At 41.4% G+C, this 115,343-nt stretch carries 104 protein-coding genes and 2 pseudogenes (2 of these 106 running past the window's edge); 63 read left to right on the forward strand and 43 right to left on the reverse strand.

The features are described from left to right. Positions 1 to 386: the end of a transcriptional activator Mta gene (mta, locus tag ACQVGT_RS02365; RefSeq protein WP_015483809.1), read on the forward strand. Its footprint begins 388 nt before the window's first position; 386 of the gene's 774 nt are visible here — the last part of the coding sequence; the start codon falls outside the window, past its left edge; it ends in the stop codon at positions 384 to 386. 23 nt (positions 387 to 409) lie between these two features. Here mta and cls read toward each other — a convergent pair whose 3' ends face one another. Further along, positions 410 to 1,858, reverse strand: a complete 1,449-nt coding sequence (gene cls, locus ACQVGT_RS02370) for a cardiolipin synthase (protein WP_003243311.1) — start codon at positions 1,856 to 1,858, stop codon at positions 410 to 412. A 242-nt stretch (positions 1,859 to 2,100) separates the two neighbouring features. Here cls and ACQVGT_RS02375 point away from each other — a divergent pair, with 242 nt between their 5' ends. After that, positions 2,101 to 2,535: a DUF5392 family protein gene (locus tag ACQVGT_RS02375; RefSeq protein ID WP_003244359.1), complete on the forward strand. Its 435-nt coding sequence runs from the start codon at positions 2,101 to 2,103 to the stop codon at positions 2,533 to 2,535. A gap of 93 nt (positions 2,536 to 2,628) precedes the next feature. Here ACQVGT_RS02375 and ACQVGT_RS02380 read toward each other — a convergent pair whose 3' ends face one another. The 3 genes from ACQVGT_RS02380 to ACQVGT_RS02390 all read right to left on the reverse strand — a co-directional run bounded on the left by ACQVGT_RS02380 (position 2,629) and on the right by ACQVGT_RS02390 (position 5,617). After that, positions 2,629 to 4,407: an N-acetylneuraminate synthase family protein gene (locus tag ACQVGT_RS02380; protein ID WP_015483808.1), complete on the reverse strand. Its 1,779-nt coding sequence runs from the start codon at positions 4,405 to 4,407 to the stop codon at positions 2,629 to 2,631. 206 nt (positions 4,408 to 4,613) lie between these two features. Further along, positions 4,614 to 5,129 (reverse strand): DUF5362 family protein, encoded by a 516-nt coding sequence (locus tag ACQVGT_RS02385; protein WP_015384876.1) that lies wholly within the window; start codon positions 5,127 to 5,129, stop codon positions 4,614 to 4,616. Beyond that, entirely contained in the window at positions 5,126 to 5,617 is a 492-nt protein-coding gene (locus tag ACQVGT_RS02390) for a GNAT family N-acetyltransferase (RefSeq protein WP_080030753.1), read from the reverse strand. The genes ACQVGT_RS02385 and ACQVGT_RS02390 overlap by 4 nt, the downstream gene beginning before the upstream one ends. Positions 5,618 to 5,759: 142 nt before the next feature. Here ACQVGT_RS02390 and spoIIQ point away from each other — a divergent pair, with 142 nt between their 5' ends. Next, positions 5,760 to 6,632 (forward strand): stage II sporulation protein SpoIIQ, encoded by an 873-nt coding sequence (gene spoIIQ / locus ACQVGT_RS02395; protein ID WP_015384874.1) that lies wholly within the window; start codon positions 5,760 to 5,762, stop codon positions 6,630 to 6,632. A gap of 110 nt (positions 6,633 to 6,742) precedes the next feature. After that, positions 6,743 to 7,165: a VanZ family protein gene (locus ACQVGT_RS02400; protein ID WP_015483806.1), complete on the forward strand. Its 423-nt coding sequence runs from the start codon at positions 6,743 to 6,745 to the stop codon at positions 7,163 to 7,165. Positions 7,166 to 7,205: 40 nt separating this feature from the next. Here the strand turns inward: ACQVGT_RS02400 and bcrC are convergent, their stop codons facing one another. The 3 genes from bcrC to amtB all read right to left on the reverse strand — a co-directional run bounded on the left by bcrC (position 7,206) and on the right by amtB (position 9,544). Further along, positions 7,206 to 7,787, reverse strand: coding sequence for an undecaprenyl-diphosphate phosphatase BcrC (gene bcrC / locus ACQVGT_RS02405; RefSeq protein ID WP_015483805.1), 582 nt, complete (start codon positions 7,785 to 7,787; stop codon positions 7,206 to 7,208). Between the two features lie 180 nt (positions 7,788 to 7,967). Further along, entirely contained in the window at positions 7,968 to 8,318 is a 351-nt protein-coding gene (locus tag ACQVGT_RS02410) for a P-II family nitrogen regulator (protein WP_003221829.1), read from the reverse strand. Between the two features lie 11 nt (positions 8,319 to 8,329). Further along, on the reverse strand, positions 8,330 to 9,544 hold the full coding sequence (gene amtB, locus ACQVGT_RS02415) for an ammonium transporter AmtB (RefSeq protein ID WP_003227757.1): 1,215 nt from the start codon (positions 9,542 to 9,544) through the stop codon (positions 8,330 to 8,332). Positions 9,545 to 9,828: 284 nt separating this feature from the next. On the opposite strand from amtB, the gene ACQVGT_RS02420 reads away from it, so the two are divergent. The 5 genes from ACQVGT_RS02420 to ACQVGT_RS02440 all read left to right on the forward strand — a co-directional run bounded on the left by ACQVGT_RS02420 (position 9,829) and on the right by ACQVGT_RS02440 (position 15,563). Then, positions 9,829 to 10,290 (forward strand): hypothetical protein, encoded by a 462-nt coding sequence (locus ACQVGT_RS02420; protein ID WP_015384870.1) that lies wholly within the window; start codon positions 9,829 to 9,831, stop codon positions 10,288 to 10,290. A gap of 183 nt (positions 10,291 to 10,473) precedes the next feature. Next, the gene (locus ACQVGT_RS02425) at positions 10,474 to 11,043 is read left to right on the forward strand and encodes an isochorismatase family protein (protein ID WP_015384869.1); all 570 of its coding nucleotides are present in this window, start codon (positions 10,474 to 10,476) and stop codon (positions 11,041 to 11,043) included. Next, complete coding sequence (locus ACQVGT_RS02430) at positions 11,043 to 12,401, forward strand: MFS transporter (protein WP_015384868.1); 1,359 nt, start codon at positions 11,043 to 11,045, stop codon at positions 12,399 to 12,401. The genes ACQVGT_RS02425 and ACQVGT_RS02430 overlap by 1 nt, the downstream gene beginning before the upstream one ends. Before the next feature lie 180 nt (positions 12,402 to 12,581). After that, positions 12,582 to 14,054 carry an allantoin permease gene (gene pucI / locus ACQVGT_RS02435; RefSeq protein WP_015384867.1) on the forward strand — a complete coding sequence of 491 codons (1,473 nt, stop codon included), beginning with the start codon at positions 12,582 to 12,584 and terminating at the stop codon, positions 14,052 to 14,054. A 102-nt stretch (positions 14,055 to 14,156) separates the two neighbouring features. Continuing rightward, positions 14,157 to 15,563 (forward strand): right-handed parallel beta-helix repeat-containing protein, encoded by a 1,407-nt coding sequence (locus ACQVGT_RS02440; protein WP_015483802.1) that lies wholly within the window; start codon positions 14,157 to 14,159, stop codon positions 15,561 to 15,563. A gap of 92 nt (positions 15,564 to 15,655) precedes the next feature. Here the strand turns inward: ACQVGT_RS02440 and ACQVGT_RS02445 are convergent, their stop codons facing one another. Together ACQVGT_RS02445 and ACQVGT_RS02450 are read right to left on the reverse strand one after the other, a co-directional pair. Further along, the gene (locus tag ACQVGT_RS02445) at positions 15,656 to 16,846 is read right to left on the reverse strand and encodes an MFS transporter (RefSeq protein ID WP_003227769.1); all 1,191 of its coding nucleotides are present in this window, start codon (positions 16,844 to 16,846) and stop codon (positions 15,656 to 15,658) included. 21 nt (positions 16,847 to 16,867) lie between these two features. Next, positions 16,868 to 17,281 carry a MarR family winged helix-turn-helix transcriptional regulator gene (locus ACQVGT_RS02450; protein ID WP_003227771.1) on the reverse strand — a complete coding sequence of 138 codons (414 nt, stop codon included), beginning with the start codon at positions 17,279 to 17,281 and terminating at the stop codon, positions 16,868 to 16,870. A gap of 224 nt (positions 17,282 to 17,505) precedes the next feature. On the opposite strand from ACQVGT_RS02450, the gene ACQVGT_RS02455 reads away from it, so the two are divergent. The 5 genes from ACQVGT_RS02455 to flhP all read left to right on the forward strand — a co-directional run bounded on the left by ACQVGT_RS02455 (position 17,506) and on the right by flhP (position 20,896). Continuing rightward, a complete protein-coding gene (locus ACQVGT_RS02455) occupies positions 17,506 to 17,616 on the forward strand; it encodes a protein usd (protein ID WP_010886628.1) in 111 nt (36 codons plus the stop codon). Between the two features lie 14 nt (positions 17,617 to 17,630). Next, positions 17,631 to 17,912: a sporulation transcriptional regulator SpoIIID gene (spoIIID, locus tag ACQVGT_RS02460; protein ID WP_003221804.1), complete on the forward strand. Its 282-nt coding sequence runs from the start codon at positions 17,631 to 17,633 to the stop codon at positions 17,910 to 17,912. A 165-nt stretch (positions 17,913 to 18,077) separates the two neighbouring features. Further along, positions 18,078 to 19,079, forward strand: coding sequence for a cell shape-determining protein Mbl (gene mbl / locus ACQVGT_RS02465; RefSeq protein WP_003227776.1), 1,002 nt, complete (start codon positions 18,078 to 18,080; stop codon positions 19,077 to 19,079). 162 nt (positions 19,080 to 19,241) lie between these two features. Continuing rightward, positions 19,242 to 20,054, forward strand: coding sequence for a flagellar hook-basal body complex protein FlhO (flhO, locus tag ACQVGT_RS02470; RefSeq protein ID WP_015251036.1), 813 nt, complete (start codon positions 19,242 to 19,244; stop codon positions 20,052 to 20,054). Between the two features lie 32 nt (positions 20,055 to 20,086). Further along, on the forward strand, positions 20,087 to 20,896 hold the full coding sequence (flhP, locus tag ACQVGT_RS02475; protein WP_015483801.1) for a flagellar hook-basal body complex protein FlhP: 810 nt from the start codon (positions 20,087 to 20,089) through the stop codon (positions 20,894 to 20,896). A 22-nt stretch (positions 20,897 to 20,918) separates the two neighbouring features. Here flhP and rapD read toward each other — a convergent pair whose 3' ends face one another. Next, positions 20,919 to 21,983, reverse strand: coding sequence for an aspartate phosphatase RapD (gene rapD / locus ACQVGT_RS02480; protein WP_014478211.1), 1,065 nt, complete (start codon positions 21,981 to 21,983; stop codon positions 20,919 to 20,921). Positions 21,984 to 22,174: 191 nt separating this feature from the next. Here rapD and fabZ point away from each other — a divergent pair, with 191 nt between their 5' ends. Both fabZ and mscL read left to right on the forward strand, forming a co-directional pair. Beyond that, a complete protein-coding gene (fabZ, locus tag ACQVGT_RS02485; protein ID WP_003221796.1) occupies positions 22,175 to 22,600 on the forward strand; it encodes a 3-hydroxyacyl-ACP dehydratase FabZ in 426 nt (141 codons plus the stop codon). Between the two features lie 72 nt (positions 22,601 to 22,672). Next, positions 22,673 to 23,068: a large conductance mechanosensitive channel protein MscL gene (gene mscL, locus ACQVGT_RS02490; protein ID WP_014478210.1), complete on the forward strand. Its 396-nt coding sequence runs from the start codon at positions 22,673 to 22,675 to the stop codon at positions 23,066 to 23,068. A 46-nt stretch (positions 23,069 to 23,114) separates the two neighbouring features. Here the strand turns inward: mscL and ACQVGT_RS02495 are convergent, their stop codons facing one another. Together ACQVGT_RS02495 and ACQVGT_RS02500 are read right to left on the reverse strand one after the other, a co-directional pair. Further along, complete coding sequence (locus ACQVGT_RS02495) at positions 23,115 to 24,086, reverse strand: histidine kinase (protein WP_236822454.1); 972 nt, start codon at positions 24,084 to 24,086, stop codon at positions 23,115 to 23,117. 177 nt (positions 24,087 to 24,263) lie between these two features. After that, a pseudogene (locus ACQVGT_RS02500) lies at positions 24,264 to 26,201 on the reverse strand (sensor histidine kinase); the annotation flags it as partial. 182 nt (positions 26,202 to 26,383) lie between these two features. Between ACQVGT_RS02500 and ACQVGT_RS02505 the strand changes: the two are divergent. The 3 genes from ACQVGT_RS02505 to ACQVGT_RS02515 all read left to right on the forward strand — a co-directional run bounded on the left by ACQVGT_RS02505 (position 26,384) and on the right by ACQVGT_RS02515 (position 34,474). Then, on the forward strand, positions 26,384 to 27,460 hold the full coding sequence (locus tag ACQVGT_RS02505) for a response regulator (RefSeq protein WP_015384861.1): 1,077 nt from the start codon (positions 26,384 to 26,386) through the stop codon (positions 27,458 to 27,460). A 317-nt stretch (positions 27,461 to 27,777) separates the two neighbouring features. Further along, on the forward strand, positions 27,778 to 33,738 hold the full coding sequence (locus ACQVGT_RS02510; RefSeq protein ID WP_046340275.1) for a SpaA isopeptide-forming pilin-related protein: 5,961 nt from the start codon (positions 27,778 to 27,780) through the stop codon (positions 33,736 to 33,738). Between the two features lie 97 nt (positions 33,739 to 33,835). Further along, the gene (locus tag ACQVGT_RS02515) at positions 33,836 to 34,474 is read left to right on the forward strand and encodes a class A sortase (RefSeq protein WP_015483797.1); all 639 of its coding nucleotides are present in this window, start codon (positions 33,836 to 33,838) and stop codon (positions 34,472 to 34,474) included. 124 nt (positions 34,475 to 34,598) lie between these two features. On the opposite strand, the gene ACQVGT_RS02520 is transcribed toward ACQVGT_RS02515, so the two are convergent. After that, positions 34,599 to 35,009: a YwpF-like family protein gene (locus ACQVGT_RS02520; protein WP_015384859.1), complete on the reverse strand. Its 411-nt coding sequence runs from the start codon at positions 35,007 to 35,009 to the stop codon at positions 34,599 to 34,601. A 174-nt stretch (positions 35,010 to 35,183) separates the two neighbouring features. Here ACQVGT_RS02520 and ywpG point away from each other — a divergent pair, with 174 nt between their 5' ends. The 4 genes from ywpG to ywpJ all read left to right on the forward strand — a co-directional run bounded on the left by ywpG (position 35,184) and on the right by ywpJ (position 37,849). After that, entirely contained in the window at positions 35,184 to 35,567 is a 384-nt protein-coding gene (gene ywpG / locus ACQVGT_RS02525) for a DynA interaction protein YwpG (RefSeq protein WP_003227796.1), read from the forward strand. A 76-nt stretch (positions 35,568 to 35,643) separates the two neighbouring features. Continuing rightward, positions 35,644 to 35,985 carry a single-stranded DNA-binding protein SsbB gene (ssbB, locus tag ACQVGT_RS02530; RefSeq protein WP_015384858.1) on the forward strand — a complete coding sequence of 114 codons (342 nt, stop codon included), beginning with the start codon at positions 35,644 to 35,646 and terminating at the stop codon, positions 35,983 to 35,985. A gap of 224 nt (positions 35,986 to 36,209) precedes the next feature. Beyond that, on the forward strand, positions 36,210 to 36,986 hold the full coding sequence (glcR, locus tag ACQVGT_RS02535; protein ID WP_003244075.1) for a transcriptional regulator GlcR: 777 nt from the start codon (positions 36,210 to 36,212) through the stop codon (positions 36,984 to 36,986). Positions 36,987 to 36,991: 5 nt separating this feature from the next. Continuing rightward, positions 36,992 to 37,849 (forward strand): phosphatase YwpJ, encoded by an 858-nt coding sequence (gene ywpJ / locus ACQVGT_RS02540; RefSeq protein WP_015384856.1) that lies wholly within the window; start codon positions 36,992 to 36,994, stop codon positions 37,847 to 37,849. Between the two features lie 125 nt (positions 37,850 to 37,974). Here the strand turns inward: ywpJ and ACQVGT_RS02545 are convergent, their stop codons facing one another. Together ACQVGT_RS02545 and ACQVGT_RS02550 are read right to left on the reverse strand one after the other, a co-directional pair. Beyond that, positions 37,975 to 40,743 carry a DEAD/DEAH box helicase gene (locus ACQVGT_RS02545; RefSeq protein ID WP_015384855.1) on the reverse strand — a complete coding sequence of 923 codons (2,769 nt, stop codon included), beginning with the start codon at positions 40,741 to 40,743 and terminating at the stop codon, positions 37,975 to 37,977. Further along, a complete protein-coding gene (locus ACQVGT_RS02550; RefSeq protein WP_015483795.1) occupies positions 40,730 to 42,340 on the reverse strand; it encodes an SWIM zinc finger family protein in 1,611 nt (536 codons plus the stop codon). Before ACQVGT_RS02550 ends, ACQVGT_RS02545 begins: the two co-directional genes overlap by 14 nt. Positions 42,341 to 42,541: 201 nt before the next feature. Between ACQVGT_RS02550 and ACQVGT_RS02555 the strand changes: the two genes are divergently transcribed. From ACQVGT_RS02555 to ACQVGT_RS02620, 14 genes and pseudogenes are all read left to right on the forward strand, one after another. Continuing rightward, positions 42,542 to 42,685 (forward strand): YwzD family small protein, encoded by a 144-nt coding sequence (locus ACQVGT_RS02555; protein ID WP_015384853.1) that lies wholly within the window; start codon positions 42,542 to 42,544, stop codon positions 42,683 to 42,685. Between the two features lie 233 nt (positions 42,686 to 42,918). Further along, positions 42,919 to 43,665: a protein-tyrosine kinase activator TkmA gene (tkmA, locus tag ACQVGT_RS02560; RefSeq protein WP_015384852.1), complete on the forward strand. Its 747-nt coding sequence runs from the start codon at positions 42,919 to 42,921 to the stop codon at positions 43,663 to 43,665. Continuing rightward, positions 43,655 to 44,368 carry a tyrosine-protein kinase PtkA gene (ptkA, locus tag ACQVGT_RS02565; protein WP_015483794.1) on the forward strand — a complete coding sequence of 238 codons (714 nt, stop codon included), beginning with the start codon at positions 43,655 to 43,657 and terminating at the stop codon, positions 44,366 to 44,368. The genes tkmA and ptkA overlap by 11 nt, the downstream gene beginning before the upstream one ends. Positions 44,369 to 44,420: 52 nt before the next feature. After that, entirely contained in the window at positions 44,421 to 45,185 is a 765-nt protein-coding gene (locus tag ACQVGT_RS02570) for a tyrosine-protein phosphatase (protein ID WP_015483793.1), read from the forward strand. 194 nt (positions 45,186 to 45,379) lie between these two features. Continuing rightward, positions 45,380 to 46,702 (forward strand): UDP-glucose 6-dehydrogenase UglF, encoded by a 1,323-nt coding sequence (uglF, locus tag ACQVGT_RS02575; RefSeq protein ID WP_015483792.1) that lies wholly within the window; start codon positions 45,380 to 45,382, stop codon positions 46,700 to 46,702. A 222-nt stretch (positions 46,703 to 46,924) separates the two neighbouring features. Further along, positions 46,925 to 47,710 carry a YwqG family protein gene (locus ACQVGT_RS02580; protein WP_041518270.1) on the forward strand — a complete coding sequence of 262 codons (786 nt, stop codon included), beginning with the start codon at positions 46,925 to 46,927 and terminating at the stop codon, positions 47,708 to 47,710. A 478-nt stretch (positions 47,711 to 48,188) separates the two neighbouring features. Then, entirely contained in the window at positions 48,189 to 48,611 is a 423-nt protein-coding gene (locus tag ACQVGT_RS02585; protein ID WP_015483791.1) for a YwqH-like family protein, read from the forward strand. Positions 48,612 to 48,620: 9 nt separating this feature from the next. Beyond that, positions 48,621 to 48,881, forward strand: coding sequence for a YwqI/YxiC family protein (locus tag ACQVGT_RS02590; protein WP_003221757.1), 261 nt, complete (start codon positions 48,621 to 48,623; stop codon positions 48,879 to 48,881). An 18-nt stretch (positions 48,882 to 48,899) separates the two neighbouring features. Next, positions 48,900 to 50,711 (forward strand): ribonuclease YeeF family protein, encoded by a 1,812-nt coding sequence (locus ACQVGT_RS02595; RefSeq protein ID WP_046340274.1) that lies wholly within the window; start codon positions 48,900 to 48,902, stop codon positions 50,709 to 50,711. Between the two features lie 7 nt (positions 50,712 to 50,718). Then, entirely contained in the window at positions 50,719 to 51,237 is a 519-nt protein-coding gene (locus ACQVGT_RS02600) for a hypothetical protein (protein WP_046340273.1), read from the forward strand. A 13-nt stretch (positions 51,238 to 51,250) separates the two neighbouring features. Continuing rightward, positions 51,251 to 51,460, forward strand: a complete 210-nt coding sequence (locus tag ACQVGT_RS02605) for a hypothetical protein (protein WP_021480772.1) — start codon at positions 51,251 to 51,253, stop codon at positions 51,458 to 51,460. A gap of 131 nt (positions 51,461 to 51,591) precedes the next feature. Then, a pseudogene (locus ACQVGT_RS02610) lies at positions 51,592 to 52,578 on the forward strand (T7SS effector LXG polymorphic toxin); the annotation flags it as partial. Between the two features lie 12 nt (positions 52,579 to 52,590). Next, complete coding sequence (locus ACQVGT_RS02615; protein WP_015483790.1) at positions 52,591 to 52,944, forward strand: hypothetical protein; 354 nt, start codon at positions 52,591 to 52,593, stop codon at positions 52,942 to 52,944. A 131-nt stretch (positions 52,945 to 53,075) separates the two neighbouring features. After that, positions 53,076 to 53,789, forward strand: coding sequence for an endonuclease V (locus ACQVGT_RS02620; RefSeq protein ID WP_015384845.1), 714 nt, complete (start codon positions 53,076 to 53,078; stop codon positions 53,787 to 53,789). Between the two features lie 131 nt (positions 53,790 to 53,920). Here ACQVGT_RS02620 and chrA read toward each other — a convergent pair whose 3' ends face one another. The 3 genes from chrA to chrS are packed head-to-tail and all read right to left on the reverse strand — an operon-like array spanning position 53,921 to position 55,537. After that, positions 53,921 to 54,457: a chromate resistance efflux protein ChrA gene (chrA, locus tag ACQVGT_RS02625; protein ID WP_015384844.1), complete on the reverse strand. Its 537-nt coding sequence runs from the start codon at positions 54,455 to 54,457 to the stop codon at positions 53,921 to 53,923. Continuing rightward, positions 54,454 to 55,047: a chromate efflux transporter subunit ChrB gene (gene chrB, locus ACQVGT_RS02630; protein ID WP_015384843.1), complete on the reverse strand. Its 594-nt coding sequence runs from the start codon at positions 55,045 to 55,047 to the stop codon at positions 54,454 to 54,456. Before chrB ends, chrA begins: the two co-directional genes overlap by 4 nt. Positions 55,048 to 55,060: 13 nt before the next feature. Beyond that, positions 55,061 to 55,537 (reverse strand): chromate efflux transcriptional regulator ChrS, encoded by a 477-nt coding sequence (chrS, locus tag ACQVGT_RS02635; protein WP_014478181.1) that lies wholly within the window; start codon positions 55,535 to 55,537, stop codon positions 55,061 to 55,063. Between the two features lie 213 nt (positions 55,538 to 55,750). Here chrS and ggt point away from each other — a divergent pair, with 213 nt between their 5' ends. Next, positions 55,751 to 57,328, forward strand: coding sequence for a gamma-glutamyltransferase (gene ggt, locus ACQVGT_RS02640; protein ID WP_015384841.1), 1,578 nt, complete (start codon positions 55,751 to 55,753; stop codon positions 57,326 to 57,328). A 4-nt stretch (positions 57,329 to 57,332) separates the two neighbouring features. On the opposite strand, the gene ACQVGT_RS02645 is transcribed toward ggt, so the two are convergent. From ACQVGT_RS02645 to ACQVGT_RS02655, 3 genes are all read right to left on the reverse strand, one after another. Continuing rightward, positions 57,333 to 57,668 carry a DUF4181 domain-containing protein gene (locus ACQVGT_RS02645; protein WP_015384840.1) on the reverse strand — a complete coding sequence of 112 codons (336 nt, stop codon included), beginning with the start codon at positions 57,666 to 57,668 and terminating at the stop codon, positions 57,333 to 57,335. Between the two features lie 176 nt (positions 57,669 to 57,844). Further along, entirely contained in the window at positions 57,845 to 58,462 is a 618-nt protein-coding gene (locus ACQVGT_RS02650; RefSeq protein WP_015384839.1) for a flavin reductase family protein, read from the reverse strand. 173 nt (positions 58,463 to 58,635) lie between these two features. Further along, positions 58,636 to 59,184, reverse strand: a complete 549-nt coding sequence (locus ACQVGT_RS02655) for a CotG/ExsB N-terminal domain-containing protein (RefSeq protein WP_046340272.1) — start codon at positions 59,182 to 59,184, stop codon at positions 58,636 to 58,638. 142 nt (positions 59,185 to 59,326) lie between these two features. Between ACQVGT_RS02655 and cotH the strand changes: the two genes are divergently transcribed. The 3 genes from cotH to ACQVGT_RS02670 all read left to right on the forward strand — a co-directional run bounded on the left by cotH (position 59,327) and on the right by ACQVGT_RS02670 (position 62,378). Beyond that, complete coding sequence (gene cotH / locus ACQVGT_RS02660) at positions 59,327 to 60,415, forward strand: spore coat protein CotH (protein WP_015384837.1); 1,089 nt, start codon at positions 59,327 to 59,329, stop codon at positions 60,413 to 60,415. Between the two features lie 128 nt (positions 60,416 to 60,543). Beyond that, entirely contained in the window at positions 60,544 to 61,641 is a 1,098-nt protein-coding gene (locus ACQVGT_RS02665; protein ID WP_015384836.1) for a hypothetical protein, read from the forward strand. Between the two features lie 59 nt (positions 61,642 to 61,700). Then, a complete protein-coding gene (locus tag ACQVGT_RS02670) occupies positions 61,701 to 62,378 on the forward strand; it encodes a DUF2642 domain-containing protein (RefSeq protein WP_003227857.1) in 678 nt (225 codons plus the stop codon). Between the two features lie 56 nt (positions 62,379 to 62,434). Here ACQVGT_RS02670 and ACQVGT_RS02675 read toward each other — a convergent pair whose 3' ends face one another. Further along, entirely contained in the window at positions 62,435 to 63,763 is a 1,329-nt protein-coding gene (locus ACQVGT_RS02675; RefSeq protein ID WP_080109047.1) for an arsenic transporter, read from the reverse strand. 210 nt (positions 63,764 to 63,973) lie between these two features. Further along, entirely contained in the window at positions 63,974 to 64,882 is a 909-nt protein-coding gene (alsR, locus tag ACQVGT_RS02680) for an acetoin biosynthesis transcriptional regulator AlsR (RefSeq protein WP_003227859.1), read from the reverse strand. Positions 64,883 to 65,039: 157 nt separating this feature from the next. Between alsR and alsS the strand changes: the two genes are divergently transcribed. From alsS to ACQVGT_RS02695, 3 genes are all read left to right on the forward strand, one after another. Beyond that, positions 65,040 to 66,752 carry an acetolactate synthase AlsS gene (gene alsS / locus ACQVGT_RS02685; RefSeq protein WP_015483787.1) on the forward strand — a complete coding sequence of 571 codons (1,713 nt, stop codon included), beginning with the start codon at positions 65,040 to 65,042 and terminating at the stop codon, positions 66,750 to 66,752. A 60-nt stretch (positions 66,753 to 66,812) separates the two neighbouring features. Then, positions 66,813 to 67,580 (forward strand): acetolactate decarboxylase, encoded by a 768-nt coding sequence (gene budA, locus ACQVGT_RS02690; RefSeq protein WP_015384833.1) that lies wholly within the window; start codon positions 66,813 to 66,815, stop codon positions 67,578 to 67,580. 99 nt (positions 67,581 to 67,679) lie between these two features. Then, positions 67,680 to 68,207 carry an NAD(P)H-dependent oxidoreductase gene (locus ACQVGT_RS02695; RefSeq protein WP_015384832.1) on the forward strand — a complete coding sequence of 176 codons (528 nt, stop codon included), beginning with the start codon at positions 67,680 to 67,682 and terminating at the stop codon, positions 68,205 to 68,207. 39 nt (positions 68,208 to 68,246) lie between these two features. Here ACQVGT_RS02695 and ACQVGT_RS02700 read toward each other — a convergent pair whose 3' ends face one another. The 8 genes from ACQVGT_RS02700 to ACQVGT_RS02735 form a co-directional block, all read right to left on the reverse strand. Further along, positions 68,247 to 68,543, reverse strand: a complete 297-nt coding sequence (locus ACQVGT_RS02700; RefSeq protein ID WP_015384831.1) for a DUF3892 domain-containing protein — start codon at positions 68,541 to 68,543, stop codon at positions 68,247 to 68,249. A 155-nt stretch (positions 68,544 to 68,698) separates the two neighbouring features. Continuing rightward, the gene (locus tag ACQVGT_RS02705) at positions 68,699 to 69,235 is read right to left on the reverse strand and encodes an SH3 domain-containing protein (RefSeq protein WP_015384830.1); all 537 of its coding nucleotides are present in this window, start codon (positions 69,233 to 69,235) and stop codon (positions 68,699 to 68,701) included. A gap of 110 nt (positions 69,236 to 69,345) precedes the next feature. Continuing rightward, positions 69,346 to 70,263, reverse strand: a complete 918-nt coding sequence (gene rbsB, locus ACQVGT_RS02710; protein ID WP_015384829.1) for a ribose ABC transporter substrate-binding protein RbsB — start codon at positions 70,261 to 70,263, stop codon at positions 69,346 to 69,348. Between the two features lie 12 nt (positions 70,264 to 70,275). Further along, a complete protein-coding gene (rbsC, locus tag ACQVGT_RS02715; RefSeq protein WP_015483786.1) occupies positions 70,276 to 71,244 on the reverse strand; it encodes a ribose ABC transporter permease RbsC in 969 nt (322 codons plus the stop codon). A gap of 1 nt (position 71,245) precedes the next feature. Next, a complete protein-coding gene (gene rbsA / locus ACQVGT_RS02720) occupies positions 71,246 to 72,727 on the reverse strand; it encodes a ribose ABC transporter ATP-binding protein RbsA (protein WP_015384828.1) in 1,482 nt (493 codons plus the stop codon). A gap of 15 nt (positions 72,728 to 72,742) precedes the next feature. After that, positions 72,743 to 73,138: a D-ribose pyranase gene (rbsD, locus tag ACQVGT_RS02725; protein WP_015384827.1), complete on the reverse strand. Its 396-nt coding sequence runs from the start codon at positions 73,136 to 73,138 to the stop codon at positions 72,743 to 72,745. Further along, on the reverse strand, positions 73,135 to 74,016 hold the full coding sequence (gene rbsK / locus ACQVGT_RS02730) for a ribokinase (protein ID WP_015483784.1): 882 nt from the start codon (positions 74,014 to 74,016) through the stop codon (positions 73,135 to 73,137). Before rbsK ends, rbsD begins: the two co-directional genes overlap by 4 nt. 1 nt (position 74,017) lies before the next feature. Further along, the gene (locus ACQVGT_RS02735) at positions 74,018 to 74,998 is read right to left on the reverse strand and encodes a LacI family DNA-binding transcriptional regulator (RefSeq protein ID WP_015483783.1); all 981 of its coding nucleotides are present in this window, start codon (positions 74,996 to 74,998) and stop codon (positions 74,018 to 74,020) included. Positions 74,999 to 75,781: 783 nt separating this feature from the next. Between ACQVGT_RS02735 and pgsB the strand changes: the two genes are divergently transcribed. The 5 genes from pgsB (at position 75,782) to pgdS (ending at position 80,152) form a co-directional block, all read left to right on the forward strand. Further along, the gene (pgsB, locus tag ACQVGT_RS02740) at positions 75,782 to 76,963 is read left to right on the forward strand and encodes a poly-gamma-glutamate synthase PgsB (protein ID WP_014478160.1); all 1,182 of its coding nucleotides are present in this window, start codon (positions 75,782 to 75,784) and stop codon (positions 76,961 to 76,963) included. A 14-nt stretch (positions 76,964 to 76,977) separates the two neighbouring features. Next, a complete protein-coding gene (gene pgsC / locus ACQVGT_RS02745) occupies positions 76,978 to 77,427 on the forward strand; it encodes a poly-gamma-glutamate biosynthesis protein PgsC (protein WP_003227889.1) in 450 nt (149 codons plus the stop codon). Positions 77,428 to 77,445: 18 nt separating this feature from the next. Continuing rightward, positions 77,446 to 78,588, forward strand: coding sequence for a capsular polyglutamate synthetase PgsA (pgsA, locus tag ACQVGT_RS02750; protein ID WP_003243306.1), 1,143 nt, complete (start codon positions 77,446 to 77,448; stop codon positions 78,586 to 78,588). A gap of 14 nt (positions 78,589 to 78,602) precedes the next feature. Further along, positions 78,603 to 78,770, forward strand: a complete 168-nt coding sequence (gene edmS / locus ACQVGT_RS02755) for an extrachromosomal elements maintenance protein EdmS (protein WP_003227896.1) — start codon at positions 78,603 to 78,605, stop codon at positions 78,768 to 78,770. A gap of 140 nt (positions 78,771 to 78,910) precedes the next feature. Then, entirely contained in the window at positions 78,911 to 80,152 is a 1,242-nt protein-coding gene (gene pgdS / locus ACQVGT_RS02760) for a gamma-DL-glutamyl hydrolase (RefSeq protein WP_015483782.1), read from the forward strand. A 33-nt stretch (positions 80,153 to 80,185) separates the two neighbouring features. On the opposite strand, the gene ywtE is transcribed toward pgdS, so the two are convergent. After that, complete coding sequence (ywtE, locus tag ACQVGT_RS02765; RefSeq protein WP_015384822.1) at positions 80,186 to 81,046, reverse strand: 5-amino-6-(5-phospho-D-ribitylamino)uracil phosphatase YwtE; 861 nt, start codon at positions 81,044 to 81,046, stop codon at positions 80,186 to 80,188. 156 nt (positions 81,047 to 81,202) lie between these two features. Next, on the reverse strand, positions 81,203 to 82,189 hold the full coding sequence (locus tag ACQVGT_RS02770) for an LCP family protein (RefSeq protein WP_015384821.1): 987 nt from the start codon (positions 82,187 to 82,189) through the stop codon (positions 81,203 to 81,205). Positions 82,190 to 82,521: 332 nt separating this feature from the next. Between ACQVGT_RS02770 and ACQVGT_RS02775 the strand changes: the two genes are divergently transcribed. Continuing rightward, the gene (locus ACQVGT_RS02775; RefSeq protein ID WP_015384820.1) at positions 82,522 to 83,895 is read left to right on the forward strand and encodes a sugar porter family MFS transporter; all 1,374 of its coding nucleotides are present in this window, start codon (positions 82,522 to 82,524) and stop codon (positions 83,893 to 83,895) included. A 36-nt stretch (positions 83,896 to 83,931) separates the two neighbouring features. Here ACQVGT_RS02775 and gerBC read toward each other — a convergent pair whose 3' ends face one another. Genes gerBC through gerBA form a run of 3 tightly spaced genes read right to left on the reverse strand, consistent with a single transcriptional unit; the run spans position 83,932 to position 87,616 of the window. Further along, complete coding sequence (gene gerBC / locus ACQVGT_RS02780; RefSeq protein ID WP_015384819.1) at positions 83,932 to 85,056, reverse strand: spore germination protein GerBC; 1,125 nt, start codon at positions 85,054 to 85,056, stop codon at positions 83,932 to 83,934. Beyond that, positions 85,053 to 86,159: a spore germination protein GerBB gene (gene gerBB / locus ACQVGT_RS02785; protein ID WP_015483781.1), complete on the reverse strand. Its 1,107-nt coding sequence runs from the start codon at positions 86,157 to 86,159 to the stop codon at positions 85,053 to 85,055. The genes gerBC and gerBB overlap by 4 nt, the downstream gene beginning before the upstream one ends. A 5-nt stretch (positions 86,160 to 86,164) precedes the next feature. Continuing rightward, a complete protein-coding gene (gerBA, locus tag ACQVGT_RS02790; RefSeq protein WP_015384817.1) occupies positions 86,165 to 87,616 on the reverse strand; it encodes a spore germination protein GerBA in 1,452 nt (483 codons plus the stop codon). A gap of 264 nt (positions 87,617 to 87,880) precedes the next feature. Here gerBA and manA point away from each other — a divergent pair, with 264 nt between their 5' ends. After that, the gene (manA, locus tag ACQVGT_RS02795; protein WP_015384816.1) at positions 87,881 to 88,831 is read left to right on the forward strand and encodes a mannose-6-phosphate isomerase, class I; all 951 of its coding nucleotides are present in this window, start codon (positions 87,881 to 87,883) and stop codon (positions 88,829 to 88,831) included. 131 nt (positions 88,832 to 88,962) lie between these two features. After that, positions 88,963 to 91,605: a beta-N-acetylglucosaminidase LytD gene (lytD, locus tag ACQVGT_RS02800; RefSeq protein ID WP_015483780.1), complete on the forward strand. Its 2,643-nt coding sequence runs from the start codon at positions 88,963 to 88,965 to the stop codon at positions 91,603 to 91,605. Positions 91,606 to 91,642: 37 nt separating this feature from the next. Here lytD and ACQVGT_RS02805 read toward each other — a convergent pair whose 3' ends face one another. The 6 genes from ACQVGT_RS02805 to ACQVGT_RS02830 all read right to left on the reverse strand — a co-directional run bounded on the left by ACQVGT_RS02805 (position 91,643) and on the right by ACQVGT_RS02830 (position 98,538). Beyond that, complete coding sequence (locus ACQVGT_RS02805) at positions 91,643 to 93,502, reverse strand: CDP-glycerol glycerophosphotransferase family protein (RefSeq protein ID WP_015384814.1); 1,860 nt, start codon at positions 93,500 to 93,502, stop codon at positions 91,643 to 91,645. A gap of 18 nt (positions 93,503 to 93,520) precedes the next feature. After that, the gene (locus ACQVGT_RS02810; RefSeq protein ID WP_015384813.1) at positions 93,521 to 94,690 is read right to left on the reverse strand and encodes a CDP-glycerol glycerophosphotransferase family protein; all 1,170 of its coding nucleotides are present in this window, start codon (positions 94,688 to 94,690) and stop codon (positions 93,521 to 93,523) included. A gap of 3 nt (positions 94,691 to 94,693) precedes the next feature. After that, positions 94,694 to 95,719, reverse strand: a complete 1,026-nt coding sequence (locus ACQVGT_RS02815) for a ribitol-5-phosphate dehydrogenase (RefSeq protein ID WP_003235523.1) — start codon at positions 95,717 to 95,719, stop codon at positions 94,694 to 94,696. Next, positions 95,716 to 96,429 (reverse strand): IspD/TarI family cytidylyltransferase, encoded by a 714-nt coding sequence (locus tag ACQVGT_RS02820; RefSeq protein WP_015384812.1) that lies wholly within the window; start codon positions 96,427 to 96,429, stop codon positions 95,716 to 95,718. The genes ACQVGT_RS02815 and ACQVGT_RS02820 overlap by 4 nt, the downstream gene beginning before the upstream one ends. An 88-nt stretch (positions 96,430 to 96,517) precedes the next feature. Next, the gene (locus ACQVGT_RS02825) at positions 96,518 to 97,669 is read right to left on the reverse strand and encodes a CDP-glycerol--glycerophosphate glycerophosphotransferase (protein ID WP_015483779.1); all 1,152 of its coding nucleotides are present in this window, start codon (positions 97,667 to 97,669) and stop codon (positions 96,518 to 96,520) included. Between the two features lie 95 nt (positions 97,670 to 97,764). Next, positions 97,765 to 98,538: a WecB/TagA/CpsF family glycosyltransferase gene (locus ACQVGT_RS02830; protein ID WP_015483778.1), complete on the reverse strand. Its 774-nt coding sequence runs from the start codon at positions 98,536 to 98,538 to the stop codon at positions 97,765 to 97,767. A gap of 507 nt (positions 98,539 to 99,045) precedes the next feature. On the opposite strand from ACQVGT_RS02830, the gene tagD reads away from it, so the two are divergent. From tagD to tagH, 8 genes are all read left to right on the forward strand, one after another. Further along, positions 99,046 to 99,435, forward strand: a complete 390-nt coding sequence (gene tagD, locus ACQVGT_RS02835; RefSeq protein WP_015384809.1) for a glycerol-3-phosphate cytidylyltransferase — start codon at positions 99,046 to 99,048, stop codon at positions 99,433 to 99,435. 99 nt (positions 99,436 to 99,534) lie between these two features. Continuing rightward, complete coding sequence (locus tag ACQVGT_RS02840; protein WP_015384808.1) at positions 99,535 to 100,719, forward strand: CDP-glycerol glycerophosphotransferase family protein; 1,185 nt, start codon at positions 99,535 to 99,537, stop codon at positions 100,717 to 100,719. Continuing rightward, positions 100,703 to 102,103 carry a glycosyltransferase family 2 protein gene (locus ACQVGT_RS02845; protein ID WP_015384807.1) on the forward strand — a complete coding sequence of 467 codons (1,401 nt, stop codon included), beginning with the start codon at positions 100,703 to 100,705 and terminating at the stop codon, positions 102,101 to 102,103. Before ACQVGT_RS02840 ends, ACQVGT_RS02845 begins: the two co-directional genes overlap by 17 nt. 1 nt (position 102,104) lies before the next feature. Further along, positions 102,105 to 104,180, forward strand: coding sequence for a DUF6270 domain-containing protein (locus tag ACQVGT_RS02850; RefSeq protein ID WP_015384806.1), 2,076 nt, complete (start codon positions 102,105 to 102,107; stop codon positions 104,178 to 104,180). A gap of 31 nt (positions 104,181 to 104,211) precedes the next feature. Continuing rightward, a complete protein-coding gene (locus ACQVGT_RS02855) occupies positions 104,212 to 105,375 on the forward strand; it encodes a glycosyltransferase family 2 protein (protein WP_015483777.1) in 1,164 nt (387 codons plus the stop codon). Then, positions 105,368 to 107,464 carry a CDP-glycerol glycerophosphotransferase family protein gene (locus tag ACQVGT_RS02860; RefSeq protein WP_015384804.1) on the forward strand — a complete coding sequence of 699 codons (2,097 nt, stop codon included), beginning with the start codon at positions 105,368 to 105,370 and terminating at the stop codon, positions 107,462 to 107,464. Before ACQVGT_RS02855 ends, ACQVGT_RS02860 begins: the two co-directional genes overlap by 8 nt. A 172-nt stretch (positions 107,465 to 107,636) precedes the next feature. Further along, positions 107,637 to 108,464 carry a teichoic acids export ABC transporter permease subunit TagG gene (gene tagG / locus ACQVGT_RS02865; protein WP_014665585.1) on the forward strand — a complete coding sequence of 276 codons (828 nt, stop codon included), beginning with the start codon at positions 107,637 to 107,639 and terminating at the stop codon, positions 108,462 to 108,464. 19 nt (positions 108,465 to 108,483) lie between these two features. Continuing rightward, entirely contained in the window at positions 108,484 to 110,067 is a 1,584-nt protein-coding gene (gene tagH / locus ACQVGT_RS02870; protein WP_491798036.1) for a teichoic acids export ABC transporter ATP-binding subunit TagH, read from the forward strand. A gap of 38 nt (positions 110,068 to 110,105) precedes the next feature. On the opposite strand, the gene galU is transcribed toward tagH, so the two are convergent. Continuing rightward, positions 110,106 to 110,984 (reverse strand): UTP--glucose-1-phosphate uridylyltransferase GalU, encoded by an 879-nt coding sequence (gene galU / locus ACQVGT_RS02875; RefSeq protein ID WP_003227944.1) that lies wholly within the window; start codon positions 110,982 to 110,984, stop codon positions 110,106 to 110,108. Between the two features lie 340 nt (positions 110,985 to 111,324). Here galU and ACQVGT_RS02880 point away from each other — a divergent pair, with 340 nt between their 5' ends. The 3 genes from ACQVGT_RS02880 to ACQVGT_RS02890 all read left to right on the forward strand — a co-directional run. After that, complete coding sequence (locus ACQVGT_RS02880) at positions 111,325 to 112,692, forward strand: alpha-glucosyltransferase N-terminal domain-containing protein (protein ID WP_015384801.1); 1,368 nt, start codon at positions 111,325 to 111,327, stop codon at positions 112,690 to 112,692. Between the two features lie 34 nt (positions 112,693 to 112,726). Further along, positions 112,727 to 114,247 carry a glycosyltransferase gene (locus tag ACQVGT_RS02885; RefSeq protein WP_015384800.1) on the forward strand — a complete coding sequence of 507 codons (1,521 nt, stop codon included), beginning with the start codon at positions 112,727 to 112,729 and terminating at the stop codon, positions 114,245 to 114,247. Between the two features lie 75 nt (positions 114,248 to 114,322). Further along, positions 114,323 to 115,343 carry the 5' portion of a glycosyltransferase gene (locus ACQVGT_RS02890; RefSeq protein ID WP_015483776.1) on the forward strand. The gene runs 890 nt beyond the window's last position, so the window shows 1,021 of its 1,911 coding nt (coding positions 1-1,021); the start codon lies at positions 114,323 to 114,325; the stop codon falls past the right edge of the window.

A 115,343-nucleotide genomic window follows, 5' to 3' on the forward strand; every position in this document is an offset into this window, starting at 1 on the left:
AGCACCAGCAGACATACGCTGATGAAGTCAGAAAGCTGTATGGAAAGGAAATCGCAGAAGAAACAGAGAAAAGGACATCTGCATACTCGGCAGATGATTGGCGAACGATCATGGCTGAATTTGATTCGATTTACAGACGAATTGCGGCGCGAATGAAGCATGGGCCCGATGATGCAGAGGTTCAGGCCGCAGTGGGGGCATTTCGCGATCATATTTGCCAATATCATTACGATTGCACACTCGACATTTTCAGAGGACTCGGGGAAGTGTATATCACTGACGAGCGATTTACCGATTCAATCAATCAATATGGAGAAGGTCTTGCCGCTTTTTTGCGGGAGGCAATCATCATTTACTGTGACCATCAGGAAAACCCCCGGCCGTAAAGGCCGGGGGTTTTTGGCGCATCTTATAAGATCGGCGACAACAGCCGCGAGACGGATTCTTTTATTCGAATCCACAACGGGCGCTGCAGATACTCCTCATAGGTGAATTTTCTGGATACTAGCAAATCTTCTTTAAAAGTTGAAACCAGTTTTTTAGCAATGGTGATATCGTATATAAATGCATTAACCTCAAAATTCAGTCTGAAGCTTCGGACATCAATGTTCGCTGTGCCGACTGAAGCGATTTCGTCATCCACCACGATGGTTTTCGCGTGAATAAAGCCGTTATCGTAAATATAGACAGTGGCTCCGGCTTTCAGCAGATCGCCGATATACGAAAGTGTCGCCCAGTATACAAAGGCGTGATCGGGCTTGTTCGGAATCATAATGTTAACGTCAATGCCCGAAAGGCAAGCGATCCTTAAAGCATCCAGCAGGCTTGCATCTGGGATAAAATAAGGTGTTTGTATCAAAATGGAACGCTTGGCGTTTGAAATCATTTTGATGTAGCCATTTTTAATTTGTTCCCATTCCGAATCAGGGCCGCTTGTGACAATCTGCATCCCGACGTTGCCTTTTGGGCCGTAATCAGGAAAGTGATTTGGAATATATGTCAGCGTATGGTGATGAGAAGCTTGGTTCCAGTCAAGGATGAACCGTGTTTGGATGGCGTGCACAGCCGTTCCTTGCAGCCGGATATGCGTATCCCGCCAATAACCGAATTTCGGATTAAGCCCTAGATACTCATCTCCGACGTTAAAACCTCCGACATAACCGGTCATACCGTCTATGATCACAAGCTTTCGATGGTTCCGGTAATTCAGCCGCAGGTTAATCGGCCTGAGCTTTGACGGGAAAAAGACCTCCACATGCCCGCCAGCCTCGCGAAGCTCTTTAAAAAACTTTTTTCTCAGCGTTCTGGACCCGAGTTCATCATAAAGCACTCTGACCTGAACACCTTCTTTCGCCTTTTGGATGAGAGCGTCGCGCAATTTTTTGCCTAATTCATCGCCTTTATAAATATAATACTGTAAATGGATATGATCCTTAGCCTTTGAAATGTCACTCAGCAGCCGCTGAAATTTATCCCGTCCATCTGTAATGACGTCAACTGAATTATCCTCTGTAAACACAGCATGGTTATTCATAATCAGCATATAAATTAAATCTTTGTTATCAAAGGTTGCCCGGTTGTTAAACTGAAATTGCTTGGTTTCTAAATCTTCAAGCTGATGCTTCAGCAGCCTTTCAATTCCAATCTTTTTCCGGTCTTCCCATTGAAACAAATGCTTGCGTCTGAGATTATGGCCGAATAATAAGTATAAAATAAAGCCTAAAACGGGAATAAAGAAAAGAACAAGCAGCCACGCCCAAGATGCACTGGCATCGCGCCGTTCTTTGAAGATGACAATGATGGCCAAAAGAATATTTAAAATGAAAAAAAGTGATAAAAGGATGGAAGAAATACTCACTTTGTAACCCCGCTCATTCATATTTATCAAGAAGATTGCCATTAGTATTCCATGAATAACAGTGATCTGATTCCCATTACAAATTATAACACTCACATTTTAAAAGAATAAAGAGCGGCGATCCAGATTCTTCGTGAAAAATACGGGCAGATTTCTTTAAAACCAGCTTGCACCTGCGTTAAAATAAACACATATGATAACGTTCGTGAAGCTTGAAACATCAAATAAAGGGGGAGGATTATATGAACTTTTACAGAGTCGAACAAATGCCGGGGTTCATCAAAACAGAAATGCAAAAAATTCAAAAGGCCGTACAGCCTTTCATGAAAAAAACCGTCATTTACCGTTTTCTTGCTATTCCGCTTGCTGCATTCTCTCTCTTTAATTTAGCTGCTTTTCTATTTCATGCTTCAGCTGACAGGGAGTCCCTGATCAGCGCAGGCATATTCGCCCTTTTGGCGGCGCTCGGGCTCGCATTTTTTAAAGAGGCAGGCTATCAGCATAAACAAATCCAAAAAACGGTTCACATCTATATGCTGAACAGGATCAAAAAGAGCGAAATCCTTTCAGAAGAGCGGAAAAGCTCCTACGCACGACAAATAAAGGAAGAGCCTTTTGCGATGCGGAGTTTTGTTGAATTTTTGACTGAGGAAGACAGACGCAAAAAAATGTATTAAAGAAGATCTGCACCCGGATTGTTGAGATTTTTCAGACGATCCGGGTGTGTTTTTTTGTATGACTTGGGATACGGACACGAGTTGTTATTTATTTCAAGGTAACAGCGTTGCTTTGTTGATTTCCTCTACTAATGATGCCTGATCGATCCATTTGGTCGACACATCTTGATTGATCTTTGAAATGTGCCGGTTTTCTGTTAAATAATCTCTTATCCGGCTGAAATAGAGCGGTTCGTTTTTGACATCCAGGTTTTGATATATTTGTTCAAACAATTCTAAGTCTTTAGGTTCATCTAGGGTTAAACGCCAAGATGGATAATGGAGTTCTTTCGGCAAGCTGACTTGATTGATGGTGAATAGGGAAGGATTGTTTACAAAATAAAAAGAAAGATATTCTGTATGGGTTAACGGTTTTGGCTGCTGTACAAGCCGCTGAAGAGCTTCAACAGTAATAATATTCCCGGAAATTCCTGCTGAACTTGAAAGTTCCTGAGTATAATCTGCTCCTTTTTGCAAGTGCTGTTCAATTAAATATTGAAGCACTTCAGGTGAAACCGCTGGGCAATCGCCGGTCACCCGGATAATGATATCGGCTTTTGTTAACGCCGCGGCTTCAAGCATTCTTTCTGCCACATTTTCGGGGGAACCCCTTACGATTCTGACCTTTCCATTTAGAGTGAAAGCTTCAAGCGGATCGTCATCAGGAAGATTTGACGTTGCCAACACAACTTCGTCAACAGAAGGGACAGCCAGACAATTGATTAAACAGCGCTCGACAGATGGAATTCCATAAATCGGGAGCAACGCTTTTTTTGGCAAACGGGTCGATTTTAGCCGGCATATTACCGCAATCGTAATTCTTGGTTTTTTAATATCGTTGGGTGTAACAGGCTGGTTTAACGATAAATCAGCAGTTGCGACTTGAGGGAAAGCGTCTTCGGCTTGTAAAGGCATCAGTGCATTTTCATTTCCGCATCTTTTGTAACTTGTTTTTTCCAGCGTTATAATTTCTCCTTTTTTTATATCCCGGTTAGCAGTCACACGTAATGAGGAATCGTGCAAATACTTTCTTTCAGATTCATTTACTTCAGTTGACCCCGCTGCAATTTGGGCCTGCTTAAGCTTTTCTGTCATTAGTTTGAATTCGTTTGGCTCTAGTGAAGAATAATAATCAAACCCTTTAGCTGCCCGGTTTAGGGTTATATGTTTTTCAATAACAGAGGCCCCTGAGAAAAACGCATAGACAGGAAGGTCGGCTGCAAGCGGATGCTCTGCGTCAATGTGATCCGCAAATCCAATTTGAACCTTGTATCTTTCCTTTAGATGTTGAACCCGTTTTAGGTTAATATCCTTTAATGTTGTGGGATATCCTTGGAATCCGTGCATGAGTATGAGCTGATTGTCCATATGTTGTTTTACAAGCGGCATCAACTGATCAATCTCTTCTTCATACCATCCCCCAACTCCGATGAGCACAGGCTTCTCAGTCATACCTATCGTTTTCATGATCTCCGTGGATTGAAGGATGGTTGTTGGAAGCTTAATGCCGTCAATGTCACGCTGAAGGTGCGAAAAAAGCTCTGCTCCCCATGAATCGAAAATATCCACCCATATTTCTAATCCAAGGCTTTTTCCATATGCGACACAATTTTTCCATACGTCTTCATTCAAAAACAGCTCGATATACGACTCATAAGCAAAAAAACAAGGTGTTGCAATACAGTCATATTTGAACCACTGAAATTTCACACCATCTGCTCCGCTTTCAGCTGCAGCCTTGATGAGTGCTCTGAGGTTCTCCTCTTTTCCTTGATGGGCGTTTGCGATTTCAGCTAGCACTTTTACTTTTTCCGAAGGGCTGTTATTTTCCAAATGTCCCACTCCTTTATGTTTATTGAGACAAACCTGCTGATGCCGCTTTCGAGTTGAAAGCCGAGTCATTTTAATAGATTGTATGCTTGCTTCAAGACTTGGTGTTTATGCCAGCCTGCTTTGACTGATAATTTTACGGAAAATAGACAAATAAAAAAGGCATGGTTCCGTTTGATCCGGAACTCATGCCCTGTCCTGTCTCATCATTATTCAAACACCGGATCATCCTCATAATAATAAGAATCCGGATCATCATACGAAGGCGTGTTCTCAAAAGCAGCAATGCCGATTACCACCAGCACGAAAATGGCTACAATGATCCCGATCAGGACAGTAACGATACTGGATGCTGCATAAAACAGCTGCATTTTTATAAATGTCCCGTAATTTTCAAGCATGCTTTCGCCAGCGCTGCCGGCTAGATTTCCTTCGGCTTCCGCGGCTGCTTTTGCTGAGCGCATCAAAAATACGCCTGATATAATGAGCAGTACGCCCGGGATGGCGCCAATCACTGTCATCAAAACAGACAGAGTGACAAGCGATCCCATAATGATTAACAAGATGCCAGAAATTTTGCCCCACTTGGCAATGTCGGATAGCGACTTGACAGCAGAGGCACTCAGCTGGCGGGTCTCCTCAACAGGTGCAGTCTCCTCTTCAACGAGGCTATTTTCTTCATTATGATTTTCAATTTCGTTTTCATCTTTATCCAGACTAATCATGAAAGCTCTCTCCCTAAAATTTTTAAATCGTATCTTTTCCCGTCCATTTCGGCGATGCCGGGGAATAGTCCCCATTCTGCAAACCCGTGCTTTTCAAACAGCTTCAGGCTTGGTTTATTATGCCCGAAAATGAAGGCCATAAGTGAGCGGATGCCTAGATTCGGGGCAATGCGGAGCGCTTCTTGAAGCAAATATGATCCAACACCTTTGCCGCGGCATGCTTCGTCAATGTATATGCTGACCTCCGCTGTTTTATTATAGGCTGGCCTTCCATAAAATGTTTCAAAGCTGATCCAGGCAGCGACGTTTCCATTTTCGTCCTCGGCCACATAGAGCGGACGTGCCTCTGTATGTCCTAAAAACCATTCCATCCGGTCTTCAGGAGTTACCGGTTCGGTATCGGCTGTTACCATTCGAGAAGCAATCGTTGAATTATAAATCGCAACAACAGCCTCCAGATCTTTATTTTCAGCAAGGCGCAATGTCATGTTCATACGTTTTTGGCACTCCTCTCAAAAAAAAATGACATATTTTCGTAACAGTCTGCGCAAACTACATCTAAAAAAGTTTTTTGGATAGGTGTATATATTTTCAGAAAAGTGTTCAGAATGTTGCTGAGGTGATGAAACAATGAGAGAGGAAGAAAAGAAAACTTCTCAAGTCAAAAAACTTCAGCAGTTTTTTCGTAAACGCTGGGTGTTCCCTGCAATTTACTTAGTCAGTGCGGCCGTCATTTTAACAGCTGTCCTTTGGTATCAATCAGTATCAAATGATGAGGTAAAGGATCAGTTGGCTGATAACGGCGGAAACGCCGCATATGACAACAACGACGATGCAGTTGAAGTAGGAAAGTCAATGGAAAATGTCGCAATGCCGGTTGTTGATTCTGAAAACGTTTCTGTTGTGAAAAAGTTCTATGAAACCGATGCCGCAAAAGAAGAGAAAGAAGCAGCACTCGTTACCTATAATAACACGTACAGCCTAAGCAAAGGAATTGACTTAGCTGAGAAAGACGGAAAAGATTTCGATGTCTCTGCTTCTCTGAGCGGTACGGTTGTTAAAGCTGAAAAAGATCCAGTGCTGGGATATGTTGTGGAAGTAGAACATGCCGACGGTTTATCGACTGTGTATCAATCTCTTTCCGAAGTAAGCGTTGAGCAAGGTGACAAAGTAAAACAAAATCAAGTGATCGGAAAATCTGGCAAGAACCTTTACAGTGAAGACAGCGGAAACCACGTGCACTTTGAAATCCGTAAAGATGGGATCGCAATGAATCCGTTAAACTTAATGGACAAACCAGTTTCTTCTATTGAAAAAGCAGCAGCTGCTGAAGAAAAAGCTGCCACCCAAGAAACAGAAGAATCCATTCAGCAATCTTCCGAGAAAAAGGACGGATCAACTGAAAAAGGAACAGAAGAAAAATCCGGTGAGAAAAAGGATGATTCAACTGACAAATCTGGTTCCAAAGAAAGCAGCACAACAGAAGACACTGAACAGTCTTAATGAAGAAAACGTCTATCCTTGTGATGGGCGTTTTTTTCTGTTACTTTTTGCTTTGTTTTACCGTCTATGTAGTTACATGTAGGCACGTACGCTATAAAGGAGGTTATGTCATGAACCGCCTATTGCTAGCAGGCTGGATCTTTTTTATCCTGCTTTCTGTCTGTACGGAAAGCTTCAGCGGCATGGTCGTATCGCAAACGGTGGCTTTTCATTTTCAGCCGCACCCTGATCTGTCTCAATTTTTAGTTATTGATTTTACTGAGCTTACTGTACCTGAAGCGTTTATTCAAAAAATCGGACATGCGTTTTCCTTCTTTGTGCTGACATATTTGCTGTGGAAACAGCGGGGCAGCATAAGATCAGCTGCAGCCGGCTCATTCGCGTTTGCTTTTTTCACAGAAGTTCTTCAGCTCTTCTTCAGCAGGAATGGTTGTATCCGGGATGTGCTCATCGATGCTGTTGGAATTGGGTTGTTTTATGGTTTATATGTGTTGGCGAAGCGAAGAAAACAAGAGATGTATGAGAAATATTAAAGCCGGCTGTCTTGGTTAAAGACGCCGGCTTTTGTCTTTCTTAGAAATTTTGATCGGTTGGTTTTTTCGTCAGTTTATTGATAATGGCTTCATAGATCCTCACGACCAAATCGACGAACGGGCGAAGCAGATCTGAAAATCTAAAGAAAAGGAACCCGATAATGATGGCGACAACGAGGCTGCCCAATACATCTACCGGATAGTGATGTCCCACCCAAATTCTCGAAAAGCCTGTCAAAAGCCCAAAAATGACAAGCGGCCAGCCGATTTTGCGGTTTCTGAAAAGCATCGCAATAGAAATCGCTAATGCACCTGTCGTGTGGTCACTTGGAAATGAAGCATCCGCAGCATGCGGAATCAGTGTATGCACTGTATGCGCAACGAACGGGCGCGGTTCGAAATAAACAAGCGTAATCAAATAGTTGATCACAAGGCCTGCAATTCCTGTGATGCCTGCGTATAGCACATGTTTTCTGCTTTGTGTGTTCCCGAACAGCCAGATTGCCAATAGGATAAGGGCATAGGCGACAATGGCATATTCCGTGATGAAGACCATAATGGAATCGAGAACTGAATTGTGATGAGATTGTCCATGGATTGCTTTAAAAATTTCGTAGTTCAAATAATCACCTTTTACATTTTTATATTTAGTAGACTAATCTTACTCATGAAAAGTTTCAAATAAAAATAGAGATTGTCTGAAATAACGGCGCTTGAAGAGAATTCGAAGAGGAATCGCGGTTTCTGGGGGGATTCTGTGCACAAAAAAAGAGATCCGGAGTGTCCGAATCTCGTACCGATATTAAAGTGCTTCAGGTCCTTCTTCGCCTGTGCGGATGTTGATCGTATTGCTGATTTCATAGACAAATATTTTACCGTCACCCGGTGATCCCGTTTTCAGCACCCTTTTAGCGGTCTCAGTCACTTGATCAACAGGAACCTTGCTGACCACAATTTCTATTTTTAAACGCTCGTATACATTGCTTTCTATTTTTACCCCTCGATAGAGCTCCGTATGTGCTTTTTGAAGGCCGCAGCCGTGTACATTGGAGAAAGTCAGAGAGGTCACTCCGATTTTTCCGAGTTCCTGCTTCAGCTTTTCAAAATTTGCCGGACGCGTTACAATTTCTACCTTGAACATTTGACCGCTCATAGCGTCACTCCTCACATAGAATCTTGATATGCTTTTTCCCCGTGCATCGTTAAGTCAAGCCCAAGTGACTCTTCTTCTTCAGTTGCGCGAAGGGGAAGGAAGAGGCTTACAATTTTAATAATAACGAAAGTGACAATAAATACAAAAACATAAGTGGCGGCGATGGCGACGATTTGTTTCCAGATTAAGCTTGCATCACCGTAAAATAACCCATCTGCGCCCGCTGAGTTAACAGAGGTTGTTGCGAATAATCCTGTTGCGATTCCGCCCCATGTGCCTCCGATCCCGTGCAGGCCAAAGGCGTCAAGCGCGTCGTCGTATCCGAATTTCTTTTTAAGCGAGAATACTCCCCAGAAACAAACTGCCCCGCCGATGATGCCAATAATAATGGAAGCGAACGGTGTGACAAATCCGGCAGCCGGCGTAATGGCGACAAGCCCGGCGATTGCTCCAGATACCGCTCCGAGCATTGTCGGTTTTTTGTTAATGATCCATTCTACTAAGATCCAGCCGGCGATCCCGGCTGCAGCCGCGGTGTTTGTGTTGATGAAGGCGTACATGGCTACACCATCTAAGGTCAAAGCGCTGCCGACGTTAAAACCGAACCAGCCGAACCAAATCAAAGCTCCTCCTAAGAAGGTGTAAATGAGGTTATGCGGAGAAGACGCTGTGCCGTCTTTCCGTTTGCCAAGCACAATAGCAAGAACAAGTCCTGCCACACCGGAGGAAATATGAACAACATTGCCGCCAGCGAAATCGAGCGCTCCAAGCTGGCCGATCCAGCCGCCGCCCCATACCCAGTGCGCTACGGGTGTGTAAACCAAAGAGGCCCATAAAACCGAGAATAAAAGAAAAGCGCCGAATCGCATCCGCTCTGCGAAAGCCCCGGAAATAATCGCTGTAGTCAAAACGGCAAACGTCATTTGGAACATCATAAATAACGAGTGGGGGATGGTATCGCTGTAATCTCCCGGATCAAATCCGACCCCTTTGAGGCCGGCCCACTCCAGCCCGCCGATGATTGAATTGCCTGGTGCGAAGGCAAGTGTATATCCGAACAGCACCCAAACGATGGAAACGATGGCAATGGAAGAGAAACTGTGCATGGCAGTGCTCAGCACATTTTTGCTCTTTACCATTCCTCCATAAAATAACGCTAATCCCGGGGTCATCAGCCACACGAGTAAAGCGCAAAAGAACATAAAAACTGTATCGCCCATTTGCATGTCTCATTCCTCCGTATCTTTCAGAATAAAAAGCAATTATTATATTTCTTCATTATAGCGAAAAAAGAATGATAAAACATTTTCATGTAAGATTTCCTAACATGGTTTTTAAGGAGTGTTATCGAGGGATGGAAAGAAAGGAGAACTGCATTTTTTACGATATAAGACTTTATATCTATAAAAGAAGCTATTCATATGAGCGGAAAAGGGAATTGACATTAATTAGAATACTCTATACTGTATTAAGTGTACTACATCAAATGATACACTGAGGGGGATGTAAGATGAATAAAGGCGGCAGGCTGAGGAAAACGGTACGCAAGTCGATTCCTGCGACGTTCCGATTGTTTTTAGCCTTTAATTTTTTCGTGTACGGTCTGGCGAAAGTGGTGATTGGCCAGTTTGGCGAGGTGACGCCTGAAATCGAGGCGGCTGCCGGGAAGGGGTTTACGATCGCGTGGACATTTTTCGGTTATTCTCATGTCTATGAACTGTTTATAGGTTTTGGTGAAATCCTGGCAGCTGTTTTATTACTGATTCCGCGAACAGCTGCATTAGGGGCGGTTATTTTTATGCCCATTATTGTGAACATCGTCTTGATTAACTATTGTTTTGATATTGGCGTGCAGGATCTTAGCACGATATTAATGGTTATGTGTCTCATCCTGCTTTGGATGGACCGCCGCAAATTCATAGGCATTTTCAGGCAGGAACCGATAGACAGCAGGCAGGTGATGAAGCGATGACGCCCCTTATGATTACAGTGCTGGCCGGTTTGTTCGTATGCACAACCTGTTACTACTACATAAAAGAAAAATCATGAGAAAACGCTCCTTCTGAGAATTTCACAAGCATCATAAAAGAACCTAGGCAGTGTGAAGAGTAAAATATGCAATGTGAGAAACACTAACAGTATCAGGAGGAGACGTATGATGAATACACTCAACATTGATTTTCAAAAAACAGCATTGATTATCATTGATTTACAAAAGGGAATTGTGCCGATTGATCAAAGCGGCCAGGTTGTCCCGAACGCGAAAAAGCTCGTAGATGAATTTCGGAAACATAACGGGTTCATCAGCTTTGTAAATGTAGCCTTTCATGATGGAGCGGACGCCCTGAAGCCGCAAACGGATGAGCCTGCGCAGGGAGGTTCAGGGGAAATGCCGGCGGACTGGGCCGAATTTGTTCCGGAAATCGGTGTGAAGGATGGCGATTATACTGTGACAAAACGGCAATGGGGTGCTTTTTTTGGCACAGATTTAGACTTGCAGCTGAGACGCCGCGGCATTGATACGATTGTATTGTGCGGCATCGCAACGAATATCGGGGTGGAAAGCACAGCACGGGAGGCATTTCAGCTTGGCTATCAACAGATTTTTATTACAGATGCCATGTCCACATTTAGCGATGAAGAGCATGAAGCCACACTGCGCTTTATTTTCCCGAGAATCGGTAAATCGCGGACAACGGAAGAATTTCTGGAACAAGTGAAATGATGTTATCGAAAAAAAGCCGGGCTGTTTTTTTAACAGCGGTGGCTTCGGGAACAATGCTGAATCCGCTGAACTCGTCTATGATCTCTCTTGCGCTCCATAGCATCCAGCATGAGTTTCACCTCTCGTTTACAACGGTTTCCTGGCTGATTTCCTCGTTTTACTTGGCGAGTGCCGTGGCACAGCCGGTTACGGGAAAGCTCGGTGATTTGATTGGGCGGAAACGCTTGTTTTTATTCGGGCTTATTCTTGTTGCGGTTTCTGCCATCGGGGCGCCGTTTGCGCCGACGTTTATGACATTATTGGTCATGCGGCTGTTTCAATCGGTGGGGAGCAGTGCGATTTATCCGTCAGGTGTTGGCTTGATTCGGAATCATATTCATGAGCGCCAAGCTTCAGCCTTGGCTGTACTCTCTATTTTTGCGTCCGCCATGACGGCGCTGGGGCCGACAGTCGGCGGGTTTTTGATTGTATGGGGAGGCTGGCCGGCGATCTTTATCGTTAATTTGCCGTTTATTATCCTCAGCTTCTTATTGGGCCTGTATATGTTCCCGAAAGATCAGAAAAAAGGGGCAGGAATCAAAACCATTATTCGGCAGCTCGACATTCTTGGAATTGTTTTATTTGCCGGGGGAATCATTTTCCTTCTATCCTTTTTGCTGTCGTTCAGCACGTCGCCGCATGCGGTTGAAGGTGTGCTTGGCTTACTTCTGCTCTGTGCGTTTGTCTGGCGCGAGCTGAAAACGGATAAGCCATTTATTGATGTCCGTCTGTTTAAAACACAACGTAACCTGTCAGCCGTGTATGTTCAGTTTATTTTATTGAATGTTTTCTTCTATTGTTTATTTTTTGGTCTGCCAAGTTACTTTCAGGATGAAATGCATCTTTCTGTTCAAACGAGCGGCCTGTTTATGCTGTTTATGTCTGGAATGAGCATCGTTGTGTCACCTCTAACCGGCAAATGGATCGACCGATCTGGTGTCGTCAAGCCGATCTTTGCGGGAGCGCTTTTGATGACGGCTGGAGCCGTGCTCTTAACCATTTTTTTTATCAATGTCCAGACCATCGGTAAAGGGCTCATTCTGTCGCTCTTGGGTATAGGCTACGGACTGGGCAATGTCGCGCTTCAGGCAGCGATGCTGAAAACGAGTCCTTCCAACATGGTAGGAACGACTTCAGGCCTGTTTCAAACCTGCCGTTACCTAGGATCGATTTTGTCTTCGGTGATCCTTGGCGTTCTTTTTGGTAAAGAAATCACGGCAGCCCATTTTGATATGATGGGAATCATTATGATCATAGCGGGCGGAGCAAGCCTGTTAATGGCTGTTAGATTTGCTGCATTAATGAAAGCTGCAACTTGAGAAAGAGACAGACTCTGAGGTCTGTCTCTTTTTCTTGTTTAAGCTGTTCAAATACAAATGGGAAAATTGTATATCATAGCCAGTGTTATTGTCTGACTCTTCAGTTATATTAAGTGACATCTAATGTCAAAAAACATAACGTGTGACGACATATAGACAATATGGAAAGGGGAGCCGGCTATGAAGTTAAAAGAGAGTCAGCAGCAATCCAACAGGCTGAGCAATGAAGATCTGGTGCCTTTGGGACAGGAAAAACGGACGTGGAAAGCAATGAACTTTGCCTCCATTTGGATGGGATGTATACATAACATACCGACCTACGCGACGGTGGGAGGATTAATTGCGATCGGCCTTTCGCCTTGGCAGGTGCTGGCGATCATTATTACGGCATCGCTTATCCTATTTGGCGCTCTTGCCTTAAACGGCCATGCGGGGACAAAATACGGGCTGCCGTTTCCAGTGATCATTCGGGCTTCTTACGGGATATACGGTGCGAATATCCCCGCGCTTCTAAGGGCGTTTACAGCTATCATGTGGCTTGGCATCCAGACCTTTGCGGGTAGCACGGCATTGAACATTTTGCTTTTGAATATGTGGCCGGGCTGGGGAGAAATTGGCGGCGAGTGGAACATTCTCGGCATTCACTTATCTGGTTTGCTTTCTTTTGTATTCTTTTGGGCCATTCATTTACTCGTATTGCATCACGGCATGGAGTCGATTAAACGTTTTGAGGTGTGGGCAGGGCCTTTAGTGTATCTGGTATTTGGCGGCATGGTATGGTGGGCCGTTGATATTGCCGGAGGATTGGGCCCGATATACTCTCAACCAGGAAAGTTTCATACGTTTTCAGAAACATTCTGGCCGTTTGCTGCCGGAGTTACTGGCATCATCGGCATCTGGGCGACATTGATCTTAAATATACCTGATTTTACACGGTTTGCTGAAACACAAAAAGAGCAAATCAAAGGGCAATTTTACGGTTTGCCGGGAACATTTGCGCTGTTCGCCTTCGCAAGTATTACGGTGACCTCCGGCTCGCAGGTCGCGTTCGGAGAGCCGATTTGGGATGTTGTCGATATTTTGGCGCGGTTTGATAATCCTTATGTCATCGTCTTGTCCGTGATCACGCTCTGCATCGCCACGATCTCTGTAAATGTCGCGGCGAACATCGTATCGCCCGCTTATGATATAGCGAATGCCCTTCCGAAATATATCAATTTCAAACGTGGCAGCTTTATCACAGCGTTGCTCGCTTTATTTACGGTTCCATGGAAGCTGATGGAGAGCGCGACAAGCGTGTATGCGTTTCTTGGCTTAATAGGCGGCATGCTTGGACCGGTGGCAGGCGTGATGATGGCCGACTATTTTATCATTCGCAAACGTGAGCTCTCGGTAGATGACCTGTATTCCGAAACAGGACGGTATGTGTATTGGAAGGGCTACAATTACCGTGCGTTTGCAGCCACAATGTTAGGAGCGCTGATTTCGCTGATTGGCATGTATGTTCCTGTATTGAAGAGTTTATACGATATTTCTTGGTTTGTAGGTGTGCTGATTTCCTTTCTTTTCTATATTGTTCTGATGCGTGTTCACCCGCCTGCATCGTCGGCGATTGAAACGGTTGAACACGCGCAGGTCCGCCAGGCTGAATAAGGTATCTGCCGGTATATTTTCATATTTTTGAAATGGTTTTCCATAAATAGAGCATTTATAATGGTTTTAGAAATCTATTCTAAAACGAAATGGGAATCGAAAATGAGAAAATGGTATTTTATCCTTTTGGCAGGTATTGTAACGTTGGGCATCCTCGCTTGTGTTTTTGATAAGACAAAGGCAAATGAGGAAGGATGCGAAGACTGCTTATATGTTTCTCCAAATGGCAGTGATCAAAATGAAGGAACAAAAGAAAAACCGTTTCGTACATTGGCACACGCATCTGAGAAGGCTGCTGCCGGCACAACTGTCATGATTCGGGAGGGCACGTATCATGAAATCCTTGATGTAAAGCACAGCGGTACGGACGGAAAGCCTATCACATTCCGAAACTATGAAAATGAAAACGTCGTGATTAGCGGTGAATCCCTTACGGACGCTGAATATGAAACACCTCTTATTCGTATTCACGATAAACATGACATTGCCATCAGCGGTTTAACAATTCAAGATCTTTCTGTTTCATCTGAGGAAGCAACTGCTATAGGGATTTATGTATCAGGGTCCAGCAGTCATATCGCCATTAAGGATAATCACATCCGGGGTATTAAGACAACAGCGGATGAAGGAAATGCTCACGGAATCGCAGTTTATGGGACTGGCAGCATGAAAGACATCCAAATCGAGGACAATACAGTTGAGAATCTGACGCTTGGAGCGAGTGAAGCAGTTGTGCTAAACGGTAATATCGACGGGTTCACTGTTGCAGGCAATCTGGTCCGCAACAATAACAACATCGGGATCGATCTTATTGGTTATGAGGGAACCGCGGATAAAAACGATTATGTGCGAAACGGAGTCGTAGAAAACAATACAGTTTATCAAAACTCGACTTACGGCAATCCTGCTTATGGAGATGAATACTCAGCGGGCGGGATTTATGTCGATGGAGGACACGATATCGAAATTAAGAACAACACAGTTTACGATAACGATATTGGGATTGAAGCAACGTCTGAACACAAAGGAAAGTATGCAAATGCCATTCAGATCACAGACAACAAAGTGTACAACAATGCTTACACCGGTATTTCAATCGGAGGATATGACAAAAAGCGGGGCGGCACCAGCAATTCTCTGATTGCCCGTAATATTATGTACCGGAATGACACAAAGGGACTGTACGGCGGACAGCTGCTGCTGCAGTACGATACGAAAAACAACACAATTGAAAAGAATATATTGACGGCCGGTGATTCCAGATTATTTATCGGAAACGATTTTACAGAAAATGAAGGAAATACGGTCAATCATAACGTGTACCACAAGGAAGCGGATCAAGACGGCATATGGATGTGGAAAAAGAAAGAATATGATTCATTTTCTTCGTATCGAAAAGCAACAAAAAACGATCAGCAATCCATTTATGCCGATCCGATGTTTCGTGATGAAGCGTCCTATGATTTTTCGTTAGATCCTGATTCACCTGCGCGGAAAGTCATTGAATAATATGCCATAAGCGGCGTTCTCTCGTTCAACCGAGAGGGACGCCGTTTTTTATATGTAAAAAAGACTGCCGGGATTTCCCGGCAGCCTGAAATTTATTCTGCAATAGACACTTTTCCTTCAGCCTCTGCAGGTTTTTTCTGGCTCCACGTGTAGAGAAGCAGGGCAATTAAAACGAACAGCCCCGCTGTTAAATAAATGGCAGAGAAGCCGGCAGATGCTACAAACAATCCGAATACATACGATCCTACAGCAATTCCGCTGTCAAAGAAGGTAAAGAACGTTGCCGTTGCAAAACCGGAGCGGTGAGCCGGAGATTTTTGAATCGCCAATGTTTGCATGCAAGGAACGATTGATCCGTAGCCAAGACCGATAACCGCCCCTGAAAGCAGAAGCATTAAGCCGCTATGTGTGAAGGACAGCATGCAGAGTCCAACAGAGAAAATCAGGATTGATGGGTAAATGACAATGCCCGGTCCGACTTTGTCGAACAATTTCCCTGTGAACGGGCGTGCAATCATCATTGTCACCGCAAAGCAAACAAAGAAATATCCGCTGATATCCGAAAGGTCAACTGATTTGGCGAATACAGACAGATATGATGTGACAGTTGAATAACAGAAAGAAATAAACAAACCGACCGTCGCAATTTTGAGTGCGCCCTTTTCAAACATATCCGAGAACGCAAAACGGAATACAGTCGTGCCGCTGTCCTTACTTTGCGGCACTTTTATCAAGAACGAAACAAGTAAGCCCGCAACCATAAACAGCGCAAAGGCTGTAAAGAATACAGGAAAGCTTACCACTCTCATCAAATTCAGACCAAGGAAAGGCCCGATCGCCATAGCGAGGTTCATAGACATGGCAAAGTATCCAAGCCCTTCACCGCGCCGTTTGGCTGGAATAATATCAGCGGCAATTGCACCTGTAACAGTCGTTAAAATGCTGAACCAAATCCCTTGGAAGAACCGCAATCCGAGCAGCAGGGAAAAGTTATGAATCGGCATATACAGAAAAGATGATAGGGCGAAGAGCGCCATTGATACAATCGCCATTCTTTTCTTCCCGAAACGCTCAACGATGGCTCCGGAGAAAGGCCGTGTAATGATCGCAGACAGAAGGAACAGGCTGATTAAAAGCCCGCCTTGTGATTCTGTGCCGCCAAGCTCTTGCAGTGTATAAATCGGCAATACAGTTAAAAATGTATAAAAGAACACAAACACAAATAAATTGACAAGCAGAACCATAATAAAATCCTTGGTCCATATCGCATCCGCTTTTTTCAAATGTATGTCACTTCCTTATTTTCATTGTTGTAAAAACATGCGGAATAAATGAGAAAAAGCTTCTTTATCTTCATCTCGGAAATCTGCAAGCAGCTCTTCCTCGAATTTCAGCATTTTCACATTGATTTCTTCGTATTTTTTCTCGGCTTCTTTTGTGAGGACAACAAGTTTTTCCCGTTTGTCTTCACCTTGCCGTCTCTGAACCCAGCCGTTCTCCTCCAGGCGTTTGATCGTCCGAGTCACAGTCGGCGCTTCCACATTTAAATAGGACCAAATCTCTTTTTGAGTCATTGGTCCGATCGTACGCAAACAATATAAAACTGACCATTGAGATGAATAAAGGCCGAATGGCTCTAGCTGTTCATTGGCTTTCTTGGCAATCAGGCGGGCGCTTTGGTTGATTTGATGAATGAGGTGTCTGTTGACGTAGGACATGTCGGTCTCCTTCTAAAAAACTTACCTAAGTAACTAATTGCTTATTTCATTTTACAGGAGCGATCAATAGTTGTAAAGATGAAAATTTAGTGACGCGAAATAGTTTGCTGAATCTGAAAAAGTTCGTTTCACCCCTTGTCCTTATTGAGTTTTTAGCATATTCCCAAAAGAATGCTAATACACTGTTACAAACCTAACAAAGAGAGTGTTTGAGGTGAGGGATCGTGGGCATATTTCACAAACTTACTTTTAAAACCATACAACGAAGAAGCGGCATAATGAACGACTCTTTACAGAATACGGATCTCATTTCACACTTCTCACATCCATTTTAGGGAGGTCGAGTGGTGTGCACGATTACATCAAAGAGCGAACAATCAAGATAGGGAAGTACATCGTGGAGACAAAGAAAACCGTTCGTGTCATTGCGAAGGAATTTGGTGTTTCCAAAAGTACAGTACACAAGGATTTAACAGAGCGTCTGCCTGAAATTAACCCCGACTTGGCAAACGAAGTGAAAGAAATACTCGATTATCATAAATCCATCAGGCATTTAAGAGGAGGAGAAGCGACAAAGCTCAAATATAAAAAAGATGAAATTCTCGAAGGAGAGCCTGTTCAGCAATCGTAATCACCTGGCATTGCCTTCTTGAAATCGTTCATAAAACATCCGCAAAAATTTGTAAAGAACTTATTGTGCTTCCAACTTTTTTTCTATATTTTATGATAATATATATAATTAGGGCACAATGTGGATATTTACTGTGAAACAGATTTTCAAGGAGGATATAAATAGATGTTTGCAAGGGATATTGGTATTGACCTCGGTACTGCAAATGTACTGATCCATGTTAAAGGTAAAGGAATTGTTCTGAATGAACCTTCCGTTGTTGCACTTGATAAAAACAGCGGCAAAGTGCTGGCGGTTGGCGAAGAGGCAAGACGAATGGTTGGACGTACACCTGGGAATATTGTTGCGATTCGCCCGCTGAAAGACGGAGTTATTGCTGACTTTGAAGTAACAGAAGCAATGCTGAAACATTTTATTAACAAGCTGAATGTAAAAGGCCTGTTCTCAAAGCCGCGCATGCTCATTTGCTGCCCGACGAATATTACATCCGTTGAGCAAAAAGCAATTAAAGAAGCTGCAGAAAAAAGCGGCGGGAAACATGTGTACCTTGAAGAAGAACCTAAAGTTGCCGCTATCGGCGCGGGTATGGAAATATTCCAGCCAAGCGGTAACATGGTTGTAGACATCGGAGGCGGGACGACGGATATCGCGGTTATTTCAATGGGCGATATTGTCACCTCCTCTTCTATTAAAATGGCTGGGGACAAGTTTGATATGGAAATCTTAAATTATATCAAACGCGAGTACAAGCTGCTGATCGGCGAACGTACTGCAGAGGATATTAAGATTAAAGTCGCAACTGTTTTCCCAGACGCACGTCACGAGGAAATTTCCATTCGCGGACGGGATATGGTTTCCGGTCTTCCAAGAACAATTACAGTCAACAGTAAAGAAGTTGAAGAAGCCCTTCGTGAATCTGTCGCTGTTATTGTTCAGGCTGCGAAACAAGTGCTCGAAAGAACACCGCCTGAACTTTCTGCTGATATTATTGACCGAGGCGTTATTATTACCGGCGGAGGCGCACTCTTAAACGGCCTTGACCAGCTGCTTGCCGAAGAGCTTAAGGTACCGGTCCTCGTTGCTGAAAATCCTATGGATTGCGTAGCCATCGGCACAGGTGTCATGCTTGATAATATGGACAAGCTTCCTAAACGCAAACTAAGCTGATTTCACAAACCTCATTCTGAAAAAGAATGAGGTTTTTTTATGAAAAAGCCTTCACGAAAAGATGTTAAATGACGATAATAGGATAAAATACTGAGTTTTTATTATAGAACGAACGTTCCTATATGACAACTGGAAAAAATGCCATTTTTAGAGGTGGGAAATTTGTTAAAAGGATTATATACAGCAACATCCGCAATGATTGCCCAGCAGCGAAGAACGGAAATGCTTTCAAATAATATTGCTAACGCAAATACATCAGGATATAAAGCTGATCAAGGCTCTATGCGCGCGTTCCCTGAGATGTTGCTCAGCAGAATAGAATCAAAATCTCCGGCCGGGACATCAAGGACGGAAATAGGTTCCGTGAATACCGGAGTATATATGCAGGAGCTCAAGCCTCTCTTTACACAGGGAAGCCTGAAGTCCACAGACCAGCCTACAGACATTGCATTGATCGAAAATCAAGTTCCGATGAATGCGGAAACCAATGAAAAAGCTGCTCTTTTTTATCCGGTTCAAACAGCGGATGGAATCCGTTATTCAAAAAGCAGCACATTTTCATTAAATGAGAACAATCAGCTGACGATCAACGGACGCCCTATTTTATCGACGGATCGCCAGCCAATCACTGTTGATAATGAGAATTTCACTGTGTCTGAAAACGGTACTGTGACAACGAACGGACGCACAGCCGGCCAGATTGATGTCAGAATGGCGGAAGATGTCCGCAATCTCAAGCGGGACGGAAATGATTTGTACAGCACGGCGGACGGTAATGATCTGCCAAGCGCAGCCGGAAATAATCAGGTATCCTATTCATTAAAACAAGGCGTCTCAGAGCTTTCAAACGTGGATGTGACAAGCGCCTATACAGAAATGACTGAAGCGTACAGATCGTTTGAGGCGAATCAGAAGGTTATTCAGGCTTACGATAAAAGTATGGATAAAGCAGCAAATGAAATTGGGAAAATTTAAGATAACGGAAGAAAAAACGGGGGACATCAACTATGCTCAGGTCAATGCTAACGGCATCAACAACCTTAAACCAGCTGCAGCAGCAGATTGACACAATCAGCAGCAACCTTTCAAACAGCAACACAACCGGCTATAAGGCAAAAGATACGAATTTTTCTGAGCTTGTCAGACAGCAATTCGATCAGGTTGATGAAAAAAACGAGGATGTGGCAAAAGCCCGAAAAACGCCGCCCGGCTTGCGCCTTGGCGTCGGGGCGATGATGAATTCACGCCTTGTCTCTGATCAAGGGAGCATTCAGAAGACGGATCGCGATCTGGACATCGCATTTACGTCTCCATACCAATATCTTCAGGTAAATGTAAATGGAAACCGCCAGTATACGAGGGACGGGGCGCTGTATGTAACGCCGTCCGCTGCGAATGCCAACCAGCTGCAGCTCGTCACTGGAAATGGGTATCCCGTACTTGATGAGAACGGCAATACAGTGAACATCAACAGCTCAATGAAGAATATCACCATCAATAAGAACGGCACCTTAACCGCATCTGACGGAAACGCGGTTCAGCGGTTTAATCTTGGCGTTGTCCAAGTGAATAACCCTCAAGAGCTGAAATCCGAAGGGAATAACCTTTTCTCTATTGATAATGCGGCAGCTTTTGAAGAGCTGAACGGCGCTAATAGACAAAACATCGGCATGCAGCAGGGCTCACTTGAGATGTCCAATGTCGATATTTCAGAACAAATGACAGATTTGATCACGTCCCAGCGTTCATATCAGCTGAACAGCAGAACGATCACAATGGGAGATCAAATGCTCGGTTTAATCAATTCAGTCAGATAATAAGAAAATGGGCGTTTTTCAATCAGCCGCGCATGATAAAAAAAGCGGCTTTTTCGAAATCGTCCTTTTTTTTGTAGTATTCCGTAATATCTTCTAACAGCACTTCTAAATCCACCCACGCCTCGATTTTTTCTAATTCAAGCACATATTCGAGCAGCTGCTCATAGGGGTCTTCGGCTGATGTGTAGAGGGCTTCAAGCGTTTTTAATTTTAAATAAATGGTTTGAATGTCTACCTTTTCAGATAATTCTTTTCCTTTTTGAAGGACGGCTTTAGCTTCTGTGATGTTTCCTGTTTTAAAAAGCGCTCTGACAGACTCGTACACACAATGAAGATATGAGACTGGTGAATTCATTTCAAATTCTTGATTCTTTAATACTTTTCTAAAGTAAAGAAGCGCTTCCTGGTCTTTTTTCTCGGTCGCTTTTAAAAAGCCAAGGTTATAATAAGCGTGGCATAGCAGGTTTTCGTCATGTAGTTGCTGGGTTTTCTTAATGATTTCTTTGAAAAGCTGTTCAGCTTTTTCATAGCGTTCTTGATCAATATAATTCACGGCGAGCAAAAGCTTACAGGTGATTACCTTTTTGATATAGCCGAATTGGTGCAAATAGATGTGTAATGCTTTTTTGACGTATTGGATGGAAAGCGGCGGTGATTTCATCAAGTAATAGGCGCCGGCGGTTTGATAATATAAATCAGCGGCTTCAAACGTATTTTGAATGGCGGCCAGGTACTGTTCAGCTTTTTTAAAATGATGTACTGCATGTTTCGGAGCTGTTTTTACCATCTCATATAACCCAGAGAAAAAATACAGATAATATTTCAATTCATCATCCATTTTGTCTTCCAGGCCATATAGGTCATCGAACAATGAATCGAGTCCGTTCTGGTTTTCAAAAAGCAGCTGATGGCGGGCCTGAAACAATTGATAACGCATCCAAAGTTTTGTGTTCTTTTTGATCTTCGGAAGGTGCTGATCAATTTTCTCTTTCAGTGTGCAAACGTGATTCATTTTGCGTTTGCTCATTGCGGAATACCACTCGTCTAACATGTTTAGCATTCTTTTTTCAATAAACTTCGAAATCATTTTCCTACCTCTTTGCTATTGGTAAAATCTATAATTATCATATCATAACTTTTGACGGCTCTCATTGACAGTTGGTTACATTTTAGCGCGGTTGAAAAAGAGATTAATTCATAATATACTTTTCAAATGTACAGATTGGATCTTTGATGATTGCTATACATACTAATGCAGATGAAGGAGATGTCAAGACAATGCTTGATACTCAGCAAATTAAAGAAATTATTCCTCACCGTTATCCGTTTTTGCTTGTGGATCGGATTACGGAAGTTGAAGAGGGCAAACGGGCAAAAGGCTATAAAAATGTAACCGCTAATGAAGAGTTCTTTAACGGACATTTTCCTCAGTACCCGGTTATGCCCGGCGTATTAATCGTAGAAGCACTCGCTCAAGTCGGAGCTGTTGCGATGTTGATTAAAGAAGAAAACCGCGGCAGACTGGCTTTTTTTGCAGGCATTGATAACTGCCGCTTTAAAAAACAAGTCAAGCCTGGTGACCAGCTTCACCTTGAGGTTGAAATCATTCGTGCCCGCGGCACAATCGGGCGCGGAAAAGGCGTTGCCACAGTTGATGGCGAAGTCGTTTGCGAAGTAGAACTGACTTTTGCTCTCGGAGAATAATTGAAAAAAGGCAGATGGCCAGCGGCACATTTGTCTTTTTTTCTTTACAAATATAGAAAAGCAGGTGATTGTATGTGGAGTGAATTTAAAGCCTTTGCCATGCGGGGGAATATCGTAGACCTTGCGATTGGTGTTGTGATAGGCGGCGCTTTCGGAAAGATCGTCACATCTCTAGTAAATGATATCATTATGCCTTTGGTCGGTTTGCTGCTGGGAGGGCTTGACTTTTCAGGCCTGTCGTTTACGTTTGGCGATGCTGTAGTGAAGTATGGCAGCTTTATACAGACGATTGTGAACTTCTTAATTATATCGTTCTCCATTTTTATCGTCATTCGGACTTTGAATGGGTTAAGGCGCAAAAAAGAAGCAGCAGAAGAAGAGGCTGCGGAGGAAGCGGTGGATGCGCAGGAGGAGCTGCTGAAAGAAATCAGAGACCTGCTGAAGCAGCAAGCAAAGTCGCCGGAATAAAAAAGATGCCGTTGGAAACGGCGTCTTTTTTTATCTCAATTTTCGTTTAAGTTCGTTCTATGTCCTTCAGTCCCGCGGGGCTTTCCGTTGTTTCAGCGAGATGAATGAGCATTGAGACAGAGGTGCCTGCATCCGGAGTGCTGCTGATCATCAACTCGCTGCCGCAAAAATGTTTCAGCCGCTGATTGATATTTTTCAATCCGACGCTGCGATCAAAATCCGTTGATAAGAGGTCTTTTTGTTTTTCCGGAGTCATCCCGGCACCGTTATCCTCTACTTTGATGTGATACTCATTTTTGCATTGTTTTTTAGCTGTCAGTTTGATCCATCCTCCGCCTCTTTTCTTGCTGACACCGTGAAGAACGGCATTTTCCACCAAGGGCTGAATCATTAAAGGCGGAAGGATAAAGTCAATATCTTCATCTATATCGAAAAGAACCTCAAGCCGATTACCGAATCGCGTCTTTTCTATAGAAAGATAGGAATTGATAATCGAAAGCTCATGTCTGAAGGAACTGATGGCTGATGTATTTTGAAAGTCAAAACTCATTCTTAAATAGTTGGTAAATTCCTCTGTTACCTCCCGGGCCTTTTCAATATCCAAATGAGTGAGAGAAATAATTGTGTTTAATACATTATAAAGAAAATGAGGCTTGATTTGCGACTGGAGAAATGCCATTTCCATTCTTGTGGCTTGATTTGCTGTATGTTTCATCATGATCAGATTTTGAATACGCGCCATAAATTCAGAGTAATGATAAGGTTTTTGCAAAATGTCATTCGCTCCGGCATGAAAAGCCTTGTATTTGTCATGGCCGATAATGGCAGCTGTAATGATCAGAACCGGAAGATCAACCATGCTGAATCGTTCGCGAATTTTCATACAGACTTCGAAACCAGTCATATCCGGCATCATCAAGTCCAAAATAACCAAATCAAGCTTTGTGCAAGAGATGATTTCTAATGCTTCCTTTCCGTTCTTCGCAGCAATCACATTGTAGGGCACACCTTCAAGCATATCGTTTAAAATTTTTAAACTGTCAATGTTATCATCGACAATCAGAATGGTTGGAGCGTCAATACTCTCAGAGTAATAAGGCGTGCTAAATGAGATATCTGATAGATCTCTCTCGGATTGTAATTCAGGAAGACGTTTCTTTGTTTCAGAGACAGATTCATTTTGGGCGATCGGCAAGGTGAAATGGAATGCCGAACCTTTTCCTTCTTCTGATTCGACCCAAATATCTCCGTTTTGGAGCTGAACCAGCTGTTTGACAATGCTGAGGCCAAGACCGGCACCATCGTCTTTATTCTTTTCGGCTTGCTGAAAAGACTCAAAGATGGTTTGGCGATCGGCTTCTGAAATGCCGCTTCCTGTATCTGCTACTGTCACTTTGATCATGTTATCGTTCAGTCTTGAAGCAGAAAGTGTGATTTGGCCCTCTGTTGTATATTTGATTGCATTGTCTACTAAATTGGTTAATATTTGGCGGAAGCGGTTTTCATCTGTGAGCACCAAAGGAAGATCGTCTGGGATATGGTTCATGATATTTAAGTTTTTATGTCTCGATAAGAGGTTGTAGAAATTCATTTCCGAACAAACTAAAGTATAAATATCAACAGGAACCGGGTGGATTTGAAGCATGCCTTGCTTTATTTTTTCTAAATCCAGGATGTCATTTACCAGATTGGACAGCCTGTAGCCCATGCGGATGACGAGCTGCATATTTTCTTTCTCTTCTTCTATCGTTCTTTTTCCCTTGCCGGCCAGCAGGGTCTGGCATATATTAATGATGCTGTTCAGCGGTGTTTTAAATTCATGTGATGTTTTGGCAATAAATTCATCCTTTAGCCGGTCAATTCTGAGCAATTTCCACGACAGCACTTCATTTTCACGGAATGCTCCGGCAAATTGCTGCGCCATCAGCAGAACGATCGCCAGCAAAGCGATAACTGTTGGCAATGAATAAATCGAATTAAAAGAAAAGGCTGTTTTGCCGCTGTAAGCTGAAATGGTGGTTAAAATGACAAAAGCACTCATTGATATAGAGGCGATGGTCAGATACAGACTTCCTTCCATTTTGCGGATCGCAGCAATCGTAAAAATATATGTAATATAAACCAGAGTCGAGACCGCTAGCACAGAATGTAAGATGTACGAGGCATGGCCGATAAAACCGACAGTTAAAAAATCTGTGACTAAGACCAGCCCGGAAGAAACGGTGGCTATGCGAATAAAACGCTTTGAAACAATCTCTCTGTAAGCAAAATAGAGATAAAGAAAAACCGCAATGCTGACAAGCACTGTAGAGATGGCCCTCAATGAATTTAGCAATGAAAATGAAATTGACGGATAAAGGAGAAATATAATCCGCTCTTTTCCGATCATCAGAATAATGAACGAAAACAGAAGACACATAACAGAAAAAAACAACAAATGTTTATCTTTTTTTCTTTGCAGGAAAAAGCCCAGAAAATATAATCCGGTAATGAAAAAAGCTGTAATCATGATTGTATCATTAAGAAAGGAAATTTTGTTTTCCCGGACTATTTGCTCCTGGGTGCCAAAAGTAATTGGCTTTGCGATTCCCCATCCCGGCGTTTTTCCGAAGTTCGAAAATTGTACGACAAGTTCATTGTCACCCTTGTGAAGCGTAAAAAAGCTCGTATATGGGCGGTTTTGTGCCGCAAAATCAGGTTTATCTGAAGGGCTGCCGCTTTGGCCAATGAATTGTCCATTAAAATAGATGCGATTGGCACTGTAAATAAACGACGTGCTGATCCCAAAAACCTGATTGTTTTGCTTTGATCTGATGGTCAGCTTGTACGTTCCGTAATCCACATTGATACCCTGCTTGGCTAGCTTCACATTGCTGGGGACATCAACGAAGAGAGAATCTTTTCCTTTTGCTGAAGCGATCTCTTTTGGTGACAGAATCTGATTTGGATACAATGTCCATTTTCCGTTCAGCTGTACATTCCCATCCTTCTGAAAATCCCAATTCTCCAAGTTCATGACCCCATGCCTTGCCGCAGGAAGCGTTGATCCGGAAAAATGGTCAATGGCTATGAAGCCCATAAAGAATGCAGCATAACCGAAAATAATCGAAGTGAAGATCAATTTCTCTTTCATATCATGGCTCCTTTATTCAAATAGGATCATTCTAAATTCCTACTTTTTTATAAATATTGTAAGTGCAAAATTTCAAAAACTACAATAGAAAGAAAAAGAATCCAGATAAAGGGGTTATTTGTCATGATATAATAGAAGTTATTTACTGATATCTCGATTTTACATATAGGGTGGGATGTTTTGTGAAAGCGTTAATTGTTGATGATGAGCACTTGGCATTGCTTCATTTTAAGAAAATGCTTGAACGAACAAACGCCTTTCAATCTATTATGGCGTATCAAGATCCGGTTGAGGCCTTAGAGCATCCTGAGACTCCTGCTGTAGATGCGGTGTTTCTTGATATTGAAATGCCGGGGGTAAACGGCATTGAGCTTGCTGAGGCGATTCAATCGATGAATGAAAACATCCAAGTCGTTTTCATCACGGCTTATAATGAGTTTGCTATCAAAGCGTTTGAGCTGAATGCCATTGATTATTTGCTGAAGCCTGTCATATACAAGCGGCTTGAGACAACTGTTGAACGAATCAAAACGAATAATATGCTCAGACAAAATGCAGAAAATACCGAGGCGCATTTTTCCATCCAATGTTTTGGGAGCTTGCAGTTTCATCAAACCTTAAAGGATGTCAAAACAAGCATTCCAGTCAAGTGGAGAACGTCGAAAGCACGTGAAATATACTTATTTTTGCTTCACAATCAAGGCCATGTGGTCAGTAAAGACATGCTAATCGATCTTTTTTGGCCTCATTACGATGTTTCAAAAGCAAGCACCCAACTTTACTCAACCATTTATCAAATACGAAAATTATTCAGCCAGATCCCTTTCAGCCAAACTATCGAGAAGACTGATACTGGATATATTCTTCGGCTTTCAGGCGCAAAAATCGATGTTGTCGAATGGGAAAAATCACTAAAAGGGGCGCCGCCGCTCAATACGGCTACATTACATCTGCACATGGATATTTTCATGTCCTATCAAAATCATTACCTAATGGAGCACGGTTATCTTTGGGCAGAACCGGAAAAGACGCGTCTTTCCCAGCTTTGGCTTGGAAAGGCCTATGAACTGATCGATTATCATATTCATGAAATGAACGATCATCAAGCGATGGACATTTGCCTGCAAGCGGAGAAAATTGAGCCTTGCGATCATAAAATTATGCAATACAAGCTGCAGCTATTCAACAAAAACGGGAAGGTAGAAGAGGCGATAAAAGAATATCAGCGTTATAAACAAATGAAGGATCAAATTAATTAAAGAACGCCAAACCAGTATGTGTCGATTGCCTTTCGATGCACACTGGTTTTTTTGTTCACTTAAAGGGAAGGCCCTCGCCATATGTCTCCTGGGTGAAACTTCAACTCTCTCCAATTCACTTCAATCATACATGATTTCTGAGTTGTACAGAAATTGTATAGTTCCATTTCATACAATGTAGTTTGGTTCGGATGGCAAATCTTAGTTTTGAAACTCATTCGGTATTAGCAGTTCTTTTTGGGGGATGAGACATGATGTTATGGTCTCGCGGATCAATCGGCAAGTGAAAGATAGATAAGAAAGGGAGGAATGAAAAGTTGAGAACGAGGAGTTTTCCCTTAGGGCTGAAAAAAAGCGGGCGGATCGTTATGATCATAAGCCTTGCCATCTTTTTCTTCTTCAGCCAGATCGCCAGCTATACTCTTACAGCACAGGCTGTGGACGTAACGTCAAGTGACAGCCAATTCTTCGATTCGGTAACAGTTAAGGACGCCAAGGGCCAGATTGTTGACGGATCAAAAGGAAACAAACCGGCACTAACACCGGGGGACGAAGTGAAACTGACATATGAATGGTCATTGAAAAAAGACAAAAAAGCAGATAGCGAACAGGATATCAATGTGGAGATACCTAAAAGCTTTACATTTGATAAAGGTGCAGAAGGTGAGATCAAATCTGCTGATCAGGTCATCGGCAGCTATCAAGTGCCGGCGGGCAGCAGCACCATGAAGGTAGGATTAACAACTGCATCTGCGGATTCTTCTGATGCCAAGGGGACCATTACATTGTCAGCTAAATTTACTGCAGATGTAAAAGACGATGAACATACAGCAGCAGCCCTTTTTCAGCTAGGGGGAGGCAAAACTCAGCAGGTGATCATCCCTGTTAAGAAAGAGGAGACACCAGATGCCGAGGCGGAAGATCCAAAAAATGACTCTTCTGATACTGCGGGTGATCAGGAAGGGACAGATGACAAACCTGCACCTTCAGTCAGCAAGGATCAAAAAGAGGAAGAACAGCAACCGTCAGACTCTAAGAGCGGCGAATCCTCTAAGAGTGATGATTCAAAAAAAGTGTCATCCTCAAGTCAATCAGCTTTCAAAAGCTTGCAAACTGAAGAAAAACAAATCACGCAAAACACTTTAACCGGCGTGACATTGACGGACGAAAACGGAAAGCCATATGACAAGGGCAATCGCGCCAATACGAATTCTCCGGTGAAAATTTCAATTGATTGGGCTATTCCTGACGATTTAGGAAAAACGATCAATGCCGGCGATAAATATGAATTTGATTTGCCTAAAGAATTTATTATGCATAATGACATTGTGAACCTGCCGTTAGGCGCCGGAGACACCACCTACGGGACATTTTCTATTGATACGAACGGACATGTGGTGATGACATTTAACGGCGAGGTAAAAGACAGTTCTAATGTCAAAGGCACATTGGTTATCAATACGCAGTTCAACGAGAAAAAAATAACGGGTTCGACAACACAAAAGATTCCATTCCCTGTAAATTCCGATACTCCTGAAACAACAGTTTATTTTAAACCCAATGTGAGTAAAACCATTGATAAATCAGGTGTGCTGGATAAAGGCATCAACCCTGGTAAAGTAACATGGACGGTCGATGTCAATAAAAAGTTGGATCAAGTCAAAAATGCCAAACTCACGGAAAGCCTTCCAGATGGCGTAATCTACCGTTCAGTTAAAGTGTATGAACTCAATGTGAACATTGATGGTTCTGTCAGCAGAGGAAATGAAGTTTCTTCCGGCTACAGTGTTGATTCAAAAGGAAATGTCACATTTGACGGGACAATTGATTCAGCCTACCGCCTTGTATACGAAACCGACATTGACAATAGTGCGAAGCCGAGTGAAGGCGGAAATATAACGCTGACGAATAAGGCGGCATTCAGCGGAGACAACCTGGAACCCATTTCTGCAGAAGCCACTGTTGCAGCCAAGTATGGAAAAATGATCGCGAAATCATCGACCGGCTATGATGGAGAATCTCAAACATTCAGCTGGGCTCTTGCATACAACTACGGTGAGAAACAGATCGACCAATCCAAGGCCAGTATTAAAGATTCTTTTGGAACTGGTGATTTGCATCTTGTGAAAGATTCTTTGAAGGTTATTCCTATTACCTTTGGTCAGAATGGCAGTGAGCAAGCGGGCACGCCTTTAAAGGAAGGCGAAGACTACACGCTCATCGATAATGGAAGCGGATTTGAAGTCAAATTTAATAAAAACGTAACGAGCGCTTACAAAATCATATATCAAACAAAGGTCAACAGCGGAGTGATCATTGATAAATCTACAACATACACCAATAGCGTTGTGACCGGAACAGGGGATTCAAAAGAGGCTTCTGGAATAGCCATTCAGCAGAATCTCATCAAAGGATATTCAAACGTTGATTATGAGAAGAAGACGGTTGATTGGACGATTACAGTTAATAAAAATAAATACTTGATGAACAATTGGACTTTAGATGACCAATTTGAAAGCGGCGGAATGGTTCTGCTTGATGAATCGTTCAAGCTTCAAGACACAACGAACAACAAAACATTACAGAAAGACAAAGACTACACGTTAACAAAAAAACCTGATCATAAAGGCTTTACTTTGGCATTGATCGGAGATTATGCAAAAACAGACAGTCAATTTAAGATCACTTATACGACAACATTCAATGCCGATTATTCTAACGAAAGCGTTAAGAATACAGCTCAGTCGACATGGACTGATCAAAACGGCACTGAGCGCACGAATAAGGTATCAAGCGGTTTTACGCCGAATCATCAGACTTCAAATAATGGTTTCAAAAACGGCTCATACAACGCGGTTTCAAAGGAAATCACGTGGAAAATCGGCGTCAACTATAACGGCGAGCCGACGAAAAACCCTTATATCAAAGATGCCATAACAGATCCTCAGCAATTTGTGCCAGGTTCCGTTGTCGTTAAGAGTTATACGATCAATAAAAACGGCTCGATCACAGAAGGAGACGCGCTTGATCCTTCCAAGTATGATGTCGAAGAGCCTTCTGCGAAAAATGAACGCACGCTGACGGTACACCTTAAAACAGGCGATTCTGTACCATATCTGATTGAGTTTAAGACATCACTCAAAGGACAGGTCATTGATCAGAATCAGTATACAAACAAGGCAACATACTATAATGACGGTTATGCAGACCGCACGTTGACAGGCTCTGTTTCAGTTACGAACGGAGGAAGCCTGGTTTTTAAAGGCGGCAAACAAAATGGAAGCTACATCGATTGGAACATCAATGTCAACTCCAGCCAATCAACGCTGGATGACGTAAAAGTTACTGATACGCCGGATGAAAATCAAATATTAGATGCGGATTCTTTTAAAGTGTATCAAGCAAAGTATGATGAAAACGGAGTAGTCAAAGACACCAGCGGAAATCTGACCGCGGGAGATGTCGAGCTTCAAAAAGACAAAGACTACACGTTAGACATCAAAACGGACAATACAACAGGTGAACAATCGTTTGTCCTGAGATTCATAGGCAGCTATAAGCAAATTGACCGCGCTTATGTGATCAAATACCGGTCTCTGATTAACATAGCCGGCACGAGCGGCCATGTTAAAAATAAGGTGTCCATTTCAGGAACAAATGTGAAGGAGCAGACTCAAGAAAACAGCAGCTCGATCTTTGTTGCCATTTCAAGCGGCGACGGTTCCGGATCCGGAGAAAAAGGAAGCCTGACGATTTTTAAGACTGGAGTGGACGATAAAGCTCTTGAAGGAGCAGAATTCCAGTTATGGTCTGAGGACTCCAAACAGCTCCTCCGCACTGGTACGACGGATGCCGGCGGGAAGCTTACATTCGGAAATATTCGCTACGGTTCCTATGTATTAAAAGAAGTAAAAGCGCCTGACGGATATACCATCAGTGATGCTTATGCAAAAGGAGTCTCTGTAAAGATAGACAGCAACTCCTCCAAGCCAGAAGCGCTGTACAAAGTCGTAAATCAACAGAACAAGGTGACGCTTATCAAACAAGACGAACAAAACAATCCTTTGGCGGGTGCTGTTTTCAAGCTGGAGAAAAAGTCAAATGACGGCACCTATACTCTCATACGAACAGATATAAAATCTGATAAAGACGGAAAAGTAGAAATGAACGGTTTGCCGGCGGGCTACTATCGCTTGACAGAAACACAAGCTCCTGAAGGCTTTATCGTAAATACAAAAGCGATTCACTTCTCAATCGCAAAGAATGAAAAGAATCAAGTGTCTGACGTCAATTTGGGGGCAATGACCAATTATCAAGGAAAAGTCTCTCTGACGAAGGAAAATGCTGAAGGCCAGAAACTTGAAGGCGCAGTATTCAACATTGTCGATCAAGATGGAAAGATCGTTCAAGAGAAGCTGACTTCAGATAAAGACGGAAAAATTGAGGCTTCGGGCCTTGCACCGGGCCATTACGCCTTTGTGGAAACAAAGGCGCCAGCCGGCTATGTGCTGAATACAAAGAAAAAAGAATTTACCATCTCAGAATCAGCAGCAGGAAAGCCTGAAGCCGCAGATGCCGGAATCGCTCTTAACGATAAAGGCTCTGTTGAGCTGACGAAGGAAGATGCAGATGGCCAGAAGCTTGAAGGAGCCGTCTTTAAGATTATCGACAAGGAAGGTAATACGGTTCAAGAAGGACTGACCTCAGATAAAAACGGGAAAGTCACAGCTTCAGGCCTTGCACCGGGACAATACGCTTTTGTGGAAACAAAAGCGCCAGCCGGTTATGTGCTGAACACTGAGAAAATAGAGTTTGAGATTTCTGATTCCTCTGAAGGAAAGCCTGAAGCTACAGATGCCGGGATCGCCATTAATCATAAAGGCTCCGTTGAGTTGACGAAGGAAAATGCTGAAGGCCAGAAGCTTGAAGGTGCAGTATTCAACATTGTCGACGAGGAAGGAAATACGGTTCAAGAAGAGCTGACTTCCGATAAAGATGGAAAAGTAAAGGCTTCGGGCCTTGCGCCGGGACGTTACGCCTTTGTTGAAACGAAAGCGCCATCCGGTTATGTGCTAAACACGGAGAAAAAAGAGTTTACCATTTCTGAATCAGCAGCAGGAAAGCCAAAATCCGCGGATGCCGGGATCGTCGTGAACTATCAAGGATCGGTTCAGCTGACGAAGGAAGATCAAGATGGAAAAGGCTTAGCCGGCGCGGTATTCAAAATCACGGACAGCAATGGGAAAACAGTGAGAGACGATCTAGTCTCAAAAGAAGGCGGCAAAATTGAAGTTGACGGGTTAGCGCCGGGAAGCTATCAATTTATCGAAAAACAGGCGCCAGACGGGTATCTATTATCCGCCATCCCTGTGCCATTCACCATTAAGGCAGAAAACGGCGGCAAACCTAAACAAGTTGAAGTAACAGCGGTTAATACGAAGAACCGGGTTGTCCTCACAAAAGTGGATCAGCATGATCAACATAAAGTTCTGCAAGGCGCAGAGTTCAATTTGACAGACGCCAACGGCAAAGTGCTGAAGTCCGGTTTGGTTACTGATGACAAAGGACAAATCACAGTGCATGGCCTCAAAGCTGGCGATTATCAGTTTGTCGAAACAAAAGCGCCTAAGGATTATGAGTTGGACCAAACTCCTATATCGTTCAAGATCACAAATACAGACACGAAAACAGTCGAAATCACTGCGGAAAACATATTGGCACCAGGTGACGTAAATGTGAAAAAAGTGGATCAAGACGATAAAAATACCGTTTTGGAGGGCGCTGAATTCAAGTTATTGGACGAAAGCGGCAATCCTGTAAAAACTGACGGGTATGGAAAAGAGCTTTCTAAACTCTGGAAAACAGATCAAAATGGGCAGTTCACTGTAAAAGGCCTTGCGCCGGGAAGCTACCAGTTGATTGAAACGAAGGCACCCGAAGGTTACCAACTTGACGAAACACCGATTGAATTCACAATTGAAAAAGGACAGTCAAAAGCTGTTGAGATCGTTGTTTCTAATCAAAAAGTGAAAACACCAACGCCTGATAAGCATGATCATCCTGATAAACCTGCACCGGGTGGAAATGGAAAAGACGATGGAGATCATCCGAATACCAATGGTACAGATGGCAGCTCGGATGGTCAGTCGAACACAGACAAAACCCTCCCAAAAACCGGAGATACAGACAGCATGCTGACAGCAATGATCGGTATCCTGCTCCTTATGGCAGGCGGAGGCTTAGCTGTTGCCTCAAGAAAGAAACAAAGAAAAGGATAAAGTTGAAGGCACCTGATCATCGAAGAATCGATCAGGTGCTTTTTTGAAAAGTGACACGAAGCGTTTTTAGAAGGATGCATAAGAAAGGGTTTTTTGCATGTACAAGAAAATGATCATTACGGTGTTCATCCTTTTCGGACTGCTGCTGCTCTCTTCTCCTTATATCAAAGGTGGAATTATAGCTTATCTTAGCAAAAGCCAGAGTGAATCGGCCTTAACTGTGGAGCAGCTGAAAAAAAATAATGAGAGAGAAGCGGAATTTGAATTTGATTCAATCGAGCCGCCTGAGTTAATGGATGCTGTAAAGGCCGGCTTTGATCACGATCAAAAAGCGGTTATCGGTCGGATAACAATTAAAAGTGTCGATCTGGAGCTTCCGATCGTAAAAGGCACAACCAATGAAAATCTTTTGATAGGGGCGGCAACAATGCGCCCGGATCAAAAAATGGGCGAGGGAAATTATCCGTTGGCGGGCCATCATTTGAAGCAAAAGAGTCTTCTGTTCGGACCTCTGGAAAACATAAAAACAGGTGCCCAAATTGTCATCACGGATTTTAAAAAGGATTATATCTATTCTGTAACATCTAAAGACATCATATCGGAAATGGATGCAGATGTAATTGAGGAGACAAACAAAAAAGAGATTACGTTAATCACCTGTGACAAGGCTGTCAAAACTGAAGGACGCCTTGTTGTGAAAGGGGAATTGGTTGATTCTTTTGGCCATACAAATTAAATATGGAAGAGAAAAGCTGCCGTTCAAAACGGCAGCTTTTTTCATGCAGAACATATCTATTCTAAATGTCTGTTGTGATGCTCTTAGGTTCTGTGTCTGTTTTGGGGAACATGCCCCCTCATATTTATAATTTTTGCTTAAATGCCTCAATGAGTTTTTTTCCTGTATAGCCCTCTTTTACAAGGGACTCGAGAATGGTTTCAGTGCCCTGCTGTTTTCTTGTGACCATTTGTCCGTAGAGTAAAACCTGGATGCTTTCTTCCAGCTTGACGATATTTTTCACTGCTGCTGTCAGCTGGGCGGGGCGATTGCTTTTTTTCGTGATCGTTACAAATACTTTGGCTTCAGATTGGCTGTTTTGAAGCTGTTCAAAAAAAGACAGATGTTCTTTCTGTACAAGCGCCTCAATCAGCCAGTGATTTTCACCGTCTTCTTTATTTATAATCAGTCCGTCAATAAGGGGAAACTGTTCAATTGATTGTTCTTCCTTGTCCACTCGTTCCACATTCAGGTCAACCAGTTTAAAGGTTTTCATTTCTTCTCACCCCGATTACTTCCAAAGTTTTCTTGCCTTCCATTATAACATAAACGTTTTCGAGGAAAAAATCCTGCAATGTTGGGGCTAAAGAATTTTGTATGAGCGAAACATTTAATAATTTCTATTTTTTCATTATACTGTAACTGACTATGGATTACGGAGAGATGTGGTATGAATCAATTTCGTTTAAAAGAAATTTATATTGACGGCGTTCCTTCTGAAAGTCATTTGATTCAAAAGGAAGTAACATATATGTTAAGCCGTAAAGAAGTGTTTGAGGTTCATCTGAACAAAAAAGGAAGAATAAGTTTTTTATACGAAACACAAGATGGCATGGAGCAGTATAAAATCAAGCTGTCAATGCCGGAAAAAAAATTGAGCTTTCAGTGGTTTGCGTGGGATGGCTCTTCCTATGTGCGCATGAATACGCAAAACTGGCTGACAAAGCAAATCTTTTTCCGATTTTTAAAAAGTACATATTTCTTCAAAGGAAAAAAGCAAAAGATGTTTTTAGCTGAAGGAAAAATGAAAACGAAAGATAAAAACAGAGGCTGAAAGCCATTTTTAAGCGTTTTTCTTTTCTTGTTGCATCATTTACAATACATACAACCGCAAGGAGAGGAGGAATCGCATGTTCAATCAGGTCATGCTTGTCGGACGTCTTACAAAAGATCCTGATCTTCGCTACACTTCCGCCGGTGCGGCAGTTGCACATGTTACGCTCGCGGTGAACCGCAGCTTCAAGAATGCTTCAGGTGAAATCGAAGCTGATTACGTCAATTGCACACTTTGGAGAAAAACAGCTGAAAACACGGCGTTGTATTGCCAAAAAGGTTCTCTCATCGGCGTAAGCGGACGGATTCAGACAAGAAGCTATGAAAACGCGGAAGGCGTTAACGTGTATGTAACAGAAGTGTTGGCTGACACTGTTCGTTTTATGGACCCTAAACCCCGGGAAAAAGCTGCTGATTGACAACCCCTGCTCCTCCCGTTATCTATCCATTCACCATTATCCGGATCTTCGCATCATCCCCTCAAAATTGACCAGTCGACCAGACTGGTTCTTTCTTTTTGTCCACTTAGGAAAAATTGGTTCTCTCGACGCATTTTTACTTAAAATCACTTATTAATGTTGAATAAAATTAAATAAAAACTTATAATCACTTATAAATGATTGCTGAGAAAAGGAATGAGGGCGTGTACCAAGAAGAAAGATTAGTAGCGATTTTGGATTTTTTAAAACAGCATAACCGAATTACAACGGAGCAGATCTGTACGCTCCTGCAAGTGTCAAGGGATACAGCGCGACGAGATCTTGTGAAACTTGAGGAACAGAATGCCATCATCCGCACAAGAGGCGGCGCCATTTTGCCGACTGTGCATCAGAAAATTCAAAGCTATTCCGGCCGCCTGAAAACAGTGTCTGAGGAAAAAAATAAAATCGGCAGGCTTGCAGCATCGCTTATTCATGATGGTGACCGGGTGATTTTAGACGCCTCTACAACTGTTCAGGCATGTGCAAAGCATTTGAATGCGGTTGATTGTACGGTAATCACCAATTCGATTAATCTTGCGGATGTGCTGTCCGATAAAGAGGGAATTGAAATTTATCTGCTGGGAGGCAAGCTGGAAAAGGAGCACCGCTTTCTGTACGGGTCCTCTGTGATTGAAAAACTCTCAAGCTACCATGTTGATAAAGCGCTGATTGGTGTGGTCGGTATTTCCGAACATGGCATTACAATTGCGCATGAAGAGGATGGCATGGTGAAGCGGAAAATGATACAGCAGGCAAAGCAGGTCATCGCGCTTGCAGACCATTCGAAGCTGGGCAGCACCAGTTTTTATCAGTATGCGGAACTGAATGAAATCGACCTCTTGATTACAGACAGGCTGCCGAATCAGGCATTTTGTGACTTGCTTGACCGAAACGGCGTTGAGCTTCTCGTGACAGAGCAGGATGAAGGAAAGGACTGACAAACGTGAAATTAATTGCGATTGACTTAGATGGAACCTTACTCAACAGCAAGCATCAGGTAAGCTTGGAAAATGAAAACGCACTGCGGCAGGCGCAGCGGGATGGCATTGAAGTGGTGGTGTCAACTGGGCGCGCTCATTTTGACGTCAAGTCAATTTTTGAACCGCTGGGGATCAAAACATGGGTCATCAGTGCAAACGGCGCCGTCATTCACGATCCCGACGGCAGGCTTTATCATCACGAAACGATTGATAAGAAACGGGCGTATGATATTCTCTCATGGCTTGAGTCGGAAAACTATTATTATGAGGTATTCACAGGTTCAGCGATTTATACTCCGCAAAACGGCAGAGAACTTCTTGATGTTGAGCTGGACAGATTCAGAAGCGCAAATCCGGAAGCGGATCTTTCTGTCCTTAAGCAGGCGGCCGAGGTGCAATACAGCCAATCGGGCTTTGCTTACATTAACTCCTTTCAAGAGCTGTTTGAAGCCGATCAGCCAATCGATTTTTATAATATTCTCGGCTTTTCTTTCTTTAAAGAAAAGCTTGAGGCAGGCTGGAAAAGATATGAGCATGCCGAAGATTTGACGCTTGTCAGTTCGGCTGAGCACAACTTTGAGCTTTCTTCCCGCAAAGCTTCCAAGGGGCAGGCGCTGAAGAGGCTTGCAAAACAGCTGAATATTCCGCTCGAGGAAACCGCTGCTGTAGGTGATAGTTTAAATGACAAATCGATGCTGGAGGCTGCGGGAAAAGGTGTAGCGATGGGCAATGCCCGGGAAGACATCAAATCGATAGCCGATGCTGTCACCTTAACCAATGACGAACATGGTGTCGCACATATGATGAAACATTTGTTGTAAGTATATGTGCTGCCACAAAAGCGCATCCTGTTGATAACCGGCGTAACGGATTTTTTGGAAGTTCGGCGTGACGGCTATGAACGGAAAAAAGCTGGCTCTTTTAGAGCCAGCTTTTTTAGTCATGATTATTGCGCTGTAGCGCTTAATGTAAACAGTTCTTCGAGCTCCTGTGTGGAAAGCTCGGTAATCCAGTTTTCACTTTGGATAATTTGATCGTTCAGAGTTTGCTTAGATTCAAGCATGACATCAATTTTTTCTTCGATTGTTCCCGTCGTAATCATTTTATGAACGTGGACAAAGCGCTCCTGGCCTATGCGGTATGCACGGTCAGTCGCTTGATTTTCAACCGCCGGGTTCCACCATCTGTCATAATGGATGACGTGATTGGCGGCGGTCAAATTAAGTCCGGTGCCTCCAGCTTTGAGTGAAAGAATCAGTGTCGGATATTCTTTCCTTTGAAATTTCTCAACGAGTGTATCCCGCTCTTGCTTGGAGAGACTCCCATTTAAAAATTGCACAGGTTCCCCGAACGTTTTTTCAAGCAGCCGCTTCATCATGTTCCCCATCTGAATGTATTGCGTGAAAATCAGGCAGCTTTCGTTTTGGGCGCGGATCGCTGTCATCAGTTCCAGCAATTTTTCAAGCTTGACTGATCTGCCGGCCAGCAGCTCGGTTTGCTCTTCCTTTAAATAAAGTGCGGGATGATCGCATATTTGCTTGAGCCGTCCAAGCATGCTGAGGATCAGCGCTTTTCGCTGCATGCCGGTCAGGGATGTCATATGGTCAAAAGTGTCTTTGACGAGCTGCTCATAAAGGGATGCCTGTTCGGCTGACAGCGGGATAAATTCTTTTTCTTCCAGCTTCTCAGGAAGATTAAGCGCGACCTCTTCATCCCGTTTCGTCCGGCGGAGAAGGAATGGCCGGATTAATTGCTGAAGCTGTCCGATTCTCTTTTCGTCCCGGTCTTTTTCGATCGGCAGCACATAGCGTTTATGGAAGCCGGTCAAACTGCCGAGGTAGCCTTTATTCATAAAGTCAAAAATGGACCACAGCTCAGTCAGGCGGTTTTCCATCGGCGTGCCGCTCAGCGCGATATGGTGAAGCCCCTTCAGCTTCCTGATTGCGCGTGATTGCTTCGTATGCGCGTTTTTAATATTTTGCGCTTCATCAAGGCAGATCGTGTTCCATGTCACAGAAGAAAGCTCTTCAGTATCGGCATGTGACAGCCCATATGAAGTGAGCACCACGTCTGCGTTTTCATAATGCGCGGCGAAATCATCACCTTTTGGCCGGCGCGGCCCATAATGGAGCGCGACAGACAGATCAGGGGCAAAGGTTTGAAGCTCCCGCTGCCAGTTGCCAAGTACGGATGTCGGCGCAATAATCAAATGAGGCGTTTTTTGCCGGCCGCTTTCCTTCACGTGAAGGAAATAGGCGATCATTTGAATCGTTTTCCCAAGCCCCATATCGTCAGCCAGACAGGCGCCAAAACCGCTTTCCCGCAGAAACAGCAGCCAGTTCATGCCGTATTTCTGATAAGGGCGGAGCGTTCCTTTGAAAGAAGGACTGACTTCGTGCTCCGGCAGGTTTTCCGCGGCAGTGAGCTTTCGAATCAGTGACCTGAGCTGTTTAGACAGATCAAACTGAATGCCGGCGAAAGCGGATGTATCAATCAGATCCGAATCCTCAAGTCCGCCCTCCTGCTGATCCATTAGCTCGCGCGCCAGAATATCAGACATGTGGAGTCCCTCTGATTCTGCTTTTTCCATCAGGCGTTTCATCTGTTTGATAAACTGCGGATCGATTTTAACCCATTGCCCGCGGATATTAACAAGGCGCCTGTTGCTGGCGACAAGCTCATTAAATTCAGCCTCAGTCAGTTCAATTCCATTTGTCGCAAACCGCCAGCTGAAATCAAGCAGTGCATTCATGCCGACAAATGACTCGCCGCGCGGGGAGGAAGACACCTTTGCTTTCAGCATCATGTTGCTGTCTCTGACAATCTGCCACCAGGACGGCAGGAGGATTTCTACCCCCATATCGACAAGCGTCTCACTTGCTTCTGACAGGAAGATCCAGGCTTCTTCCTCCGAGATCAGCGTTGTCCCAGAATCAAACGACAGCCACGGAACCGTTCTGTGAAAGCGGTCCTGCTCACGCGCGATTTTATCGCTGTACGCCTGCCACGATTTTTTGAGGCTTTTCAGTCCGTCAAAGAATTCTACAGCGCCGCTCTTTTTATCGCGTAAAAACATCTCGATCTTCCATTCGTCTCCGTCAAAGTCTGGTTCATTTAAGCGCAAGCCGACAGTAAATGGAGATTGGTCGTCAATCCAGCCAATGCCTTCCAGAAAATCCTCTTCATCAAGAAAATGGCCGCGGAATGACGTAACCGCAGGCGATTTCTCCTTGATATGTTCCCATTTCTCCCGCAGGTCATCGTCGTATTGGATGTAATCCTGTACGGCAGCGGAAAACCATTCCGCAGTAAAGCCTTCCAGTATATTATCGCGGTCCTTCCAGCGAAAAACACCGTTTGTCCATGCGTCATAGTCAGGCAGAAAATCGCCGTCCGCGATAAATTCATAGATAGTCGATGCCGCCTCGATCAGCGGCTCCGTTTCTTCTGTAAGCTGCACGGAGCTGAATGAGTTGAACGAGTTTTTGCCGAGAAGCTCTACAGTCATCCATGGAGATAGCAGGACAGCAGTCGTCCCGATGAAGCTGACATCCTCTAGAAAGGTTCCGTAAAATGAGGATTCATGCCATTGGAACAAATGCTTTTTCATATGGCTGTAGGGAAGAGGCTGCTCATTCTCATCAAAGGCTGAGAGCGTAAATGACCCATCTTCCATTTGTTCGACGTGGATGAGAATTTCTTTAAGACTCGCCATCAATCAACTTTCCTTTCTGCAGTTCTTCTTGAAGCGCACGCAGGCGCTTGTAATGCGAGCTCAGCAGCTGAATATACCGCTCCCACACCTTCTGTTTTTTCGCTTTTTTGTACAGTGTGCGCAATTTTTTCAAATACCGGGCGGCTTCCTTGTACGAGCTGCGGTTCTTCTGATCAATGAAAAAAGCCACTTCTCTATGGTAAGCCGGTATAAGCGCCTCAGGGTCGCTCGCTGCAATTTCCTTGAGCATCATTTTATCCATTTCATTGATGGAAAAGCCGACAAGGCTATGAATTTCAATCCACTCGGCATAGCGTTTTTTTTCATATAAATGATGGCTGTATTCTGTGAACGTATACGGCAGACAGCCCGCGGCAAAGCGCTCAAACAGCGCTTGATCATTGGTTTGCTTCACATAGGCATTCAACAGAAGGAACAGCTCGCCGATCACATCGCGAATCTCTTTAAACGGCTTATCCAGCTTCGTATAACCCATCGCAATTGGCTCAATTTGCTGGTACCATTTTTTAAGCCGTTTCCAGTCCTTCTTGGCAGTCATTTCACTCAGCCATTGGAATGTATAAGGGAGCGCTTCTGGCGGGAATTGATCTGTTTCCGCAAAAATAACGTCATCATTCTTTTGCAGGAATTCCAAATGCAGGCGGCCGAATTGTAATTCAGGAGAAAAACGCCGTCCGGCTTCTTTTTTCAAAATCTCCTGTTCGCGCGCCACCCATTTTGGCCGTGGCAGAAGTGCACTCCAAATTTCACCGAAGATGCGGATGCGTTCATATTGAAAAATTTCTTCTTTCAACAGCAAGTTTCGGATAACATCCGGTGTTTTATCCAAAAACGGATCAAGCGCAAAAGACAGCGCGTATGTTTTTAATTTATCAATAGAGCTGTAGATTGTATCCATCAGCTGTTCAACGTACGGATTGAGGGAATAAAAATCTTGTTCGGGGTTCAGCTTGCCCGCTTCAATCAATGTGAACATGCGAAGCCAAACCGCAATCGCGGAATGAATCTGGTATAGGCTTTTCAGCTCCGGCTTGTTCGGCGCATGTTTTTTTAATGCGGACAGGTAGCCGTAATAGAGGCCCTGCATGTTTTGGCTGCCTTCTGGCGTACGTGCCTGCCAGAGAGAAAACTCTGAATCAAAAAAAGCAAGCCAGCTTGAAAGCGATTCTTCATTAGGCAGCACCTTTTCCTGAAACTGGCGGCGGACGAGCTCTTTGCTTTCCTCAAGCTTTTCCCTCTCCAGCCAATACTCTGTAAAAGTACCCACTCGCTCGAACATTGCATATACATATAAAAACACAGCCAGCAGATGGCGGCAGATTCTTCCGGACGGACATGAACAGCCGCTTTTGACTATGACAAACAAGTTCAATGTGACCCGCACAGGCACAACATCCTGCACGTAAGCCGTAACTTCCGTCGGACTCACTGCTTGTAAACGATAGACTGAATCCTGCCGATATAAAATAAGGGCTTTTTTGATCAGCTGAACATTTTCCTCATTGTAAGGAAGAAGTTCTTTTAGCTGTTCAGCAGATGCCAGCACATCGTCTTTGGAAATCATATTCTGAAGCATGATTATCGCTCCTAACCGAGTCACGTAATAAAAAGATCCAATTTCTCTATTATATCGCAACACATCGGCCTTAAAAAGTTTTTCCTAAAAAAGGACATAAAAAATGGAATGTGTCGAATGATGTATTAGAGATTGCAAATTGATAACCAGCATCATATAATAATCGTGTTTTCAACTTAATGGAACTGAAAGGAAAAAAAGATGAGTGAAAAGAAATTGAATCAAGAAGAATTTCTGAAAATTTTGATGCATGCACATGAAATTGGTGAGCAGTCAACTGAGATGACGACGAAGGAAATGCTTGAAAATTTGATTTCTCATATTAAAAATGGATATGCAACATAAAAATCCCGCACGCCTTTAGCGGGATTTTTTTATGCGAGATTACGTGACTGCACGAATAAGAGAAAAAGAGACAGCGCTGTCAACACAGTGAATATAGCGCTTACATAAAAAGTACTAACATAACGTATTGTAAAAAAATGTCGAATTATGTCACGTGAAAAGCTGGAGAAATGCGGTTTCAACGTTGTATAATCATAAATGGAAAAGGATGTTATAAGAGATTTGGAGGTATCATGGGAGAATCTACTAGCTTAAAAGAGATATTATCAACGTTAACAAAACGCATACTTTTGATTATGATTGTAACCGCAGCTGCCACTGCTGCCGGCGGACTCATTAGTTTCTTCGCACTTACACCCATCTATGAAAATTCAACTCAGATTCTGGTCAACCAATCGAAAAATGAACGAAAAGAAGTCCAATTTAACGATGTCCAAACCAATCTTCAGTTAATCAATACGTACAATGTCATCATTAAGAGCCCTGCCATCTTAGATGAAGTCATTAAAGAAATGGGCCTGTCGATGACATCCCAAGAACTGAATGACAAAATTACCGTATCCAGCGAACAGGACTCCCAAGTGGTCAACATATCAGTCAGGGATGAAAACGCGGAAACAGCGGCTCATATTGCCAATACTATAGCATCTGTTTTTCAAGACAAAATCACATCCATTATGAATGTTGACAATGTCAGCATTCTGTCAAAAGCCGAGGTTTCAGAACATCCGTCCCCTGTATCGCCAAAGCCGCTTCTAAACATTGCCATCGCATTTGCGGCCGGATTGGCGGGAAGCATCGGACTGGCCTTCCTGCTTGAGCATTTGGATAATACGATCAAATCGGAAGAGCAGCTCGAATCCTTGCTGGACATACCTGTTTTAGGGACAGTTTCCACCATTGCGAATGAGCAGAAAACAACAAAGACCTTACAGGGTTTCCAATCTGAAAAAACGGGGAGTGGACATTTTGGCGCTTAGAAAAAGCAGAGACTCGTGGATGCGGAGAAATGTCATTGCAATGACAGAGCCGAAATCCTTGAACTCTGAACAATATCGGACGATTCGCACGAATATAGAATTTGCTTCAGTGGACCGGCAAATGAAATCAGTCATGATTACATCGGCTTGTCCGGGGGAAGGAAAATCGACAACGGCCGCCAACCTGGCTGTCGTATTTGCCCAACAGGGAAAAAAAGTGCTCCTGATTGATGCTGATTTGCGAAAACCAACAGTACATACGGCCTTTTTTCTTGAAAATACGGTTGGCTTAACATCTGTTTTATTAAAGAAAAGCTCTATGGAGCAGGCTGTACAAGCATCGAATGAAAAACATCTTGACGTGCTGACGAGCGGCCCGATCCCGCCAAACCCGGCCGAGCTTCTCTCCTCGAAGTGGATGAAGGAGCTTGCATACGAAGCGTGTGCGGCATATGATATGGTCATTTTTGATACGCCGCCTATTCTTGCCGTAGCAGATGCACAGATTTTAGGCAACGTGGCAGACGGTTCTGTTCTGGTTATTTCAAGCGGGAAAACAGAAAAAGAACAAGCCGCAAAAGCGAAAGAGGCGCTTGAAACGTGCAAAAGCAAGCTTCTTGGGGCGATTATGAATGGCAAAAAGCTATCGAAGCACTCTGAATACGGATATTACGGAAACAAGGACAATTTCATGCAAAAATAAATAACGTGCATCGTGCCCGTTATTTATTTTTGCGAAAAAAGGGGGCTAGGACATGATCGATATTCACTGTCACATTCTTCCCGCAATGGATGACGGGGCAGGTGATTCGGCCGACAGCATAGAAATGGCTAGAGCCGCTGTTCGCCAGGGAATCCGGACGATCATTGCGACACCTCATCATAACAACGGTGTGTATAAAAACGAGCCAGCCGCAGTCAGAGAAGCAGCAGATCAGTTAAACAAACGTTTAATCAAAGAAGACATTCCTTTACATGTGCTTCCAGGACAGGAAATCAGAATCTACGGCGAGATGGAACAAGACCTTGCCAAACAGCAGCTGCTTTCGCTGAATGATACAAAATACATCTTGATTGAGTTTCCGTTTGATCACGTTCCCCGATATGCGGAGCAGCTTTTTTATGATTTGCAGCTGAAAGGATATATTCCGGTTATCGCCCATCCTGAACGCAACAGGGAAATTCGCGAAAACCCGTCCTTGCTGTATCATCTTGTGGAAAAAGGAGCAGCATCTCAGATTACTTCAGGAAGTCTTGCGGGGACCTTCGGCAAGCAGCTGAAAGCATTTTCTCTCCGGCTGGTTGAAGCCAATTTGATCCATTTCGTAGCCTCAGATGCCCATAATGTGAAAACGAGAAATTTTCACACTCAAGAGGCTCTTTATGTTCTAGAGAAAGAATTCGGCTCGGAACTTCCTTATATGCTGACGGAAAATGCAGAGCTTCTCCTGCGGAATCAGACCATCTTCAGACAGCCTCCGCAACCGGTCAAAAGAAGAAAATTGTTTGGTCTTTTTTAACAGCCGATTCTCATTTCACCACTTTCTTTTTGAGAGCGATATAATAGTGTATTGTATGGTTGAATCACATTTCAGAAATCTGTACAGGCTGTACCCGACAGGCTATGCGGGAGATCATTCGCATTCATGATAGGATGTTCTCATACGATATTACGGAAGCTGCAAAGCAGCAATTTAACTGTTGGAGGGAAACAATGAATATAACAGTCATCGGAACAGGCTATGTCGGTCTTGTGACAGGTGTTTCTCTTTCTGAGATTGGACATCATGTAACCTGCATTGATATTGACGCTCACAAGATTGATGAAATGAGAAAGGGCATTTCCCCCATATTTGAACCAGGTCTTGAAGAGCTGATGAGAAAAAATACAGCTGATGGACGGCTGAACTTTGAAACGAGCTATGAGAAAGGCTTGGCACAGGCAGACATCATTTTTATAGCGGTCGGCACACCGCAGAAAAGCGACGGGCACGCCAATCTGGAGCAAATTACAGACGCGGCCAAACGCATCGCAAAGCATGTCAAACGAGATACAGTCGTGGTAACGAAAAGCACAGTGCCCGTTGGGACAAACGATTTGATTAATGGACTGATCACTGAACATTTAGCGGAGCCTGTCAGTATTTCGGTCGCATCCAATCCGGAATTTTTGCGTGAGGGGTCGGCGATCTATGACACCTTTCATGGTGACAGGATCGTGATCGGGACGGACGATGAGAAAACAGCAAATACGCTTGAAGAGCTCTTCCGTCCGTTTCAAATCCCGATTTACCAAACGGATATCAGAAGCGCCGAGATGATCAAATATGCCTCAAATGCTTTTCTGGCCACTAAGATCAGTTTTATAAACGAAATTTCGAATATATGTGAAAAGGTCGGCGCCGATATTGAAGCAGTCGCATACGGGATGGGACAGGATAAGCGGATCGGGAGCCAGTTTTTAAAAGCGGGCATAGGCTACGGCGGCTCTTGTTTTCCAAAGGACACAAACGCCCTCGTGCAAATTGCCGGCAATGTCGAGCATGATTTTGAACTGCTGAAATCGGTTATCAAAGTCAACAACAATCAGCAGGCAATGCTGGTTGATAAAGCGCTGAACAGGCTCGGCGGGGTGACGGGAAAAACGATTGCCCTTTTAGGCCTGTCATTTAAACCGAATACCGACGATATGAGAGAAGCGCCGTCAATTGTTATTGCAGACCGTCTCGCTGCGCTCGACGCCCGTATCAGAGCCTACGATCCCATTGCAGTTGGTCATGCAAAGCATGTTCTCCCGCAAGCTGTTGAATATAAAGAGACGATCGAGGAAGCTGTCAAAGGTTCTGACGCCGTCATGATTTTAACCGACTGGGCTGACATTAAACAATTTCCGTTAGGGGCTTATCAGGATTTGATGGAAACGCCGCTCATATTTGACGGCAGAAACTGCTACACATTGGATGAAGCTCTGGCTTCAGGAGTGGAGTATTATTCTGTCGGTCGGAAGGCGGTTGTTCCGTCAGGTGCAATTCAATAGTTGAACAAGAAAGGCTGGTTGCGCACCAGTCTTTTTTTCATCTATTGCGGGGTGCTGAATACATTTGCTACTATTTAACTATTGTTTGGAAAATTATACAGAAGTAGGGCTTCCGTAAACAATAGCTTGAGAAAGTGGAAAAAAACATTAAAGAATAAAAGAAAAACTAGAGAACAAGATCTGCCAAATTCAATTGGAGATGCCGGAAAAGGAGAGAATCTGATGAATCATCTGCCCGAAAAAATGAGACCGTACCGCGACTTGCTGGAGAAATCAGCGAAAGAATACGTGAAATTGAATGTCCGAACAGGGAAAACAGGACGATATGACAGCAAAATTGCGGGTGATCCCTATTTTCCCAAGCATGAAACATATCCGACTGACGAAAATGGACAGCCGATGAAGCTTCTGGCGCAGATTAATTTCTCGCAAATTCCCCAGCTTGACGGCTACCCTTCTTCAGGTATCCTGCAGTTCTACATTTCTCTTCATGATGACGTCTATGGACTGAATTTTGACGATCGATGTGAACAAAAGAATTTCAGAGTGATCTATTTTGAAAATATCATAGAAAACGAAGACAAGCTTGTTTCAGATTTTTCATTTATTGGCACAGGCGAATGTGATTTTCCGATTTTATCAGAAGCGGCAGTCGAGCCTGTGAAATCTTCGGAATGGGTGCTGCCTACAGATTTTCAATTTGAGCAGTATACGGACATGGAAACAATGGAGTTCTTTAGTCAGTTCGGCGAGGATGAAGAAGACATTTATAATGAACTGGCTGAAAACGGATTTGGCCATAAAATCGGCGGATACGCTTCTTTTACCCAGCATGATCCGCGGGAATACGCATATAAAGAACACACTATCATGCTTTTACAAATTGATTCAGACGATGATATCGATTCAATGTGGGGAGACGTCGGCATCGCCAATTTTTTCATCACACCTGAAGATCTAAGGAAAAAAGATTTTTCAAACGTTCTGTACAACTGGGACTGCAGCTAATACAAGCTTTTGATCCAAAGGGTCACACCTGATGCCAATAAGCCCAGCACCGTAAGAGGTATTGACTTATTAAATAGCAATGTGGCTGCAATACCGAAAACAAAGAAGGACAGAAAAGGAATGACAACAAAAAAATCATCGGACTGAAAAAACTCACTATCATCACCCTATACCATTTTACAGTAATTGCCACAAAATAAGAAGAGACAGATCAACAGCATCTGTCTCTTTCAAGTGTCTTTTTAACTATGACTTTAGGTGATTTTATTTTATAAAACGTTTTCATTAACTGTATAACGAACAAAAACAAGATCAAATACCTACATTTCAAGAGCGTTATATGCCTAAATTAAGCCATTTACCCTATTTAAGCCGCCTTCTGGCTATTTTAAAATATAATATATGGAAATAAAGTATGGAAAAGTCTATCTTCATCAGCCCCTCCATACGACTTTTTGAGTATTAAGAGGTGATTCAGATGGGTTATGAAAGTATGCTAGCGGATATCAAAAGTTCGCTCAACGGAAAAATTTCCGACGTGGAAGACAAGATCGAAAAGCTGAAAAAAGCAAAAAAGGACATAGACACACTGCAAGAAGAGGCAATCACTGAAATCAAAGAAATTGTGAAACCGGAATTGGGCAAGCATTGGACGGGAACAAAAGCCGATGATTTCGACAAGGGAAGAGAAGAGGCGAAATCGGAAGCATCTAAGATTGTGAATGATAAATATAACGAGTATATGGCTTCGATTAACGGTAAAATTTTTGATCTTGAATGGGATAAAGCTCAATATGCATCGGAATTGTTCATAGCAAATGGTGCAGCAGATCTTCTGAAAAAGGGAGAAGAGTTCGCGGAAGAAGTCGGAAATACAATTAGTAAACTAAAATGGTGGTGATCTTTTTTTATGTCAGAAATTAAGCTGAAGTACGACACAGTCATCAAAACATTAGATTCTGTCAAAGATGCGCTTGCTGACGTATCAATCGGCGCCGCAGGATCCAACGGAAAAAACAGCCTCGATTATACGAAAAAATATCATGAGCGTGAGGAGAACATCAAAACCATGCTCGGAGACTATAAAAAAGCGGTACAGAAAAATATCGAGGATACAAAGGATAATGTAGATTCACTTAAAGAGCAGGACGAGGCGATAGCGGTAAAATAGAAAAGAAAGGGCAGTGCGATGAGCAAAGTATTTGAATCTAAATCTTTAATCGAAGAAGCGAAGAGCAGAAAAAAGCAATATGAGACGCTTGAGGAGCAGCTGAATACGCTGAAAAAAGCGTTTCAGGGAGTTGCAGATTTAGGCGACAATTTTAAAGGAAAAGGCGCGGATAATATTAAAGATTTTTTTCAGGGACAGGCGGAAATCGTTGACAGCTGGCTGACGCTTGTCTCTGCTCAAATTGCGTTTTTAAATGGCATTTCAGGAGATATTAAAGATCAAGAACTGAATGATTCATATGTGGAAACTTCTTTTTTAGATCATGAGCTGCCCAATGGAGACCTGAAAGCCTCAGAGATAGTCTCCGCTCATAAAGAAGAAATCGATTCTATTTTGTCAGGCATCAGCGATATTATTGATCTCGACATGTATACGCTTGACGACTATGCAGATAAGATGGGCGATGCCCAAAAAACCAGACGTGACACGATCACAGCTGTCGATAAGCTTGATGAATCCCTGACAACTGAATATCAAAATTTAGAATCTCTGGACAACGCAGTGCTCACCAAATATTCCGTTCTCATGCAGGCCACCAGCAACGGGAAGAGCGCTTCTCCTATGTACTATGACAAAAAAGCCTTCCACAGCAATGAAGTCTACAAAAGCGTCATTGAAGTAGAAAATCAAGGAACAACCTATATCGATGCAAAAACCCAGCAAGCAGAAGCAAGACGGCTCCAGGAAAAAGCCGAGGAAGAAGCAAACAAACCGTGGTACGAAAAAACATGGGATGGAGTTTGCAACTTTACTGGAGAAGTCACTGGCTATTATGATTATAAAAGAGCAACCGAAGGCGTTGATCCGGTTACCGGAGAAAAACTCTCCACCGCAGAACGTGTGACAGCAGGAGCTATGGCCGCAGCCGGATTTATACCAGTCGTCGGCTGGGCAGGCCGGGCCTTCAAAGGCGGAAAAGCCATCTACAAAACCGGAAAAGCAGCTATCGCTGCTGAACACGCATTAGACGCCTACAAAACAGGCAAATCCTTAGACATTCTCAAAATGACAGAAATGGGCGCATACGGCCTTGTTGCGTCAAACGGATTCTCAGAAGCCGTCACGGGACGGGATATGTTTGGAAACAAAGTGTCTGAGGAGAAGCGGAAAACGGGTGCGCTGGAAGCGGCATTGAGTTTGGTTGGTGCTGGTGCATTGGCGAAGTCGGTTGACAATACGCTATCGATGGGAAGAAATCTTGATAAGAGTTATTCTTTTTCTAAAATTAAGCAAAGTGGTCATATAAATAAAGAACAGATTGTTACTTCGACTGGCCATACATTTGACTTAAAGCCAGAGAAGAAACAATTATATACGAAGAAAGTAAATAATGATAAGTTACAATCAAGTAAAAAAGCTGTCGATCCTGTCGAACAATCAGTAAGTTATTACAGAGTTCAAGGAGGAGGAGCGGGAAATAAAACAAGTCAGTATAGAATTAAAGTAAATAGTGATGGAAGCATTGCTATTCCTATTAAAAATGCTGATTTAAACATAAGTGCTTACAATTTAGAACACGCTAAATATTATCGAGATGTAGCAAGACCAGGCGGAGAAATTGTAGAATTTAAGGTACCTAAAGAGGTTGATGATTTAATCAAGGAGACAGTAATTGATCAGTATGGATATACTAAAAACCCTCGTAACCAGGGGAGAACTGCTCCAAAGCTTGTTGATCCTACGACACCGGGAGTTAGTTATGAACTTCCGGCGGAACCATGGATAGAGTGGTTAGAGGAATATGGGCATTCAGCCAAAAAAATAGAATGAGAAAGTGGTGTTTTCGTTGTTATTAAAACCGGAGTATGCCCAAAATATAATAGTCGGGGTAAAGACTTCTTCTCAATTCTCATGGTATCTAACAGAAAGAGATGTTTGGATACTAGATATCATAAAATATAAAGAAGCCTATGAAAAAAACGGGTTTAGTTTTGATATGGACTTTGCTCTTTCTCTAAGAAATAACATTTCAGTTGTAAATGAAGATAATTATCGTCTTTATTTAAAAGAATATACTGACTATATTATCCCGTCTTCAGAATTAAAGAAGTTAGTTGAACATCAGGATTATGAAAGTACTATTCTAGAATTAAGGCCATCATTATATATAGACTTTAATCAAAAAATGCTTCTTTCGCTGTATCCTGAGTTATTACCTTTTGAAAATTATGTTCCTAATAATTGGACAGGGGTTCGGGAAGACTTTACTAGTTATATTCCTGAAGAGGATAGATACTGGATTTTTGATGATGTAAATTATATAGACAAAGTTTTTAATGAGAAAGAAAGAGAGTAAAGGAGAAAATAAAATGTCAAAAGATGATAGCTTGGTAATAATAAATGAAAGTTTTAAAAAGGAGGGTAGTGAAGAAGATATAGAAGGATTAACAATAATGATTGATGGGGTTATAAAGCAGGTTTTTAATAAAATTAGAAATGAAAGAAATTATAACAGTAATAATGAAGTTATGAGAGATATTATATTTGAAGGAATTAATAGTATTGTTAAAAAATCTTAAGGCATTATTAAAAACAAATAAACGCTTCGAGTTGGTTTGATTTTCTACCTTGATTGGCACTGAAGCCTTTCAAGGTTTTTTTATTAGTTTGTTGTCCACTGTTTTATATAGCGTAAATAAGTATAGGCTTTGAACGCGTCACAGTCGGCACCATGGCAGCCGGGTTTATACCAGTCGTCGGCTGGGCAGGCCGGGCCTTCAAAGGCGGAAAAGCCATCTACAAAACCGGAAAAGCAGCTATCGCTGCTGAACACGCATTAGACGCCTACAAAACAGGCAAATCCTTAGACATTCTCAAAATGACAGAAATGGGCGCATACGGCCTTGTTGCGTCAAACGGATTCTCAGAAGCCGTCACGGGACGGGATATGTTTGGAAACAAAGTGTCTGAGGAGAAGCGGAAGCAAGGGGCGCTGGAAGCTGTGCTGAGTTTGGTTGGAGCCGGTGCACTGGCGAAACATATTGATAAAGGCATCCCGCTTGCAACCCATTCAAAAGTTCAAACAGCTAACAAGACATTAGAAAAAGTAAAACAATTCAAAGTCCCAACAAACGTCCGCGTGTACGCAGAACGCCCTGTAACTCCGGATGGCTTCACATTCGGAATCCCGACAGTCCGTGTAGATGTGGAAAAGACGGCTGTTAAGGATCTTGGGATTGTGAAGATGGTTAGTGATGGCGGTCGTAAGGGAAGTTCTCATAGTCCTAACATTTCTGAAAATCACGATAAAGTAGCGCACGATGGATATTATGGTCGTAAAGAATTTAGAACGATGCTTAATAATGCTTCGTTTACTCCGCATGGCCATAAACATGTTAAGGCTAAAACACCTGAAGAAGCAAAACGTTTTAGTATGACAGGTAAAAAAGCTGCTCAATACTTACCAGATGTGAATAATAAAGCTTTAGAAAAAAAGGCACTTCTAAAAGGTCATATTATTGATAATGGAAATAACAACTATTATTTCATTTATGATGCAGGAAAAACAGTCGGTTATGATCTAGGTACGCCAACAAGCTGGATTAGAGCGGAGTTTTCTGGTGGTGAATATCATGGTCATCCGATTGCTGGAAGTCGATTAGATAAGTATTTAAAACAACTTGGTATTGATAAGTAATAGGAGGCTTTTATGAGAAAGATAAAAAAAATGCCAGAAATAAGTTTACAACCCTTAAGGATTCCAAAAGGATGGACCATAAATCAAAACAGTTTTAGAGAAATTGATCCGAAAAAACTAGCACCAGACGATGAAAAATGGTTGTTTTTTTCACAAGATTTAATGCAATTAACATACTCTCGTAAAAATTACTTACTTGATTTAGGTTGGTATCCAGATGCGGATGCTAATGGATTTTATCAACTAGTTATGATGCAAAATGAGGATTGGGATCAACCCATGTATGAATTTCAGACAAATAGCCATATTGAAATAGTTAAAAATATAGAATTTATATTAAACAAAGTTACGAATAATGAAATGTAGTTAAACATTTAATTAAAACTATTAATAAAGTTTGTAGAACCTGGAGTTGTAAGTTTTCAAACAATTTTCAAAGTGAAAATGAATACAAAGAAAAACAGACACTAGTTAACAGGAGGTAGGATTGATTTTAGATGCATGTTAAACAAATACATTCTTTCAACCTAAACAGAGAAGAATTTGTAAAAACACAACAATCCCTTATCCATAAAATCAACCTATCCCACACGATCCATCCCAACTCCATCAACACCTGCGCAGGCGTCGACCTGGCCTATTGGGAGCAGGATGGAGAACCGTACGGGGTGTGCTGTATTATCGTGATTGACGCTGATACAAAAGAAATCATTGAAAAAGTGCACAGCATGGGGAGAATCAGCGTGCCGTATGTTTCGGGTTTTCTTGCGTTTCGCGAGCTGCCTTTGATCATCGAGGCGGCGAAAAAGCTGGAGACGGAGCCGGATGTCTTCTTGTTTGATGGCAACGGATATCTGCATTACAACCATATGGGCGTTGCCACCCATGCGGCTTTTTTTCTCAATAAGCCGACGATTGGGATAGCGAAAACCTATCTCAAAATCAAAGGCTGCGATTTCGTGACGCCTGAAAATGAAGTAGGTGAATACACTGATATTATCATTGACGGCGAGGTATATGGACGGGCGCTGCGAACGCGGCGGGATGTGAAGCCTATTTTCTTGTCTTGCGGAAATAACATTGATTTAGAAAGCAGTTATCAAATTACGTTGAGCCTGCTTAATCAAGAAAGCAGACTGCCGATTCCTGTCCGCCTGGCTGACCTTGAAACACATGTTTTGCGAACGTTTTATCAGAAAAATCACGTGTAAAACTTGCAGGCCGGAATCTGCAAGTTTTTTTAATGATTCCTATATACAGGACAATCTGTGAATGAGAGGAACCATATATCAAACGACATTTCTGGACCAAAATAAAAAAGCACCTGTCCAGGTGCTTTTTTCTATAAATGAGGGATCACAAGGCCCCCATATAAAAACGCCGCGATAATCAAAAATGCCGGATGCATTTTGAATTTTGTCATGGCAAGGAGCGAAATTCCCGCAATCACGATCGATTGGCCCCAGCCAATCGCTTTGATGCCGTCTGCGCCGATTTGCCAGGTAAGAATGAGCATCATGACCGCGATGACAGGCTGGACGGACAGCGTCATGCCTTTGATGACAGGTGATTGGCGGAAGCGCTGGATGATGCGCAGCAGGACGATCAATGCGAGCGCCGACGGTACGACGGTTGCGATCAGGGCAATTAGGAAGCCGGGCCACCCGCCTGCGCTGTAGCCGACATACGCAGCGATTTTCGTGGCGATCGGGCCCGGCAAAGCGTTCGCAAGTGCGAGCATATTTGAGAATTGATCGTTTGAGAGCCAGCTGTATCTGTTTACGACTTCTTCAAACATTAGCGGGATAGACGCAGGTCCGCCGCCATATCCCAGTAGGTTTGCGATAAAAAACGCCATAAATAAATAGATCGATATCATGACGCTGACATTCCTTTATCTTTTGAATGTTTATTTGTGATTTTGTCTTTCAGTTTAAAATGAAACGCCCCGTACGCTAAGAAAATGATAATGACAAGGCCGGGATTAACCTGTAAAGTTTGCAGGCCGATAAAAGCGATGATAAAAAACAGGATGCCGGTGAGCCAGCCGAAACCTTTTAGCACTTTTTGGCCAAACTCGTACGCCATGATACCGAGCATTACTGCAATTACCGGCGTGACGGCACCAATCATGCCTGCAACAATTGCTGAATGGCTTAACACATTTACAGCCGCAAACAAGCCCACCATCGCAAGACATGTAGGCAGAATGTGGGCGAGGGTCGCCACAATTGCACCTAATGTGCCTTTTAGCTTAAAGCCCAGATAAGCAGCCATTTTGGTGGCAATCGGTCCGGGAAGCGCATTAGCGATTGCTAATATTTCTCCGAATTCATCATCGTCAATCCATTTATACTTATTGACCGCTTCATGGCGGATCAGTGGAATCACGGAAGGTCCGCCGCCGAACCCTAATATGCCGGTGCGAACCATTGCGGCCGTCATATCCCGATAAGGATGGTTTTTCATTCGTTTCTCTCCTTTACAGCTTCATTCCCATACGGCTTTTGTATCGTTTGATCAGCATCTGGCAATCAACACTGACGACGCCTCGCAATGGATACAGCCGTTTTGTTAAAAATTCTTCCATTTCTTGATCGTTGGCAAAGATCCCATGCATATGCAGCTTGCTCGGGCCTGTCATGTGATAAAGGCTGGTGACCGCAGGCTCTTCCTCAAGCTTAAGAGCGACCTCTTCTAAAAATTGCGGTTCTACCTCGACATTGAAAAACACGGAAACATGAATGCCGATTTTAGCGGGATTGATGACAGCGGTGAATTTTTCAATAACACCGGCTTCAATTAATTGGTTGATACGGGCCTGGACGGCGACCCGTGACAAATCGACTCTTTTGCCAAGATCCGTATAAGAAATTCTGCCTTCTTCATGCAAAATCGTGAGAATTTGTTTATCAGTCTCATCAAGTACAAGGTTTGGGATTTGATATTCATGACTCAATTGCTCCACCTGCTTTCGTAGCCTTTTAGACATCATTTTACCATAAAAATTACGTTTCGAAATTATAATTTTTCATTTGTTTTCGAAATGAATGTAAAAACATCTTATCATTTGCGAAAGGAAGAAAGTTCGTCAGTTTTTCTGCCGGATCAGTAGATGTAAAAAATCAGGCTCCCTATACTGAAGAAAATTTCTTAAAAAAGGGGACTTGTGATGAACAAATCTGTCATCGGTACAAAGCAAATGGTTGTCAGTCCGCATTACCTCGCTTCTCAAGCCGGAAACCGCATACTGGATAAGGGAGGCAACGCGTTTGACGCCGCTGTTGCGGTGAGTGCTTGTCTTGCGGTTGTGTATCCGCATATGACTGGACTTGGCGGGGATTCCTTTTGGCTGACCTTTCACCAGGAAACAAAGGCAGTAAAAGTCTACAATGGCAGCGGCCGTTCAGGAAAAAACGTAACGAGAGATGTATATAAGGGAAAAAGCGCGATTCCGCTGCGGGGAATTGACAGTGCCATTACCGTGCCGGGAATGGTTGATAGCTGGGATGCGGTCCTGAAGGAGTACGGGCGTCTGTCTCTTGCAGATGTACTGGAACCCGCACGCGATTATGCCCAAAATGGGTTTCCTGTATCAGCTGATCAGTGTCGTCACACAGAAAAGAATATTGAATTGCTGGCCTCCACGTCTTACACGGCTGACATCTTCACGAGAAGGGGCAAAGCACCTGTCCCGGGAGAGCGGTTTGTGCAAAAAAAGCTTGCAGACAGTCTGAACTTGATTGCTAAAAAAGGAAGAAGCGCATTTTATGAAGGAGATCTCGCTCAGCGGATTGTCTCACATTTACAGAATAACGGCAGTTACATGACAATCGATGATTTTAAAGCGCATCGGGGTGAGTGGGCAGCGCCTGTATCAAGTGATTATCGAGGATACAGTGTGTATCAGGCGCCGCCGAATTCTCAGGGATTTACCGGTTTATTGACACTGAACATTTTGGAAAACTATGATTTCACCCAAATCGAACACGGTTCATTTGAGTATTATCATGTGCTTGTGGAGGCATTGAAAAAGAGTTTTCTAGATCGGGATGCCGTCCTGACTGATCCGGCGTTTGCAGACATTCCGCTTGAAAGGCTTTTGGACAAACGTTATGCAAAACAATTGGCAGAAGAAATCGGCTATCTCGCAGTACCGGCAGAAAGCAGGCCGGTGGGAAGTGATACGGCATATGCGGCCGTAATCGATGCGGATGGCAACGCAGTGTCATTCATCCAAAGCCTGTACTTTGAATTTGGCTCGGCAATCACTGCCGGTGATACAGGCATATTACTGCAAAACCGCGGATCATTTTTCTCACTGGATGAAAATCATGTCAACATGCTTGAACCGAGAAAGCGTACCTTCCATACGCTGATGCCGGCTATGGTCTGTAAAGGCGGAAAGCCGAAAATTCTGTACGGTACACAAGGCGGCGAAGGCCAGCCGCAGACCCAGACGGCCATCATTACCCGAATGCTGGACTACGGAATGCATCCACAGCAGGCAATCAGCGAACCGCGCTGGGTATGGGGCAGAACGTGGGGAGAGGAATACGAAGGTCTCAGAGTTGAGGGCAGATTCACAGACAGAACAATCCAAAAACTGAAAGACAGCGGACATCTCGTGGAGGTTGTCGGTGACTATGATCCGCTGATGGGACACGCGGCTGCAATCAAAGTTGATGAAGAAGGCTTTCTCCAAGGCGGAGCCGATCCTCGGGGAGACGGAGCGGCTGTGGGGATTTAAATAACTAGAGGATACAAATATAAATCAAAAGCGCAAACATTAGGGAGACCTCTACAATGTGGTACATATACTTTTTATCTTCAGGTCTATAATGCCACTCCATAAAAATTCGTATTGAGTCAATCACAATAAAAAATAAAAGAAGCAAATATTCAACTGGAAAAAAGGAGAGTGAAAACACAAACAAAATAAGTAAAGTGATTTCGATCCATTTGTGTGTATTGCTGACATGCTTATATCGCCAGCCGGATTTATCAATACCGTATTTTTTCTTTATAAAAAATTGAGAGACGAGACTGATGGTAATAGCGATCAGCATTAAAATCCAAAAGTTTGTCATTCCAATTCCTCCTAATCTACCTTTATACGAAGAAAAAGGAAAAACGTTTCACAAAAGAACACCCCGAGCTTACTCTGGGTGTTCTTTTTTTGATATTTTTTCAGTTTTTTACAGACGATATTTTGTAATCATAAGGTCTTTTTGACTAGTTTCTTCTATTTAAATAGTCCTTCTCTTCAGCTGGGACGAATCAGTGTGAATTCTTCTCCGAGCTTGGCATAGTGATTTCCCGCCAATCGTGAGGCAGGCTTTAATTCGTCCGTTAAAATATATCCCTTTTCTGCATCATACACCTTTTCATCTAGGTGGAAGCAGACAACTCTTCCGATGAGCAGATCTGCTGTAGTGACGCCATGATCATTGTCAAAGGTAATATGCCGCTCTAATTTGCACTCAAAGCGAACGCGGGCTTCCTTAATGCCGGGAACTGAAACAGCTTTGCTTTCAACAGGATGAAGCGAGGTGCGTGTAAGCTCGCTTTCATCCGGCCTTAAGCTTGCAGCTGTTTCATTGATATCTTCAATGATGGCTTCATCACTGACATGAACGACAAATTCTCCGTTCTCCACTGCGTTTCGCGCTGTATCTTTTTGGCGTCCTTCCGTCCTGTTAACAGAAATACTGAGAAGCGGAGGATCTGAGCTGACGACGTTATAAAAACTGAAAGGCGCGGCATTGACCGCTCCTCCTGAAGAAAGTGTTGTCACAAATGCAATGGGGCGGGGAATAACGGTACCTGACAATAGCTTGTATGTGTCTTTGGCACTAAGCTGATCAGCTTGAAATATGTACATAGCAACAACCGCCTTTATCGTTAGGATACCTCGATTATAACGAAATGGTTTAAAGGAAACCAAATGATGCGGGTTGCATATGTTATGTCATGACATATATCTAATACAGGGCAAATAAAAAAATAGGCTTCCGTACCTCCGCCGGCAGCCTATTGAAACAATGAAAACTTAGATTATTTGTATTTCTTTTTGACTACCCAGCAATTGCCGTCTTTCCAGTATTCTTTTTTGCTGTCATAATCATCGTGTTTTTTGTAGTCGTCGCAGTGGTGGTGCGGTTTTTTGTAGTACTTCTTATGGGAACGATAAGATTTTTTGTGTGTGCGGCATGACTTCTTATAGCTGCGAGATTTTTTCTTGTGAGAACAGTATGACTTTTTGTAGCTGCGAGATTTTTTGTAAGAACGGCAAGATTTTTTATAGCTGCGAGATTTTTTGTAGGAACGGCAAGATTTTTTATAGCTGCGAGATTTTTTGTGAGAACGGTACGATTTTTTGTGGCTGCGAGATTTCTTGTGAGAGCAGTATGATTTTTTGTGGCTGCGAGATTTTTTGTGAGAACAGAATGATTTTTTGTGGCTGCGAGATTTTTTGTGAGTGCGGTGCGACTTTTTATGACTGCGTTTTTTTCCATGAGGCTCTTGGTATAAATAATCCTTTAAACCTTCTTTTTTTGCGGATTTCACCGCTTCTTTGATGTCAGAATGGGAATAGTGGCCCAATTTGAAATCCTCCTTTTAAAAATGATGTTAAGGATGAAGATCCTTACTACCCTCATAGTACGCGCGGTTTTAAAAAGTGTATAAGTGTTCCGCTGAGATCTTATAAAAAATAAAAGCCTAAAATTTGTAAGGAGGATTATGGATGAAGAATCAATCCAATTTACCGCTTTATCAGCTGTTTGTTCATCCAAAAGATTTGCGTGAATTAAAAAAGGATATATGGGACGATGATCCGGTGCCAGCTGTGATGAAGGTAAATCAAAAAAGGCTGGATATTGATATCGCTTATCGGGGATCACATATCAGAGACTTCAAAAAGAAGTCATACCATATTTCCTTTTATCAGCCGAAAACATTCCGCGGCGCGCGAGAGATTCACTTAAATGCGGAGTACAAAGACCCTTCCTTGATGAGAAACAAATTGTCTCTGGATTTTTTCTCGGAGCTAGGGACACTGTCTCCAAAAGCAGAATTTGTGTTTGTAAAGGTGAATGGGAAGAATGAAGGGGTTTATCTTGAACTTGAATCCGTTGATGAATATTATTTAGCGAAAAGGAAGCTGGCTGATGGCGCGATTTTTTACGCGGTGGATGATGATGCTAACTTTTCTCTGATGAGCGATTTGGAAAAGGAAACGAAGACGTCGCTGGAGCTTGGATATGAAAAGAAGACAGGGACTGTGGAAGATGATTTTTATTTACAGGATATGATTTTTAAAATTAATACTGTCCCTAAAGCTCAGTTTAAGTCAGAAGTGACAAAACACGTGGATGTCGATAAGTATTTGCGCTGGCTTGCCGGTATTGTATTCACCTCGAACTATGACGGGTTTGTCCACAACTACGCATTATACAGAAGCGGGGAAACCGGATTATTTGAGGTGATTCCTTGGGATTATGATGCGACCTGGGGCAGGGATATCCATGGAGAGCGGATGGCTGCCGATTATGTAAGAATTCAAGGATTTAATACACTAACCGCCCGGATATTGGATGAATCCGATTTTCGCAAGTCCTACAAGCGGCTGTTAGAAAAAACGCTTCAATCTCTTTTTACGATAGAATATATGGAACCGAAAATAATGGCTATGTATGAGCGGATTAGGCCTTTTGTCCTGATGGACCCATATAAAAAGAATGATGTTGAGCGTTTTGACCGTGAGCCGGATGTGATTTGTGAATATATTAAAAACCGTTCACAATACCTCAAAAATAATTTAAGTATTTTATGAATGTGTGAAAATAGGTATTCTGCTGAAAAAGCGACAATTAGGCTATTGAATTAGTTCAACAAATAATCGTGACACGTATATATGCAATATGTTTATCATCTATGTATAAGTGACTAGGAGGAACTTGAATGAGCAAGAGGAGAATGAAGTATCATTCAAATGATGAAATATCTTATTATAACTTTTTGCATTCAATGAAAGATAAAATTGTTACTGTATATCGTGGAGGTCCGGAATCTAAAAAAGGGAAATTAACTGCTGTAAAATCAGATTATATTGCTTTACAAGCTGAAAAAAAAATAATTTATTATCAGTTGGATCATGTGAAAAGTATTACTGAGGATACCAATAATAGCACCACAGCAATTGAGACTGAGGAAATGCCCGACGCTGACGATTTTCATAGCTTAATCGGACAATTAATGAACCAATCAGTTCAATTTAATCAGGGGGGGCCGGAATCTAAAAAAGGAAGATTGGTCTGGCTGGGAGATGATTACGCTGCGTTAAACACAAATGAGGATGGGGTAGTGTATTTTAATATCCATCACATCAAGAGTATAAGTAAACATGAGCCCGATTTGAAAATAGAAGGACAGACGCCAGCGGGTGTCTTGGAAGCTGATTATTTAAGCGAGGTTTTTAAGAGTCTGACTCATAAATGGGTTTCAATTAATCGTGGAGGTCCGGAAGCCATTGAGGGTATCCTTGTAGATAATGCCGACGGCCATTATACTATAGTGAAAAATCAAGAGGTGCTTCGCATCTATCCTTTTCACATAAAAAGCATCAGCTTAGGCCCAAAAGGGTCGTACAAAAAAGAGGATCAAAAAAATGAACAAAGCCAGGAAGACAATAATGATAAGGACAGCAATTCATTCATTTCTTCAAAATCATATAGCTCATCAAAATCATCTAAACGATCACTAAAATCTTCAGATTATCAATCATCCAAATCTGGTCGTTCGTCACGTTCAAAAAGTTCATCAAAATCATCTAAACGATCATCAAAATCTTCAGATCATCAATCATCAAAATCTTACAGCTCATCAGGTTCAAAGAGTTCATCAAAAACATCTAAACGATCACCAAGATCTTCAGATTATCAATCATCAAGATCACCAGGTTATTCAAGTTCCTTAAAAAGTTCAGGAAAACAAAAGGAAGATTATAGCTATGAAACGATTGTCAGAACGATAGACTATCACTGGAAACGTAAATTTTAATAGATAATGGAGGAGCATCAGATTAAGTGATGCCCTTTTTCAGTTAAAGGAGGAGAATCGTGAAAGGTTTGAATCAATTCCTTAACACAGATGTTGAGGTTGTCATTTCAGGAGATACAAGGTTTGTCGGCACCCTCATAGATATCGGACAGGATATTTTTGTTATTTTTGATGGCTGCAATTATCTTTATATTCCCTTGTTGCATCTTCATCAAATGAACAAGGCGAAAATAATGACCAGTACTGAGAAGCCATTTTTGATCAATCCGGAAGATCCAATGATAGAGGCAGAAACTCAAGCTTTTTCATATAGAAATACATTAAACAAGGTCAAAGGCCAGTTTATTGAAGTTTATGTAACTGGGGGTCGATCGATCCATGGGTATGTTACAAATGTTTTAAACGATTATATTGTATTTTTCTCACCCGTATTTAAAATCCTTTTTATATCTATGCATCATTTAAAATGGTTTACCCCTTATTCAACTGAACAAACACCGTATACTCTTGACAACTCACAATTGCCTGTCGTGCCTTCCAAAGTTCCTCTTGTACGTAATTTTGAGGAGCAGATCAAAAAAAATATTGGTGAATTGGTCATATTTGATATGGGAGAGGTGCCAGAAAAAGTTGGTCTATTAAAGGATGTCTCTAATAATATAATTGAGCTTATTAACGCAAGTGGAGAGCCAGTCATTTGGAAGTTAAATCATCTAAAGACAATGCATCTTCCCTAGTGTATACAAAACTGCCCTCTTGAATAGCAGAAGGCAGTTTTTCGTTTCATACTGTACTAAAGAAATAACCAACTGATCCAAAAATATAAACATGTTAACGTAAAAAGAACAGTCAGCGGAATGATGATAATGGTCGTTTTTATATATTCGCCCCATGAAATACTTTCATCATGCTGTTTTAATATATGCATCCAAATAAGCGTTGCTAAGGTTCCCATAGGTAATAATAATGAACCGATATCACTGCCGATAATATTTGCCAAGTAGATGATTTTTGTGGTTGAAGGATTCAGGGTCATTTCAGTTAAGGTAAAAGTACTGATCATTAACGCTGGATGATTGTTAAAGAGATTAGAAAAAACAGAAGTAGAGATACCTGATGCGAAAGTTGCATGGGCGAGGCTTCCAGAAACCACGGGTTCAAAATAATTCACAAGTAACTCAGTGAATCCAATATTATGCAGACCATAAATTAAGACATACATAGTAAAAGCGAATATAAAAATGTGCCAAGGCGATTTATATAACAAGTCTCTTGGGGAGGTTTTGAAATAAATCCATCTCCAGCTCAACAGGATAAAAGATCCGATGACAGCGACTAGAGGAACAGAAATACCGGTATATGATGCTGCAAATAGACTCATTCTGACGAGAAAAACAAATGCAAGCACAAACAACATGATTTTTGTTTGATTTTGTTCTGGTAAAGGAGCTGATGGCGAATGAAGAGGATGGTACCTTCTATGCCGCAGAGACTGAAAATGGCTCGGTATATCTGGCAGGTTCTTGGGAAGACGTTTATAAAAGAACATAAACAGTAGACAAGTCATAAAAATGAGTCCCATCATACTAGGGACAAACATCATGGCAGTGTGAAGATATAGATCCATTCCAATTATTTTGAGAGAAATTAAATTAACAATATTACTTACGCCAATCGGTGCGCTAGAGGCTGTGGCTATTAAAACACCGCTTAATAAATATGGGGCTTTTTGATGTTTTTTTAAACCTAAATATTTTAGTACAAGCAAAAGGATTGGAGTTGTGATCAAAATGCTCCCATCATTATTCAGGAAAATGGTCATGAGAAAGCAGAGCAAATTGGTTAGCCAAAAAAGCTTGATGCCTGAACCCTTGGATTGTTGGAGCAGTTTTGCAGCCACCCAATAAAAGAAACCAAAGCTTTCTAGTGCAATGGCCATAATCATAGTGGCAAGGATTGTAACCGATGCACCCGTGACTTTTGTTCCGATTTCCCCTAAGTCTGCCAATGACACACTTCCGCACAATAAAACCATTAAAGCGCCAAATGTGGCGGGGATAGCTTCATTTAGTCCTTTTGGTCTCCAGAAAATAAAAATCATTGTTACGAAAAAAACGAGCAATGTGAATATGCCGGTGAACTCAATAATTTACTTCACCTCTCTATCTTTCATTTTTAAAATCAAACTAATGTCCTGCGCTTACTAATGTCCTTGCCAACTATTTGTACTGTATGTATACGTATACTGATATAAAGTTGTACTAAGCGATTATATTAAATTAATAAAATTTCCATAAGAAACCCAAAAGAAAAAAGAGATTGCAAGTATCGTTCATGTACCTGCATCACTCTCTTTAGTTCTTGTCTGCTGACAATTTGAAATATGAATAAAATGCTTTATAAGCGGATTATGATTGTCTTTGCGGTAAGCAATAACCCATTCTGCATTAAGCTGTATTTGGTCCATTTTTCGATAAGTAACATCCAAATTAAATAATTTTTTGGCTGAGGAAGGAACAAATGTCATACCAATTCCGGCACTGACTAAACCAATCACCATTTGATATTCTGTGGCTTCCTGGACAATGTTGGGTCTGAAGCCCGCTTGTTCACAGAACTGAATAAAATCCATGTATAGAGTAGGCCATGCTTCTTTAGCAACAGTAATAATTGGTTCATCTCTTAAATCCTCAATCGTAATTGATTCCTTAGAAGTCAATGGGTGTTGCTTAGGCAAAGCTAAAACACAAGGGCTGCTTTGGGCGGTTTCGATATGTAAAGCTGTATGCTGTAAGGGAGGATGAAGTATACCAATATCAATGTTGCCCTTTAGTAGCTCCTCCTGCTGCCTAGACGAGGATATTTCACGCAGTTCTATTTTCACAGATGGGAATTTTTTACGATATTCCCGGACAATCGGCGGCAGAAATTCATATGTAGCTGATCCGACAAAACCGATTACGAGAAGGCCTTGCTCGCCGCGGGCCGTCCGCTGTGCCAGTTCAATTCCTTGTCCGATTTGCATCAATGCCATCCGGCAATGATTTAAAAAGATTTCTCCTGCTGCGGTAAGCTCGACAAATCGTTTTGTCCTTTTCAGAAGCGTAACTCCGACTTCTTCCTCCAGCTGTTTGATCTGCTGGCTGAGAGGAGGCTGCGTCATGTTCAGCCGCCGGGCAGCCTTTCCGAAATGAAGCTCTTCGGCTACTGCGATAAAGTATTGAAGATGGCGAAGCTCCATTCAATATGCATTCCTTTCCATAGGTTAATAATTCGTATTACATATTAATCATAAGGCGAATCGATATTGGAGGTCAATTTCCAAAGAGTGTATAGTGAAACTTATCACAAGATATTTAAAATTTTACGTTTAAAATGCATAATAAGGAGTGAGGGTGTTGACAAAAGCAACAAAAGAACAAAAATCCCTTGTGAAAAACAGAGGGGCGGAGCTTGTTGTTGATTGCTTGGTGGAGCAAGGTGTCACACATGTATTTGGCATTCCAGGTGCAAAAATTGATGCGGTATTTGACGCTTTACAAGATAAAGGACCTGAAATTATCGTTGCCCGGCACGAACAAAACGCAGCATTCATGGCCCAAGCAGTCGGCCGTTTAACTGGAAAACCGGGAGTCGTGTTAGTCACATCAGGACCGGGTGCCTCGAACTTGGCAACAGGTCTGCTGACAGCGAATACTGAAGGAGACCCTGTCGTTGCGCTTGCTGGAAACGTGATCCGTGCAGATCGTTTAAAACGGACACATCAATCTTTGGATAATGCGGCGCTATTCCAGCCGATTACAAAATACAGTGTAGAAGTTCAAGATGTAAAAAATATACCGGAAGCTGTTACAAATGCATTTAGGATAGCGTCAGCAGGGCAGGCTGGGGCCGCTTTTGTGAGCTTTCCGCAAGATGTTGTGAATGAAGTCACAAATACGAAAAACGTGCGTGCTGTTGCAGCGCCAAAACTCGGTCCTGCAGCAGATGATGCAATCAGTGCGGCCATTGCAAAGATCCAAACAGCAAAACTTCCTGTCGTTTTGGTCGGCATGAAAGGCGGAAGACCGGAAGCAATTAAAGCGGTTCGCAAGCTTTTGAAAAAGGTTCAGCTTCCATTTGTTGAAACATATCAAGCTGCCGGTACCCTTTCGAGAGATTTAGAGGATCAGTATTTTGGCCGTATCGGTTTGTTCCGCAACCAGCCTGGCGATTTGCTGCTAGAGCAGGCAGATGTCGTTCTGACGATCGGCTATGACCCAATTGAATATGATCCGAAATTCTGGAATGTCAATGGAGCCCGGACAATTATCCATTTAGACGAAATTATCGCTGACATTGATCATGCTTACCAGCCTGATCTTGAATTGATCGGTGACATTCCGTCCACGATCAATCATATCGAACACGATGCTGTAAAAGTGGAATTTGCAGAGCGTGAGCAGAAAATCCTTTCTGATTTAAAACAATATATGCATGAAGGTGAGCAGGTGCCTGCAGATTGGAAATCAGACAGAGCGCACCCTCTTGAAATCGTTAAAGAGTTGCGTAATGCAGTCGATGATCATGTTACAGTAACTTGCGATATCGGTTCGCACGCCATTTGGATGTCACGTTATTTCCGCAGCTACGAGCCGTTAACATTAATGATCAGTAACGGTATGCAAACACTCGGCGTTGCGCTTCCTTGGGCAATCGGCGCTTCATTGGTGAAACCGGGAGAAAAAGTGGTTTCTGTCTCTGGTGACGGCGGTTTCTTATTCTCAGCAATGGAATTAGAGACAGCGGTTCGACTAAAAGCACCAATTGTACACATTGTATGGAACGACAGCACATATGACATGGTTGCATTCCAGCAATTGAAAAAATATAACCGTACATCTGCGGTCGATTTCGGAAATATCGATATCGTGAAATATGCGGAAAGCTTCGGAGCAACTGGCTTGCGCGTAGAATCACCAGACCAGCTGGCAGATGTTCTGCGTCAAGGCATGAACGCTGAAGGTCCTGTCATCATTGATGTCCCGGTTGACTACAGTGATAACATTAATTTAGCAAGTGACAAGCTTCCGAAAGAATTCGGTGAACTCATGAAAACGAAAGCTCTCTAGCACTCTGCGCATCACGACACTGTTTTATGAACAGCACTAAATAAAAGGAGTGAAGGGAATATGAAACGAGAAAGCAACATTCAAGTGCTCAGCCGCGGTCAAAAAGATCAGCCTGTGAGCCAGATTTATCAAGTATCAACAATGACTTCTCTATTAGACGGAGTATATGACGGGGATTTTGAACTGTCAGAGATTCCGAAATATGGAGACTTCGGTATCGGAACCTTTAACAAGCTTGACGGAGAGCTGATTGGGTTTGACGGCGAATTTTACCGTCTCCGTTCAGACGGAACTGCGACACCAGTCCAAAACGGGGATCGTTCTCCGTTCTGTTCATTTACGTTCTTTACACCGGACATGACGCACAAAATTGATGCGAAAATGACACGCGAAGACTTTGAAAAAGAGATCAACAGCTTGCTGCCAAGCAGAAACTTATTTTATGCAATTCGTATTGACGGATTGTTTAAAAAGGTGCAGACAAGAACGGTAGAACTTCAAGAAAAACCTTACGTGCCAATGGTTGAAGCGGTCAAAACACAGCCAATTTTCAACTTCGACAACGTGAGAGGAACGATCGTAGGTTTCTTGACACCAGCTTATGCAAACGGAATCGCCGTTTCTGGCTATCACCTGCACTTCATTGACGAAGGACGCAATTCAGGCGGACACGTTTTTGACTATGTGCTTGAGGATTGCACGGTTACGATTTCTCAAAAAATGAACATGAATCTCAGACTTCCGAACACAGCGGATTTCTTTAATGCGAATCTGGATAACCCTGATTTTGCGAAAGATATCGAAACAACTGAAGGAAGCCCTGAATAAAAGAAAAAAAGAAAGCCCCTTTTAGCAGGGCTTTCTTTTTATTTGGCTCTTTTCCTGATTTTAGATAAAATAACATCAAAACAGTAAAGGTGTGGTCTGATGAAAATATTGGTTTTGGCAGTGCATCCTCATATGGAGACCTCAGTTGTTAATAAGGCGTGGGCTGATGAATTGAGTAAACATGACAATATCACAGTACGGGATCTTTATAAGGAATACCCGGATGAAGAAATAGATGTTGCGAAGGAACAGCAGCTGTGCGAGGAATACGATCGGATTGTCTTTCAATTCCCGCTATATTGGTACAGCTCTCCGCCGCTCTTGAAAAAATGGCAGGATCTTGTGCTGACTTACGGCTGGGCTTTTGGTTCAGAAGGAAATGCCTTGCATGGCAAGGAGCTGATGCTGGCTGTATCAACAGGGAGCGAAGCGGAAAAATATCAAGCGGGCGGAGCAAATCATTACTCGATCAGTGAGCTATTGAAACCATTTCAGGCTACAAGTAATCTGATCGGCATGAAGTATCTGCCTCCATATGTGTTCTATGGCGTGAATTATGCAGCTGCAGAGGATATTTCTCTCAGTGCAAAACGGTTAGCCGAATACATCCAGCAGCCTTTTGTTTAAAATACAGCCCTGTCGAACATACGGCAGGGCTGTATTTGCTTAAAAATCCGGCAGCTCAGACAGGTTATTTTCCTTAATGCCGTCCGGTTCACTTCGCAAAATGTCACGCCCGTATTTATGGAAGACATCAACATGAGCGAGTTTTCCTGCTTTTGCTTCTGACAGCGCGGTAGGGTAGTCGAGCTCTCTTCCTGTATTGGTTTTCACTGCGATAATATTGTCTTCCTCATTTCTTCTAACCGCAATAATTTCTTCTTTTCCAGATGGAACATTTTCTTGATCGACAGTTGTTTGCCGGGCTTTATACGATTCATATGCTGCTTCAAATTGATCCATATTTACACCTCCGCTTTTTAGCGTGAACAAAAATGTCGATGATCATGTAAGGTTTCGACACAGCATACGACAATATTTCCTGAGAAATATCTTGGGAATGTGACAAATCCATTCATAATAAAAGGGATTCCGCATAGATACGGAATCCCTCTCAGTTATTTTGTCATGTGTAAATCCTTTGTTTTCATATAACCTGTCGCACCGCCGTAATCAACGAATACCCAATCAAAATCAAAACCGCCTTTATTCGTTTTACTCCAGCCTAAAAAAGAAACGCTTGTGTCTGCTGGAAGAGTCTTAATGCTCTTTCCATCAGCGGATGTATATACTTTTGTTTTTGTTTTGGTTTTTACCGTTGTCGCTGCTTTTACAATGTAATGAGTGGATACAAATCCTATCTTTCCGTTTTTATACTGAACCTTTGCCCAGTCAGCATTTGAGAAGGAAATCAGCTTTAGGCTATCTCCTAAGTGCAGCGTATCGGCTTTCTGGCTTGATGCGGAAGGCTTCGTTCTGACATTTAGAGCCTCTGCTGATACCAAATAAGAATCAATCGGATAACTGTATAAATCATCAATGCTTACCGTTGTTTCTGGCTGTTGGGCATGGATCGTTCCAGCGCCCCCTGCAGTAGCCGCAGTCATTCCAGCCGCAAGTGCTAATGTTGAAAATATTTTTGTTGGTTTGTTCATGCCGTTCCTCTCCTCACGTAAGAGAAATAATTCATTCTATATCCCTATTCACGTTATCGCAGGTTCCTAAACATGAAAAAGGATCAGATAAAAATCTGATCCCGTGACAATTATTTTTGTGTTTCTAGTTTGAGAGGCGCGGATATTGTTTTTTTTACTTTTTTTCCGTGCAAAATATCATCTGCTGCTTCTGTAGCCAGTTTACCGATTAACTCAGGCTGCTGAGCGACGGTGGCCGACAGCTTTCCATCTTTAATGGAAGCGAGCGCGTCTTTATTGCCGTCAAAGCCGATCACCAATATGTCTTTTCCCGAGCTGTTAATTGCCTCGAGAGCACCGAGCGCCATTTCATCGTTGTGAGCAAAAACAGCTTGGATATCAGGATGTCCCTGCAGCAGGTTTTCCATGACAGTCAGGCCTTTCGTGCGGTCAAAGTCAGCTGATTGTTTTGTGACAACTTGGAGCTTTTGGTCTGCGATGTTATGGAATCCTGAGCCGCGTTCCCGTGTGGCAGATGCGCCGGGGACGCCTTCAAGCTCTGCCACCTTTGCTCCTTTTCCAAGTTTGTCGGCAATAAACGCCGCGGCCATCTCACCGCCCTTTACATTATCGGAAGCAACGAGGGTTTCAACTTTTCCTTGTTCGGCAGATCGATCGATTGTTACGACGGGCACACCGACTGCGTTTGCAGATTCTACTGCCGTTGAGATCGCCGAAGAATCAGTCGGGTTGATTAATAATGCATCAACACCTTGCTGAATTAAATCTTCCACGTCACTCGTCTGTTTCGATGAATCATTTTGTGCATCAACAATGATGACTTTCATTCCCCGTTTTTTAGCTTCTTTTTCGATACCCTTTTTTAATGAGACAAAAAAAGGATTATTAAGCGTTGAGACGGACAAGCCAATGGTGAATTCCTTTTTGTTCCCCGAGTTTGACGGCTTTGCCCATTGGGGAGGCTCAAGCGAACAGGCGGTTAACAAAAATAATGATAACGTTAAAATGACGGATACAGCCTTTTTCATGTGAAAACCCTCCTAAGCTGACTTCTTGCGGTCTAATAATACCGCAATTAAGATAACAATCCCTTTGACAACCAGCTGATAAAATGATGAGACGCCAAGCAGATTAAGTCCGTTATTAAGTGTGCCGATGATCAGCACCCCGATTAACGTGCCGACAATGCGTCCTCGGCCGCCGGAAAGACTTGTCCCGCCTAAGACGACTGCCGCGATAGCATCAAGTTCGTACGATTCCCCCGCAGTCGGCTGGGCCGAATGCAGGCGGGAAGTCAATATGGCACCTGCAAGAGCGGATAAAAGCCCGGCTAAAGAATAGATCATCACTTTCACGCGCGTCACTTTGATGCCTGAAATGAGCGCGGCTTTTTCGTTGCCGCCGATAGCGTACGTTCGGCGTCCGAATGGTGTTTTATGAAGAAGCACCCAAAGGATGACAAAGGCAAGAACCATCGTAATCGCCGGTACAGGAATGCCTAAAAAGTAACCGCGTCCGAACATCTGAAAAGCGAAGTTTGTGCCAAGTCCAGTAATCGGATTTCCATCTGTATACACTAGCGTCAGTCCGCGAAACACAGTCATGGTCGCAAGCGTGGCGATAAAGGGCGCCATTTTTCCTTTAGTAATCAATAATCCGTTGATCATGCCTAGTACGGCACCAATGATACAGCCAAGGATGATCGCGAGAACCGGATCGACACCGGACACAATCATCCCCGCAACTAAAGCACTGGACAGGGCAAGAATAGCGCCGACAGAAAGATCAATGCCGCCTGTCAAAATGACAAAGGTCATCCCGAACGCGATTAATCCGTTAATGGCGACCTGGCGAAGCAGGTTTAAAATATTCAGCGGTTCAAGAAAGCTGGGATTTAAAATAGATACAATGATAACGAGAATAAATAAACCAAGAAACGGGCCGAGTTTTTGCATGACTCCGTCGAAGTGAATCCGTTTTTGTTCTGTTTGCAGTTGCTCCGTTTTCATATTACCGCCCTCCCGTGGCAAGTGTCATAATTCGTTCTTGTGTTGCTTCTCGTGCATGGATCTCTCCGCTGATTCTGCCTTCATGGACAACGATAATCCGATCGCTCATTCCCAGAATTTCAGGCAGCTCTGATGACACCATGATGATAGCGACGCCGCGTTCGGTCAGCTCATTCATCAGCGTATAAATCTCTCGTTTGGCGCCAACATCCACACCTCTGGTTGGCTCATCCAAGATAAGCACTTTCGGTCCGATGCCGATCCACTTGGCTATCACCACTTTTTGCTGGTTTCCTCCTGATAAATGGCGTGCGTGCGTTTCCGGTGATGCTGTTTTGATAGTGAGGCGTTTGATTAACAGATCGACAAATTCAGCCTCCCGCTTGTAATCAATGAGACCCTTTGGTGAGAAGCTGGACAGATTGGGCAGGGCAATATTTTCGCGGATCGAGGTGTCGAGCAGAAGCCCTTCATCCTTGCGATTCTCTGTAATAAAGCCGAGACCTTTTTTCACGGCTTCCTGCGGGTTCTTAATAGCCGTTTTTTTCCCAGCGATCCATATCTCACCCGTGTCCAGCCTGTCAACCCCGAACAGCGCTCTCATCATTTCTGTCCGGCCAGCTCCCATTAATCCTGAAACACCGACGATCTCACCGGAACGAACATAAAAGCTGACATCTTCAAAACTCCCTTTTACGGAGGCATTTTTCACCTCGAATACTTTGTCACCGAGAGAAGGAGTGCGTTTTGGATATCGTTCAGTCAGCTCCCGTCCGACCATTTTTTTGACGACTTCATCAAAATCAGTTTCTGAGATGTTTGTTGTATCTACCGTTTTTCCGTCACGCATGATGGTAATTCTGTCGCAAATCGCAAAAATTTCTTCCATGCGGTGCGAAATATAGACAATGGAGACGCCGTTCTTTTTTAACGCTGTAATGACCTCAAAAAGCTTGCTGATTTCGCGTTCAGTCAACGCTGCGGTCGGTTCATCCATAATGATTACCTCGGCATTTGTCATAAGCGCTTTTGCGATTTCGATCATTTGCTGCTGTCCGACGGAACATTCGCCGGCTTCTTGATCAAGAGAAAGAGAGACGGAGAGTTTGTCAAATTGCTCTTTTGCTAGCGCTTTCATTTTTCTTGTTTGTAAAACGCCCAGCTTGGAGGATATCTCTTTACCGATAAATAGATTCTCAAGAACGGTCATTTCCGGCCAGATATTCAATTCCTGATGGATAAAGGCTATTCCATGCTGTTCCGCTTCTTTTGGATTGGAAAAATACGTTTCGTTTCCGTTTATGCTGATTTGACCTTTATCTGCTTTGTGCAGGCCTGTCAAAATGTTCATAAGCGTGGACTTGCCGGCGCCGTTTTCTCCCATCAATGCATGTACCTCGCCAGGCACGAGCTGAAAGGAAACGCCTGACAGCACCTGGTTTTTTCCGAATGCTTTATGAATGTCTTTCATTTCAATCTGCATGTTTCATCCTCCTTTCTAGAAAAGCACACCCGCCTGCAGGATGCAGTTGGCATATGGTGTGAATTCTCCTGTTCTTATGACTGCCTTTGCTTCATTTGTCAGCAGCTTAAACTCCTCATGAGAAAGGTATTCAATCTCTTGTTCAGAGAAAAGATTTTCTAGAAATCTCGCATTGTCCTGATTGGATGCTTTTATTTCAGCTGCAGCAATGACTTTTTCGACCGCCATTTCCTCAGCCAGTACTGCCGCTGTATCTTGGAAAGCCGGAAGGCCCGGCTTCAGTGAAAGATCAATTTTCAAAACGCCGTCGGGAACAGGCAGTCCGGCATCCGCGATGACAATTTTATCAGTGTGGCCAAGGTCGGCTAAAATCTTGGCAAGATGGCTGTTCAGCATACCGTGTTTTTTCATGACAGCAGCTCCTCTACTTCATTTCTTGTCGGCATTCCGCCTTGGGCACCGAAGGAACAGACAGAAAGGGAAGCGGCACGGTTGGCAAACCGCAATGCGGCTTCAATGTCTTTTCCCTCAGCCAGGGCCACGGCAAATGCTGCGTTAAACGTATCACCGGCTCCGGTTGTATCAACGGGCTCAACAGGAAAGGACGGGATGAGCACTTCTTTGCTGCCAGCCGAATAGCGGACGCCTTGTTTTCCTTCTGTAATAAAGAGCTTTGCCGGATAAAGCGCCAGAGCTTCAGAAATGGTAAGCTCAGGGAATAAAATCGAAGCCTCGTGTTCATTCGGCGTCAGATAGGTGGCGTGATCAATTGTTTCCTGCTTGAGCGGGCGGGCCGGTGCCGGGTTTAGCATGATCGGGATATCGTGAGAATGGCAGTATTTGCACACCTCATCAACCGTTTCTTCTGGGATTTCCTGCTGAATCAGCACCATATCGACCTTTTCAATCTGTTCGAGCGCGTTTAACGCATACGCTGGGGTGATGTCATCGTTCGCGCCTTTGACAACGACAATGCTGTTATCACCTTCAGCAAGCACAATATGAGCGGTTCCGCTTTCCGCATGTGTAACCGGTTCCATATAGTCAGTGCGAACGCCGTTAGCTTTGAGATTATTCAAAATAGCTGTTCCATAATGATCGTCTCCAACCTTGCCGACCATAAACACTTGAGCCCCAAGTCTGGCTGCGGCAACGGCCTGATTTGCTCCTTTGCCGCCCGGCACAGTCTGAAAGGACGTGCCAAGAACCGTTTCACCGGCTTTTGGGCGTTTATCCGAGATGACTACTAAATCCATAGAACAGCTACCAACCACACAAATATTACGCATCTTAATCTTCCTTTCTTGTCGTCTTTCTTCCTATATAGGTGACAGGCATTTGAATTGCCGTTTCTGCCAGCGGCTGTTTTTTGATGATACCCAAAAGCAGTTTGGCAGCTTCTTTCCCCATATCATATGCAGGCTGTCTAATTGTAGAAAGTGGCGGGAACAGAAGTCCGCTTTGCGGAATGTCATCATAGCCGATAATTTGAATGTCCTCCGGCACGTTTTTTCCGCGCCGCAATGCTTCATGTAAAACGGCAGCGGCTTGAATATCATTACTCGCGATCACACCATCTGTCGCTGGATAAGCGGCAAACAGCTCCTTCGCCATCGATTGTGCATCTTTAATTGAAAATGAAGCCGTCTCAATGACCTGAAACTCAACTTCAGCCTGCTTTAAGATTTCCAAAGCGCCGTTAAAGCGGTCTTGAGCGGTCGGCAGGTGAGCGGGTCCTCTCAAGAGTGTAATGCGCTGGCTTTTTCCGTGAATGATAGCCTTGGCGGCTAACTTTCCTCCTTTATAACCGTCACTGGACACAGAAGGGGCTCCTTCTAGTGTTCTGTCCAGAAAAACAACTGGATAATTCATGCCGCTGTATTCCTCGAGATCCGGGTAATTCGTTGCGGCAATAATGCCTGCGACATGATTTTGTTTAAAGGTTTGAAGGTATTCAAGTTCTTTTTTCAATTCCTCGTCACTGTTGCCGAAAATAAGGCGATAGCCTTCCCGGTTCAATTCATCCTCCGCACCGCGGGCAAGCTGGGGGAAGAAAGGGTTTGTGATATCCGGGAGCAAAAGTCCGATCAGTCGGGATTCTCTTTTATATAGAGATCTGGCGACTTCGTTCGGGTAATAGTTCAGCTTCGCCATCGCCGCTATGACACGCGTTCGCGTTTCTTCGTGTACATAGCCGTTATCATTCAGGACGCGGGAAACCGTCGCAACTGAAACGCCCGCCGCTCCGGCGACATCTTTAATTGTAGCCAAAACAGCTCCTCCTTGTTTATGTAACCGTTTACATAGATAGATTATCATGAACAATCCGAAGTTGGCAATAAAAATATCAAAAGAAATCTACTTGTAAATTGTATATATAATTGAAAAATTTAAGGTTTTCACTCTTTTTTTGACAAAGTCTTCACAAATATGGATGAAGATTTCATGAACAAATATTAAGTTTTATTAAAATTGTTTCAAAGTCATGCGTTTAGACCTGTAAATGGTGAGAAACAGAAAAGACTATCATCCCAGAAAATGTTTAATTATGTTAGAGAATTCGGACTCGTATGTTTAGCGTTTTCATCTGGAACCTCCTTAGTCATTTTGGAATGGGCCTAATATTGCTTATTCCATGCAGAAAGGATGACATTATGACCTTGTCCTTAAGAAACAGGATAAAACTATTTTGTGTTCATAAGAACCGGAAACACGCATGATAGCAGGAGATGCTTGATAACACAGGCTGAAAAAAAGATTGATTTGAAATGCATATTAAATACAAACAGCAGGATGTGACTATACGTCCAGAAGGATATCAGGAGAAAAATGAAAGCGCATTCTCTTCGATTTTTTAAAAAAGTGATAAGGTATAAGTCCTGCTGTTTTCCAAAAATAGAAAACAGTTTGTAGGTATAAAATCTCTTTCAAACGAGAAGTTTGGCTTAGTCGATTAGGGAAGATTATGTTACATAATGCCGATTGAGAATTCATAGTGATTCTATATACTGATGAATGAATTTACAACAATATAGAAGGAGATGTCGAAAAGCAATGTGGTTACTCATTATAGCCTGTGCTGTCATACTGGTCATCGGAATATTAGAAAAACGACGACATCAGAAAAACATTGATGCCCTCCCTGTTCGGGTGAATATTAACGGCATCCGAGGAAAATCGACTGTGACAAGGCTGACAACCGGAATATTAATAGAAGCCGGTTACAAGACTGTTGGAAAAACAACAGGAACAGATGCAAGAATGATTTACTGGGACACACCGGAGGAAAAGCCGATTAAACGGAAACCTCAGGGGCCGAATATCGGAGAGCAAAAAGAAGTCATGAGAGAAACAGTAGATAGAGGGGCTAACGCGATTGTCAGCGAATGCATGGCTGTTAACCCAGATTATCAAATCATCTTTCAGGAAGAACTTCTGCAGGCCAATATCGGCGTCATTGTGAATGTTTTAGAAGACCATATGGATGTCATGGGGCCGACGCTTGATGAAATTGCAGAAGCGTTTACCGCTACAATTCCTTATAATGGCCATCTTGTCATTACAGATAGTGAATATACCGAGTTCTTTAAACAAAAAGCAAAAGAACGAAACACAAAAGTCATCATTGCTGATAACTCAAAAATTACAGATGAGTATTTACGTAAATTTGAATACATGGTATTCCCTGATAACGCTTCTCTGGCGCTGGGTGTGGCTCAAGCACTCGGCATTGACGAAGAAACAGCATTTAAGGGAATGCTGAATGCGCCGCCAGATCCGGGAGCAATGAGAATTCTTCCGCTGATCAGTCCGAGCGAGCCTGGGCACTTTGTTAATGGGTTTGCCGCAAACGACGCTTCTTCTACTTTGAATATATGGAAACGTGTAAAAGAAATCGGTTACCCGACCGATGATCCGATCATCATCATGAACTGCCGCGCAGACCGTGTCGATCGGACACAGCAATTCGCAAATGACGTATTGCCTTATATTGAAGCAAGTGAACTGATCTTAATCGGTGAAACAACAGAACCGATCGTAAAAGCCTACGAAGAAGGCAAAATTCCTGCAGACAAACTGCATGATCTAGAGTATAAGTCAACAGATGAAATTATGGAATTGTTAAAGAAAAGAATGCACAACCGTGTCATATATGGCGTCGGCAATATTCATGGTGCCGCAGAGCCTTTAATTGAAAAAATCCACGAATACAAGGTTAAGCAGCTCGTAAGCTAGGGGGAAATGCAGACATGTTCGGATCAGATTTATACATCGCACTAATTTTAGGTGTACTACTCAGTTTAATTTTTGCGGAAAAAACAGGGATCGTGCCGGCAGGACTTGTTGTACCGGGATATTTAGGACTTGTGTTTAATCAGCCGGTCTTTATTTTACTTGTTTTGCTAGTGAGCTTGCTCACTTATGTTATTGTGAAATACGGTTTATCGAAATTTATGATTTTGTACGGACGCAGAAAATTCGCTGCCATGCTGATAACAGGGATCGTCCTAAAAATCGCGTTTGATTTTCTATACCCGATTGTACCATTTGAAATCGCAGAATTTCGAGGAATCGGCATCATCGTGCCAGGTTTAATTGCCAATACCATTCAGAAACAAGGTTTAACCATTACGTTCGGAAGCACGCTGCTATTGAGCGGAGCGACCTTTGCTATCATGTTTGTTTACTACTTAATTTAATGTAAGGTGTGTCAAACGATGAAAAAAGAACTGAGCTTTCATGAAAAGCTGCTAAAGCTGACAAAACAGCAAAAAAAGAAAACCAATAAGCACGTATTTATCGCCATTCCGATCGTTTTTGTCCTTATGTTCGCTTTCATGTGGGCGGGAAAAGCGGAAACGCCGAAGGTCAAAACGTATTCTGACGACGTACTCTCAGCCTCATTTGTAGGCGATATTATGATGGGACGCTATGTTGAAAAAGTAACGGAGCAAAAAGGGGCAGACAGTATTTTTCAATATGTTGAACCGATCTTTAGAGCCTCGGATTATGTAGCAGGAAACTTTGAAAACCCGGTAACCTATCAAAAGAATTATAAACAAGCAGATAAAGAGATTCATCTGCAGACGAATAAGGAATCAGTGAAAGTCTTGAAGGATATGAATTTCACGGTTCTCAACAGCGCAAACAACCACGCAATGGATTACGGCGTTCAGGGCATGAAAGATACGCTTGGAGAATTTGCGAAGCAAAACCTTGATATCGTTGGAGCGGGATACAGCTTAAGTGATGCGAAAAAGAAAATTTCGTACCAGAAAGTCAACGGGGTAACGATTGCGACGCTTGGCTTTACCGATGTGTCCGGGAAAGGTTTCGCGGCTAAAAAGAATACGCCGGGCGTGCTGCCCGCAGATCCTGAAATCTTCATCCCTATGATTTCAGAAGCGAAAAAACATGCGGACATCGTTGTTGTGCAGTCACACTGGGGCCAAGAGTATGACAATGATCCAAACGACCGCCAGCGCCAGCTTGCAAGAGCCATGTCTGATGCGGGAGCTGACATCATCGTCGGCCATCACCCGCACGTCTTAGAGCCGATTGAAGTATATAACGGAACCGTCATTTTCTACAGCCTCGGCAACTTTGTCTTTGACCAAGGCTGGACGAGAACAAGAGACAGTGCACTGGTTCAGTATCACCTGAAGAAAAATGGAACAGGCCGCTTTGAAGTGACACCGATCGACATCCATGAAGCGACACCTGCACCTGTAAAAAAAGACAGCCTTAAACAGAAAACCATTATTCGCGAACTGACGAAAGACTCTAATTTCGCTTGGAAAGTAGAAGACGGAAAACTGACGTTTGATATTGATCATAGTGACAAACTAAAATCTAAATAAACGGAGTGATAAAGATGAAATTTGTCAAAGCCATCTGGCCGTTTGTTGCCGTAGCCATCGTGTTCATGTTTATGTCAGCTTTTAAATTCAATGATCAGCTGACAGATCAGGAAAAACAGAAGATTGATATGGAAATGAATAAAATCCAACAGCAGGAAGAACCGGTAAACGCCAATAAATAATTCAAAAAAGAGAGTGTCTGATGAGACACTCTCTTTTTATTTGCCCAGCATATTCATTCTGTAAAAATATTAAAAAGTCTCTTAACATATTCAAAAAAATACCGATGTTAAAACTGCAAAAAGAGGAGGAGATAGTAAAAGTGAACACACTGGCAAACTGGAAGAAGTTTTTGCTTGTGGCGGTTATCATTTGTTTTTTGGTTCCAATTATGACAAAAGCGGAGATTGCGGAAGCTGATACATCATCAGAATTGATTGTCAGTGAAGCAAAAAAACTGCTTGGATATCAGTATAAATATGGCGGGGAAACGCCGAAAGCGGGTTTCGATCCATCAGGATTGATACAATATGTGTTCAGTAAGGCTGATATTCATCTGCCGAGATCTGTAAACGACCAGTATAAAATCGGAACAGCTGTAAAACCGGAAAACCTGAAGCCGGGTGATATTTTGTTTTTCAAGAAAGAGGGAAGCACCGGCACTGTTCCGACACATGACGCCCTTTATATCGGAGACGGCCAAATGGTTCACAGTACACAGTCAAAAGGGGTTATCATCACCAATTACAAAAAAAGCAGCTATTGGAACGGAACTTATATCGGGGCGAGACGAATCGCTGCCGATCCGGCAACGGCTGATGTTCCTGTCGTTCAGGAGGCCGAAAAATATATCGGTGTCCCATATGTGTTTGGCGGAAGCACGCCGTCAGAGGGCTTTGATTGCTCGGGGCTTGTGCAATATGTGTTTCAACAGGCACTCGGCATTTATCTGCCGCGATCAGCCGAACAGCAGTGGGCAGTGGGCGAGAAGGTAGCCCCTCAGAACATAAAGCCTGGTGATGTCGTCTATTTCAGCAATACGTATAAAACGGGAATTTCACATGCAGGCATTTATGCGGGCGAAGGCAGGTTCATTCAGGCGAGCCGGTCAGAAAAAGTAACCATTTCCTATTTGTCAGAAGATTACTGGAAATCGAAGATGACGGGTATTCGACGATTTGACAACCTGACAATCCCGAAAGAAAATCCGATTGTTTCCGAAGCGACGCTTTATGTCGGTGAAGTACCTTACAAACAGGGCGGAGTAACACCTGAGACAGGATTTGATACAGCTGGATTTGTCCAATATGTATACCAGAAAGCAGCCGGTATTTCCCTGCCTCGATACGCAACAAGCCAGTACAATGCCGGAACTAAGATTGAGAAGGCGGACCTGAAGCCGGGAGACATTGTGTTCTTTCAATCAACAAGTTTAAATCCCTCCATCTATATCGGAAACGGACAAGTTGTTCATGTCACATTATCAAACGGCGTGACCATTACCAATATGAACACGAGCACATATTGGAAGGATAAATACGCAGGAAGTATACGGGTGCAATAAAAGAAAAAGACTCCAATCTCTGGAGTCTTTTCTTTATGCATATTGCCCTGAAAGAAGCTGGTCTATAAAGTAGGCCACACCATTTTCGTCATTGCTTTTTGTGACAAAGGTGCTTTTTTCTTTTAATTCATCAATCGCATTTTCCATGGCGATACGGTGTCCGGCGACTTCAAACATGGACAAATCGTTTGGACTATCGCCGATCGCATAGATATCCTGTGTTTCAATTCCGTATAGGTCAGCCAGCTTTGTTAACGCGCGTCCTTTTCCTGACGAGGCCGGCAGGATTTCGATAATATGTTTTCCTGAAGAGGTTTGCGCCAGTTTTTTATGATGCTTCAGTTCTTCCTTCGCTTGTTTCAGCTTGTCCATATCAAAGGAGAAGCAAAGAAGCTTATAAATGTTTTCACCGCCGTCAAAAACCGATTCGATATGAGGGATTGGTTTAATGCCAAACTGTTTGAATTGAGTCATGGCTCCTTGCCACAATTCATCCGTCTGCTCGTTTGGGTTTGCGCTCTTTAGAATGTCAAGCTCCGCGTGCAGCTTAGCTTCGCCGTCAAAAGGAGAAAGCAGATGGTCATCTGTATATACCTCAAAGTAAATGTTTTTTGAAAGTAAGTAATCAGCAATCGCTTTACCGGCTTCCTGATCCATTAATGTCCGGCTGATCAAACGGTAACCCGTGTCATGGATCGTACCGCCATTAGCTGCAATGATAGGGATGTCCAAGTCATCCAGCAGCGCTTTTACATCAAATGTCGCTCTTCCCGTGCAAATGGTGACGAGAATGCCGGCATCAACGGCCCGCTTGATCGCCTCTCTGTTTTCCGCAGAAATGACGCTTTCTTTATTCAGTAATGTTCCGTCTAGATCAATCGCAATACATTTCATATGTAGGGGAACCTCCTTAAAAATGAAGCTGCTTCGTGTAGTATGTTCAGCTTGCCTGTGAAACATAATCCATATAAATTAAGGCTAATCGTTACTTTGATAATTTTCAACAAAATAAGTAAAAAAAACGAAATGGCTTTTGCCATTCCGTTTAAATCAGTTATTTAGGGCATCTTTTAGTTCAGTTTTTACTTTTTCAAGTTTTTTATTATCAAGCTGCAAGTAATACAGTTTTTTGCCCTCACGAGAGCTATAGAGATACATGTCTGATCCCGTAAGCTGCTCAGAATCAACTGATTTTAAAGACGCTATAAAAGGAAACAAACCGATTGCGTCATTTAACGATAAATTCATCTTTAAATTTTTCCCTAGACTATCAACAATATCATCATAGGCTGGAATAGAGCTTAAAGATTTAGATTCTTTAATAATTGCATTTAAGACTTCCATCTGTCTTTGGCCGCGTTGAAAATCTGTATCGGCTTTACGCGTTCTTACATACGCAAGTGCCTCTTCCCCGTCGAGTGTTTGAACGCCGGTTTTTAATACAACTTTTCCTTTTGTATCCTTTTTAATTTGATTAACAACTTTTTCACTTTTTACATTTACACTCACACCATTTAACTCATTAACAACATCTTTAAAGGCAGCAAAATTACTTTCTACTACATAATCTACTGGAATATCCAATAGATTTTCTACTGTTTTTGCCGTGAGTTTTACGCCGCCATATGCATGAGCATGAGTGAATTTATCATAGCCATGGCCTGGAATATTTACATAAGAGTCCCTAGGAATGCTTAACATTGTAGCTGTTTTGTTCTTCCGGTTAAAAGTAACCAATACATTGGCATCACTTCTAGCATCATCAACTGTCTCACCACTTGCGTCTCTTGCATCGATACCGAGAAGCAGTACAGTAAAAGAATCTTTTTTCGGATCAAATTCTTTAATACGTTTTACGGATTGACCATTCTCATTCAGATCAATATGAGCTTCTTTAGAAGCATTGTTCAGCTTTACAAAAGCATAGGCGCCGACAGAGCCTGCCGCAATGACTAAGAAAGCCATTAAACCGGCAACGACTTTTACCCATTTTCTCAGTTTTCTCTTTTTCTTTCTGCGCTGTGATCGTTCTTCCATATATCAATACCTCACGTTTCTTTATTATTTGAAGCGTACCATTCATTTTGCCATGGGGCAACTCCTCGAAAGACATTTTTCGATAAATATTCCTATATTTATAAGTTCTTGTTTTTGAAGATTGATAACGATAATGTGCTGAATCACCCTATATTGGACGCTGGAACAAGTAAAATGTTTCGGCGACATTCAAAAAAATACAAGTAAATGATTGGAAAACTTATGATCAGCAAAATAAAAAGGTTTAATAGCCGGAAAAAGAGGCTAAAAGATTTCTAAAAAAATCCCACAGACAATGTCATTGCAGCTGATGGAGAAAGGGAGTCATTTTTATGAAAAAGCAGTCAAATATATGGCTTTATTTTTTCGGAGCTCTTGGAGGCGCGTTATATGGCTATGATACCGGAGTGATTTCCGGAGCTATTTTATTTATGAAAAAGGAGTTAGGCTTAAACGCGTTTACAGAAGGTCTTGTTGTCAGCTCCTTACTGGTTGGGGCGATATTAGGCTCAGGAGCGGCTGGTAAGCTGACTGACCGTTTCGGAAGAAAAAAAGCAATTATGGCGGCCGCGCTGCTGTTTTGTATAGGCGGTCTTGGTGTGGCACTGGCCCCAAATACGGGAGTCATGGTGCTGTTTCGCATCATTTTGGGACTTGCAGTCGGAACATCGACGACAATCGTGCCGCTTTATTTATCTGAACTGGCGCCAAAACATAAACGCGGGGCGCTGTCATCACTGAATCAGCTGATGATCACGGTCGGCATCCTTCTTTCTTACATTGTCAATTACATATTTGCCGATGCCGAAGCGTGGCGCTGGATGCTTGGATTGGCTGCTGTGCCGTCATTGCTCTTGCTCATTGGCATTTTGTTTATGCCTGAGAGCCCGCGGTGGCTGTTCACGAATGGCGAAGAAAGCAAAGCGAAGAAAATTCTTGAAAAATTGCGTGGCACAAAAGATATTGATCAGGAAATACATGATATAAAAGAAGCGGAAAAGCAGGATGAAGGCGGCCTGAAGGAGCTGTTCGATCCATGGGTGCGCCCAGCGCTTATTGCCGGTTTGGGACTCGCTTTTTTGCAGCAATTTATCGGAACGAATACGATCATCTATTATGCGCCAAAGACCTTTACAAACGTCGGATTTGGAAACTCCGCTTCGATTTTAGGCACGGTCGGAATCGGCACAGTCAATGTTCTCATGACATTAATAGCGATTAAAATCATCGACAAGATTGGAAGAAAGCCGTTACTGCTATTCGGGAATGCGGGCATGGTGATCAGCTTGATCGTTCTCGCTTTAGTAAATCTCTTTTTCGATAACACTCCGGCTGCCTCATGGACGACCGTCATTTGTTTAGGCGTGTTTATCGTTGTCTTTGCGGTCAGCTGGGGACCGGTTGTGTGGGTGATGCTTCCTGAATTGTTCCCGCTTCACGTCAGAGGAATCGGGACCGGTGTTTCGACCTTAATGTTGCACGTTGGGACACTGATTGTTTCACTAACCTATCCAATATTAATGGAAGCGATCGGAATCAGTTATTTATTCCTGATTTATGCCGCGATCGGTATCATGGCGTTCTTATTTGTCCGATTTAAAGTGACAGAGACAAAGGGAAAAAGCCTTGAAGAAATTGAGCAGGATTTACGGGACAAAAACGGACAGGGAGGATCGGCCGGAAAACAGCAGACTGTTGGGACATAAAAAAGGGTGCGCGATCATGCGCACCCTTTTGATTGCTTACTTTCCCACCGTTCCAAAGTTAATGATTTTAAAAGAAATATCGTACTTAAAATCAGCCTCAGAAAATATTTCATCCCAATGTCCTTTTACTTTATTCCAGTAGTCAGGGTGTTGAATCCTTATGTGGTCTGATAAAAAGACCGGATCGGTTTTATACTCGTGCTGCAGTTTATCCATCACCTGCTTTACATCTCGTTCAAGCTTTTTCTCAAAAATGTTCTCCAGCCTGTGCAAATATCTTTTGCTAAAGGAGTTTTCATTCGGGTTTTGGTCTTCTGTCAGGATGCCCTTCGTTTTAACAGAAATCTGAAAGACAGGCTTTCCGTTTTCAATGATCGGCTTAATTTTCGTTTTTGACTTTTTGAGTTCAAACGTAATCGGATGTCCTTTATCTGTCGTTGGCATGACACCGCCTTGGATCGTCCCCATGACCCATGTCAGTGTCTGGGTTTCATCAGCTGAAAGAAACCCAACAAGTTTATTGCTGCCTCTTTTGATAACGCCTGCACCGTCATACTTGGCTTTTCCCTTTTGGTTTTTCACGGCTTGAATAAGATAACTGTACCCGTTCTGAGAGTATATAGATGCTCTGCCGATGCGCAGCGGTATCATAATCTTACCGTTATATCCGCTGTGAGTTGTCAAATCAATCAGTTTTTCTGAGGGCATCGGCTGCTGCTGATTGGGGTTTCCTTTTGTGAAAACATCAGCTGCATTCCCTCTGGCTGCCATCAAATAGCTGCTTCGCCGCAGCTCATCATCCCGGATAAAGTGGTTGAAGACTTGGTCTACATTTTGATTCCTCATCAGTTTTTCTCCCAAAAGAATCACTTTTAAATGATCGCTATAAACAGGAGGGTCCTTGATGGATACATCACTGACTGCTTCCAGGATCGTTTTCCCGTAGGACGTCACATTGACAAATTCGGGTTTTCCGGATGCTTGGCTGTCTTCGCTTTGGGGAAGAAGGTTTTGATACGTCAGTTTGTACTGGTGATCATCTGTCTCATCGATCGCCAGCCCTCTGGCGAAGGATAGTTTCTCAATATTTTTGACATCCCAGCATCCGCAGAGAACCTGCAGCATAAGAAACATGACTGCGAGTTTTGTTGCTGTTTTCATTGCAGCTGACCCCTCCCAAGTTTTTTCTGTACCCAGCTTAAAAGCCAGACGAAGAATGGAATTGCAATCACAATTAAGAAAGCATATCCAAGAAGCGTCCCGTAATAAAACACGTCATTCAAGTCCTTGGGATACATCGTTATGAAAAACGTCGCAACCAGCATTGCAGTCAGCAGCCAAGCATTGTTTTTATTTTTTAGATGAAAGATTTCCGTTAACCCGATATGGGCGCCTTTGAAGGATCCGAGCATACAGGTAAATTGCTGAGCTGTCCAGGTCAGCTGTAAAAACAGATCAAATCGTTCAATAAAAATACCCGGAACCTCTAATGCGTGGATGAGGGAAATGGTCGGCCATGTCACAGTTTTTGCCTCAGCCACAGTCATACAGCCAATCACAATGAACAAAGTAATGCTGTAGAACACTGTAGAAGTCCCGATCCCAAAAGCAACAGCCTTTTTCGCTTGCTTCGGATCTCTCATAAATGGGACGAGATAAAAAATGATTTCAAATCCTGAGAAATATAATAGTGTTTTAGGGAATAAAGAGAAAAAACTTTGATAGCCTCCCTCAAAAACAGGCCGGATAAAATCGAACTGGAACAAGCGAAAGCTGAACATCAGAAGCATCATAAAAATAATAAGGGTTATAGGAAAAATATAAGCGTATACTTTTGCAATTGAATAAACGCCTCCGCCTACATGATAGATGGCAACTGCAAGAAATATAAACACAACAACTGCCATTGGCGTGTTTTTCAACAAAAAGAATCCGACAACCTCTCCCAAAATCCGAGCTTGAAAGCAAACAATCCCAATGAAATATAGACAGATATATAAATTCAATAGAAAGCCGATGAATGTTCCAGCTACCATGCTGTTGAGCTTAAAAAGAGTTTTTTCGCTGTTTTTTTGAAGGAAAGGCAAAAAAAGCAGAACAATGATAATAAAAATAACGCCCTGCAGCAGTATCATAAGCCATCCGCTCGGACTGCCGGTTTCGGCAGCTGAGCGGGGAAGGGTTAGGACCCCGGCACCGATCAGTGTGCTGCTGATCATAATGAGCGTCTGCATAAATGTCAGTTTATGCTCTGATTTCCTCATAGCCATCACCTTTGTCTGATGTTATCTTCAGGATCGTTTCGTGTCGGTCTTCTTTTTAAAAATATAGTAGGAATGCGGATCACCGTGTCTTTTAAATCCTGTCCAGGGATTGCCAACATTGGAATAATATAATCCTGTCCAAAGCTTTTCAGGCGCATGAGATGGCCAATCACAAACAGATAAACCATTATAACGCCATACATGCCAAGCGCTGTTGCACTTATCATAACCCCGATCCGAATGATCCGCAGCGGAAAGTTATAGGCGTATGAAGGAACGGTAAAGGATGCCAGTGCTGTGACAGAAACGACAATGACCATAAGCGCACTGACAATTTGCGCCTGAACAGCTGCCTGTCCGATGACGACCCCGCCGATAAGGCCAATTGTCTGTCCAATAGGCTTAGGCAGCCTTAATCCGGCTTCTCGAATCAATTCGATCGTAAAGATCATGATAAAGGCCTCTATAAAAGGCGGGAACGGTACGTTAAGCCTGCTGCCTGCAATAGATATGGCCATTCTAGTCGGCAATAGCCCGGTGTGAAAAGAAACGAGAGAAATATACAGACCGGGCAAATAAATGGTGATCAGGATGCTGGAATAACGAAGAAGGCGTACAAGTGACATCGGGATCCAGCGCTGGCTGTAATCATCGGGCGAATGAATAAATTCGTCAACCGTAGCCGGTACAATCAAAGCAAACGGCGTACCATCCACTAATATGGACACTCGTCCTTCTAACAGTGCAGCCTCTACACGATCTGGTCGTTCTGTGCTTAATATTGTGGGGAAAATTGAAAATGGTTCGTCTTCAATCAGCTGTTCAAGCGTCCCCGATTCGGGCAAATTATCTATATTAACTGATTTCAGCCTTTTAAACACTTCTTTGACGACATAATCTGGGGCGATATCCTGAATATAAGCGACAGCGATTTTCTTTTTGGTCCTTTTTCCGAGTGTCATTTCTTTGATGACGAGATTAGGATCACTCGTCCGTTCACGCAAAAGTGCCGTGTTTGTCCGCAGTTTTTCAATAAATCCTATTTTAGGACCGCGTTCCACGACTTCAGAGGAGGGTTCATCAAGACTGCGTGTTGTGACTGACTTTGTGTCGAAAGCTAATCCTCCGCGATAGCCATCAGCGAGCAAAATGGCTTGCCCTGAAAAAACGAGCTGCTCTATTTCTTTCATTGTAGAAACAACGCTGTGGTGAAAGCCGAAAAAAAAGGCGGATAAGTCTTCAATCGAGCGTTCCTTATGGGCTAACGCCTCTTTTTGTAAAGGAGAAATGACGTATTGCGCCAGCATTTTATTCTCTGTCAGACCGTCAATATACAGTAAACACGCCTTTTGTCTGCTATCTCCGAAAGCAAATGTATAAAACATCATATCGTCGTTTTGTCCCAATGTTTTTTTCAGTGTGTCTAAATTGTTCTGGAGATCAGAGTCGATTTGCATAGTTTCTCTCCTTCGTAAACAGATTGACGGTTTTATTAATTTGTATCAAAAAAGGAGAATTATTCTTATCGAGGAAAAGGCTGAAACAAAGCTTCTTTTCGACGTGATATAATAGATAGGAAGCGTTTTCTTTGAAGGGGTAATGAAAAGATGATGCTTTGTACATATGTTGTCATCGGAAAAAAGACAGCTTATACGGGCGTTTGTAAGAGGGGCGCACCGGGAAAATGATGATCAGTTATTTACAGGGGAGGGGTACGGATCATGACGCAATCACCGATTTTTCTAACGCCTGTGTTTAAAGAAAAAATCTGGGGCGGAACCGCTTTACGAGATAGATTTGGATACAGTATTCCTTCAGAATCAACGGGGGAATGCTGGGCCATTTCCGCTCATCCAAAAGGACCGAGCACTGTTGCAAATGGCCCGTATAAAGGAAAGACATTGATCGAGCTTTGGAAAGAGCACCGTGAAATATTCGGCGGCGTAGAGGGGGATCAGTTCCCGCTTCTGACAAAGCTGCTGGATGTGAAGGAAGATACGTCAATTAAAGTTCACCCTGATGATTACTATGCCGGAGAAAACGAAGAGGGAGAACTCGGCAAGACGGAATGCTGGTACATTATCGACTGTAAGGACAACGCAGAAATCATTTACGGGCATACGGCCCGCTCAAAAACCGAACTTGTCACAATGATCAACAGCGGTGACTGGGAGGGCCTGCTGCGAAGAATCAAAATTAAACCGGGTGATTTCTATTATGTGCCGAGCGGAACACTGCACGCATTGTGCAAGGGGGCCCTTGTTTTAGAGACTCAGCAAAATTCAGATGCCACATACCGGGTGTACGATTATGACCGTCTTGATAGCAACGGAAGTCCGAGAGAGCTTCATTTTGCCAAAGCGGTCAATGCCGCCACGGTTCCCCATGTGGACGGGTATATAGATGAATCGACAGAATCAAGAAAAGGCATAACCATTAAAACATTTGTCCAAGGGGAATATTTTTCGGTGTATAAATGGGACATCAATGGCGAAGCTGAAATGGCTCAGGATGAATCCTTTCTGATTTGCAGCGTGATAGAAGGGAGCGGTTTGCTCATGTATGAGGACAAAACATGTCCGCTCAAAAAAGGCGATCACTTTATTTTGCCGGCTCAAATGCCCGATTTTACGATAAAAGGGACTTGTACCCTTATCGTGTCTCATATTTAAACTTAATCTCACTTCGAGATTAAGTTTTTTTTTTATTAGAAAATGGAAGTGATTCACCTATAAATGAAGCATGCGCGTGCCGATAAATAAACTAGTTTTATATACTCATAGAATAAGAAAGAGGAGAAGGAATGAAAAAGAGACTAATCGCACCTATGCTTCTATCCGCCGCGTCCCTTGCCTTTTTTGCCATATCTGGTTCTGCCCAGGCAGCCGCGTATACCGACTACTCACTATATAAAGTAGAGCCGTCGAATACGTTCAGTACAGAAAGCCAAGCCTCACAAGCTGTCGCCAAACTGGAAAAAGATACTGGTTGGGATGCATCCTATCAGGCTTCAGGCACAACAACGACCTACCAAATTTCCGCCTCAGGCATTCATAGCGAATCAGAAGCGAAAGCAATACTGAGCGGACTCGCCAAACAGACATCGATTACAGGAACGTCAAGTCCTGTTGGAAGCAAACAGCCATATGTCACCATCTCGTCAGGTGCCATCTCCGGAGAAAAACAGGCCAACACTATCCTAGCAAAGCTGAAACAGGAGACGGGAGTGGCTGGCGCTGTAAAAGCTTACGGAGCAGCTCAGCCCTATATGAACGTCATGACATCAGACATTGCTGATGAGACAAAGGTCAAGGCGCTTATCCAGAGCCTGGCTAAGCAAACGGGGATTAAAAGCTCGTATCAGCCCATCACACACACGGTGTCTGTCACAACCATTCAGTCTGGCACAATCGTGGGAGACAGCAGAGCTGCGCAGATCAAAAACGCCTTTCAAAAGGAATCGGGGCTGCAGGCATCATTAAAGGAAACCGTGAAAGGACAAGCCTATTATACGTTCACAACTGCCTCCATTTCAGGTGAAGCGAATGCCAAGACTCTATTGCAGCAGCTGAAACAGAGCACTGGCATCACAGGCAGCTACAAGTCCATCAATCAAAAAACAACCGTTGAGTCATACAATGTCCAATCAGCTTATTTCAAAGGGCTGAATACAGTAAAGGATGCCATCAGCCAAATCAAGAAAAACACCGGCGTATCCGGCAGTTATCAACAGGTTGGAAAAAGCACATCATATACTGTGAATATGAAGGGTATAACAAAACAGCAGCTTCAAAAAGTAAACACTTTCTTTAAAAAGAAAAAATGGCATTACACGTCATCCAGCGTCAAAAAAACGGCAACGTCTGCCGCTTATCAAATCACGACGGCAAAGATTTTAGGCGAGCAGCAAGCAAACAAAGTAGCAGCCTTCTTTGCTCAGAAAAAAGTAAAAGCTGCAAAAACAGCAGCAGGATCAACAGCAGAAAATCAATATCAGCTCATCTCAGAAGAAACATCAGATCAAGCAAAAGTCACAAAGGGTTTGAACATATTAAAGAAAAATCAGCTGAGTGCTTCTGCGAAATCCGTCAAAAAACAAATAGCTGACACGTTTAAAATCACAACCGAATCTCTGCTTGATCAAACGAAAGTCAATCAGGCACTCACGTTTTTCAAATCAAATCATATATCAGCAGCAAGCCAGAAAACCGGTCAGACAGCTGCGAGCAGCTATCAAATCACAACTGAAGCTATCATCAGCCAAGAAGAGATTGACCGCGTTTTAACATTTTTTAAACAAAATAAAATCGCAGTCACAACATCAAAAACAGGCCAGACTGCATATACACAATACAAAATCGTGACAACACAGCTCAGCAGCAAAACAGCATTGAACAATGGGTTAACCTATCTTAAATCGAAAAGTGTAACCCCCAGCTACACAACGAAAAGCAATACGCTTTATAAAATCAACGTAAATGAGCAGTTCACAGGCAATGATACAGCTGCTGCGGCATCAACAAGGTTAAAACAATTATACGGATGGACATCATCTATCGTGAAGATCAAAAATGGCCCGCAAATCATGAAAACAAATTACAATCTCTCGCTTCGTGATATGGTCCAAAAACAAATGACAGTAAGTCCGCAAACAGACGGAGCGGCTTACGTATCGCTCACGTACATTAATACAGCAACATCAACCGTTACGGCTGATGTACTAAATATCCGGTCAACGCCGGAAGTCAGCCCGACAAACGTGATCGGCCAATTTAAAAAAGGCGATAAAGTGAAAATCATCGGACAGATAAACGGCTGGGCTAAGATCAATTTGGGCTGGCGAAACGCAAGCAGTGGTGAAGTAGTTCAATACGTGGATCCGAATAACTTTTCCAGAGACAGCAAATACTACTTCCAATTTCTCAAGCTGTCACAGACAGCGGGCCTCAGCGTTACTGAGGTCAATCAGAAAGTGCTTGCGGGTAAAGGCATCCTGACAGGGAGAGCAAAGGCATTTATCGATGCCGCCAATCAATATAGCATCAACGAACTGTATTTAATCTCACACGCTCTTCTTGAAACAGGAAACGGGACATCCGCCTTAGCCAATGGATTAACCTATAACGGAAAAACCGTATACAACATGTATGGAATTGGAGCATACGACAGCAATCCGAATTACTACGGAGCCAAATATGCGTACGAGCAGGGCTGGTTCACACCAGAAGCGGCCATTATCGGAGGAGCTAAATTCATAGGCTCATCGTATATCCACAACACAGCTTACAATCAGGACACACTGTACAAAATGAGATGGTCAGCTACAGCGACACATCAATACGCAACAGACATCGGCTGGGCGTACAAACAAGTAAACCGCATGTACAGCCTGTATTCATTGCTGGACGGTTATACACTTTATTTTGATGTTCCGGAATATCGATAAAAAAACACCTTTTGCGGCTGCAAAAGGTGTTTTTGATTTATCTTTTAAGGACTTTATCCTCTGATGGCTCTTCTTCCTGAGGGAAAACAATTTGATCGACGACACGCTCACTTGCTTTTCCATCAAGATCATCGAAGAAATAATGAACAAATGAATCAATTTGCTCAAAGTTATACTTCTCTTCTTTAATGATCGAAATCATTTGCTCAGACGTTTTCGCAAGAGGGCCAGGAATAAAGTCAAAGTAATCGTAATAGAAATCACGTTTGCGAATATAATCATCTACATCATAGCTGAAGAAGATCATTGGTTTATTTAATAAAGCATACTCAAAGCAAACAGAAGAGTAATCCGTTATCAGAATATCTGTTACGAGCAATAGCTCGTTAATTTCCCTGAACGAAGAGAAATCATAAAAGAAATCGCTGTACTGATAAGGAATATTGGCATCGTTTCGTACGAATGGATGAATTTTGAATAAGAAGATATATTCATCCTTTAACTCACGGTACAGACGGTCAAAATCAAGCACTTCAAAAGGATAATGAGCTGATTGCTGACCGTTTCCGCGGAAGGTTGGAGCAAAAAGAATGACCTTTTTGTCCTTCAGAAACGGATATTCTGTATAAAGGCGTTCTTTTACAAATGCCTTCTTCGCTTCATCAAAGAAAAAGTCTGTCCGCGGTACGCCCGTAGCAATGACGTTCTCAATGTCTACCCCAAAGCCCTCTGCGTAGTGCTTCCGTATATTTTCAGAGCTGACAATAACCTTCGTGTAGTTTCTATGGTTTTTCGAATGCGGTGACGGTCCTCCCGGCAGACCGATTCGGCTGTAGCCGAATGTCTTAAAGGCACCGACAGCATGCCACAGCTGGACAAGGTCCGCATTTTTACGGATTTTTAACGGATAAATAATCGGATAAAAATCATCTATAAAAATGATTTTGCTTGTCGCAAAATGATAAGCCATAGACATCAGTTCAGACAGGCTTTTTCTATCTCGAATGCTGCTCTTTAAGAAAAATTTGAAATCAAAATTTTCTTCACGTTTCAGCAGCTCTTCATAAACAAATTCGAAGTTTCCTGTCATATCAAGCCGGCTGTCAGAAGCAAAGACAATTTTATTAGACTTAATTGGAAGCAGGCGGAATACATCATAAGCAAAATGGAATAAGCTTGTATTCAGCTTGCGCAAAAAGCGGTTTGCCTCTTTTCCAGTATCCAGCTCCAAAAGGCTCGGATCAATTTCCTGCAGTTTGTTGCAAGACAAATTAATCGTCTTTTCGCCCTCATCATAATTAACGATCAAATTGAACTTCATCAGCTTTTTAGCAGAATGAAATTCCATTTTTGTGGCATACACATCATTAGAGAGGAAATTACTTACATTTCCGACTGTATGCACTTCCTGATGTTTTACATTTTGGTCATCTACAGCTTCAATCTCGAGAAACAGCTTATACTCGCCCTGCGGAAGAGGCTTGTCATTCATCAGCTTAGAAAAGTTAATCTGCTGTGAAAATCCTGCCCACTTATAGGCTCCAGGCACATTTGAAGTATCAATTGACAGCTTATCTACCGGAACATCCCGCAGTGAAACAGCTGTAAATAAAACACCGTTGTTCACCAATAATAAACGTTTTCGAACCTGATCCTCTTTTTGAAGCGGCAGGCCCTTGATATACATATAACCCGCAATTTTTAAAATTGACCCATTCCAAGAAAACTCAGAAATCTTTCTGACAGGGACTTGCTGGTTTTCTTCAATTCGCTTCGTTTTATCAAAAAGAGAAAAAACCCTGTTATCAGCTGGATGGACAATGACAGCTGCATTTTCTTTTTGCGTTTTCTTTTTTGATCTGAAAAGTCTGTTCTTAATCTTTCTTGCCAGCTTCACTTTGTACCTCACTTTCTCCTAATCGGCACCAGATGTTAAAAATGATGAAATAAAATCGGCCACCCGCTCTGAAGATTTGCCGTCCTGATGGGTGATAAATGCCTGTGAAAAATCTTCAATACGTTTCGTATCAGCCTCGTGATCACTCTCGATATCGTATACAAGCGATGCAACGTCTTTAGAAATCGGCCCGGGTACAAACGATTCAAACGGGTAGTAGAAATCACGTTCTTCCAAGTAGTCTTCTAAATCCGGGCAGTAAAAATACATCGGACGTTTCAGCAGGCTGTACTCGAAAATAACTGAAGAATAATCGGTTATCAGCCCATCAGAGATTGCCATCAAATCGTACAAAGAGTACGAATCAGTTAAATCCAGCACAAAATCATCCTCTTCCGTGTGCGCATGTTTGCGCATATACGGATGAAGATGGAGGATCACGACATAATCTTTATGGTTTAGCGCCGATTTTAATTGTAGCAGATCAAGCGGTATAGCGTCACCCTCTTGATGATGTCCGCTGCCTCGAAAAGTAGGAGCATACAAAAGCTTTTTTTTATGCTTCAGTTCAGGATAAACCCGATGAAACTCATCCAGTACAGTGCGAATATGTTCCTTATGATAAAAATAATCCGTTCTTGGAATGCCGAGCGGCAAAATCTGCTTTTGCTCCATTTGAAAGGCTTCGGCGAAATGCGGAACGGCAGCGGGTGCACTGACAATGGCATAATCATAGTTTGAATGCACGGGAACAATCTTCAAATAATCAGAAGAAGGGCCGAACGGCTTGTTCACAATGCTGTAGCCAAATTTTTTAAACGCGCCGCAAGCATGCCAAAGCTGGATGGCAACAGTTTCCTTTCGTTTTGGCACAACATACAAAGGAAAATAATAATCATCCAACAAAAGCACGCGGCATGTTGCAAGGTGATATAACGAGCTGAAAAGATGAAGCAAATATGCAGCTCGTCCGATCAGCCCTTTATCCATCTTGCGGAACAGCAGGGTGATGCGAAGAGACGGATCTTGCTTCAGCTTTTCATAGACACCTTTAAAATTATCACTTAAATGATCCTCACGATAGGAAGCTATGACAATTTTGTTGTGCTGTACTGGTAATAAAGCGCTCAATAGTTTATAAGCAGTGCCGAATACTCCTTTTACAATTCGTGTAAGGAATGTTTTCACTGTTTAAATTTCCCATTCAATAACAGTTTTTCCCCAAGATGAAGTCAAATCTGCTTCAAACGCGTTTGTAATTTCCTCAATACTGCGTACCGGGAAGCGTCCGCCAACTAATGTTTCTAAATAATCAACGACTTCAGGGTATTGAGCTAAAAAGTCTACAGTACGGGCAAAATCCTCGCGTCCGCTGCGGCTGCTGCCGATCAGCGTAATCCCTTTTTCAAGCACCATTCTTGTTTCAATTTCAACAGGGTATTCAGACACGCCTAAGAGCGCTACACACGCTTCAGGATGGACATGGGCAATGATTTGCTCAATTGCGCTTTCACTGCCGCGTCCGCCCACGCATTCAAAGGCATGATCAATTCTGACATCTTCAGGAATGTCGTTAATTTGATAAGCTGCATCAACAAAAGAAAAATGATCAAGCTTGTAAGGTGTTTTTCCGAAAATAAACACCTTGCTGTCTGGATATTTTTTCTTCAGTAGAAGCGTCATGATAAATCCGAGATTTCCGTCCCCCCAGACACCGAATGTGTCACGCTTCTTATGCGCCATGCGCTCAAAGCGGGAAAGCGCGTGAACTGCAATTGTAATAAGCTCAGTGAAGGCTGCGACATGCGGATTAATGCTGTCTGGAAGCTCAACAAGCCGATCAGGCGCCATGAACATATAATCCTGCATAAATCCATCATAACCGCTTGAACGGAATCTGCTGGACCGCAGGTAATTCTCCGCGATGACTTCATGCTCTTCAACCGGTGTATTTGGCACCATAACAACCCGGGTTCCGACTTTAAATGTGCCTGTCGGATCAAACATGACTTTTCCGATCCCTTCATGGATCAGAGCCATCGGCAGTTTTTTGTCCATCGCTTCTTTGCCGCGTGAGCCAGTATAATAACGCTGGTCTGCAGCACAGATGGATAAATGGGTAGGACGGACGACGACCTTATCTGAATGGACAACTTTATCTTTATATGTCACTTCAAATTGTCGGGCAGAAACTAAACGATATGTTTGATTAATCATTGTGAAATTCGCTCCTGTAAAATGGCATTAGCCACTTTTAAGTCATATGGTGTCGTTACTTTAATGTTAAAGACTTCACCGCGGACCAGCTTCACTTTTTCACCTGCTAACGAGCAGATCTTGCAAGCGTCAGTAAGGACAGCTTTTTGCTCATCGGACAGTTGATTATAAAGCTCGACCAATTTGCTGATCCGGAAGCTTTGCGGTGTTTGCCCCTGATACATGTTATCGCGGACAGGGATATCAGAAATAAATTCCTGGTCTTCTGAAGCAATAATTGTATCAATGGCTGAGATAACAGTATCAACCGCGCCGTATTGAAGAACAGCATCAATGTTTTCATCGATAATGCGATGAGTGAGAAACGGACGCACAGAATCGTGAGTGATGATCACGTCATCATCCTGAATACCGAATTCTTTTTCAATATAGCGGATGCCGCTCATAATAGATTCATTACGGTCGCTGCCGCCTTCAACGACAATCAGGCGATCATCCTGCCCGATAAATTTCTTTAAAATGTCTTTTGTATGGTTAATCCACTCTTTAGGGGAGACGATTAAAATCTTATCGAAACGGTCATTTAATAAAAACTTTTCAACCGTATGAATGATAATTGGGCGTTTATTTAACGGCAAAAACTGTTTTGGCATATTGACGTTCCCCATGCGGGAACCTTTTCCACCGGCTAGAATCTCAGCATAAATCATAAAATGACTCCTTCCTTACTACAACTCATAATGTTTTATAAAAGGTTTTCATATTATTTGCAATACCGATCTCTATTATATATAAAGATCAGTTTGATTTCTCATTTACATAGCTTAAAAGCAGCTTGCTGGCATTCCCTCTCGAGTACAGATTCCATTCACGTGAAAAGCGCTCCACTTCAGTTTGAAGCCTGTTCATATCTTTCAGCTGGTCCAAGAGCATTCCTGAATCACGGCAAGGAACCCCGGGGATTACCTCTGTATAATGGCGGATTAAACCGCGGGTTCTGTTGTAAGCCTCCATATCATACGTATAAAACAAAATGGGTTTGTCCAGCAAAGCAAATTCAAAAGGGACAGAAGAATAATCTGATATTAACAGATCACTCATTTTTAAAAGGTCTGCAAGAGGGAGGTCTGATACGTCTTTTATCCACGCACTATCCCCATGCAATTGAGCAGATTGCTTCATAACAGGATGAAGTTTTACTGCAAGTAAATATTCTCCTTTTAAATCATGCTGCAGCTGTTTTTCTGAAAACGGCAGCGAAAAGCTTTCAAACTGATGATCCCTAAAGGTTGGCGCATACAGGATGATTTTTTTCTCTGCCGGCAGGTGATATTTGCTTTTAAGGTCATTGCTGTTTTCCTTCACCTCATAGTAAGCATCGGTTAAAGGCACGCCAAACCGAAGAAATTTATCACCTTTTATATCGAAGAATTCCTTGAATATGTCAGCCATATGTTCAGAACCGACGACAATCTGGTCAAATGAAGCATACACTTTGCGAAAGCGTCTCACGTCAGCCCGCGAACGATTCTGTGTGTTGATATCCTTTAACCCAAATCGTTTAAACGCTCCATTCGCATGCCAAACTTGGATACACTCGATATCAGGTCTGCAGGTCAAAACGGTTGTCAAAACAAAATAGTTATCAACAATCACAGCTTTACTGCTCAGCATAGAAAAGACCGCTTTATATATATGAAGCGGGTGTTTTTCGTTAATAACTGAAACAGTAAGCTCAGGAAATTCTGTTTCCAGCGATTTGGCATGCTGGGTCAAAAGTACATGAATGGGAAATGAGTAGTGTCCCATCTGATATTCCTTTAATATTGCCCGGGCATTATCAGGAAAGGAAACAAGAAGGGTCACTTGACTTCCCGGTTTGACCCAAAACAGCAATGCGCCGATGACTTTGATGAACAAATAGTAAAAAAACGCAAACCAGGATTTCAATCTGTCATCAGCTCAAAACGGCTGCCGCGGATTGTCGGCAGGCACAGCGAAAGGTTCATGCATTTCATTACATACCATAGCTCCTTTAAGGCCCATTACAGATGGCGTGATTGATCTTTGACCTGTCCTGTATATTGCGGCTTTGCTGAAGTTCGTTCATGTTTCAGCACGGCTGTAACATACTTAGGAATGCTAAGCATTCTTCTCCAGCGCGCAGGGTTTGTGATCAGCCTGTACATCCATTCAAGGTGAAAACGGATAAAAAATGAGGGCGCTCTTTTGACATTGCCGCTGAACACATCGAAGCTTCCGCCCAGCCCTACAGAAACAGCCTGAGGGAATAGATGTCGGTATTTATGGATAAAGAACTCCTGATTAGGATAACCTAAAGCAACAAATACCATGTCAGGATTTGAGGCTGCAATCTTGTCTGCCACCTCACGTTGATTCTTCACATAACCGTCAGAATATCCGGCAATTTCAATCCCAGGATAATCACGTTTGACTCGCTCGATTGTCTGAGCAATCACATGTTTAGCTGCACCGTAAAAGAAAACCCGTTTTTTCTTTTGATCAGCCTTCTCAAGCAAAGACGTAAACAAATCATAACCGGCGATTCTGGATTGAAGCGGCTTACCAATTAGCTTGGAAACCAACACTACACCAATGCCATCCGGCAAAATAAAATCAGCAGATGAAAGAACCGCTTCATAACGCGGATTTTGAATCGCTTCAAATCCGATTTCAGGATTCGCTGTTACGATGAACGCACCTTTATTCTGGTCCAAAAATGACGTTTCTAAATGTGATACAAATGAAGTCAGTTCACCGTCTACAAAATCTAATTGATTAATGGGTTTCGTTTGCATCGTATCAACCCTCCTTTTCATCTATATGTCTATAAAAAACACGTGTCATTCGTATAGTTTGATTAAAGACTCTTTGTCTGAAAACATTTTACTCTATCTTACCACAAAAATCTTTAGGAACTTTTAACATTCACATTACAATTCCTTCACGTTTTGACGATGAATTAATATGAGGAGGGCGTACAAAATAAATGACGCAGCAGAAAGAAAATCGTTTCACTTAAAAACGCGACAAAAGATTCGATTTTTTCGAAAAAGAAAACTTGTTATAATGGGTATGGATGAGACATTAGACCTGTAAAAATTATACATCAATACAACGATGATACCAAAAAATGCTGGTGATTGACATTTTTAAAGAGCCTTAACTTTTATAGGAACTTATGCTATTATTGTTCAATATTAATGGTACGTAAAAAATGTGTCGAAATTATAAACAATCTGTTAAGGTTTTTGGTTTTTTTCTGGTACTCTCAGTTGAAAACGGTTGGAAGGTGATGTTATCTGATGAAGAAAGTGATAACGTACGGAACATTTGATTTATTTCATTATGGACACATGAAGCTACTGCAAAGAGCAAAAAATCTGGGTGATTACTTAATCGTAGGATTATCTACAGATGAATTTAATCTTCAAAAACAAAAAAAATCGCATCATTCCTATGAACATCGAAAATTCATTTTAGAAACAATTGATTTTGTGGATGAAGTGATTCCCGAAAAAAACTGGGAACAAAAAATTTCAGATATTCAAAAGTACGATATAGATACATTTGTCATCGGTGATGATTGGAAAGGGAAATTTGACTTCTTAAAGGAATATTGTGAGGTCATTTACCTTCCGAGAACAGAAGGCATTTCAACTACCCAAATCAAAGAAGACATGGCTAGTTTATAGAAGCACTAACTTAAAGAGGCTTGAAGTAATTCAGTTGCTTCTTTTTTTCTTGTTTGCTGAGATAAGTATTTAATTGTTCGAACATTTAAGGAGTCTAAAATGAAATCAAAGATTTTAATGAAATATAGAAGTCTATTGGTCAGAGTATACTCAATTGCTTTTAGAACAATTGGGCTTTTGCCCAGGAATGAAAAATTAATCATCTTCGAAAGCTATTCCGGCAAACAATTCAGCTGTAATCCACGAGCAATTTTTGAGTATCTTGAGGAAAATAAAGATAAATATGATTACCGATTAATCTGGAGTATAGATAAAAGAAACAAAGATTTATTTGATAATTTAGATGTGAAATATTTAAAAAGATTCTCTCTCAAATGGCTATGGTATATGGCTACAGCGAAATATTGGATAACAAACAGCCGCTTGCCGTTATGGATCCCAAAACCGAGAAAAACCACATATGTGCAGACTTGGCACGGAACTCCCCTAAAAAAACTTGCAAATGACATGGACGAAGTACATATGCCCGGCACGACGACTGAACAATATAAAAAAAACTTCCTGAAAGAAGCTAGTAAATGGGATTATCTCATTTCACCTAACGCTTACTCTACGGAGATTTTTAGAAGTGCTTTTCAGTTTAAAAAAGAAATTATTGAATCTGGTTATCCGAGAAACGATTTATTATATGCAGAAAATAGAGACGATATTAGTAAAAGGATTAAAAGAAAACTAAATATTGACGATAATAAAAAAATCATTTTGTATGCACCTACATGGAGAGACAATGAATTTTATGGTGTGGGAAAGTATAAATTTGACTTACAACTTGACTTAGAAGAATTACAAAAAGAATTTGAAGATTCTGCTGTTTTTTTATTAAGGATGCATTATTTAGTGCGAGAAAACTTTAATTTGCAAAAATATCATCATTTCATTAAAGATGTTTCTTTATATCAGGATATCAGAGATTTGTACTTGATAAGTGACATATTAATTACTGATTATTCATCAGTTTTCTTTGATTTTGGCAATCTAAAAAAACCTATCATTTTTTATACCTATGATTTAGAACTGTATAGAGATAAATTAAGAGGCTTTTATTTCGATTTTGAGCAAAATGCCCCAGGTGAAATTGTAGTAAATAAAAAAGAACTTTATTTGAAATTGAAAAATATTATTCAAATGGGCTCTATACCAAATAAATACAATCAATTTTATAATGAATTTTGCTCTATTGAAGATGGTTTTGCTGCTAAAAGAGTAATTGAAAGGATTTTTTAGAGTCAGGAAGGAGGTTAGTATTATATTCTCATTAATTATTCCAGTTTATAATGCGGAAAAGTACTTATTAGAGACGATAAATAGTGTCATTAACCAAACGCTTGATTTTGAAAAATATGTTCAAGTCATTTTAATTGATGATGGTAGCACAGATGATAGTAAAAAAATTTGCGAAGAACTGCAAAAAAAGTACCCAAACAATATAAATTATAAAAGGATAAATAATACTGGCCCATCTGCAGCGAGAAATATGGGACTGAAACTAGTCAATGAAACATCTGAATATATTGGATTTCTTGACTCTGATGACAAAATATCTCTTGAGGCCCTCTATCAAGTAAAATCTTTTTTTGAGGCAATGGGAAGTAAGGTTAACATTGCAGTCTTACCGATACATTATTTTGGTTGTAGAGAAGGCGAACATAAATTGAATTATCGCTTTCTTAAAGGAAATAGGGTAGTTAACATTTTGAATGAATATGACGCTCCTCAATACTTTATAGGGGGAAGTTTTTTTAAAAAATCTCTTCTGCAAAAATATGGTTCAAAATTCAATGAAGATTTGGACTTTTGGGAAGACGCCCTTTTTATGAATAAATTGATATTAAACGAGTCTTGTTACGGGGTTGTAGCAAACGGAAAGTATTTTTACAGAAAAAGGTTCGAAAGCAATTCGTTAGTTGATACTTCTTGGTCATCAAAAAAACGTTATACAGATTTTTTGAAAAATTCTTATTCAGTTTTATTTGAATGGTCTAAAGAAATTTATGGTGAGATACTTCCTTATGTACAATATTTAACTGCTTATCATATTAAACTATATTTATACCCTAAAAATAGAGATCAACCTATAGATATTTTGAATACTAAGGAATTTAATCAATTTATTCTTGAGTTTAAATATATTTTAAGTGAAATAGAATCTAAATATATTCTGTGTCAAAACATGAATAGTTACTATAAAGAGCTAATGTTAGAGTTTAAGAATGAGAAATATTTATATGCTCACGGTGTTGAAAAGCTAAAAAAGAAAAATATCACTATAAATGATGTTAAATATAAAGGATACTTTTTAGTTTTAAAAGGCCATTTTATTAATGAACTTTATGAGATGAAAAAAGATGACAGAATTTATCTAAAATATTTTAATAAAAAAATATATGCCAAACAAATACAACTAGATGAAAAAATAATTATATGGGGCCATAAAGTTAGAGATTATAAATATGCAGGTTTTAGTTTAAAACTTCCCATTTGGATTTTAAAATTTTCAATCGGATTAGAGGGAGAAAATTTTTCAGTAGTACTCAATGAAGTTAATTTATTAAAAACTCTTCATAAAAAACTATTATGTATGAATAGTTTAATTGGAAAGGCGAAATGACATGAGTATATTAGATGTAAAATATGATGAGATAAAGGGAAGTTTGAAGATACTTTGCGAATTTAGTAAAGATGAAAATTTCCATGCTTTTTACTTAGAAAAAAAAGTAAATCATCGAGATACAGAGCTTCTTGAAAGAATAAGAATTGAATATGAAGAAATCAATAGTACCTCACTATGGTTAAACGTTGATCTTAACATAATTTTCACTTCCTGTAATATAAGCGAAAGTTTCTGGTCAGTATATATGATGACATCATCGGGGAAGAAATTATTAAAATTTGATCATGGCGAAAAAACTACTTTTCCCTATTTTATACCTCATCAATATTCTATATACAAAGTTAGACCTTATATTGCAAAAGATTGTTCTTTAGCATTCTTTATAAGGCCCATTGATTTTATACCGGTTTTAAATGAATTTAAACAAAACGTAAATAATCAATTTCAATTAAATATTGAATGTGTGGGAGCTGACTACAAAAGCCTTTTGAATAGTCAATTTTCGTTATCTCTTTTAAGACGGGATCAACCTGATTTATATTTTTACTCAGATGAGATAAATATAGCAAAAGATGATAATTCATCAGAAAATTTACATTTCTGTATACCAAAAGATTTATTAATAAATAATGATTTGTATGATGTATTTTTAAAAGCAGAAGTGCCCTTAAATAATGATAATGAATTATTATCCAATCAAAAAGAAGTATATTTAAAAGTTAATATAGAGAAAACTATAATAGGAGTACTCCAAGAAAATAATTATCCTATAAATGAGTTTTACTCTTTAAAGGCAAGTGAAAATGCTTTAAATCAACTTTCTTTTCAAACAGTCAAAAAACTTTCTGCAAATATTAGTAAAGTTGATAACGATGAGGACGAGCAGAAATTTACATTGGAAATAAAAGGAGTAAATCTGTTTGTAGACACTCATTCCCAGCTGTTTTTTGTGCTGAAAAGAAGAAGAAAACTTGGAAAAGAAGTTGAATATTATGACGAGATTGCACTTCCATTAGAATTTAATGAGAGTCATTTTACAGCAAAAATATTAAAATCAACTACTTTTTCTGAGTCTATTCTTAAAGGAAATGAAGTCTGGGATGCTTTTATTCGCATAAATAAAGAAAATTACTTTATAGAAAGCGAAGTTAGCGTAAATAAAGAAACAACTTATTCATTTAATTACTTTAAAACAAACTCAAAGCATTTAATAAATTCAGATGCTAAATTTTTTATAAACGGAAAATCTAATCTATCTCTTTTTATTTCAGACCGACAAACAGTAGGAACTAAACCGATCAGAATTGCTGTAATGGGCACTTGCTTCAGTAGAAACCCTTTTAACTCCAGAGATTATTTCAATCCTGGATATAAGAAGATTTATGAGTGTGTTTATACTCAATTCCACTCTTCAATAGTGAGCTTGGTTTCTGAGCCAACCCCTTTTACTCGTGATGATTTTAAAGATATAAAAGAGCAAGATATCAACTTTGTTGAAACAGATTTCAAAAAAGATTTTTTTGAAAAACTTAAAAATTCACAGCCGGATTATCTCATTATTGACCTATACTCGGACGCTGCAAAATCACTTATTCAGTTTAGCGAACAACAATTTGTCAGTGCAAGTTTTATTATAGAACAAAGCCAGTTTTTTAAGAATTTAAGAAATGTAACTATTATTAACCATACTAATAACAAAAAATATTTTGAAATATACAAAAAATCCCTTGATAACTTTATCAACAAATTGACAGAGGCCATACCCGCATCAAAAATCATTTTAAACAAAGGTCGTTTTACGAGTAAATATAAAGATAGTAATGGGGAAATTAAACCTTTTGGAGATCAGGATTTAATTAATAGGAATAATTATTTTTGGGACAAAGTTGATAATTATTTTGAATATAAGCTACCTAGCGTTAAAATTATTGACTTGACAAATACACCATTTATTGGTGATGAGAGATATCCTTTCGGAAAATCATTCTCTCATTACGAATCAGCATATTATAAAAAATTTATGGATCGTTTAAATTCGATAGTACTTGAAGATATACAAACAGAACTAAGGTGATTATAAATCATTTTAATAAGGAGAAATTAAGTTGAAACATCCATTAATCAGTGTAGTCTTACCTGTTTATAATGTGGAAGCCTATGTAGAAGAATGTCTTCAATCTATAATTGGCCAAACATTGGGTTTTGAGAAAATTGAAGTTATTTTAGTCAATGATTGTTCAACGGATGGCACAGCGGCTATTCTAGATCGATATGCCGAGCAGTTTACAAATATAAGAGTAATACATTTAGAACAAAACTGCGGAGCACCTGGAAAACCAAGAAATATTGGAATTAATAAAGCTAAAGGTGAATATATTATATTTTTAGATCCTGATGATTACATTCCAAAAGATGCTTATGAAAAATTATATAAGGTCATGGAAAAAAACAAATCAGATTTCGTTATGGGCAAAATGCTAAGCTTTAATGATGAAACTGGAAATACACATGAACATATAACATTTAAAAATTATTTTATGCATAAGCATTATAATAATGTAAATATTGAAACTGTTCCATTTTTCCTTCAAGTAAAAACAGCTGTCTACTTAAAATTAGTAAAAACAAGTTTTTTAAAAAAGCATAATATTTTATTTCCAGAGGGTATGAGAAATGGGGAAGATAAAATTTATGATATGGCTCTCTTCACAAAAGCCGAAAAGTTCAGTTATATACCTGAGTATATTTATTATTATAGGACAAGAAATGATGCAAACAATCTATCGTTGACACAGCAAAATATTAAAAATACCTTAAAAAATGATGTAACTGCTGCATTAAAAATAAAAGAATTTTTAAATGAAGAAGAATACTTTTATTTTCAAATAAATGCTTTTAGGTCTCTATTGTGGAAAATTTGTGATCCTGATTTCAACAATATGTCTGTAACTGAGAGGCTTGAGATATTTGAAATGATTAGACCTGTTGTACAAGGATTTAACCCTGATATTACCGGAAAATATTTTTCTATTGAGAAACCTTTACTTAGTTTGATTGAAAAAAATTTCTTACTAGAAGCTTTAGAATACAATTCTATGATCGTCTCAAGAAGATGGTGGTACAATACAGGAATAGAATTGCAAAAAATGTTTAAGCGGCAGCAAGCCATCAAAAACTCACTATCTTGGAGAATAACTAAAATCTTCAGAAGCAAAATAAAAGCAACTAAGTTGAAATATAAAATTAAGGAGAAATTGGTTAGTGATTGAAACTACATTATTGATTCCTGTTGGCACCCAAGATAACAACTTAATGCAAACATACATTGATTTTGTTAAAGGTCAAAGTATGAATTGGAATAGATTAGAGATATTTTTTGTTGTAGACGACAATGATATAGCTGATCAAAATCTAGATGAGAATGTACATTTAATTAGTAGTAAAAATTTTAATATTTCATTGAGTAAAGGAAAGTATGTATTCCTTTCAAATATTGAATATCGCTACGATTCAAATTTATTGAAAAGACTTTCTGAAAAGATGAATATAAATGGGGTATCTGTAATAAAAGCATATAGATTGTTAAATAACAATTTATATGAAAATATAATTGCTTCGAGGATAATGCCAAAACAATATTTGGTTGAGACCGGTTTCTTCTCAGAAAATACTTTTAATCGTGATAATTTAGTTCAATTCTTTTTTGAGCAAGATACAAAGAATATTGAAATGGATTATTTGGGAGAGTGTTTTGTAGATAATGAATTTATTGAATATAGTTATCAATGTCATATCCAATCTTTTAAAAAAATCGTCAGCTTAAATAATGAGCAATTTCTTACGGAATTTGGAGAACTGATATTGGAAACATTAATGTCTTATGTAGATACGAATGTTTTTTTGAATAATTTACTTGATAAAGATCATAGGGATGCGTACGATACAATAAAAAAGATAAGTGAAATTGTTAAGGTAGAGGAGATTTATAACTTTAATGAAGTAGGTTATGGAACCTTTGTTAAATTGATCCAGAAAAATTGTTATTATGAAGCAACAGAGTTTATGAAATTGTTAAAGAGTAAAAGACATTGGTTCAACCAATCAAGAACTTATAAATCTTATTTTGCGAGAGTTCCGTTGTTTGAAAAATCGTTATCTTGGAAATTAACGAAGCCTTTGAGAGACTTAAAGTATCAATTCGGCCATATCAAGCAGATGCTATATAAATATCTTCTTATTTCTTTTACATATATAGTGAAGCTGTTATATAGAAAAGATGTATGGTTAGTCGGAGAGAGATTTGATCAAGCTGAAGACAATGGATACGCCTTCTTTGAGTATTGTAGAACAAATCATCCAGATAAAAAAATCTTTTATATTATTGAAAAAGGTTCCCCGCATGCTGAAAAGGTAAAACGCTTAGGAAATATACTTTATCACTCCAGTTTTAAACATAAATTATATATGTTTTTAGCTAATGCATATATAAGTGCATGGACATTTCAAGAAGGTTTGTATCCATGGCCTTTAAAGGTGTATAACAAGTATTATAAAAAAGTTTTAAGCAACAAATATAATATCTGTCTGCAACATGGTTTAATTATGTATAACATTTCACCTTATTTGCATAAAGAGAAGTATAATCAAGATCTCGTTATTAGCAGTTCAGAAAAAGAAAAAGAGATTATACTTAATACCCTAGGTTACAATAGTGATGAAGTTGTCGTAACTGGTCTTTCGAGGTTCGATAGGCTGTCAAAAAATAAATCAAATAAAGACCAGATTTTAGTTATGCCGACCTGGAGAAGAAGTTTAGTTCAAATGAATAAGCATAACTTTTTAAAATCTAAGTACTTCCTCTCTTACCAGAATTTGCTTAAAAATGAGAAGTTCCTTAATATGATAGAGGATAAGGGAATTGAAGTCAAATTTTATATACATTATCAAATGCAGAAGTATATAAAAAATTTCAATGTTGATCATCCACAGATTGAAATTTTAACCAAAAATAATGCAATAGTATCTGATTTGATTGGAGAAAGTTCTTTATTGGTTACAGATTATTCATCTGTTTCTGCTGATTTTTTGTTTATGAATAAACCAGTTGTTTTTTATCAATTTGATCCTTATGATAATCATTCCATCAGAGTAAAGGAGATTAAATCTGAAGACATTGGAATAGTTGCATCAGAAGAAGAAACTGTTGTAAATAACATAATTGAGATATGTCATAGAAACTTTGAAATAGATAAGCAATTTAAAGAGAATTCTAAGAAGATCTTTAAATTTAAAGATGATAAAAATAATGAACGTATCTATAATACGATCTTAAACACTGTAAAAAGAGCAAATAGATAAGAACATTGTAGAAAAAACCGATGGATTAAATCTGTCGGCTTTTTCTATACATTAAATTTAGACAGCTACAATGTGAAAAAAAACTTAATATCTGTTACAATATTCACCGGTGCTTTCAAATTTCTTTAACCGAAAGATCCAAAAAATCATTTAAGTCTAAGGAAGATAAACAATGAATGCATTAGTAAGAATCGTAAAAGAGCAAGTGACATCGTTTCCTTTAATTTTGCGCTTAGCTTCGTATGAGACAAAGTCTCAGTATCAGATGAATTATCTTGGCGTATTATGGCAGTTTCTCAATCCTCTCATTCAAATGCTGGCGTATTGGTTTGTATTTGGTATGGGGATTCGTAACAGCAAGCCAGTCATAACAGGTATTGGAGAAGTGCCTTTTATTGTTTGGATGCTGGCTGGTTTGATCCCGTGGTTTTTTATTAGCCCGACGATTCTGGATGGATCAAACAGTGTATTTAAACGGATCAATATGGTGGCGAAAATGAATTTTCCGATCAGTTCACTGCCTTCTGTCGTGATTGCTTCAAATTTATTTAGTTATTTTGTAATGATGGGTGTTTATGTCATTGTCCTTTTAGCAAGCGGTGTTTACCCTAGCTTGCATTGGATACAATATATTTACTATTTAATCTGCATGATCGTGTTTATGTTTTCATTTAGTTTGTTTAACTCTACAATCAGTGTGCTTGTCAGAGATTATCAATTTCTGCTGCAGGCCGTAACCAGATTATTGTTCTTTTTACTTCCGATTTTTTGGAATATCTCAGAGCAGCTCGGGAAAAATCACCCGAATCTTCTGCCTGTGCTTAAGCTGAATCCGATTTTTTATCTGATAGAAGGATTTAGGAACAGCTTCTTAGACGGAAAATGGTTTTTCCAAGATATGAAGTACACGCTGTATTTCTGGCTGTTCACATTCCTTTTATTGTTAGTGGGTTCTATTCTGCATATGAAATTCAGAGACAAGTTTGTTGACTTTCTTTAATACGTAAGGAGATTGTACGATGAAACTAAAAGTTTCGTTTCGAAATGTTTCAAAGCAATATCATTTGTATAAAAAACAATCGGACAAGATTAAAGGGTTGTTTTTTCCGGCTAAGGATAATGGTTTTTTTGCTGTGCGGAATGTCTCCTTTGACGTGTATGAGGGAGAGACAATCGGCTTTGTAGGGATAAATGGATCAGGGAAATCAACCATGTCTAACCTGCTGGCTAAAATTATTCCGCCGACCAGCGGTGAAATTGAAATGAACGGCCAGCCGTCGCTGATTGCGATTGCGGCCGGTTTAAATAACCAATTAACGGGCCGGGACAATGTCCGGCTCAAGTGTTTGATGATGGGGTTAACCAATAAAGAAATTGATGATATGTATGACAGCATCGTTGAATTTGCCGAGATTGGCGATTTTATTAATCAGCCGGTTAAAAACTATTCCAGCGGGATGAAATCGCGTCTCGGTTTTGCGATTTCCGTGCATATTGACCCTGACATTTTAATTATTGACGAAGCGCTTTCTGTAGGGGACCAAACGTTTTATCAGAAGTGTGTAGATAGAATAAATGAGTTTAAAAAGCAAGGAAAAACGATTTTCTTTGTCAGCCACTCAATCGGTCAGATTGAAAAAATGTGTGACCGCGTCGCTTGGATGCACTACGGTGAGCTTCGAATGTTTGATGAAACAAAAACGGTTGTCAAAGAGTATAAAGCATTTATTGACTGGTTTAATAAGCTGTCGAAAAAAGAAAAAGAGACATATAAAAAAGAGCAGACGGAAGAGAGGAAGAAAGAAGATCCTGAAGCGTTTGCCCGTTTCCGCCAAAAGAAGAAAAAGCCGAAATCATTGGCTAATGCGGTTCAAATTGCTATTTTGTCTATCCTGACTGTATTCATGGCAGGAACGATGTTCTTTAATGCCCCGCTTCGTACAATTGCTTCGTTTGGGGCTATTCCGCAAAATGAAGTGAAGAATCATCATGGTAATGCAAAGGGCAAGTCAGAGGAACGCTTAACCGCAGTCAATAAGCAAGGGTTTATAGCAAATGAAAAAGCGGCTGCTTATAAGGATCAGGGTTTGAAACAGAAGGCTGACGTTACACTGCCATTCGGTACAAAAGTGACGGTAGCTGCAAAAGGCAAACAAGCAGCGAAAATTAATTTTAACGGACAGTCTTATTTTGTGAAAAAGAGCGCTGTTGCAACTAACATGAAACATGCTGAATTGAATGCCGCTGCATTTACGTCTTATGTCTCGCAAAACGCAGCATCTTCCTATGAATACTTTCTGAAATTCCTGGGGGACAGCAGAACCAGCATTCAATCCAAGTTGAATGGATATACTGAAGGGGATACAGCTGACGGCAGAAAAACGTTAGATTTTGATTATGAAAAAATCAGCTATGTGCTGGAGAATGATAAAGCAACAGAGCTTATTTTTCATAACATTTCTCCTATCAACCCGGCGTCACTATCCTTAAGTGATAGCGATGTATTGTATGACAGCAGCAAGAAGCGTTTTCTTGTGAATACAGCTGATCAGGTCTTCGCCGTTGATAATGGAGAGCATACACTGACTTTGATGTTGAATTAAAAAAAGGCTATTGGATGAATGTCCAATAGCCTTTTTGTTTAGATTTCTTCTTTGTTTAGTAAACCTTCCATAAATGGAACGAGCTGATCGCGAAGCTCTTTATCCTGCATCGCAAATTCTAGAGTTGTTGTGATAAAGCCGAGCTTTTCACCAACATCATAACGCTTGCCTTCAAAATCGTAAGCAAACACTCTTTGAATTTCATTCAGTTTTTGAATGGCGTCTGTGAGCTGAATTTCTCCGCCGGCGCCAACCTGCTGCTCTTCTAAATACATGAAGATCTCAGGCGTGAATACGTAACGGCCTAAGATGGCAAGATTAGAAGGTGCTGTGCCTTTAGGCGGTTTTTCAACGAAGTTTTTCACCTGATAACGGCGGCCTTCACTTGTCAGCGGGTCAATAATGCCGTAGCGGTGTGTTTCTTCTTCAGGCACCTGCTGAACACCGATAATAGAAGAAAGTGTTTTTTCATATTCATCCATTAATTGGCGCAACCCTGGTGTTTCAGCCTGAACAATATCGTCTCCAAGCAGTACCGCAAACGGCTCATCGCCGATAAAGTTGCGCGCGCACCAGACAGCATGTCCGAGACCTTTAGGTTCTTTTTGGCGGATATAGTGAATGTCAGCCAGGTTAGAAGCCTTTTTCACTTTTTCAAGTAGCTCAGTTTTTCCTTTTTCTTCTAGGTTTCTTTCAAGCTCAGGAGAGTAATCAAAATGATCCTCAATCGCACGCTTGCTTTTTCCTGTTACGATAATAATATCTTCAATACCGGCTTCAACAGCTTCTTCAATTATGTATTGAATGGTAGGTTTATCAACGATAGGAAGCATTTCTTTCGGCATTGCTTTCGTAGCCGGCAAGAATCTCGTTCCGAGACCTGCGGCAGGGATTATGGCTTTACGTACTTTTTTCAATTTCAAAGCACCTTCCTTAAGAACAGATTTAGGGTCACTCTTTTGAATGCTGAGTATTTAAAATGTTTGAGTTTCTTTTCTCATCAATACCCTATTTTCATTCTGTTAAACACATTTAATCATATAAGAAAAACCAATATTAAACAAGAGTCAATTCAGTGACTTTGGGGTCGAGGAAATACACAAAAATATCATTAATTGATAGATAAAACAGTTTCACCTGATCCGGTATTTCAAGAAATATAACAGCTTGTTCATCTCTAGAGCCTGCTCAGCAAAAGTGATATAATGTAGTTCTGAAAATGTGACTGTACGAATTTATTCGAAAGGTAATAAATAGATGATGACGATTAAGGTTTCTACTCCAAAATTAGCATTTGTTTGTCAAGAGCTGAATGCTGCAAAAAAGTTTAGTATCAATACGATCGATTGGAATTATCCAATGGAAATTGTCACTTTACATCATGAGCCCAATGGGCCTTCTTCTTTTAAAGATACTGCTGTTATTAATATGTACAGCTACTTTAAAGGTTCTGAACCTCAGAAAGATAAAATCAAGCATCCGATTGAACAAGAAGGTTTAACATATATTCAAGAACCAAATAAGCCAATTTATCGTTATTACAATAATGGACGTTATATCAAATATCAAAGGTTTACAGCATCAGGAGAACTTGCTGTCATTGATTACTTTAATGAAAGCAGGCAAAGATTTAAAAGGGAAGAATATGATTTGTCTGGATATGTACACAGCTTAATGTACATGGATCTGGACACTAACAAACCGAAGCAGCATCTTTATTTAAGGGTAGATGGCACTTGTTATATGACAAAATGGTATAAGAATGATGGAACAACTGAAAAAATTGTCATTTTTGACGAAAAAGAGAATATAGTCAGTGTATTGTATTCAGAAAATGAACTTTCCCGTTATTTTCTGAGCCGCTTGATAAAGGAAGCGGATTATTTATTTATGACTTCTGAAATTGAGTTATATACTACATTAAAAACTCTTTCAGTTGAATATTCCTCCATGTATCTAGGTTTTATAGAGACGAATGAGATGTTGGAAAACCCTGAAAAGGAAATAGGCCACCTTGATGCTTTCGTGGTTCCTTCCTTGAAGAGATATCATGACATAATTAAAAATACGGGGCCTCGCACAAATATTTATTACGTTTCTGAAGAGCCGTTTACCCGCAAGCGTTTTGTGGACAAACTAATAGGTCAGGTGCCATTTAATAATCAATTGAAGGATATGAATGTTGAGCTGTTAATGGCAGAATGGCAATCAAAATCCGATTTATATTTGTCATCCAAGGTTGAATTTAAAGGCTGCATTCCTCCCCATTCTGTTGGCCGCCATAAAATGTATTGGAAGTTAAAAAATAAAAAGAGCGGCACTGAAAGCACGTTTAACGCAAAAGTAAACAGCGAGGAAGAACTAATATTTACCGTAAGCGGTACACTTCGTATTCACTCTGTATTAGATCAGTTGTCCACCATTGAATTGTATCTCTGTTCCGAGTGGGATAATAGCTTCTTTGCATCAGGTGTGCGAATAACCGATTCAAAGGAAATTCCATTATCAGAACAAAGTATTTCAGGCTGGCAAGTTACTTTAGAAAAAGAAAATAATTATTTGCGTGTTCAGACTGCCGAAGGATTTCGGAGAAAATTAATGAAACGGCTGTTTGTGAAAAAATAGCAGACAAGGTTTTACCAGAAGAAGGAGCTTGAAGATGAGAAGGATCTTTTCACTAATATATGAAATAGACATTGAAAAAGGCGGCATTACAAGCTCTATGATGTCAAGATCTTTTACATTTGCGGAGCGCGGCCATAAAATCGATTTGGTTACACTTGATTATAAAGACAATTATGATCAGATTGAGCAAGTGCTGAAGAGCGCTGGAAGGCTGCATGCTGATGTGAATATCCTCAATATTTATGATGACTATAAAAATCAGCATAAGCATATGAAAGTTGGGGAAGTGCAACAAAGTTACTATGATCAAAATCGTAATCGCTTTGAAGAACCATACGCTGCGTATCATAATGAGGAAAAATTAGAAACAGAATACTTCAAGAATGGCTTATATATAAAAAAGAAAAAATGGGATGAGTCGGATAATCTTTTATATGTAGATCATTTCAATGAAAATATGCAAATGACAAAGCGAGAATTCTTTCATGGCGGTTATGTAAATAAAACTGTGATTTTCGATACAAGAAGCGGAAAAATCAATCAAATTCACTACACAGCACCCGACGGTTTCTGTTATTTAACAGAATGGTACCATTTTAAAACAGGAGCCAGTCAAGGAGTTATGCTGTTTGGCCGTGATGAAAAGGAAGCTGTATTTTTCAAAAACAAGCACCAGTTTCATACACATTGGCTTGAAACGTTATGTGAGAAAGAAAAGGACCCTATTATCATCTGTGATGGAGTCGGAAGTGCTTCAAAAGTAAATGAAATGCGTGCAGGATTGGCAAAACGATTTTACTGTGTTCACTCAAATCATTTAGATTATCCTTATACGTTAGGCAGCAAAGTTCGAAACAATCATCAATATGCGATGGAGCATATTAAGGATTATGACGGGCTGATCGTATTAACGAATGAACAAAAAGAAGATATCATGAAGGATTTTGAGTCGAACAATAATATTTTTGTTATTCCTCATGCACCAAGAAGGCTTGAAAAATTACAAACGTATGAAAAAAAGAAAAACGAGTTTGTCATGGTGGCCAGATATCATGAGGAAAAAGGGATCGATAAGGTCATAAAAGCAATGGGAATCGTAAAAAAATCCCGGCCGGATATTGTCCTGAATATATATGGCAGCGGTCCCGGCTATGAGGAATACCAGCAATTGATCGATGATCTTAAGTTAGATAATGTACATTTAAAAGGGTATGTCGCAAATCCCGCTCCATTTTATCAGCAGGCGCTTGCCACATTATTAACATCAAAATTTGAGGGGTTTAGTCTCGCGATTTGTGAATCGTTTTCGTGCGCAACCCCTGTTATCAGTTTTGATGTGAAATACAGCCCGAGGGAGCTCATAAAAGAACACGAAACGGGAATGCTTGTAGAACCTGATCATATTGACATGCTTGCTGAAAGTATCATTTATTTGTACGACAACCCTGAGAGAGCCATTCAATACGGAAAAAATGCAAAGAACTTAATGGATACTGAATATAGTGAAGCCCGATTATTTGAAAGATGGGAAGAAGTATTTGAAATAACGAAATAGTACGTTTTTGCACCATTTTTGTTCATTATATGAGCTTTATGTGAAGAAATAGAAGCGGATAAGGATAGAGGTGTCATGGTGAAAATCACTGCAGCAGTACCCACATACAACTCAGCACATTTTATCTCCCGCTGCCTGGATAGTCTGGTTCAACAAACCATGCCGAATAATGAGTACGAAATTATTTGTGTAGATGATTGTTCACAGGATGGCACGGTTTCAATATTAAAAAAGTACAGTGAACAGTATTCTAATATAACGGTTATAGAACGAGAAAAAAATTCGGGAGGGCCGGGGGAGCCGCGAAACCAAGCGATACGTGCTGCGAACGGTGAATACATTTTTTTTATTGATTCCGATGATTATGTAGGAATCGAAGCGTTCGAGAGAATGTATCAATTTGCAAAACAGCATGATTCAGATATTGTGCTTGGGAAAATGGTCGGTGTAAACGGCAGATCGGTCCCGCAAGCTATTTTTAAGGAAACGAAACCTGAGGCGGATCTTGTAAAATCTCCGCTTGTTTACTCAATAGGACCGACAAAACTTTTTAAAGTTTCACTGCTTAGAATGCATGACATATATTTCCCCTCTAATATACAGGCTACAGAGGATCAGGTATTTGTCATGCAGGCTTATTTAGAAGCGGACAAAATTTCTGTCTTGGCCGATTATGATTATTACTATGCTGTACAGCATGACGGCGAGCACATGACGTTTGCATACGTTGCGCCTCAAAGCTACTATGGCGCAATGAAGGTAATCATAGATATGATTCGTAATAGCTGTCTTTCACATAATCGCAAAATGAAGTTTATGGCGAAGTTTTTGAATCGTCATTTTGATTTTTCCAGAACAACGGACTTTACCGTAACAATCGAGGACGAACGGGAGCAGCAAACATGGATGACAGAGCTGCATCATTTTGTTGAACAAAATATACCACGGGAAATTGATAAACTTGTTCATTCTCATACGCGGTTAAAATTACACTTTGTACGCCATAATGACCTAAAGGGCTTAAAGCAGTTTGAAGCTGATAAAGAAAATATGGCACAATATACGTCAGTTAAAAATGGTCATATCATAGCAAACT

This window comes from Bacillus sp. SCT118, assembly GCF_058566435.1.

Excerpts from the sequence above, each read along its gene's own strand:
- tagD (WP_015384809.1), top strand. The coding sequence starts at position 99,046 with ATGAAGAAAGTGATAACGTACGGAACATTTGATTTATTTCATTATGGA.
- ACQVGT_RS02440 (WP_015483802.1), top strand. The coding sequence starts at position 14,157 with ATGAGAAAATGGTATTTTATCCTTTTGGCAGGTATTGTAACGTTGGGC.
- ACQVGT_RS02605 (WP_021480772.1), top strand. The coding sequence starts at position 51,251 with ATGTCAAAAGATGATAGCTTGGTAATAATAAATGAAAGTTTTAAAAAG.
- pgsB (WP_014478160.1), top strand. The coding sequence starts at position 75,782 with ATGTGGTTACTCATTATAGCCTGTGCTGTCATACTGGTCATCGGAATA.
- ACQVGT_RS02420 (WP_015384870.1), top strand. The coding sequence starts at position 9,829 with ATGAATAAAGGCGGCAGGCTGAGGAAAACGGTACGCAAGTCGATTCCT.
- ACQVGT_RS02450 (WP_003227771.1), bottom strand. The coding sequence starts at position 17,281 with ATGTCCTACGTCAACAGACACCTCATTCATCAAATCAACCAAAGCGCC.
- alsR (WP_003227859.1), bottom strand. The coding sequence starts at position 64,882 with ATGGAGCTTCGCCATCTTCAATACTTTATCGCAGTAGCCGAAGAGCTT.
- pgsC (WP_003227889.1), top strand. The coding sequence starts at position 76,978 with ATGTTCGGATCAGATTTATACATCGCACTAATTTTAGGTGTACTACTC.
- edmS (WP_003227896.1), top strand. The coding sequence starts at position 78,603 with ATGAAATTTGTCAAAGCCATCTGGCCGTTTGTTGCCGTAGCCATCGTG.
- ACQVGT_RS02695 (WP_015384832.1), top strand. The coding sequence starts at position 67,680 with ATGAAAATATTGGTTTTGGCAGTGCATCCTCATATGGAGACCTCAGTT.
- rbsD (WP_015384827.1), bottom strand. The coding sequence starts at position 73,138 with ATGAAAAAACACGGTATGCTGAACAGCCATCTTGCCAAGATTTTAGCC.
- tkmA (WP_015384852.1), top strand. The coding sequence starts at position 42,919 with ATGGGAGAATCTACTAGCTTAAAAGAGATATTATCAACGTTAACAAAA.
- ACQVGT_RS02590 (WP_003221757.1), top strand. The coding sequence starts at position 48,621 with ATGTCAGAAATTAAGCTGAAGTACGACACAGTCATCAAAACATTAGAT.
- ACQVGT_RS02615 (WP_015483790.1), top strand. The coding sequence starts at position 52,591 with ATGAGAAAGATAAAAAAAATGCCAGAAATAAGTTTACAACCCTTAAGG.
- ACQVGT_RS02520 (WP_015384859.1), bottom strand. The coding sequence starts at position 35,009 with ATGAAAACCTTTAAACTGGTTGACCTGAATGTGGAACGAGTGGACAAG.
- ACQVGT_RS02425 (WP_015384869.1), top strand. The coding sequence starts at position 10,474 with ATGATGAATACACTCAACATTGATTTTCAAAAAACAGCATTGATTATC.
- ACQVGT_RS02410 (WP_003221829.1), bottom strand. The coding sequence starts at position 8,318 with ATGAGCGGTCAAATGTTCAAGGTAGAAATTGTAACGCGTCCGGCAAAT.
- rbsK (WP_015483784.1), bottom strand. The coding sequence starts at position 74,016 with ATGCGTAATATTTGTGTGGTTGGTAGCTGTTCTATGGATTTAGTAGTC.
- ACQVGT_RS02555 (WP_015384853.1), top strand. The coding sequence starts at position 42,542 with ATGAGTGAAAAGAAATTGAATCAAGAAGAATTTCTGAAAATTTTGATG.
- ACQVGT_RS02700 (WP_015384831.1), bottom strand. The coding sequence starts at position 68,543 with ATGGATCAATTTGAAGCAGCATATGAATCGTATAAAGCCCGGCAAACA.
- ACQVGT_RS02885 (WP_015384800.1), top strand. The coding sequence starts at position 112,727 with ATGAGAAGGATCTTTTCACTAATATATGAAATAGACATTGAAAAAGGC.
- rbsC (WP_015483786.1), bottom strand. The coding sequence starts at position 71,244 with ATGAAAACGGAGCAACTGCAAACAGAACAAAAACGGATTCACTTCGAC.
- chrA (WP_015384844.1), bottom strand. The coding sequence starts at position 54,457 with ATGATATCGATCTATTTATTTATGGCGTTTTTTATCGCAAACCTACTG.
- ACQVGT_RS02770 (WP_015384821.1), bottom strand. The coding sequence starts at position 82,189 with ATGGAAGAACGATCACAGCGCAGAAAGAAAAAGAGAAAACTGAGAAAA.
- ACQVGT_RS02815 (WP_003235523.1), bottom strand. The coding sequence starts at position 95,719 with ATGATTAATCAAACATATCGTTTAGTTTCTGCCCGACAATTTGAAGTG.
- ACQVGT_RS02570 (WP_015483793.1), top strand. The coding sequence starts at position 44,421 with ATGATCGATATTCACTGTCACATTCTTCCCGCAATGGATGACGGGGCA.
- ACQVGT_RS02840 (WP_015384808.1), top strand. The coding sequence starts at position 99,535 with ATGAAATCAAAGATTTTAATGAAATATAGAAGTCTATTGGTCAGAGTA.
- cotH (WP_015384837.1), top strand. The coding sequence starts at position 59,327 with ATGAAGAATCAATCCAATTTACCGCTTTATCAGCTGTTTGTTCATCCA.
- ACQVGT_RS02595 (WP_046340274.1), top strand. The coding sequence starts at position 48,900 with ATGAGCAAAGTATTTGAATCTAAATCTTTAATCGAAGAAGCGAAGAGC.
- ACQVGT_RS02495 (WP_236822454.1), bottom strand. The coding sequence starts at position 24,086 with ATGCTTGAAGGTGTGCCCTACAATGTGATTGCTGCGAAGAACGGAAAG.
- lytD (WP_015483780.1), top strand. The coding sequence starts at position 88,963 with ATGAAAAAGAGACTAATCGCACCTATGCTTCTATCCGCCGCGTCCCTT.
- ACQVGT_RS02375 (WP_003244359.1), top strand. The coding sequence starts at position 2,101 with ATGAACTTTTACAGAGTCGAACAAATGCCGGGGTTCATCAAAACAGAA.
- spoIIQ (WP_015384874.1), top strand. The coding sequence starts at position 5,760 with ATGAGAGAGGAAGAAAAGAAAACTTCTCAAGTCAAAAAACTTCAGCAG.
- ACQVGT_RS02850 (WP_015384806.1), top strand. The coding sequence starts at position 102,105 with ATGAGTATATTAGATGTAAAATATGATGAGATAAAGGGAAGTTTGAAG.
- ACQVGT_RS02430 (WP_015384868.1), top strand. The coding sequence starts at position 11,043 with ATGTTATCGAAAAAAAGCCGGGCTGTTTTTTTAACAGCGGTGGCTTCG.
- ACQVGT_RS02550 (WP_015483795.1), bottom strand. The coding sequence starts at position 42,340 with ATGCTTCAGAATATGATTTCCAAAGACGATGTGCTGGCATCTGCTGAA.
- ACQVGT_RS02645 (WP_015384840.1), bottom strand. The coding sequence starts at position 57,668 with ATGACAAACTTTTGGATTTTAATGCTGATCGCTATTACCATCAGTCTC.
- ACQVGT_RS02830 (WP_015483778.1), bottom strand. The coding sequence starts at position 98,538 with ATGCAAACGAAACCCATTAATCAATTAGATTTTGTAGACGGTGAACTG.
- gerBB (WP_015483781.1), bottom strand. The coding sequence starts at position 86,159 with ATGAGGAAATCAGAGCATAAACTGACATTTATGCAGACGCTCATTATG.
- ggt (WP_015384841.1), top strand. The coding sequence starts at position 55,751 with ATGAACAAATCTGTCATCGGTACAAAGCAAATGGTTGTCAGTCCGCAT.
- rapD (WP_014478211.1), bottom strand. The coding sequence starts at position 21,983 with ATGATTTCGAAGTTTATTGAAAAAAGAATGCTAAACATGTTAGACGAG.
- ACQVGT_RS02775 (WP_015384820.1), top strand. The coding sequence starts at position 82,522 with ATGAAAAAGCAGTCAAATATATGGCTTTATTTTTTCGGAGCTCTTGGA.
- ywpG (WP_003227796.1), top strand. The coding sequence starts at position 35,184 with ATGAATCAATTTCGTTTAAAAGAAATTTATATTGACGGCGTTCCTTCT.
- ACQVGT_RS02665 (WP_015384836.1), top strand. The coding sequence starts at position 60,544 with ATGAGCAAGAGGAGAATGAAGTATCATTCAAATGATGAAATATCTTAT.
- ACQVGT_RS02650 (WP_015384839.1), bottom strand. The coding sequence starts at position 58,462 with ATGTACATATTTCAAGCTGATCAGCTTAGTGCCAAAGACACATACAAG.
- rbsA (WP_015384828.1), bottom strand. The coding sequence starts at position 72,727 with ATGCAGATTGAAATGAAAGACATTCATAAAGCATTCGGAAAAAACCAG.
- mscL (WP_014478210.1), top strand. The coding sequence starts at position 22,673 with ATGTGGAGTGAATTTAAAGCCTTTGCCATGCGGGGGAATATCGTAGAC.
- ACQVGT_RS02385 (WP_015384876.1), bottom strand. The coding sequence starts at position 5,129 with ATGATTAGTCTGGATAAAGATGAAAACGAAATTGAAAATCATAATGAA.
- rbsB (WP_015384829.1), bottom strand. The coding sequence starts at position 70,263 with ATGAAAAAGGCTGTATCCGTCATTTTAACGTTATCATTATTTTTGTTA.
- budA (WP_015384833.1), top strand. The coding sequence starts at position 66,813 with ATGAAACGAGAAAGCAACATTCAAGTGCTCAGCCGCGGTCAAAAAGAT.
- tagG (WP_014665585.1), top strand. The coding sequence starts at position 107,637 with ATGAATGCATTAGTAAGAATCGTAAAAGAGCAAGTGACATCGTTTCCT.
- flhP (WP_015483801.1), top strand. The coding sequence starts at position 20,087 with ATGCTCAGGTCAATGCTAACGGCATCAACAACCTTAAACCAGCTGCAG.
- ACQVGT_RS02400 (WP_015483806.1), top strand. The coding sequence starts at position 6,743 with ATGAACCGCCTATTGCTAGCAGGCTGGATCTTTTTTATCCTGCTTTCT.
- gerBA (WP_015384817.1), bottom strand. The coding sequence starts at position 87,616 with ATGCAAATCGACTCTGATCTCCAGAACAATTTAGACACACTGAAAAAA.
- mbl (WP_003227776.1), top strand. The coding sequence starts at position 18,078 with ATGTTTGCAAGGGATATTGGTATTGACCTCGGTACTGCAAATGTACTG.
- ACQVGT_RS02880 (WP_015384801.1), top strand. The coding sequence starts at position 111,325 with ATGATGACGATTAAGGTTTCTACTCCAAAATTAGCATTTGTTTGTCAA.
- ACQVGT_RS02585 (WP_015483791.1), top strand. The coding sequence starts at position 48,189 with ATGGGTTATGAAAGTATGCTAGCGGATATCAAAAGTTCGCTCAACGGA.
- pucI (WP_015384867.1), top strand. The coding sequence starts at position 12,582 with ATGAAGTTAAAAGAGAGTCAGCAGCAATCCAACAGGCTGAGCAATGAA.
- ywtE (WP_015384822.1), bottom strand. The coding sequence starts at position 81,046 with ATGAAATGTATTGCGATTGATCTAGACGGAACATTACTGAATAAAGAA.
- pgsA (WP_003243306.1), top strand. The coding sequence starts at position 77,446 with ATGAAAAAAGAACTGAGCTTTCATGAAAAGCTGCTAAAGCTGACAAAA.
- manA (WP_015384816.1), top strand. The coding sequence starts at position 87,881 with ATGACGCAATCACCGATTTTTCTAACGCCTGTGTTTAAAGAAAAAATC.
- ACQVGT_RS02580 (WP_041518270.1), top strand. The coding sequence starts at position 46,925 with ATGAATCATCTGCCCGAAAAAATGAGACCGTACCGCGACTTGCTGGAG.
- gerBC (WP_015384819.1), bottom strand. The coding sequence starts at position 85,056 with ATGAAAACAGCAACAAAACTCGCAGTCATGTTTCTTATGCTGCAGGTT.
- ssbB (WP_015384858.1), top strand. The coding sequence starts at position 35,644 with ATGTTCAATCAGGTCATGCTTGTCGGACGTCTTACAAAAGATCCTGAT.
- ACQVGT_RS02515 (WP_015483797.1), top strand. The coding sequence starts at position 33,836 with ATGTACAAGAAAATGATCATTACGGTGTTCATCCTTTTCGGACTGCTG.
- fabZ (WP_003221796.1), top strand. The coding sequence starts at position 22,175 with ATGCTTGATACTCAGCAAATTAAAGAAATTATTCCTCACCGTTATCCG.
- ACQVGT_RS02545 (WP_015384855.1), bottom strand. The coding sequence starts at position 40,743 with ATGGCGAGTCTTAAAGAAATTCTCATCCACGTCGAACAAATGGAAGAT.
- amtB (WP_003227757.1), bottom strand. The coding sequence starts at position 9,544 with ATGCAAATGGGCGATACAGTTTTTATGTTCTTTTGCGCTTTACTCGTG.
- ACQVGT_RS02820 (WP_015384812.1), bottom strand. The coding sequence starts at position 96,429 with ATGATTTATGCTGAGATTCTAGCCGGTGGAAAAGGTTCCCGCATGGGG.
- uglF (WP_015483792.1), top strand. The coding sequence starts at position 45,380 with ATGAATATAACAGTCATCGGAACAGGCTATGTCGGTCTTGTGACAGGT.
- ACQVGT_RS02620 (WP_015384845.1), top strand. The coding sequence starts at position 53,076 with ATGCATGTTAAACAAATACATTCTTTCAACCTAAACAGAGAAGAATTT.
- ACQVGT_RS02705 (WP_015384830.1), bottom strand. The coding sequence starts at position 69,235 with ATGAACAAACCAACAAAAATATTTTCAACATTAGCACTTGCGGCTGGA.
- chrB (WP_015384843.1), bottom strand. The coding sequence starts at position 55,047 with ATGAAAAACCATCCTTATCGGGATATGACGGCCGCAATGGTTCGCACC.
- ACQVGT_RS02390 (WP_080030753.1), bottom strand. The coding sequence starts at position 5,617 with ATGACATTGCGCCTTGCTGAAAATAAAGATCTGGAGGCTGTTGTTGCG.
- tagH (WP_491798036.1), top strand. The coding sequence starts at position 108,484 with ATGAAACTAAAAGTTTCGTTTCGAAATGTTTCAAAGCAATATCATTTG.